At 68.7% G+C, this 115,343-nt stretch carries 103 protein-coding genes; 48 read left to right on the top strand and 55 right to left on the bottom strand.

All coding sequences use genetic code 11. From position 1 onward, the window contains the following. The first annotated feature begins 95 nt into the window (after positions 1-95). From NE2_RS07815 to NE2_RS07800, 4 genes are all read left to right on the top strand, one after another. The gene (locus tag NE2_RS07815; RefSeq protein ID WP_063025195.1) at positions 96-1,631 is read left to right on the top strand and encodes an aldehyde dehydrogenase family protein; all 1,536 of its coding nucleotides are present in this window, start codon (positions 96-98) and stop codon (positions 1,629-1,631) included. Between the two features lie 183 nt (positions 1,632-1,814). Continuing rightward, positions 1,815-3,134, top strand: a complete 1,320-nt coding sequence (gene aroA, locus NE2_RS07810; RefSeq protein ID WP_063025193.1) for a 3-phosphoshikimate 1-carboxyvinyltransferase — start codon at positions 1,815-1,817, stop codon at positions 3,132-3,134. After that, the gene (gene rsgA / locus NE2_RS07805; RefSeq protein WP_063025191.1) at positions 3,131-4,132 is read left to right on the top strand and encodes a ribosome small subunit-dependent GTPase A; all 1,002 of its coding nucleotides are present in this window, start codon (positions 3,131-3,133) and stop codon (positions 4,130-4,132) included. The genes aroA and rsgA overlap by 4 nt, the downstream gene beginning before the upstream one ends. Positions 4,133-4,159: 27 nt before the next feature. Beyond that, complete coding sequence (locus tag NE2_RS07800) at positions 4,160-4,798, top strand: Uma2 family endonuclease (protein WP_218018568.1); 639 nt, start codon at positions 4,160-4,162, stop codon at positions 4,796-4,798. Here the strand turns inward: NE2_RS07800 and NE2_RS07795 are convergent, their stop codons facing one another. After that, complete coding sequence (locus NE2_RS07795; protein WP_063025187.1) at positions 4,799-5,485, bottom strand: winged helix-turn-helix transcriptional regulator; 687 nt, start codon at positions 5,483-5,485, stop codon at positions 4,799-4,801. It lies immediately after the preceding gene. 81 nt (positions 5,486-5,566) lie between these two features. Between NE2_RS07795 and NE2_RS07790 the strand changes: the two genes are divergently transcribed. Beyond that, positions 5,567-6,397 (top strand): class I SAM-dependent methyltransferase, encoded by an 831-nt coding sequence (locus NE2_RS07790; RefSeq protein ID WP_063025185.1) that lies wholly within the window; start codon positions 5,567-5,569, stop codon positions 6,395-6,397. 72 nt (positions 6,398-6,469) lie between these two features. On the opposite strand, the gene NE2_RS07785 is transcribed toward NE2_RS07790, so the two are convergent. Continuing rightward, positions 6,470-6,985, bottom strand: coding sequence for a DUF4254 domain-containing protein (locus NE2_RS07785; RefSeq protein WP_146165236.1), 516 nt, complete (start codon positions 6,983-6,985; stop codon positions 6,470-6,472). Positions 6,986-7,235: 250 nt separating this feature from the next. Beyond that, positions 7,236-8,180 (bottom strand): NADP-dependent oxidoreductase, encoded by a 945-nt coding sequence (locus tag NE2_RS07780; protein WP_228817303.1) that lies wholly within the window; start codon positions 8,178-8,180, stop codon positions 7,236-7,238. Positions 8,181-8,257: 77 nt separating this feature from the next. Between NE2_RS07780 and NE2_RS07775 the strand changes: the two genes are divergently transcribed. Next, positions 8,258-8,665: a winged helix-turn-helix transcriptional regulator gene (locus tag NE2_RS07775; RefSeq protein WP_063025179.1), complete on the top strand. Its 408-nt coding sequence runs from the start codon at positions 8,258-8,260 to the stop codon at positions 8,663-8,665. Between the two features lie 30 nt (positions 8,666-8,695). Here NE2_RS07775 and secA read toward each other — a convergent pair whose 3' ends face one another. Together secA and NE2_RS37610 are read right to left on the bottom strand one after the other, a co-directional pair. Then, entirely contained in the window at positions 8,696-11,533 is a 2,838-nt protein-coding gene (gene secA, locus NE2_RS07770) for a preprotein translocase subunit SecA (RefSeq protein ID WP_063025177.1), read from the bottom strand. Between the two features lie 252 nt (positions 11,534-11,785). Next, complete coding sequence (locus NE2_RS37610; protein WP_146165237.1) at positions 11,786-12,136, bottom strand: Rv3235 family protein; 351 nt, start codon at positions 12,134-12,136, stop codon at positions 11,786-11,788. A 381-nt stretch (positions 12,137-12,517) separates the two neighbouring features. On the opposite strand from NE2_RS37610, the gene NE2_RS07760 reads away from it, so the two are divergent. The 6 genes from NE2_RS07760 (at position 12,518) to bluB (ending at position 19,501) form a co-directional block, all read left to right on the top strand. Next, positions 12,518-13,936, top strand: coding sequence for a WS/DGAT/MGAT family O-acyltransferase (locus NE2_RS07760; RefSeq protein ID WP_063025173.1), 1,419 nt, complete (start codon positions 12,518-12,520; stop codon positions 13,934-13,936). Positions 13,937-13,976: 40 nt separating this feature from the next. Next, complete coding sequence (locus NE2_RS07755; RefSeq protein WP_063025171.1) at positions 13,977-14,531, top strand: DUF6912 family protein; 555 nt, start codon at positions 13,977-13,979, stop codon at positions 14,529-14,531. 84 nt (positions 14,532-14,615) lie between these two features. Beyond that, positions 14,616-15,785 carry a ferredoxin reductase gene (locus NE2_RS07750; protein WP_063025381.1) on the top strand — a complete coding sequence of 390 codons (1,170 nt, stop codon included), beginning with the start codon at positions 14,616-14,618 and terminating at the stop codon, positions 15,783-15,785. 245 nt (positions 15,786-16,030) lie between these two features. After that, positions 16,031-17,431 (top strand): fatty acid desaturase family protein, encoded by a 1,401-nt coding sequence (locus NE2_RS07745; protein WP_063025169.1) that lies wholly within the window; start codon positions 16,031-16,033, stop codon positions 17,429-17,431. 96 nt (positions 17,432-17,527) lie between these two features. Then, positions 17,528-18,784 (top strand): fatty acid desaturase family protein, encoded by a 1,257-nt coding sequence (locus tag NE2_RS07740; RefSeq protein WP_063025167.1) that lies wholly within the window; start codon positions 17,528-17,530, stop codon positions 18,782-18,784. 87 nt (positions 18,785-18,871) lie between these two features. After that, entirely contained in the window at positions 18,872-19,501 is a 630-nt protein-coding gene (gene bluB / locus NE2_RS07735) for a 5,6-dimethylbenzimidazole synthase (RefSeq protein ID WP_063025161.1), read from the top strand. 8 nt (positions 19,502-19,509) lie between these two features. On the opposite strand, the gene NE2_RS07730 is transcribed toward bluB, so the two are convergent. The 8 genes from NE2_RS07730 to NE2_RS07700 all read right to left on the bottom strand — a co-directional run bounded on the left by NE2_RS07730 (position 19,510) and on the right by NE2_RS07700 (position 28,315). Next, positions 19,510-20,802 (bottom strand): acetyl-CoA C-acyltransferase, encoded by a 1,293-nt coding sequence (locus NE2_RS07730; protein WP_063025159.1) that lies wholly within the window; start codon positions 20,800-20,802, stop codon positions 19,510-19,512. A 118-nt stretch (positions 20,803-20,920) separates the two neighbouring features. Then, positions 20,921-21,580, bottom strand: coding sequence for a ribosome hibernation-promoting factor, HPF/YfiA family (hpf, locus tag NE2_RS07725; RefSeq protein WP_373862232.1), 660 nt, complete (start codon positions 21,578-21,580; stop codon positions 20,921-20,923). Positions 21,581-21,914: 334 nt separating this feature from the next. Next, positions 21,915-22,559, bottom strand: a complete 645-nt coding sequence (locus tag NE2_RS07720) for a ComF family protein (protein ID WP_063025157.1) — start codon at positions 22,557-22,559, stop codon at positions 21,915-21,917. 244 nt (positions 22,560-22,803) lie between these two features. Next, positions 22,804-23,043, bottom strand: coding sequence for a hypothetical protein (locus NE2_RS35510; protein ID WP_146165238.1), 240 nt, complete (start codon positions 23,041-23,043; stop codon positions 22,804-22,806). 110 nt (positions 23,044-23,153) lie between these two features. Beyond that, entirely contained in the window at positions 23,154-24,965 is a 1,812-nt protein-coding gene (gene lpqB / locus NE2_RS07715) for an MtrAB system accessory lipoprotein LpqB (RefSeq protein ID WP_063025155.1), read from the bottom strand. Next, the gene (gene mtrB / locus NE2_RS07710; protein WP_084493874.1) at positions 24,962-26,914 is read right to left on the bottom strand and encodes an MtrAB system histidine kinase MtrB; all 1,953 of its coding nucleotides are present in this window, start codon (positions 26,912-26,914) and stop codon (positions 24,962-24,964) included. The genes lpqB and mtrB overlap by 4 nt, the downstream gene beginning before the upstream one ends. Further along, positions 26,911-27,588, bottom strand: a complete 678-nt coding sequence (gene mtrA, locus NE2_RS07705) for an MtrAB system response regulator MtrA (RefSeq protein WP_030515021.1) — start codon at positions 27,586-27,588, stop codon at positions 26,911-26,913. The genes mtrB and mtrA overlap by 4 nt, the downstream gene beginning before the upstream one ends. Before the next feature lie 79 nt (positions 27,589-27,667). Further along, positions 27,668-28,315 carry a dTMP kinase gene (locus NE2_RS07700; protein ID WP_063025153.1) on the bottom strand — a complete coding sequence of 216 codons (648 nt, stop codon included), beginning with the start codon at positions 28,313-28,315 and terminating at the stop codon, positions 27,668-27,670. A gap of 165 nt (positions 28,316-28,480) precedes the next feature. On the opposite strand from NE2_RS07700, the gene NE2_RS07695 reads away from it, so the two are divergent. After that, a complete protein-coding gene (locus tag NE2_RS07695) occupies positions 28,481-28,855 on the top strand; it encodes a hypothetical protein (protein ID WP_063025151.1) in 375 nt (124 codons plus the stop codon). A gap of 68 nt (positions 28,856-28,923) precedes the next feature. On the opposite strand, the gene ahcY is transcribed toward NE2_RS07695, so the two are convergent. The 3 genes from ahcY to NE2_RS07680 form a co-directional block, all read right to left on the bottom strand. Beyond that, on the bottom strand, positions 28,924-30,405 hold the full coding sequence (gene ahcY / locus NE2_RS07690; RefSeq protein WP_063018889.1) for an adenosylhomocysteinase: 1,482 nt from the start codon (positions 30,403-30,405) through the stop codon (positions 28,924-28,926). 163 nt (positions 30,406-30,568) lie between these two features. Beyond that, complete coding sequence (locus NE2_RS07685; RefSeq protein WP_063025149.1) at positions 30,569-31,273, bottom strand: response regulator; 705 nt, start codon at positions 31,271-31,273, stop codon at positions 30,569-30,571. Further along, positions 31,270-32,802 (bottom strand): sensor histidine kinase, encoded by a 1,533-nt coding sequence (locus tag NE2_RS07680; protein WP_063025147.1) that lies wholly within the window; start codon positions 32,800-32,802, stop codon positions 31,270-31,272. Before NE2_RS07680 ends, NE2_RS07685 begins: the two co-directional genes overlap by 4 nt. A gap of 148 nt (positions 32,803-32,950) precedes the next feature. Here NE2_RS07680 and NE2_RS07675 point away from each other — a divergent pair, with 148 nt between their 5' ends. Further along, entirely contained in the window at positions 32,951-34,309 is a 1,359-nt protein-coding gene (locus NE2_RS07675; protein ID WP_063025145.1) for a cation:dicarboxylate symporter family transporter, read from the top strand. A gap of 22 nt (positions 34,310-34,331) precedes the next feature. Here the strand turns inward: NE2_RS07675 and NE2_RS07670 are convergent, their stop codons facing one another. The 8 genes from NE2_RS07670 to cofD form a co-directional block, all read right to left on the bottom strand. Then, a complete protein-coding gene (locus NE2_RS07670; RefSeq protein WP_063025143.1) occupies positions 34,332-35,435 on the bottom strand; it encodes an alkane 1-monooxygenase in 1,104 nt (367 codons plus the stop codon). A 356-nt stretch (positions 35,436-35,791) separates the two neighbouring features. Continuing rightward, positions 35,792-36,421, bottom strand: coding sequence for a TetR/AcrR family transcriptional regulator (locus tag NE2_RS07665; RefSeq protein WP_051755834.1), 630 nt, complete (start codon positions 36,419-36,421; stop codon positions 35,792-35,794). 42 nt (positions 36,422-36,463) lie between these two features. Continuing rightward, a complete protein-coding gene (locus NE2_RS07660) occupies positions 36,464-36,649 on the bottom strand; it encodes a rubredoxin (RefSeq protein ID WP_030515012.1) in 186 nt (61 codons plus the stop codon). A gap of 67 nt (positions 36,650-36,716) precedes the next feature. Then, positions 36,717-36,881 carry a rubredoxin gene (locus NE2_RS34775; RefSeq protein ID WP_084493890.1) on the bottom strand — a complete coding sequence of 55 codons (165 nt, stop codon included), beginning with the start codon at positions 36,879-36,881 and terminating at the stop codon, positions 36,717-36,719. Positions 36,882-36,948: 67 nt separating this feature from the next. Beyond that, the gene (locus tag NE2_RS07655) at positions 36,949-38,175 is read right to left on the bottom strand and encodes an alkane 1-monooxygenase (RefSeq protein ID WP_063025141.1); all 1,227 of its coding nucleotides are present in this window, start codon (positions 38,173-38,175) and stop codon (positions 36,949-36,951) included. Positions 38,176-38,358: 183 nt separating this feature from the next. Then, positions 38,359-38,877 (bottom strand): NUDIX hydrolase, encoded by a 519-nt coding sequence (locus NE2_RS07650; protein ID WP_063025138.1) that lies wholly within the window; start codon positions 38,875-38,877, stop codon positions 38,359-38,361. Beyond that, positions 38,874-40,232, bottom strand: coding sequence for a coenzyme F420-0:L-glutamate ligase (locus NE2_RS07645; RefSeq protein ID WP_063025136.1), 1,359 nt, complete (start codon positions 40,230-40,232; stop codon positions 38,874-38,876). The genes NE2_RS07650 and NE2_RS07645 overlap by 4 nt, the downstream gene beginning before the upstream one ends. A gap of 71 nt (positions 40,233-40,303) precedes the next feature. Next, positions 40,304-41,317 carry a 2-phospho-L-lactate transferase gene (gene cofD, locus NE2_RS07640; RefSeq protein WP_233429704.1) on the bottom strand — a complete coding sequence of 338 codons (1,014 nt, stop codon included), beginning with the start codon at positions 41,315-41,317 and terminating at the stop codon, positions 40,304-40,306. 582 nt (positions 41,318-41,899) lie between these two features. Between cofD and NE2_RS07635 the strand changes: the two genes are divergently transcribed. Next, positions 41,900-42,133: a WhiB family transcriptional regulator gene (locus NE2_RS07635; protein ID WP_030515006.1), complete on the top strand. Its 234-nt coding sequence runs from the start codon at positions 41,900-41,902 to the stop codon at positions 42,131-42,133. A 267-nt stretch (positions 42,134-42,400) separates the two neighbouring features. On the opposite strand, the gene NE2_RS07630 is transcribed toward NE2_RS07635, so the two are convergent. Further along, on the bottom strand, positions 42,401-42,877 hold the full coding sequence (locus tag NE2_RS07630) for a metallopeptidase family protein (protein ID WP_195022669.1): 477 nt from the start codon (positions 42,875-42,877) through the stop codon (positions 42,401-42,403). 149 nt (positions 42,878-43,026) lie between these two features. Here NE2_RS07630 and NE2_RS07625 point away from each other — a divergent pair, with 149 nt between their 5' ends. From NE2_RS07625 to NE2_RS07605, 5 genes are all read left to right on the top strand, one after another. Further along, on the top strand, positions 43,027-43,416 hold the full coding sequence (locus NE2_RS07625; protein WP_030515004.1) for a DUF3499 domain-containing protein: 390 nt from the start codon (positions 43,027-43,029) through the stop codon (positions 43,414-43,416). Positions 43,417-43,491: 75 nt separating this feature from the next. Further along, complete coding sequence (locus NE2_RS07620; protein ID WP_063025375.1) at positions 43,492-44,874, top strand: phosphomannomutase/phosphoglucomutase; 1,383 nt, start codon at positions 43,492-43,494, stop codon at positions 44,872-44,874. 92 nt (positions 44,875-44,966) lie between these two features. Further along, positions 44,967-46,166, top strand: coding sequence for a hypothetical protein (locus NE2_RS07615; protein WP_063025134.1), 1,200 nt, complete (start codon positions 44,967-44,969; stop codon positions 46,164-46,166). Next, positions 46,166-47,401 carry a mannose-6-phosphate isomerase, class I gene (gene manA, locus NE2_RS07610; RefSeq protein ID WP_063025132.1) on the top strand — a complete coding sequence of 412 codons (1,236 nt, stop codon included), beginning with the start codon at positions 46,166-46,168 and terminating at the stop codon, positions 47,399-47,401. The genes NE2_RS07615 and manA overlap by 1 nt, the downstream gene beginning before the upstream one ends. Positions 47,402-47,484: 83 nt before the next feature. Then, on the top strand, positions 47,485-48,405 hold the full coding sequence (locus NE2_RS07605; protein WP_063025130.1) for a cation diffusion facilitator family transporter: 921 nt from the start codon (positions 47,485-47,487) through the stop codon (positions 48,403-48,405). 11 nt (positions 48,406-48,416) lie between these two features. On the opposite strand, the gene NE2_RS07600 is transcribed toward NE2_RS07605, so the two are convergent. Together NE2_RS07600 and NE2_RS07595 are read right to left on the bottom strand one after the other, a co-directional pair. After that, positions 48,417-49,868 carry a phytoene desaturase family protein gene (locus NE2_RS07600; protein ID WP_063025373.1) on the bottom strand — a complete coding sequence of 484 codons (1,452 nt, stop codon included), beginning with the start codon at positions 49,866-49,868 and terminating at the stop codon, positions 48,417-48,419. 110 nt (positions 49,869-49,978) lie between these two features. Continuing rightward, a complete protein-coding gene (locus tag NE2_RS07595) occupies positions 49,979-50,551 on the bottom strand; it encodes a TetR/AcrR family transcriptional regulator (RefSeq protein ID WP_063019578.1) in 573 nt (190 codons plus the stop codon). Positions 50,552-50,639: 88 nt separating this feature from the next. On the opposite strand from NE2_RS07595, the gene NE2_RS07590 reads away from it, so the two are divergent. After that, positions 50,640-51,077, top strand: coding sequence for a DUF4267 domain-containing protein (locus NE2_RS07590; RefSeq protein ID WP_030514997.1), 438 nt, complete (start codon positions 50,640-50,642; stop codon positions 51,075-51,077). Between the two features lie 126 nt (positions 51,078-51,203). Here the strand turns inward: NE2_RS07590 and manB are convergent, their stop codons facing one another. From manB to rfbD, 3 genes are all read right to left on the bottom strand, one after another. Next, positions 51,204-52,277 (bottom strand): mannose-1-phosphate guanylyltransferase, encoded by a 1,074-nt coding sequence (gene manB, locus NE2_RS07585; RefSeq protein ID WP_062995279.1) that lies wholly within the window; start codon positions 52,275-52,277, stop codon positions 51,204-51,206. Between the two features lie 60 nt (positions 52,278-52,337). Then, positions 52,338-53,249 carry a glycosyltransferase family 2 protein gene (locus NE2_RS07580; RefSeq protein ID WP_063025128.1) on the bottom strand — a complete coding sequence of 304 codons (912 nt, stop codon included), beginning with the start codon at positions 53,247-53,249 and terminating at the stop codon, positions 52,338-52,340. A 129-nt stretch (positions 53,250-53,378) separates the two neighbouring features. After that, the gene (rfbD, locus tag NE2_RS07575; RefSeq protein ID WP_063025126.1) at positions 53,379-54,242 is read right to left on the bottom strand and encodes a dTDP-4-dehydrorhamnose reductase; all 864 of its coding nucleotides are present in this window, start codon (positions 54,240-54,242) and stop codon (positions 53,379-53,381) included. A 275-nt stretch (positions 54,243-54,517) separates the two neighbouring features. On the opposite strand from rfbD, the gene NE2_RS07570 reads away from it, so the two are divergent. The 3 genes from NE2_RS07570 to NE2_RS07560 all read left to right on the top strand — a co-directional run bounded on the left by NE2_RS07570 (position 54,518) and on the right by NE2_RS07560 (position 58,072). Beyond that, complete coding sequence (locus tag NE2_RS07570) at positions 54,518-55,963, top strand: LCP family protein (protein WP_063025124.1); 1,446 nt, start codon at positions 54,518-54,520, stop codon at positions 55,961-55,963. Then, the gene (locus NE2_RS07565) at positions 55,951-56,667 is read left to right on the top strand and encodes a TIGR03089 family protein (RefSeq protein ID WP_063025122.1); all 717 of its coding nucleotides are present in this window, start codon (positions 55,951-55,953) and stop codon (positions 56,665-56,667) included. Before NE2_RS07570 ends, NE2_RS07565 begins: the two co-directional genes overlap by 13 nt. A 100-nt stretch (positions 56,668-56,767) precedes the next feature. Next, positions 56,768-58,072, top strand: coding sequence for a cytochrome P450 (locus NE2_RS07560; RefSeq protein ID WP_307617323.1), 1,305 nt, complete (start codon positions 56,768-56,770; stop codon positions 58,070-58,072). A gap of 6 nt (positions 58,073-58,078) precedes the next feature. Here NE2_RS07560 and NE2_RS07555 read toward each other — a convergent pair whose 3' ends face one another. The 5 genes from NE2_RS07555 to NE2_RS07535 form a co-directional block, all read right to left on the bottom strand. Then, positions 58,079-59,647, bottom strand: a complete 1,569-nt coding sequence (locus tag NE2_RS07555) for a carboxylesterase/lipase family protein (RefSeq protein ID WP_063025120.1) — start codon at positions 59,645-59,647, stop codon at positions 58,079-58,081. Between the two features lie 58 nt (positions 59,648-59,705). Then, positions 59,706-59,978, bottom strand: coding sequence for an Rdx family protein (locus NE2_RS07550; RefSeq protein WP_030514989.1), 273 nt, complete (start codon positions 59,976-59,978; stop codon positions 59,706-59,708). A gap of 144 nt (positions 59,979-60,122) precedes the next feature. After that, on the bottom strand, positions 60,123-60,536 hold the full coding sequence (locus tag NE2_RS07545) for a YchJ family protein (protein WP_063025118.1): 414 nt from the start codon (positions 60,534-60,536) through the stop codon (positions 60,123-60,125). A gap of 23 nt (positions 60,537-60,559) precedes the next feature. Next, positions 60,560-60,979 (bottom strand): hypothetical protein, encoded by a 420-nt coding sequence (locus NE2_RS07540; RefSeq protein WP_063025116.1) that lies wholly within the window; start codon positions 60,977-60,979, stop codon positions 60,560-60,562. Further along, the gene (locus tag NE2_RS07535) at positions 60,964-63,369 is read right to left on the bottom strand and encodes an AAA family ATPase (RefSeq protein ID WP_233429703.1); all 2,406 of its coding nucleotides are present in this window, start codon (positions 63,367-63,369) and stop codon (positions 60,964-60,966) included. Before NE2_RS07535 ends, NE2_RS07540 begins: the two co-directional genes overlap by 16 nt. 372 nt (positions 63,370-63,741) lie before the next feature. On the opposite strand from NE2_RS07535, the gene NE2_RS07530 reads away from it, so the two are divergent. The 5 genes from NE2_RS07530 to NE2_RS07510 all read left to right on the top strand — a co-directional run bounded on the left by NE2_RS07530 (position 63,742) and on the right by NE2_RS07510 (position 72,056). After that, positions 63,742-66,606, top strand: coding sequence for an SWIM zinc finger family protein (locus tag NE2_RS07530; protein ID WP_063909307.1), 2,865 nt, complete (start codon positions 63,742-63,744; stop codon positions 66,604-66,606). Next, positions 66,603-67,706: an ATP-binding protein gene (locus NE2_RS07525; protein WP_063025114.1), complete on the top strand. Its 1,104-nt coding sequence runs from the start codon at positions 66,603-66,605 to the stop codon at positions 67,704-67,706. The genes NE2_RS07530 and NE2_RS07525 overlap by 4 nt, the downstream gene beginning before the upstream one ends. Next, the gene (locus NE2_RS07520) at positions 67,703-70,075 is read left to right on the top strand and encodes a DUF5682 family protein (RefSeq protein WP_063025112.1); all 2,373 of its coding nucleotides are present in this window, start codon (positions 67,703-67,705) and stop codon (positions 70,073-70,075) included. The genes NE2_RS07525 and NE2_RS07520 overlap by 4 nt, the downstream gene beginning before the upstream one ends. A gap of 22 nt (positions 70,076-70,097) precedes the next feature. Continuing rightward, a complete protein-coding gene (locus tag NE2_RS07515; protein ID WP_063025110.1) occupies positions 70,098-71,267 on the top strand; it encodes a VWA domain-containing protein in 1,170 nt (389 codons plus the stop codon). Positions 71,268-71,513: 246 nt separating this feature from the next. Then, a complete protein-coding gene (locus NE2_RS07510) occupies positions 71,514-72,056 on the top strand; it encodes a hypothetical protein (protein ID WP_036524139.1) in 543 nt (180 codons plus the stop codon). 54 nt (positions 72,057-72,110) lie between these two features. On the opposite strand, the gene NE2_RS07505 is transcribed toward NE2_RS07510, so the two are convergent. Both NE2_RS07505 and NE2_RS07500 read right to left on the bottom strand, forming a co-directional pair. After that, the gene (locus NE2_RS07505; protein WP_174553916.1) at positions 72,111-74,630 is read right to left on the bottom strand and encodes an ABC transporter permease; all 2,520 of its coding nucleotides are present in this window, start codon (positions 74,628-74,630) and stop codon (positions 72,111-72,113) included. Between the two features lie 4 nt (positions 74,631-74,634). Next, complete coding sequence (locus NE2_RS07500) at positions 74,635-75,399, bottom strand: ABC transporter ATP-binding protein (RefSeq protein WP_063025106.1); 765 nt, start codon at positions 75,397-75,399, stop codon at positions 74,635-74,637. 127 nt (positions 75,400-75,526) lie between these two features. Between NE2_RS07500 and NE2_RS07495 the strand changes: the two genes are divergently transcribed. Continuing rightward, complete coding sequence (locus NE2_RS07495) at positions 75,527-76,285, top strand: phosphatase PAP2 family protein (RefSeq protein ID WP_063025105.1); 759 nt, start codon at positions 75,527-75,529, stop codon at positions 76,283-76,285. On the opposite strand, the gene NE2_RS07490 is transcribed toward NE2_RS07495, so the two are convergent. Next, positions 76,221-77,462 (bottom strand): serine/threonine-protein kinase, encoded by a 1,242-nt coding sequence (locus NE2_RS07490; RefSeq protein WP_084493870.1) that lies wholly within the window; start codon positions 77,460-77,462, stop codon positions 76,221-76,223. The two genes, NE2_RS07495 and NE2_RS07490, sit on opposite strands and share 65 nt — an antisense overlap. 151 nt (positions 77,463-77,613) lie before the next feature. Here NE2_RS07490 and NE2_RS07485 point away from each other — a divergent pair, with 151 nt between their 5' ends. The 4 genes from NE2_RS07485 to NE2_RS07470 all read left to right on the top strand — a co-directional run bounded on the left by NE2_RS07485 (position 77,614) and on the right by NE2_RS07470 (position 81,675). Then, positions 77,614-78,384, top strand: a complete 771-nt coding sequence (locus tag NE2_RS07485; RefSeq protein ID WP_063025103.1) for a deoxyribonuclease IV — start codon at positions 77,614-77,616, stop codon at positions 78,382-78,384. Between the two features lie 107 nt (positions 78,385-78,491). Beyond that, positions 78,492-79,421, top strand: a complete 930-nt coding sequence (locus tag NE2_RS07480) for a TauD/TfdA dioxygenase family protein (RefSeq protein ID WP_063025102.1) — start codon at positions 78,492-78,494, stop codon at positions 79,419-79,421. Positions 79,422-79,454: 33 nt separating this feature from the next. Next, on the top strand, positions 79,455-80,666 hold the full coding sequence (locus tag NE2_RS07475; protein ID WP_063025101.1) for a CaiB/BaiF CoA transferase family protein: 1,212 nt from the start codon (positions 79,455-79,457) through the stop codon (positions 80,664-80,666). A gap of 67 nt (positions 80,667-80,733) precedes the next feature. Beyond that, on the top strand, positions 80,734-81,675 hold the full coding sequence (locus NE2_RS07470; protein WP_063025099.1) for a hydroxymethylglutaryl-CoA lyase-like TIM-barrel protein: 942 nt from the start codon (positions 80,734-80,736) through the stop codon (positions 81,673-81,675). Positions 81,676-81,687: 12 nt separating this feature from the next. Here NE2_RS07470 and NE2_RS07465 read toward each other — a convergent pair whose 3' ends face one another. Then, entirely contained in the window at positions 81,688-82,437 is a 750-nt protein-coding gene (locus NE2_RS07465; RefSeq protein WP_233429702.1) for a TetR/AcrR family transcriptional regulator, read from the bottom strand. 48 nt (positions 82,438-82,485) lie between these two features. Here NE2_RS07465 and NE2_RS07460 point away from each other — a divergent pair, with 48 nt between their 5' ends. Then, on the top strand, positions 82,486-84,054 hold the full coding sequence (locus tag NE2_RS07460) for an FAD-dependent monooxygenase (protein ID WP_228817297.1): 1,569 nt from the start codon (positions 82,486-82,488) through the stop codon (positions 84,052-84,054). A gap of 64 nt (positions 84,055-84,118) precedes the next feature. Continuing rightward, positions 84,119-84,553, top strand: coding sequence for an SgcJ/EcaC family oxidoreductase (locus NE2_RS07455; protein WP_063016912.1), 435 nt, complete (start codon positions 84,119-84,121; stop codon positions 84,551-84,553). A gap of 6 nt (positions 84,554-84,559) precedes the next feature. Here NE2_RS07455 and NE2_RS07450 read toward each other — a convergent pair whose 3' ends face one another. Together NE2_RS07450 and NE2_RS07445 are read right to left on the bottom strand one after the other, a co-directional pair. Then, entirely contained in the window at positions 84,560-85,384 is an 825-nt protein-coding gene (locus NE2_RS07450) for a GNAT family N-acetyltransferase (protein ID WP_063025097.1), read from the bottom strand. 61 nt (positions 85,385-85,445) lie between these two features. Then, positions 85,446-85,697 carry a hypothetical protein gene (locus NE2_RS07445; RefSeq protein ID WP_146098635.1) on the bottom strand — a complete coding sequence of 84 codons (252 nt, stop codon included), beginning with the start codon at positions 85,695-85,697 and terminating at the stop codon, positions 85,446-85,448. A gap of 284 nt (positions 85,698-85,981) precedes the next feature. Between NE2_RS07445 and NE2_RS07440 the strand changes: the two genes are divergently transcribed. Next, entirely contained in the window at positions 85,982-86,527 is a 546-nt protein-coding gene (locus NE2_RS07440; protein WP_063025095.1) for a hypothetical protein, read from the top strand. A 75-nt stretch (positions 86,528-86,602) separates the two neighbouring features. On the opposite strand, the gene NE2_RS07435 is transcribed toward NE2_RS07440, so the two are convergent. Together NE2_RS07435 and NE2_RS07430 are read right to left on the bottom strand one after the other, a co-directional pair. Further along, positions 86,603-87,736, bottom strand: coding sequence for an acyl-CoA dehydrogenase family protein (locus tag NE2_RS07435; RefSeq protein WP_063025093.1), 1,134 nt, complete (start codon positions 87,734-87,736; stop codon positions 86,603-86,605). 9 nt (positions 87,737-87,745) lie between these two features. Beyond that, positions 87,746-88,918 (bottom strand): acyl-CoA dehydrogenase family protein, encoded by a 1,173-nt coding sequence (locus tag NE2_RS07430; protein WP_030514965.1) that lies wholly within the window; start codon positions 88,916-88,918, stop codon positions 87,746-87,748. A 381-nt stretch (positions 88,919-89,299) separates the two neighbouring features. Between NE2_RS07430 and NE2_RS07425 the strand changes: the two genes are divergently transcribed. Then, positions 89,300-89,950: a class I SAM-dependent methyltransferase gene (locus NE2_RS07425; protein WP_063025091.1), complete on the top strand. Its 651-nt coding sequence runs from the start codon at positions 89,300-89,302 to the stop codon at positions 89,948-89,950. On the opposite strand, the gene NE2_RS07420 is transcribed toward NE2_RS07425, so the two are convergent. Further along, positions 89,947-91,797, bottom strand: coding sequence for a DEAD/DEAH box helicase (locus tag NE2_RS07420; RefSeq protein WP_084493869.1), 1,851 nt, complete (start codon positions 91,795-91,797; stop codon positions 89,947-89,949). The two genes, NE2_RS07425 and NE2_RS07420, sit on opposite strands and share 4 nt — an antisense overlap. 379 nt (positions 91,798-92,176) lie before the next feature. On the opposite strand from NE2_RS07420, the gene NE2_RS07415 reads away from it, so the two are divergent. Beyond that, positions 92,177-92,968, top strand: a complete 792-nt coding sequence (locus NE2_RS07415) for a carbon-nitrogen hydrolase family protein (protein ID WP_063025359.1) — start codon at positions 92,177-92,179, stop codon at positions 92,966-92,968. A 13-nt stretch (positions 92,969-92,981) separates the two neighbouring features. Further along, positions 92,982-93,626 (top strand): phosphoribosyltransferase, encoded by a 645-nt coding sequence (locus NE2_RS07410; protein ID WP_063025089.1) that lies wholly within the window; start codon positions 92,982-92,984, stop codon positions 93,624-93,626. A gap of 19 nt (positions 93,627-93,645) precedes the next feature. Here the strand turns inward: NE2_RS07410 and NE2_RS07405 are convergent, their stop codons facing one another. Genes NE2_RS07405 through NE2_RS07385 form a run of 5 tightly spaced genes read right to left on the bottom strand, consistent with a single transcriptional unit; the run spans position 93,646 to position 97,444 of the window. Beyond that, positions 93,646-94,185 (bottom strand): gamma carbonic anhydrase family protein, encoded by a 540-nt coding sequence (locus NE2_RS07405; RefSeq protein ID WP_063025086.1) that lies wholly within the window; start codon positions 94,183-94,185, stop codon positions 93,646-93,648. Between the two features lie 6 nt (positions 94,186-94,191). Then, positions 94,192-94,947: an ESX secretion-associated protein EspG gene (locus NE2_RS07400; protein ID WP_063025084.1), complete on the bottom strand. Its 756-nt coding sequence runs from the start codon at positions 94,945-94,947 to the stop codon at positions 94,192-94,194. Positions 94,948-94,986: 39 nt separating this feature from the next. Beyond that, entirely contained in the window at positions 94,987-96,357 is a 1,371-nt protein-coding gene (locus NE2_RS35505) for a WXG100 family type VII secretion target (RefSeq protein WP_063025082.1), read from the bottom strand. Next, positions 96,350-96,784: a hypothetical protein gene (locus tag NE2_RS07390; RefSeq protein ID WP_063025080.1), complete on the bottom strand. Its 435-nt coding sequence runs from the start codon at positions 96,782-96,784 to the stop codon at positions 96,350-96,352. The genes NE2_RS35505 and NE2_RS07390 overlap by 8 nt, the downstream gene beginning before the upstream one ends. A 15-nt stretch (positions 96,785-96,799) precedes the next feature. After that, positions 96,800-97,444: an alpha/beta hydrolase gene (locus NE2_RS07385; RefSeq protein WP_063025078.1), complete on the bottom strand. Its 645-nt coding sequence runs from the start codon at positions 97,442-97,444 to the stop codon at positions 96,800-96,802. A 204-nt stretch (positions 97,445-97,648) separates the two neighbouring features. Here NE2_RS07385 and NE2_RS07380 point away from each other — a divergent pair, with 204 nt between their 5' ends. After that, entirely contained in the window at positions 97,649-100,987 is a 3,339-nt protein-coding gene (locus NE2_RS07380) for a bifunctional RecB family nuclease/DEAD/DEAH box helicase (protein ID WP_233429701.1), read from the top strand. On the opposite strand, the gene NE2_RS07375 is transcribed toward NE2_RS07380, so the two are convergent. Both NE2_RS07375 and NE2_RS07370 read right to left on the bottom strand, forming a co-directional pair. Beyond that, entirely contained in the window at positions 100,984-102,162 is a 1,179-nt protein-coding gene (locus NE2_RS07375; RefSeq protein ID WP_063025357.1) for an alanine racemase, read from the bottom strand. The genes NE2_RS07380 and NE2_RS07375 overlap by 4 nt on opposite strands. A 53-nt stretch (positions 102,163-102,215) precedes the next feature. After that, the gene (locus NE2_RS07370) at positions 102,216-102,692 is read right to left on the bottom strand and encodes a TetR family transcriptional regulator (RefSeq protein ID WP_228796546.1); all 477 of its coding nucleotides are present in this window, start codon (positions 102,690-102,692) and stop codon (positions 102,216-102,218) included. Between the two features lie 372 nt (positions 102,693-103,064). Here NE2_RS07370 and NE2_RS07365 point away from each other — a divergent pair, with 372 nt between their 5' ends. Beyond that, positions 103,065-103,856 carry a tyrosine-protein phosphatase gene (locus tag NE2_RS07365; protein ID WP_063025074.1) on the top strand — a complete coding sequence of 264 codons (792 nt, stop codon included), beginning with the start codon at positions 103,065-103,067 and terminating at the stop codon, positions 103,854-103,856. A 24-nt stretch (positions 103,857-103,880) separates the two neighbouring features. On the opposite strand, the gene NE2_RS07360 is transcribed toward NE2_RS07365, so the two are convergent. Both NE2_RS07360 and NE2_RS07355 read right to left on the bottom strand, forming a co-directional pair. Beyond that, complete coding sequence (locus NE2_RS07360; protein ID WP_063025072.1) at positions 103,881-105,137, bottom strand: class I adenylate-forming enzyme family protein; 1,257 nt, start codon at positions 105,135-105,137, stop codon at positions 103,881-103,883. 94 nt (positions 105,138-105,231) lie between these two features. Beyond that, positions 105,232-106,026 carry an enoyl-CoA hydratase/isomerase family protein gene (locus NE2_RS07355; protein ID WP_063025070.1) on the bottom strand — a complete coding sequence of 265 codons (795 nt, stop codon included), beginning with the start codon at positions 106,024-106,026 and terminating at the stop codon, positions 105,232-105,234. Positions 106,027-106,091: 65 nt separating this feature from the next. Between NE2_RS07355 and NE2_RS07350 the strand changes: the two genes are divergently transcribed. Continuing rightward, positions 106,092-107,129, top strand: coding sequence for a glutathione S-transferase family protein (locus NE2_RS07350; RefSeq protein WP_063025068.1), 1,038 nt, complete (start codon positions 106,092-106,094; stop codon positions 107,127-107,129). 59 nt (positions 107,130-107,188) lie between these two features. On the opposite strand, the gene NE2_RS07345 is transcribed toward NE2_RS07350, so the two are convergent. Together NE2_RS07345 and NE2_RS07340 are read right to left on the bottom strand one after the other, a co-directional pair. Further along, positions 107,189-107,617 (bottom strand): VOC family protein, encoded by a 429-nt coding sequence (locus tag NE2_RS07345; RefSeq protein ID WP_063025066.1) that lies wholly within the window; start codon positions 107,615-107,617, stop codon positions 107,189-107,191. After that, entirely contained in the window at positions 107,538-108,473 is a 936-nt protein-coding gene (locus NE2_RS07340; RefSeq protein WP_084493886.1) for a helix-turn-helix domain-containing protein, read from the bottom strand. Before NE2_RS07340 ends, NE2_RS07345 begins: the two co-directional genes overlap by 80 nt. A 162-nt stretch (positions 108,474-108,635) precedes the next feature. Here NE2_RS07340 and NE2_RS07335 point away from each other — a divergent pair, with 162 nt between their 5' ends. From NE2_RS07335 to NE2_RS07315, 5 genes are all read left to right on the top strand, one after another. Next, on the top strand, positions 108,636-109,382 hold the full coding sequence (locus tag NE2_RS07335; RefSeq protein ID WP_063025064.1) for a hypothetical protein: 747 nt from the start codon (positions 108,636-108,638) through the stop codon (positions 109,380-109,382). After that, positions 109,379-110,308 carry an ATP-binding cassette domain-containing protein gene (locus tag NE2_RS07330; RefSeq protein ID WP_063025062.1) on the top strand — a complete coding sequence of 310 codons (930 nt, stop codon included), beginning with the start codon at positions 109,379-109,381 and terminating at the stop codon, positions 110,306-110,308. Before NE2_RS07335 ends, NE2_RS07330 begins: the two co-directional genes overlap by 4 nt. Beyond that, on the top strand, positions 110,305-111,099 hold the full coding sequence (locus NE2_RS07325; protein ID WP_233429700.1) for an ABC transporter permease: 795 nt from the start codon (positions 110,305-110,307) through the stop codon (positions 111,097-111,099). Before NE2_RS07330 ends, NE2_RS07325 begins: the two co-directional genes overlap by 4 nt. Positions 111,100-111,183: 84 nt before the next feature. Beyond that, entirely contained in the window at positions 111,184-114,939 is a 3,756-nt protein-coding gene (locus NE2_RS07320) for an ABC transporter ATP-binding protein (RefSeq protein WP_084493865.1), read from the top strand. A 168-nt stretch (positions 114,940-115,107) separates the two neighbouring features. Next, the coding region (locus NE2_RS07315; protein WP_157110925.1) for a 2-oxoglutarate dehydrogenase E1 subunit family protein at positions 115,108-115,343 on the top strand (236 nt) is incomplete at its 3' end.

The raw sequence follows: 115,343 nt of genomic DNA, 5'->3' as shown, positions 1-115,343 counted from the left end.
CGCACAACGAGACGAATCCAACTGAAGGCGATTGACATCACATCGCGAATGTGAGAATTTTTTGCCACCACTCTCTCATTAGGGGTCGCCGAACCATGTCCACCACCGAGTCCACCGCCGCCACCGCGTCGGCACAGGCAGCCGAATCCGCTCGGCCCACCGAGCTCTCCTCACTCAATCCGGCCACGGGCGAGGTCATCGCCACCCACCCCATCGCCGACGACGATGCGGTGCGGGCGGCCGTCGCCAAGGCCCGCGCGGCCGCCGCGACCTGGAGCGGCCTCAGCTTCGCCGATCGCAAGCGGGCGCTGCTGCGCTGGTCCAGCCGCCTCGTCGCCCGTGCCGACGAATTCTGCGATCTGATCCACGCGGAGAACGGCAAGCCGCGCGACGACGCGTACCTGGAATTGATGCTGGCCCTCGAACACATCGCCTGGGCCGCCAAGAACGCCGAGAAGGTTCTCAAACCGAAGAAGGTGTCGCCCGGCGCCCTGATGTCGAATTTCGCGGCGTCGATCGAACAGCGCCCGCTGGGTGTGGTCGGCGTGATCGGCCCGTGGAATTACCCCGTCTACACCCCCAACGGCTCGCTGGCCTACGCGTTGGCCGCCGGCAACACCGTGGTGTTCAAGCCGAGTGAATACTCCACCGCCATCGGCAATTTCGTCGGCCAGGCCTTCGTGGACGCCAACCCGGACCTGCCCGAGGGCGTGTTCGTCACGATCAACGGATTCGGCGCGACCGGCGCCGCGCTGGTGCGCGCGGGAGTCGACAAGATCGCCTTCACCGGCTCCACCGCGACCGGTAAGAAGATCATGGCCGCCGCGGCCGAAACGCTGACTCCGGTGCTGCTGGAATGCGGCGGTAAGGATGCGGTGATCGTCGCCGCGGACGCCGACATCGCCGCCGCGGCCGACGCCGTCGCCTACGGCGCGACCATGAACAGCGGCCAGACCTGCGCCGGCGTGGAACGCGTCTACGTCGACAAGTCGATTCGCGAGCCGTTCGTGGCCGAGGTGAAGAAGATCCTGTCGGACGTGCACGCCGGCTCCGACGCCACGGCCTCCTACGGCCCGATGACCATGCCGTCGCAGGTCGACATCGTGCGCCGGCACATCGAATCGGCGCTGGCCAACGGCGGCACCGCGGTGCTGGGCGGCCCGGATTCGGTGCACGCGCCGTATATCGAGCCCGTGGTCCTGGTCGACGTGGACGAGAACTCGGATGCCGTGTGCGAAGAGACCTTCGGCCCGACCGTCACCATCCGCACCGTCGACACCATCGACGAGGCGGTCGACCTCGCGAACAACTCGAAGTACGGCCTGGGGTCGGCGGTGTACTCGCGCAAGCACGGCCTCGAGATCGCTCGCCGGCTGCGCGCCGGCGCCACCTCGGTCAACTCGGTGCTCGGCTTCGCCGCCATCGCGTCGCTGCCCTTCGGCGGCGTCGGCGATTCCGGTATCGGCCGCATCCACGGTGCGCCCGGTCTGCTGGAGTTCACCAGCCCGCATTCGATCGCGGTGCAGCGCTTCGCGATTCCGGGTATGGCGCTGATGAGCTACAAGCGCACCGAGAGCACCATGAAGCTGCTGCGCAAGGTGGTTCCGCTGCTGCACGGCCGCCACAAGTAGTCCGCGTAGTCACTGCCTCTCCATCGGGCCCGCACCCAACGGTGCGGGCCCGATCGCGTGGTGAGATCGGGCGCGGCAACCGGCGCCTTCCCGGATGAGGCGGCAATTGTCCGAATCCAGCAAATAAACGAGCATACGTCGGAGATCACAAAACCGCGCTCCCTGCACACGGGTTCAGCTCTCATGCGCGAAGATGGTCCGGTGAGTTTCTGGCCCGCGCCCCACATCGACCATGCCGTGCACGCGACCGTCACCCTGCCCGGGTCCAAATCGATCACCAACCGGGCATTGATTCTCGCCGCGCTCGCGGACCGCCCCTCGACGATCACCGGCGCCCTGCGCAGCCGGGACACCGAGCTGATGATCGCGGGCCTACGCGCGATGGGCACCGAAATCATCGGTGACGGCGACACCCTCGCCGTCACCCCGCCGACGCAGCTGCACAACGCCACCGTCGATTGCGGACTGGCGGGCACCGTGATGCGGTTCCTGCCGCCGGTGGCCGCGCTGGCGCACGGCGATGTCGCGTTCTTCGGCGACGAGCAGGCCCGGCTACGTCCGCTGCACACGATCCTCGACGCGCTGCGCAGTCTCGGCGTCGACATCGACGGCAACACCCTGCCGTTCGTCGTGCACGGCGCCGGGACGCTGCGCGGCGGGCGGGTCACCATCGACGCCTCCGGATCCTCGCAGTTCGTGTCCGGGCTGCTGTTGTCGGCGGCGCATTTCGACACCGGGATCACCGTGCATCACGAGGGCGCGCCGCTGCCGTCCATGCCGCATATCGAGATGACGGTGCAGATGCTGCGGCAGGCCGGGGTCCGGGTGGAGGCACCCGCCGATCCGCGCAAGGAACAGGTCTGGACCGTGGAACCGGGGCCGATCCACGCCGTCGACTGGGATGTCGAGCCGGATCTGTCCAACGCCACGCCGTTCCTGGCCGCGGCGGCGGTGACCGGCGGCGAGGTGACCATTCCGCATTGGCCGCAGCTGACCACCCAGGCCGGTGACGTGATCCGTGAAATCCTGGTCCGGATGGGCGCCGAGGCGCGGCGCTACGACGGCAAACTCACCGTGCGCGGTCCGCAGTCCCTCGCCGGCATCGATATCGACCTGCACGACGTGGGCGAGCTGACGCCGACCGTGGCCGCGCTCGCCGCGCTGGCCGACTCCCCGTCGCGGCTGCGCGGCATCGCCCATCTGCGCGGACACGAAACCGATCGGCTGGCCGCGCTGACCACCGAGATCAACCGCCTCGGCGGCAACGTCACCGAAACCGAGGACGGGCTGAGCATCGAGCCGACCCCGCTGCAGGGCGGCCAGTGGCATTCCTACGCCGATCACCGAATGGCCACGGCGGGCGCGATTCTGGGCCTGCGCGTGCCCGGTGTGAGCATCGAGGACATCGGCACCACCGCCAAGACGCTGCCCGAATTCGTCACCCTGTGGGAATCGATGCTGGCGGGCGCCGGCGCCTTATCGGGTGAGGGAGCGGCCCACTGAGGCGGCGGGAGTACGACGAATCCGATGTCCGGGTCCGCCCGGGCAGGGGTTCGCGTCCCCGCACCAAGACCCGGCCGGAACATCGAGATGCGGTGTCGGCCATGGTGGTTTCGGTCGATCGGGGACGCTGGGGGTGCGTGCTCGGCGACGATCCGGATCGCCGCGTGGTCGCGATGCGGGCGCGGGAACTGGGCCGCACCCCGATCGTGGTCGGCGATCAGGTGGACGTGGTCGGCGACCTGTCCGGCCGGCCCGACACGCTGGCGCGGATCGTGCGCGTCGCCGATCGCCGAACGGTGTTGCGCCGCACCGCCGATGACACCGACCCCTTCGAACGCATCGTGGTGTCGAACGCCGAGCAGCTGTTCATCGTCGTGGCGCTGGCCGATCCGCCGCCCCGCACCGGCTTCGTCGAACGCGCCATGGTGGCCGCGTATGCCGGTGGGCTGCAACCGATTCTGTGCCTGACCAAACACGATCTGGCCGCCGATTCCGAATTCGCCGCCGAATTCGCCGATCTGGATCTGACCATCGTCTACGGCGGGCGTGACGATCCCCTGGAACCCGTTCGCGACCTCCTGCGGGATTCGCTGACCTGCCTGCTCGGCCACTCCGGCGTCGGCAAGTCGACGCTGGTGAATCGCCTTGTCCCTGAAGCGGAACGAGCCGTTGGCACGGTCTCCGGCGTCGGCAAGGGCCGCCACACCTCCACTCAGTCGGTGGCCCTGCCGCTGAAAGGCGGCGGCTGGGTCATCGACACCCCCGGCATCCGCTCCTTCGGCCTCGCCCACATCTCCCCCGACGATGTGATCGCCGCCTTCCCCGACCTGTCCGAGGCCATCGAGGACTGCCCCCGCGGCTGCACCCACCTCGGCCCGCCCGCCGACCCGGAATGCGCGCTGGACGAACTGCCGGGCAAGGAGCGGCGGGTGGCGGCGATCCGGCTGTTGCTGACAGCGCTGAATTCCAACGATCCCTGGGTGGTCGGCGGCAGCTGAGCCCTCTGGGTCTGCAGGCGCGGGCATGTGGCGCACGAATGCGATACTTGGCATTGCACGAGACGTCCCGACGAGGAGGGAGGGCTGATGAGCGCGGAGCCGCTGCCTGCCTGGGTCGTCCCGCCGCCCGGCGGTTATACCGCCGATGACCTGGACAAGCTGCCGGACCTACCCCCGCACACCGAGCTGATCGATGGGAGTCTCGTCTTCGTGAGCCCGCAGATGAGATTCCATGCGCTGGTGATCGATCTGCTCGTGTCCGCGCTGCGATCGTCAGCGCCATCGGCCCTTCGGGTTCGAAGGGAAATGACGGTGACACTGGGCCCTCGGCAACGCCCGGAGCCAGACCTTATCGTCGTCCACGAATCGGCGGATCGTGGGGCTGACCAGACCACCTATCAGCCCGAGGATGTCGTCCTGGCGGTCGAAGTCGTTTCGCCGGATTCGATTGTGCGCGACCGCGAACGCAAACCGCAGTTGTATGCGCGCGCCGGGATTCCCCATTTTTGGCGTGTGGAAAACGACAACGGTCGCGCGGTGGTCTACATCTACGAACTGGACCCGGCCACCGGCCAATACACTCCCACCGGCATCCACCACGACCGGCTCGCACTGTCGGTGCCGTTCGAGCTGGACATCGACCTTACCGAGTATCAGCGGATGTGATCAGTCGGCGTGTTCCGGGCGCGGAGTCGCTGCCAGGCCCGCCTGCCCGATCCACTGCGGTACCTGCCGCCGAATCGACGCCGGGCCCACGATCTCGGTGGTTTCCTCCCGCAGCGCCGCTGCCCAGCTCCGGTCGCCGCGCCAGATCTCGGTGAGCTGTCGCAGCGTGCTGCGCACGGTCGCCGCGACCTCGAAACCGGGGTCGTAGTCGCAGATCGCCGCCGTCCCGCGCTCGACCACGAGCCACCAGTGCGCCTCCTTGCCGGGCACATCGGTGAACTCGACCTCCAGGACCGTGCGCTCCTCCGGCCACGCCCGGACCGGAATCGTGCGACGGATGTCCCACAGCAACAGGTGCGGATCCAGATCTCTGTCGCCGAGATCGCCGATCCAGCGCACCCCCCACGTCCCGAGCGCCTGGACGACGGTCGACAGCTCACGTCCGGCCTCGGTCAGGAGGTAGGCGGCGCGTCCGTCCGCACCGATCTCGCGACGCAGCACCCCCGACCGCTCCAGCGAGCGCAGACGCCGCGACAGCAGGGCGGGCGACATTTTCGGGTTGCCCCGCCGCAACTCGTTGAAATGCGTACTACCCAGCAGTAATTCGCGGACGACCAGCAATGTCCATCGTTCGTCGAGGACATCCATTGCCTTGGCGATCGGGCAGAACTCCCCATAGCCGGACACACAACCAGTAGACCACTCGGCGCGCGCCGGGTACAGATGTTGAACTGGCCGGGGCCGCCCCCGCCGCCGGATGCTTGCGGTATGACAGCTATCCATCACACCCAGCAACCATCCCCCGACATCACCGAACGCACCCACGCCCTCTGGGCTCTCGGCGACTACCCTCGCGTCGCGGACACTGTGATACCCGGCCTGGGCCGGCGCCTGGTCCGAGCCTGCGATATTCGTCCCGGCCTGCGCGTGCTCGATATCGCCGCCGGAGCGGGAAATGCGGCCATTCCGGCGGCCGAAGCCGGCGCGGACGTCATCGCCAGTGACCTGACGCCGGAAATGTTCGAGGCGGGCCGGGCCGCGGCCGCCGCCCGCGGTGTCCATCTCACCTGGGAGGCCGCCGACGCCCAGGCGCTGCCGTACGCCGACGGCCGATTCGATGTCGCCATGTCCTGTGTGGGCATCATGTTCGCCCCGTCGCATCGGGCGGCCGCCGGCGAACTGCTCCGAGTGACCGCGCCGAATGCGACGATCGGGCTGATCAACTGGACGCCGGAAGGATTCATCGGCGAAATGTTCTCCATCGCCAAGCAGTTCGCACCGCCACCGCCGCCCGGAGCGCAATCGCCGCTGCTCTGGGGCACCGCCGACCATCTCCGGGACCTGTTCGGCGACCACGTCACCGATCTGCGGATACAGCGCGAATTCGCGACGGTGGAGTGTTTCGCCGACGGTGGCCGGTTCCGCGACTTCTTCAAGGCCAACTACGGTCCCACGGTCGCTGTCTACCGGTCCTTGGCGGGCGACCCGGACCGCATCGCCGAGCTGGACCGCGCCCTCGCCGACCTGGCCGCTCGCCACGATCTCGGCGGCGGGCGGATGCGCTGGGAATACCTCCTGGTCACCGGCCGGCGGGCGTGATCACCGGTCCGTGTCGCCGCAGTCTGCCGGATATTCGACGGAACCGCCCGGCTGTGCGCGACCCGGCCGCGTCTACGCCGACGTCGGCAGCCGGCGCTCGCCGTGCGTGATCGCCGCGATCAGATCGTCGTAGCCGTTGACCAGTTCGGCCACCCGAAACCACGCAGCGTGCACTGCCAGATCGTCGGTGGTGGTCTCCAGCAGGTGCGCGGCCCGTGCGTACGCCGCCATGAGCCGATCGATCACCGAACCGACGGTTTCGGTATGGATCGCGGTGCCGTGCCGATGCTGCGGGACATGGGCTTCGATCCATCGATCGATCGCGCGCACGGTCTCGCGGCGCGACGCCTCGGCCGCGCGGCGATAGTCGGCATCGTGCGATTGGGCGGTACCGGTGTGCAGTTCCGCGAGGTGCCGCGCGAGCGGGTCCAGGTGATGCGCGGCGGGGCGCGAATCACGCACCGTTCGCAGCAGCATCTCGGCGGTGGGAAGACCCCCGACAACGTCGGCACCGCCGCGCTCGAGCACCAGCAACGGCGACACGGTGGCCACCCGGGTGCCCTCGGGCCCCGGGACCTCACCGGTCATCGCGAGCACCGCCTCCGCGCGCGGAGGGGGATAACGCACCGGAGGCAGCCATCGCGGCCGTCTCGGTGACGCGGTGCGGCGAGAATTGCGACTTCGAGCACATCGGCAGCTCCTGGTCGGTCGTGTCGGCCTTCGACGAAGCCGACCGTATGCCCCGGGTTAGCCGTTCGCCCCCTGCTCGTTCCCGCTGTTGAGAAGTCACAGCCCTGATCGCCGCGGCATGCTGACGGAACACATAACCAGCGGTTGACTACGGCGTCAGCACCAGCCGCCCACGCAATCCACCGGCGGACAACCGCTCATGCGCTTCGGCCGCGCGTTCGAGCGGAAGGACGTCGGCGACCCGCAAGCCCAGACCGAGCGCCGCGAGTTCGGCGAGCGCGGTTCCGTCTGCCCGGATCCACTCCTGGTGAATCCTCATGCCGCGCAACGGAAGAGGGGGCTGTCCACCGGCCACCCCAGCGTAGGCGCCACCGTTGCGGACGGCGGCCGCCGCGCGAACCCCCAGGCCAGCGCCGTCCAGTGCGCCGTCGACACCGCCCGGAACCAGCGCCCGTATCTCCCCGGCGAGGTCGGCGCTCGCGCGAGACACGGTCGCTTCGGCGCCGAGTCCGCGAACGAACGCCACATCCTCATCGGCGACCTGCGCGACCACCCGCAATCCGGCACGCACGCCCAGTTCGACCGCGAAGCCGCCCACCGCTCCGGCCGCACCCGTCACCAGCAGGCTGTCACCGGCGCGAAGGTCGAGCAGCGCGAGCGCCTGATGTGCGGTCAGCGCATTCAGCGGCAGGGTGGCCGCTTCCGTCGCATCGACACCCGGCGGTGCCGGCGCGACCGCATCGGTATCGAGCACCAGATACTCGGCATACGCACCCAGCGACCGGTCGAGCAGATCACGTAAGCCCACAACGCGTTGTCCCGCCGCGAATGTCGTCACCTCCGGCCCGACGCGGTCGACGATTCCCGCGGCGTCCCAGCCGATTCCGATGATTTCGCGCGGCGCCATCAGTCCCGCCTCGATGAGGGCGCCGCTGCGGGTCGCGATATCCACCGGATTGACGGCCGCCGCCTCCACCCGGATCCGCACCTGGCGCGGCCCGGGTTCGGGAATCGCCACCCGCACCACCTCGAGTGCCTCCGGGCCGCCCACGCGGCGAACGACCACTGCCCGCATGCTGTGTCGAGAAGTCATGCTGCTCAACTTATGGAGAGCTACTCTCCATAAGGAAGTACGCACTCGAAGGTGCGTATCCCACTCCGAGGAGAGCCGTGGCCACCCGAACCGCCGCCCAACGCCGCGCCCAGGCCGGCGTCGAATACGACGCGTACCTGGCGCAATGCCCCGCGCGCCAATTACTCGACCGCATCGCCGACAAATGGGTGAGCCTTGCCGTCAATGCCCTCGCTGACGGCCCCCAGCGCTACAGTGACCTGCAACGCCGCCTCGCCAGCATCAGCCAGAAGATGCTCACCCAAACCCTGCGCAACCTCGAACGCGACGGCCTGGTCTCCCGCACCGTCACCCCCGCGGTCCCGGTTCGCGTCGACTACGAGCTCACCCCACTCGGCCGCTCACTGCTACCGGTGATGCGCGCCGTCAAAGACTGGGCCGAGCAGAACATGGACCACGTCCACGCCGCCCGCGAACGCTACGACCAGCACACCGAAACCGCGTAGCGGCTTCGCGCCGGGTATCGTTCGCCGGAATTACCGGCGGCGCTTGGACTTCGGGGGCTTGGACTGCTTGGCCCGGTCACGTTCCGCTTCGCGACGCTCGCGGCGGGTCATGCCGGTCGAGGGGGTGTCGCCGTATTCCTGAGCGGCACTGCGGACTTCGGCGTGGCCGCCCTCGTCCGGACCGGAGAAGCTGAGGCCGCGCGGGCCGGATTCGTCGATTCCCTTGGCGCGCAGGGCCGCCGGGGCGTTCTCGGCGGCGCCGTTGCCCTGGGGTACTGCCGGGGCGGGATGGGTGGCGCCCACCGGGGAACGCAGGCCGGCGCCGACCGCCGGCTGCGGTTCGGGAGCCTGCTGAACCTCCACCTGGAGGTTGAACAGGAAGCCGACCGACTCCTCCTTCAGGCCCTCGAGCATGGCGGAGAACATGTCGAAACCCTCGCGCTGGTATTCGACGAGCGGATCGCGCTGCGCCATCGCGCGCAGGCCGATGCCCTCCTTCAGGTAGTCCATCTCGTAGAGGTGTTCACGCCACTTGCGGTCCAGGACCGACAGCAGCACCTGGCGCTCCAGGTTGCGCATACTGCCCGCGCCGGCCAGATCGTCGATTTCCTTCTCACGCCGCGCGTAGGCGTCGTGGGCGTCGTCGAGAATGGCGTCGAGCAGTTCCTCGCGGCTCAGTTCGCCGATCTCACCGTCTTCGGTCTCACTGGTCAGATCCTGGTATTCGATGCCGACGGGGTACAGCGTCTTGAGCGCCGTCCACAGCTTGGCCAGATCCCAGTCCTCGACGTAGCCCTCGGCGGTGGCGCCGTTGACGTAGGCGGTGATCACGTCGGTGATCATCGACTGAACCTGGCCCTCCATATCCTCGCCGGCCAGGATGCGCTGGCGCTCGGCGTAGATGACGGTGCGCTGCTGGTTCATCACCTCGTCGTACTTCAGAACGTTCTTGCGGATTTCGAAGTTCTGCTGTTCGACCTGGGTCTGGGCGCTCTTGATCGCCCGCGAGACCATCTTGGCCTCGATCGGCACGTCGTCGGGCAGGTTGAGCCGGGTCATGATCGACTCCAGGGCCGCACCGTTGAAGCGCCGCATCAACTCGTCGCCGAGCGAGAGGTAGAAGCGCGATTCGCCCGGGTCGCCCTGGCGGCCGGCACGACCGCGCAACTGGTTGTCGATACGCCGCGACTCGTGCCGCTCGGTGCCCAGCACGTAGAGGCCGCCGGCGTCGCGCACCAGATCGGCGTCGTCTTCGACCTGCCGCTTGACCTGCTCCAGCGCGGGCAGCCAGTTGGCCTCGTAGTCGTCCGGCGTCTCGACCGGATCCAGGCCCTGCCGGCGCAGCAGCGTATCGGTGATGATGTCGGGGTTACCGCCGAGCACGATGTCGGTACCACGACCGGCCATATTCGTCGCCACGGTGACCGCGCCCGGGCGGCCGGCCTCGGCGATGATCTGCGCTTCCTGTTCGTGGAACTTCGCGTTCAACACGTTGTGCGGAATGCCACGCTTGGTGAGCAGCTTCGACAGGTACTCCGACCGCTCCACCGAGGTGGTACCGATCAGCACCGGCTGGTTCTTCTCGTGCCGCTCGGCGATGTCGTCGGCGACCGCGGCGAATTTCGATTCCTCGGTCTTGTAGATCAGGTCGGCCTGATCCATGCGGATCATCGGCTTGTTGGTGGGGATCGGCACGACACCGAGGCCGTAGGTCTGGTGGAGCTCGGCCGCCTCGGTTTCGGCGGTACCGGTCATACCGGACAATTTGTCGTACAGACGGAAATAGTTCTGCAGCGTGATGGTGGCCAGCGTCTGATTTTCCGGCTGGATCTCCACGCCCTCTTTGGCCTCGATGGCCTGGTGCATGCCCTCGTTGTAGCGACGGCCGACCAGAATGCGGCCGGTGAATTCGTCGACGATGATGACCTCGCCGTTGCGGACGATGTAATCCTTGTCGCGAACGTAGAGTTCCTTGGCCTTGATCGCGTTGTTCAGATAGCTGACCAGCGGCGAGTTGGCGGCCTCGTACAGATTGTCGATACCGAGCTGATCCTCGACGAATTCGACACCGGCCTCGTGCACGCCGATGGTGCGCTTCTTGATGTCGACCTCGTAGTGCACATCCTTCTTCAAAAGCGGTGCAATACGGGCGAATTCGGCATACCACTTACTCGACGCGTCGGCCGGGCCGGAAATGATCAGCGGGGTCCGGGCCTCGTCGATCAGAATCGAGTCGACCTCGTCGACCACGGCGAAGTTGTGCCCGCGCTGGACCAGGTCGTCCAGCGAATGGGTCATGTTGTCACGCAGATAATCGAAGCCGAATTCGTTGTTCGTGCCGTAGGTGATGTCGGCGCTGTAGGCCGCACGCCGCTCGGCGGGGCTCATCCCGGACAGGATCGCGCCGACCTGCAGGCCGAGGAAACGGTGCACGCGGCCCATCCACTCGGAGTCACGACGGGCCAGGTAGTCGTTGGTGGTGACGATGTGGACGCCGTCGCCGCTGATCGCGTTGAGATAGGCCGGCAGCACCGAGGTGAGCGTCTTACCTTCACCGGTTTTCATCTCGGCGACATTGCCGATGTGCAGGGCCGCGCCACCCATCACCTGCACCTTGTAATGCTTCTGATTCAGCACGCGCCAGGAGGCCTCGCGCGCGGTGGCGAAAGCCTCGAGCAGCAACTCGTCCAGGGATTCGCCGTCGATGTAGCGCTGTCTGAATTCGTCGGTTTTGGCTCGCAGTTCCGCGTCGGTGAGATCGGCGTACTCGTCGTCCAGACTGAGAACTTCGTCGGCCAGATGCGCGAGCCGCTTGACGGTGCGACCCTCACCAAAACGTAGCAACCTCGTCAGTGTCAGCGCAGGCACGGGTCTCGTCAGTCCTCTGGTCGATGTTGTCGTCTTGCAGTGCTACATCTTCGGCACACCGCACTACTCGCGACATACCGAAGCCCCCGCCACATCGTATGGGCGAAATTCCCGGCGCGCGGATAAGCGGCATCGTCCATGGTAATGCGGCCTCCATCGTAGGCGCCGCCGCGTCAGAACATCCACGGACAGCGGGGGCCCATCGGGGCCCGGCAGTGATCGATCACACTTCGGCACGACACGCGCCCGCGATCACCGCATGCGCAGGGCACTCATCCGCCACCGCCCGCGGCGCAGCACCAGCCGCGCGGCGACGGCGAAACGGCGCTGCCCCCGCTCGTATCCGCCGCACACCTCCGCAGCACTCGCGGTGACCTCGGCGAGCTTCACCGTGACGAGCACCGCGGTACCGAGGCGACGCTCCGCGGCGGCGGTGCGGGCGAGCGTTTCGACTGCGGCCAGCACGGTCGGCTCCACCACCGGGCGCAACTGCCCGAGCGGACGCCGCCCGTCGATGACCTCGAGCACCAGCCGCAGCGACCGCTCCGCGAACTGCGCTGCGGCCGTACCGAATTCGTTGCCGCCGCGCATTTCGGACGACACCGGTACACCCGCGCCGGAGCCCGGCGAGCGGCCGTCGTGCGCGGACCGGCGCGGGGTCCGCAGGCGCGGCCCAACGTGCGCGGCCGTCCCCCGATCGAGCGACTTTCCCGCAGTCGGATCACCGGAACTCCTCGGATCCAACGGCGGTTCGAATACCGGCGCGCGGCGGGCGCGACGGGTGTATACCGGGCTTGCAGAAGACTCGAGCATTCGACACTCCCCCTGGTCGGCATGCTTGGGCACGGATCGAACCAGCATGCCATGCGCGGCGTCGACGACGGCGGAATTCCGACGCCGACGCGACAAGTCCCACACAGTCACGCGCGGAAGGTTTGTGTCACTCCACAATGGAGAGCGGCAACGGAGAGGAGCTCGGACAGCGTGATCACGAGACTGACGCCGCAGGACGCGTCGTTCTTCCGGCTCGAGTCGAGCAGCAATCCCATGCACATCGGCTCTCTCGCGATCGTGCGCGTCGCCCCCGAGGACCCCGGCGACGGATCGCCGTGCGTGGACTACCAGACGCTGCTGGACCTGGTCGACAGCCGGTTGTCGATGGTGCCGCGCTACCGCCGCAAGGTCCGCGAGGTCCCGTTCAAGGTGGGGCGCCCGGTCTGGGTCGAGGACAGCCGCTTCGACCTCACCTATCACGTGCGGCGATCGGCGCTGCCGGCTCCGGGCTCCGACGAGCAGCTCTATGAACTGGTCGGGCGGCTGTCGTCGCGACCGCTCGACCCGAGCCGGCCGCTGTGGGAGATGTATCTGATCGAAGGCCTGTCCGACGACCGCTGCGCGATCTTCACCAAAACCCATTCGGCGCTCGTGGACGGTGAGACCGCGCTCGAGATCGGCCACGTCATCCTGGACTCGGGGCCCTCGCCGCGGGTGGTCGCACCCGATACCTGGGTCGCCCACCGCGAACCCGGCGACATGGAACTGCTGGGCATGTCACTGGCCGAAATAGCGACCCAGCCCGCGACGGCATGGGAAGTCGTCCGCGATGCCGGCGCCAACGCGTCGGCGGTGCTGGCGGCCGCGGGCAAGGCGGTCGACGCCGCGGTCGACCGCGTGCGCGCGGCCGGGCGGACGGCGCCCGACAGCCCCTTCAACACCTCGATCTCGCGGTGCCGCCGGTTCGACATCGCACGGACCGACCTCGAGGACTATCGCCGCATTCGAAGACATTTCGGCTGCTCCATCAACGACGCCATCCTGGCCGTGGTGACCGGCGCGCTGCGGATATTCCTGCAATCGCGCGGTGAGGTACTGGTCGGATCGGCGGTGCTGCGCGCGGTGGTACCGATGTCGGTCTACGTCGACGGGCCATCCGACGACGCGCGCCCGGCCAGCGAGGTCTCCTCGTTCCTGATCGATCTGCCGGTGGGAGAGCAGAATCCGGTGATGCGGCTGTCGCACATCTCGCATGCCACGGCCGAGAATTCCCGGCATCGGCGTGGCGTGCGGGCGCGCACCCTGGTTCACATGGCCGGCTTCGCCCCGGCCAGCCTGCACGCGATGAGTGTGCGGGCGGCGAGTACGTTCGCAGAACACACATTCAACTTGGTGATCACCAACGCCCCGGGTCCGCAGCGGCCGATGTATATCGGCGGCGCACGGATGCTGGAGATGTATCCGGTATCGCCGTTGCTGCGCAATCAGGCGTCGAGCATCGGAATCACGTCCTACGACGGACGTGTGTTCTACGGTCTCAATGCCGACCGCGAGGCGATGGCCGATATCGCCGTACTGGCGGCGGCGGTGCGCGAATCCATGGAGGAGATGCTCGGTGCCTGCGTCTGATCAGGGCAAGCTACGCGTCTATGTCCCGGCCACCATCGCCATGCTCCGAGAGTTGGTGGCGCAGCGTGAAATTCGCGCGGTGAACGACACCGCCTTCGCGGTCACCCCCGCGTTGCGCGAGGCCTACGCCTCCGGCGACGACGAGGAACTGGCCGAGGTGGCGATGGGCGAGGCGGCGCGCGCATCGCTGCGACTGCTCGCCGAGGAACGCGAATCCGCCCTGCTGCACGCCGACGACGGCGATGCCGAACCGGAGGACGTAACCGATCCGGACGCCGCCGAAGACGCCGGATCGTCGTATTCGGCCCCCGTCTACCGCCGTGCCGTGATCGCCGCCGATGTGACGGGCACGACCCTGCGCCCGGATCTCGACGATGCGGTGGTCCGGCTGTCCGGGCCGATCACCTACAAGCGCATCGCCTCGGTGCACGTCGATCTGGCCGAGGCCGAGCCGCAGGTCGCGAAGGCCGTCGACGTCATCGACGCGGCCGATCTGGGCGATCCGGACGCGGAATTCGTGCTGGGCGACGCGGAGGATCACCAGCTGGCTTGGTACGCGGCACAGGAGTTGCCGTTCCTGCTCGACCTCCTCTGATCCGCCCGCTAACCTACGATGCCGTAACCTTGGCTCGAAGGGTGCGCCGCAGGCGCGTGATCACAGGAAATGAGCATTCGCACGATGGTGTCGAAATCGGTACAAGGCCTGCGGGCATGGCTCGAGGCCCCGGTCGCCGACGCGAAGATGGCCGGGCGGACGCGCCTGGACGCACTGCGCGGCGCGGCTGCCCGCATCACCACCCCGCTGCTGCCCGATGACTATCTGCATCTGGTGAATCCGCTGTGGTCGGCGCGGGAACTGCGCGGACGGATCATCGAGGTCCGCAAGGAGACCGCCGATTCGGTGACCCTGGTGATCAAGCCGGGCTGGGGTTTCGATTTCACCTTCACCCCCGGTCAGTACATCGGCATCGGTGTCCTGGTCGACGGGCGCTGGCACTGGCGGTCGTATTCGCTGACCTGCCCGCCGGACTGGACCCATCGCGACAACCGCGCCGAACGAGTGATCTCGATCGCGGTGAAGGCGATGCCGGAGGGCTTCCTGTCCAGTCACCTGGTCAACGGCGTGCCGCAGGGCACGGTGGTGCGCCTGGCCGCGCCGCAGGGCGGGTTCGTCCTGCCGGAGCCACCGCCGGCGAAGGTGTTGTTCATCACCGCGGGCAGCGGCATCACCCCGGTGATGGCCATGCTGCGGACCATGGACCGCCGCGCCGCCGACCGCACCGACGGCGACGCGATGGACGACATCGTGCACATCCATTCCGCCCGGACCGCCGAGGACGTCATGTTCGGCGCGGAACTGCGGGCGCTGCACGACAAGCATCCCGGCTTCACCGCGCACATCCACCTCACCGGTGAGCAGGGCAAATTCGATCTGGCCGATCTCGACAGCCGGTTCCCGGACTGGCGCGAGCGCGAGACCTGGGCCTGCGGTCCGGCGGGTCTGCTCAATGATGTCGAGAAGCATTGGGCCGCAGCGGGTATCAGCGACAAGCTGCATGTCGAGCGGTTCGAGGCGGAACGTTCGGCGGTCGGCGAGGGCGGCACGGTGACCTTCGCCCGCACCGATCGCACCGCCGAGGTCGACGGCGCTACCAGCCTGCTCGAAGCCGGTGAGGCCGCCGGCGTGCAGATGCCGTTCGGCTGCCGGATGGGTATCTGCCAGACCTGCGTGGTCACCCTGACCGACGGGCATGTGCGCGATCTGCGCAACGGCGCCGAACACCAGGCCGGGGAGAAGGTCCAGACCTGCATCTCGGCCGCGGCCGGCGACTGCACCCTGGACGTGTGAGTCGCGTTCCGGTGGTGTTCCCCCGTTCGCCCCGCGGCGGCGCGAGCGATCACCACCGGTTACCGATACTCTGAAAAGGACAAGACCGAGACCTCCCACCGAAGCGCAGCGGAGCCCATGCCGCCGAAGCGCGGCGGAGGCAGTCCATCGAAAGCGCAGCGGAGGCAATCCGATACCGGCCCGCCGACGCGATGCAGAGGCATTCATTCGAAACCGCCGGAGCGAAGCGGAGGCAGTGCAGGACCGTGGCCATCACAGACATCAAGGCGTATTCGCATCTGACGGCTGCCGATATCGACACACTGGGGCAGGAACTCGACACCATCCGCCGCACGGTCGAGCAATCGCTGGGTGAGCGTGACGCCGCCTACATCCGGCGCACCATCCGCGCCCAGCGCACGCTCGAGGCCGCGGGCCGGGCGGTCCTGTTCGCCGGCCGCAACAAATGGGCCTGGGTCGCCGGCACCGCGATGTTGTCGGTGGCCAAGATCATCGAGAATATGGAGCTCGGGCACAACATCAGCCACGGGCAATGGGACTGGATGAACGACCCGGAGATCCACTCCACCAGCTGGGAGTGGGATATGACCGGCACCTCCGGGCAGTGGAAACGGGCGCACAACTTCTCGCACCACACCTACACCAACATCGTCGGCATGGACGACGACGTGGGCTTCGGCATCCTGCGCATGACCCGCGACGAAGAGTGGAAGCCGATCAATCTCGCCCAGCCGGTGGCGAATCTGATCCTGGCCGCGCTCTTCGAGTGGGGCATCGCCCTGCACGATCTGAAGATCGACAAACTGCAGACCGGAGTTCCGCGCAGCGAACTGCTGTCCGAACCCAACCGGCAGTTCCTGCGCAAGGCCGGCCGCCAGGTCGCCAAGGACTTCGTGGTCTTTCCGCTGCTGAGCGGTCCGGGCTGGAAGGCGACGCTGAAGGCCAACGCGACGGCCAACCTGATCCGCAATCTGTGGGCGTACGCGGTGATCTTCTGCGGGCATTTCCCGGACGGCGCCGAGAAATTCACCCAGGAGCAGTTCGCGGAGGAAACCCGGGCGGAATGGTATCTGCGGCAGATGCTGGGCAGTGCCAACTTCCAAGCCGGGCCGGCGATGGCGTTCATGAGCGGCAATCTGTGCTATCAGATCGAGCATCACCTCTTTCCGGACATTCCGAGCAATCGGTATCCGGAGATCGCCGAGCAGGTCCGCCAACTCTGCGACAAATACGACCTGCCGTACACCACGGGCTCGCTGGGCAAACAATATGCGCTGGCGTTCCGCACGATTCACAAACTGGCGCTGCCCGACCGATTCCTGCGCCGCACCGCCGACGACGCCCCGGAGACGTCGTCGGAACGCAAATTCTCGCTGCTGACCCGCCCGTTGACGGCCGATACCGAAGAGCCGCTGTCCGGCATCGACCCGCTCACCGGAAGGCGGCAGGGATTGCGGTCGGCACTGGTCGAAGCCAAGGCCGCACTGCGCGAGAAGGCACGGCAGGAAAAGGAGGCGCTGCGCGAAGCCAAGCTGGCTCTGCAGGAAAAGGCTCGGGCCGAGAAGCAGATTCTCCGGCGCCGCGGACTGCGGGGACGAGCGACCGTGCGCGTCCGGTTGCGGCAACAGCGAAGGCGACTAACCTAAGCCATAGCGGCCACGATCACAATGCGGTATACGCCACAGTTGTAATCCGATCCGGAGACAACCTACGGGACCGTAACCTACGGTAGTGTAACCAGCATGGCGATCTCGGATGTCAAGGAATACGCCCACCTCACTCCAGAGGATGTGGAAGCGATCGGCGCGGAGCTGGATGCGATCCGTCGCGAAATCGAGGCCTCCCGAGGCGAGAACGACGCCCGCTACATCCGTAACGTGATCCGTTTGCAGCGCGCCCTGGAAATCGGGGGCCGCGCCACACTGTTCGCCAGTTTCCTACCGCCGGCCTGGCTGGCCGGCACGGCGATGTTGTCGGCCGCCAAGATCATCGAGAACATGGAGATCGGCCACAACGTCATGCACGGCCAGTGGGACTGGATGAACGATCCGGAAATCCACTCTTCCAACTGGGAGTGGGACAACGCCGGACCGTCGGAACACTGGAAGATCACGCACAACTACCTGCACCACAAGTACACCAACGTGCTGGGTATGGATGACGACATCGGCTACGGCCTGCTGCGCGTGACGCGCGATCAGCGGTGGACGCCGTTCTATCTCGGACAGCCGATCTACAACCTGCTGCTGCAGATGTTCTTCGAATACGGCGTGGCCATCCAGCATTTGGAGCTGGGCAAGGTCGCGAAGAAGAAGTGGTCGGCCGATTCGCCGGAACGCCGGCAATTCGAGCAGGACCGCAAGGTCGTGCTGAAGAAGGTCGGCAAGCAGGCGGCGAAGGATTATGTGATCTTCCCGCTGCTGACCGGACCGGCCTTCCTGTCCACGCTGACGGCCAATATCACCGCCAATATCGTCCGCAATGTGTGGACCAACGCGGTGATCTTCTGCGGCCACTTCCCCGACGGCGCGGAGAAGTTCACCAAGGGTGATGTGGACAACGAAACGCAGGGCGAGTGGTACCTGCGCCAGATGCTGGGCAGTGCCAATATCACCGGCGGCGCGGTCATGCACTTCATGACCGGCAACCTCTCCCATCAGATCGAACACCACCTGTTCCCGGACCTGCCGAGCAACCGGCTGCGGGCCATCTCGGTGCGGGTGCGGGAATTGTGCGACAAATACGATCTGCCCTACACCAGCGGTTCGCTGCCGGTGCAGTACGCGAAATCGTGGCGCACCATCATCAAGCTGTCGGTGCCCAACAAATACCTGCGCCGCGGCACCGACGACGCTCCCGAGACCAAGTCCGAGCGCGCATTCGGCGGCATCGGCACGGTCGACCCGGTAACCGGGCGCCGGCGCGGATTGCGCACCGCGCTGAAGGAAGGCAAGCGCCGGGTGGCGGAACGCCGGCAGACGGTCGGCTCGGCCGCCTAGCGATCACCGAACAGAAGGGGCTCTCCGGATTCGATATCCGGGGAGCCCCTTTCGTCTGCCCGCGTCCGGGCCTGATTGACTGAACCGGTGTCAACGCAAGAATCCAGCATCTACGACGTAATCCGGCGGCGCCGCGATGTGCGTGCCGAATTCACCGGCGATCTCGTCGACGATGCGACCCTGCTCCGAATCCTCGACGCGGCCCATCGCGCACCCAGCGTCGGCAATTCGCAGCCGTGGGATTTCGTCGTCGTGCGTGACCCGGCGACATTGGCGCGCTTCGCCGCACACGTCGCCGAGAAGCGCATCGAATTCCGTGATTCTCTGCCACCGGAGCGGGCCCGCACCTTCGAGCCGATCAAGATCGAGGGCATCACCGAGAGCGGCACCGGGATAGTCGTCACCCACGACGACAGTCGTGGCGGCCCGCAGATCCTCGGTCGCGCGACGGTGCCCGAAACCGGTTTGTACTCTACGGTTCTCGCGATCCAGAACCTGTGGCTGGCCGCGACCGCCGAAGGGGTGGGCGTCGGCTGGGTGAGTTTCTATGACGCACCGTTCCTCACCGACTTGATCGAGCTGCCCGCCGGCATTCGTCCCGTCGCGTGGCTGTGCGTCGGCCCGGTGCACGAATTCCAGCACACGCCGGATCTGGAACGGTTCGGCTGGCGCGACCGGCGGCCACTCGACGACGCGATCCACTGGGAGCGGTACTAGCGCCCTGCCTACACCCGTTCGAGGACCGCGGACGCGCCATGCCCTCCCGCTGCGCAAATGCCCAGTAGCGCAGCGCTCTTCCCGGTGAGTGCCAGCTCGTTGGCCATGGTCGTCACCATGCGCGCACCGGTGGCGCCGAAGGGGTGGCCGATCGAGATCGAACCGCCGTGCACATTGAGGCTGTCCGGGTCGATCTCGCCGACGGCACTGTCACGGTCCAGCCGGGATTTGGCCCACGCGTCGCTGCCCAGGGCCGACACCACCGAGAGGGTCTGGGCGGCGAAGGCCTCGTGGATATCGACGACATCGATGTCCGACAAGGCCAGCCCCGCCTTGTCGAGTGCCCGCGGCATGGAGATGGCCGGACCGATCAGCACCTGATCGGACGGGTCGACGCTGACGAAACTCCAGGACCGGAAGGCCGCCAGCGGTTCGAAGCCCAGGGCGCGCGCCTTCTCCTCGCTCATCAGCAGCACCGCGGCCGCGCCGTCGGTGAGCGGGCTGGCGTTGCCCGCCGTCACCGTGCCGTCGCGCTCGAAGACCGGGGCGAGGGTCGCCAGCTTCTCGACACCGGTGTTCGCGCGCACGAGTCCGTCGCGGGTGACCGTCTTCCCGTCCGGCGTGGCGACCGCGAGCACCTCCCGATCGAACCGGCCGGATTCGATCGCCGCCGCCGCGCGATGGTGCGAACGGGCGGCGAAGGCATCCTGCTGTTCCCGGGTGATGCCGTTGATGCGGGCCATCTTCTCCGCCGACTCCCCCATCACCTCGCCGGTGGTGCGCTCGGCGATCTTCGGCCGGCGCGGCAGCAGATCCGTGAACGGCGCCAGCTGCGCCACCGCGGACAGATAGTCCTTCGGCTTCGGCTTGCCCAGGGCCAGCGGCGCGGCCGCGTGCACCATCTTCTGCGGCAGCTTCACCTCGGCATTGCTGGTGGAATCGCTGCCGCCCGCGACCATGATGTCGTATTCCCCGCGTTCGATGGCGGCCGCCGCCGCGGTCACGGCCTGCAGTCCGGAGGCGCACGCACGGGTGACCGTGTAGCCCTCGCAACCGTGGTCGAGACCCAGATCCAAGGCGATCTCCCGGGCGACGTTGGGCGCCACACTCGGCAGGATCACCCCGCCCCACACCATCGCCTGCACCTGATTCTCGGGCAGTCCGGTCCGCTCGAGCAGCCCGCCCACCGCCAGGACACCCAGATCGATGGTGTCCATCCGCGTGTAGTCGGTGAAAGCGCGCAGGAATGGGGTACGAGCACCGGCGACGATGACGGCGCGACGAGAACGCTTGGTGGCCATGCCTTTACAGTAGGGCGAGCAAGATGCCGATACAAGATGTCACGGTAATCTCGCCGGCCCGGTGAACGACGAACGGCCGGGGCGTCTCGGCCCCGGCCGTCCAGCTCCCGAAAACTCGTTATGTCAGCCTGATCAACCCGTAGTCGAAGGCGTGGCGGCGATAGACCACCGACGGTCGGTCGGTCTCGCGGTCGTGGAAGAGGAAGAAATCGTGGCCGACGAGTTCCATCTGATACAGCGCGTCGTCCACCGACATCGGAGTCGCGGAATGGACCTTGGTGCGCACGATATGCCCCGGCCCGGCGTACTCGCTCGATTCGGTATCGGCACGGTCGGCCGACTCGGATCCGTCGGCGCCGACGGGGAGGGTGTCCTCGACCAGCGCGGCTGTCGCCTCCGCGACGGATACGGGTGTCTTCTCGCCGTAGTGCACCCGGCGGCGATCCTTGCTGCGCCGCAATCGGGCCTCGAGTTTGACCACCGCGGATTCCAGTGCGCCGTAGAAACTGTCGGCACAGGCTTCGGCCCGGACCACCGGGCCCTTGCCGCGCACGGTGATCTCGACACGCTGACAGTTCTTGCGCTGGCGGCGGTTTCGTTCATGGAACAACTCGACATCGAAGAGGTATATCGACGGGTCGAAACGTTCCAGACGGGAGAGTCGGTCCGCGACGTGAATGCGGAAATGATCGGGTACCTCGACGTTACGTCCCTTGACCACGACGTCCGCTTCGGGCGTCCGGGGCACATCCGAAATAGTCTGTTCGGCTCCGTTCAGTTCACCGGAACCCAGCTGGGTGCCCGTACCGGTCGAGGGATCTGCTTCTTTCACTGAAGGTCGTGAAGTCGTCACGCGTACCTCCCGGATCTGGCCGCACAACTCCATGTGCGGCGGGTTAGCAACCGCACCGAGCCGACCGGAGAGAGGTTGCGCGGGATTCGGAAAGGGCTTGCAGACTGCCACCCGTGGCCCGCCACTCATGCCGGAATGCTCGGTACGAAGTCGTCCGAGTCGCCACCTCCAAACTCTGGGTTCGGGTGTCAGATCGCTCTGTCAGCAACGCTATTACGCCAACGATCCGTCCGCCACTGTTCACGCAAATTTCTCCCACTCAGGCGGCGCATGTCACCATCACGGCCCGTACGTTCAGCCCGGCCAGAGCCAGAACCCGCACCGATTCGGCCGCGGTCGCGCCCGTGGTGAGAACATCGTCTACCAGTACGATGTCGGCAGCGGCCAGGGTCCGCAGGACCGACGTCGCACCGATGCGGCAGACGATCCGGCCCGCCAGATTGTCCCGGCGCGCTCGCGCGCTCAGTCCGACGGAGTCGCGCACCTCACCGCGCGCCCACAGCACGGGTGCGAGATGGCAATCGGACAGCCAACCGGTCGCGACGCGCGCCGTCCGCAGAACCGGATCGCCCCCACGACGCCGGGCCGCGACCCGGCGGCTCGGCGCCGGAACCAGAATCAGCGGGCGGCCGGGAGCACGCAGCAGGCCGATACCGCGGGCCACGGCCCGGCCCAGCGGTGCGATCAGATCCCGGCGGCCCGATTCCTTGGCCGCCACCACGGCGCGCCGGGCCGGACCCGCGTATCCACTCAACGCCCAGCACGGCACCCCCGGATCGGTGCGCGGCCATACCCGCATGGGCTCCGCGCTCAGTGTCGCGGCACATTCCCCGCACCATCCGATTCCGGCCGATCCACATCCCCCGCAGTACTGCGGCAGGACCAAATCCAGCAGCGTCCGCATCGGCCCAGTCTGGCCGAGGCCACCGACAGGTAGCGCTCGCGCGGACCAACCCGTTCACGACAGCCCGGCTTCAATGCGATCGACAATGATCGTCGATCGGAAAAAAATCCTCGCAAGGCGGCGGGAACGGGAAAGGTTGAGTTGGCCCCGAACCGACGAACGGCCTGGGCATCCGGTTCCGGATTGTCCGGAACCGGATGCCCAGGCCGCGCTCTAGTTGCTGGACGGACCAGAGTTCCCGCCGTCAGTGGGTGCCGATGTGCAGCACCCACCCACCTGATCCGTTGGGGTCACAAGTACCCTGCGCCGCCCCATTGAGCGCGTTGAGGTCCTGCTCCAACGCCCTGGCGCAATCGTATTGCGCATATTCGCCCGTGAACACTGTCCCCTCCGGAGTGGGCAGGTCAGCGGCGTGCGCGACCCCGATACCGACAACAGCACCGGCAAGTGCAGATGTTGCGGCGACAGACAATTTGCGGAACATTCGAATCCCTCCCTGAACAAACCCCCGAGCTCGACGAACTCGTCGGGCCGCAGCCGACATTACATCGAGATCCTTTGGAGCACAACGGGTTTACGGCGCGGATCGATTGTTCAGTCCGGCAGAACCGGCACCGTGTTCGCACCGAGCCCCGGCGTCTCACGCCAAAACCGGTCCGCCGACGGACCTGTCGACTGCAGTTGCATTACCGCACGTGAATCGGCGGCGTAAAGAATACCGGGGGCAGCACTTACCACGCGGACAGGTGGAGTCAGGTTCTGGCTGGACAGTGGCGTCAGCTCCGAACCATCGATAAAGACCGACTCCACCGGGTTCACGTCTCCTTCTCGCGCCAGAACGAGAGAATCAGGAGTGGACCAGTCGATGGATACGGCCGTTGTGCTCAGATCGACCGCCACCGGCCTGGGCGACACCAGTGCGAACTTGCCGTCCGGATGCTGAATCACGACAGCAAGGTAAACCTTGCCTCCGGCGATGATCGCCGCACGCGTTCCGTCGCGGGAGATACTGAGATCGGTGATCGGGAGACGGGGCACCGGGTCGGTGCTGTTCGCCTCACCCGAAGTCAGCATCGACGTATCGATGTCCTGCATCGATACGTTGCCGGTGCCGCGATCGTGCGCAACTCGGATCACCCGAGTTCCATCGACCACCGCCCACGCGGCCTCACCATCGGAGGTCCATGACGGCCGCGTGATGGTCTCGCCCTGGACGACCGAGAATGTGGAAGCGCCGTCATAGCTGCCGATGATGAGGGTGTGCTTCGGCGCGGGCGCGGGCTCGCCGCTCTCGGCGACCGCGGCGATCAACTTTCCGTCTTCCGACAATCCGACCGACTGTAGATTTCGGGCGGCACCGAAGTATCCGGGCATACGGACGATCTGCCCCTTGGAGACATCCACGGCAACCAGCGAGCCATCCCGCAACGCATGGAGGTGGGACCGATCTCCTGTGAGAGTTGTCGGGTTCATCGCACTGACGTCGTCCAACGACCAGCCCACGCCTGCGTACCGGTCGTCCAGCGGCTTGCCGTCGGCGAGTAACACGTAGGGGCCGGGGATATCCGCCCCTGCCAATGTCAGTACCACCTGGGCCGCCAGCATTTCCTTACTGTGCGCATCAAGAGCCGAGGCACCGGCGAAATCTATGCGTACCCCGCCCAGCCCGACGCCGACGTTATCCGGTTCACCGTTGGCTTTGGTGATACCTTCGCGCACGCTGACGGGCGGGGCGAGCATATTGCGCACGGCCGGCGACAGGGCCGGCTGTGGGCCCGCGGCCAGCAGTCCTACCAGCCGCTGCGTCAGTTGATCCTTCGGGCTCGAGATCCAACGCAACTCGGGAACCATGGTGGTCCCGGGGCTGTTGGCGAAATACAGCGGATACCGACGATACGACTTGTAGAACGCGGAGCTGTCTACTACCACGCCCGGTTCCACCTGGCTGATGCGCCACTCGTCGCCGACCTTGCTCATTTCGATTCTGGTCTCGTACGTATTGTCCTGGGCGCGGAAAGACCCGTCCGCGGCAAGCTCACCCAGTTTTCGCGCTCGAATGCGGTAGGTCGCGGAGTCCTCCGACCTCGACTCCCGAAGGGTGTCGGGTTTGTCGACGATGACGGTACGCGCACTGTCGTCCCACCCCTCCGCGGCCCCCGGCGTCAAGTACTGCCGCGCCGTTCGATGGTGGTCCGCCGGATCGGCAGTGGCGTCGAGGAAGTCGTGCAGCAACAGATCCGGGTCCCGCCCGGAGGTGGGCGGATGCGGGCCGGTCGACGTCGGCTGACGGTTGAGCGTTCCCAATGCCTGCGGCGCCGAGGAATCCGGCAGATTGGCGCAGCCGGCGAGGACCAGCACGCAGCTGAACAGCGCGGCGAGCAGCGTTGCCAGACGGGTGCGGTTCATGGGTTGATGTCCTCTTTGTCGGCGAGTGCGGTGTCGTCCGAGCCGCCCGCGCTCTCACCCGCCGGCTTCGGCGATGTCCGCTCGGCCGCCGGTTCACCGTCCGGCGATTCCGGAGCTTCGGGCGAGCCCGGAGCTTCCGGCGATTCCGAGGCGTCCGCGCCCGGCGGCGTCGTCCGCGCCGACGGCTCGGCATCGGCATCCGCTTCGACGGTACCGGCAACGCCCGCGTGACCGTCGAGCCCGTCCGCCGGTGACCGGCTCGCGGCCGGGTCCGGGTCGGCGAGCGCATCGCCCGCGGGTTCCGCGAGCTCGTCCGCCGCCTCCACCGACCCGGCCGGCAGATCGGCCAGTCGCCGCCTGGGCGGTTCCAGCGACAGCGGGCTCGGTCCGAGTTTTCGTCCGCGCACCAGTGGCAGGGTGAGACGGAAGCTCGCGCCCACCCCGGGCTCGCCCCAGGCCTCGAGCCGGCCGTCGTGCAGATTCGCGTCCTCGACGCTGATCGACAGACCGAGGCCGGTACCGCCGGAACGCCGCATCCGCGAGGGATCCGACCGCCAGAAGCGATTGAAGACCAGCTTCTCCTCACCGGGCCGAAGTCCGACACCCTGATCGCGCACCACCATCGCGACGGCGTTGGCGTCGACGTCACCACGCATGCGGATGAGGACCGGTTTGCCCTCGCTGTGGTCGATGGCGTTGGCCAGCAGATTGCGCAGCACGCGTTCGACGCGGCGCGGGTCGACCTCCGCGACCAGCGGTTCCTCGGGCAGGTCCACCACCAGTTCGCAGCCCGCTTCCTTGGCCAGATGCCGGACCGTGGAGACCGCGGCCCGCGCGCACATCCGCACATCCAGCGATTCGATCTGCAATTCGGCCACACCCGCGTCGTGGCGGCTGATCTCGAGCAGGTCGTTGAGCAGACCCTCGAACCGGTCCAGCTCGGTCACCAGCAGTTCGGCACTGCGGGCCAGCGCCGGATCGAGTTCGTCGCTGGATCCGTGGATGAGGTCGGCGGCCATGCGCACCGTGGTGAGCGGAGTTCGCAGTTCGTGACTGACATCGGAGGTGAAGCGGCGTTGCAGATTGCCGAATTCCTCGAGCTGAGTGATCTGATTGGACAGACTTTCGGCCATTTCGTTGAACGACATGGCGAGTCTGGCCATATCGTCCTCACCCCGAACCAGCATCCGCTCCTTGAGGCGGCCGTCGGCGAAACGTCCGGCGATCCGGGCGGCCGAGCGGATCGGCAACACCACCTGCCGGGCCACCAGCGCGGTGATCGCGGCCAGCAACAGCAGCAGCACGATGCCGCCGATCAGCATGGTGCCGCGCATCAGGCTCAGGCTGCGCTGCTCGTTGTTGAGCGGGAAGATCAGATAGACCTCGAGTGTCGGCACCTCCGAGCTCGGGCTGCCGATGATCAGCGCCGGCCCGCGGTAACCGTCCGGATCCGAGATGGTCGCGAACTGATAGCTCACCTGGTTCTGCTGGACGAACCGGCGCAACTCGGCCGGCACCTCCGTGATGGGCCCGGCGGTCACCTCCTGCTGGCCGTCGCCCACCATCGCCAGCGCGACGTTGTAGGTTCCGGCGCCGCCGGCGGACGAACTGCTGCCGGTCGACAGTGCGCGCACGGCGTCCTGCAGCCGGACCGCCTGAGTGCTCGAATCGGAAACGCCCGTCAGCTGCGCCTCGACGGTATTGCGAGCGCGGCTCATCTCCTCAACGGCCGCATTGACTTTCGCGTCCAGGAGGCGGTCGGTGATCTGACTGGTCAGCACCACACCGAGGATCGTGATGACGATCAGCGACAGAGTGAGCGTGGAGACCACCACGCGCAACTGCAACGATCGCCGCCACGTGTGGCCCAGCGATTCTCCGACGGATTTGAACCAGGCCACCACAGCTGCCAGCAGCCGCTCGACGCGGCTTCTGGAGCCTGCGATCACGGCGGTCCGGCCTTGTAGCCCACGCCACGAACGGTCAGCACGATCTCAGGGTTCTCGGGATCCTTCTCGACCTTGGCCCGCAGTCGCTGCACGTGCACGTTCACCAGGCGGGTGTCGGCCGCGTGCCGGTAACCCCACACCTGCTCGAGCAGCACCTCACGGGTGAACACCTGCCGCGGTTTGCGCGCCAGTGCCACCAGCAGATCGAATTCGAGCGGAGTCAGCGATATCTGCTGACCGCTGCGGGTCACCTTGTGGGCCGGTACGTCGATGACGATGTCGGCGATCGACAGGAGTTCGGCCGGCTCGTCGTCGGTACGGCGCAACCGCGCCCGCACCCGCGCGACCAGCTCCTTCGGCTTGAAGGGTTTGACGATGTAGTCGTCGGCACCCGATTCCAAGCCCAGGACGACGTCGACCGTGTCGGTCTTGGCCGTCAACATCACGATCGGCACACCGGAATCGGCGCGCAGCACCCGGCACACGTCGATACCGTTCATACCCGGAAGCATGAGGTCGAGCAGCACCAGATCCGGGCGTAGTTCCCGGACCGCGGTGAGCGCCTGCGTGCCGTCGCCGACCACATGGGGGTCGAAACCCTCGCCGCGCAAGACGATCGTGAGCATCTCGGCGAGCGCCATATCGTCGTCGACGACCAGAATCTTCGGCTTCATAATTACTATGTTGTCATCTCTCCGGCTCGGAACGGGCAACCACGCCAACACTGGTTACATTACCGACGCACATGCCACCCTATCGGCCAATCATTTCCGCCAGTCGTTCGGTGAGTCGGACCGGATCGTCCTGCGGCGCATGGACCCACCACGGCCCGTGCCACCGCGATTCGGCCAACACACGATAGACCGCCGCCGTACGTTCCTGCAGCGATATATCCCGTTCGTAGGCGTCGAGCGCGCGTGCCGTGTCGAGTTCACCTCGGCGCCGGGCGCGTTCGACCGCCAGCTCGGTCGGCACGTCGAGCAGTATCTGGATATCGGGGACCGGCAGTTCGAACCGGCCGAACTCCAATTCCGCTACCCACGAACTCGTTTCGCCGTCCGCCTGCTCGCCGGCCCGCGCGGCGCTGTAGGCGGCATTGGAGGCGACATACCGATCGAGCAGCACAATATCGTTGTCCACCAACAGTTTCGACAACTCGTCGCGGGCCTCGGCGCGATCCAGGGCGAACAGCAGCGCCATCGCGCTCACGGATGCGGCCACATCGCCGTGCCGGCCGCGCAGGGCCTCGGCCGCGAGATCCGCGTGGATCGACCGGCCGTAGCGCGGGAAGGCCAGCGTCTCCACGCGCAGACCGCGGCCGCGCAGACCTGCGACGACGGCGTCGATCAATGTCCGCTTACCCGCGCCGTCGAGGCCCTCTACCGCGATGAGTGCACCCATAACGTGCAGGTTACAACTTTTGCGTCCGCCCTGTTCCACGCACCCGCGGCGCGTTATCGGAAACGTCAACGTTTCAGAAGACGCTACTTTTGGGGGCATCGCGCCGGATAACGGCCGCGACGCCGCGCGGGATCAAGGAAGCGTCCCGAAAACAGGAAGGCGCCCATGCTCATCTCTCGTGTATTACCCACCGCCGCAGCGACTCTCGCGCTCACCGCGGGCCTCGCCGCCGGTGCCGCGGCGGCCGCACCGCTCCCGCTCGAGCCGGCCGTCCCGGTCGCGGGCACCTCCGGAAGCGCGGATTCGGCCACCGACGGCGGCGCCGGCAGCAGCATCATCGACCTGTTGAAACTGCTCGGCGACATCAGCCACGGATGCACCCCCGGCACCGTCTGTGCCGCCACGACGACAGCCCGGACGCCGGAGGCGAACACCGCGATCGCCGACACGCCGCTCGGATCCGGGTCGGCGAGCGGTTCGAACGAGCCGGGCTCGGTGCTGTGCTGGTTGCTGCACCCCAGCCCCACCTGCCAGATCTGAGCGTCGCGGCGCACGAGACGGTTGTCCCGCCCAAGCCGGAAGCTCCTGCGGGACAACCGTTTCCGAACTCAGTACCGGTAGTGCTCCGGCTTGAACGGGCCCTCGACGTCCACGCCGATGTACTCGGCCTGGTCCTTGGTCAGCTTGGTGAGGGTGCCGCCCAGCGCCTCGACGTGGATGCGGGCGACCTTCTCGTCGAGCACCTTGGGCAGGCGGTAGACCTCGTTGTCGTACTGCTCCGGCTTGGTCCACAGCTCGATCTGCGCGATGACCTGGTTGGAGAAGCTGTTGCTCATCACGAACGAGGGATGGCCGGTGGCGTTGCCCAGGTTCAGCAGCCGGCCTTCGGACAGCACGATGATCGACTTGCCGGAATCGAAGGTCCACAGGTCGACCTGCGGCTTGATGTTCAGCTTGGTGGCCCCGGAGTTCTCCAGCGCGGCCATATCGATCTCGTTGTCGAAGTGGCCGATATTGCCCAGGATCGCCTGATCCTTCATCGCCTTCATGTGGTCCAGGCCGATGATGTCCTTGTTACCGGTCGAGGTGATCACGATGTCGGCATCTGCGATCGCCTGCTCGACGGTGACGACGTCGAAGCCGTCCATCAGCGCCTGCAGCGCGTTGATCGGGTCGATCTCGGTGACCTGCACGCGCGCGCCCTGACCGGCCATCGACTCCGCGCAGCCCTTGCCCACATCGCCGTAACCGCAGATCAGCACCTTCTTACCGCCGATCAGCACATCGGTGCCGCGGTTGATGCCGTCGATCAGCGAATGGCGGGTGCCGTACTTGTTGTCGAACTTGGACTTGGTGACCGAGTCGTTGACGTTGATCGCCGGGAAGGTCAGCTCACCGGCGGCGGCGAACTGGTACAGCCGCAGCACGCCGGTGGTGGTCTCCTCGGTGACACCCTGCACCGATTCGGCGATCGCGCTCCACTTGCCGGCGTCGGCGGCCAGGCTCGCGCGCAGCAGGTTGAGGAAGACCTTGTATTCGGTCGAATGCGACTCGTCCTCGGGCGGGACGACCCCCGCCTTCTCGAACTGGGCGCCGCGCAGCACCAGCATGGTGGCGTCACCACCGTCGTCGAGGATCATGTTGGCCGGCTCGCCCGGCCAGGTCAGCATCTGCTCGGCCGCCCACCAGTACTCCTCCAGGGTCTCGCCCTTCCAGGCGAAGACCGGGGTGCCCTTGGGCTCGTCGACGGTGCCGTGCGGGCCCACCACGACCGCGGCGGCCGCGTGATCCTGGGTGGAGAAGATGTTGCACGAGGCCCAGCGCACCTGCGCACCCAGTTCGACCAGGGTCTCGATCAGCACCGCGGTCTGGACCGTCATGTGCAGCGAACCGGAGATGCGCGCACCCTTCAGCGGCTGCACCTCCGCGTACTCGCGGCGCAGCGCCATCAGACCGGGCATCTCGTGTTCGGCCAGTCGAATCTCCTTGCGGCCGAACTCGGCCAGCGACAGATCCGCCACCTTGTAGTCGATGCCGTTGCGGACATCGGGAGTCAGGTTCGTCTGAGCGGAAAGTTCTGAGGTCGTCATGCGCCTGGATCAGCCTCTCGGTGGATGTCGGTTCGACAACTCAGGCTAGTCGCTCACACGCGTTCGGTGTACGCCGACGGGGTGCGGCAGCCGAGCCGGATCGTATTTGGTCCCGACCGCGCCGGTGCTCGCCCGGCCGACCGTCCGCACAGCCGACCGCACATCACCGGCGCCAGACGTATCGGACCTGGGGACGCCCGGCTCGGCCGTAGTCCGATCGGCGCTCCACCACGCCGTCGGCGGCCAGCTGCTCCAGATACCGCCATGCCGTGACCCGCGAAACCCCCACGGCGCGGCCGGTTTCGGTCGCCGACAGCCCGTCCGGGGCTTCGCGCACCGCCCGGGAGATCTCCTGGAGTGTCTGCGGCGCAATACCTTTCGGCGCGGATGCCTTCGGATCGGTGGTACGCAGCGCGCTCAATGCCCTATCGATGTCGTGCTGGGTCAATGTCGAATCATCGGCCGGCAGCGCGGCCCGGAATTCCAGGTAGCGCTCGAGTTTGTCCCGGAAAGCCGCGAAAGTGAACGGTTTCAGCAGATACAGCGCTATTCCGTGCGCGACCGCGGCACGCACCATCTCGAGGTCGCGCGCCGAGGTGATGGCGATGACATCGGGTCGCGGACGCAGCCGGGCCAGGGCGGCGGTCACCTCGAGCCCGCCGATATCGGGCAGCCCCAGATCCATCAGCACCAGATCGATCGGAGTTCCCGCGGCGGCGGCGTGCGTCGCCGTCCGGATGGCGTCGCGGCCGGTGGCGGCCACGCCCACCGGCTCGAATCCCGCCACCCGCGTGACATACGAGTGATGCGCCTCGGCGATGCGCGGTTCGTCCTCCACGATCAGCACCCGGATCGGCTGGCCCGTCATCGCACCGGAATCCTCACCACGACAGCGGATTCGGGACTTCGCTCGGCTCGCAGCGAGCCACCGTATCGGGTCACCAGCCGCCACACCAGCGCCAGGCCGAGGCCGTGATGTTCGGCCTTGGTCGTATATCCCCGCTCCATCGCCCGGGCGAAGGTCTCCTCCGACATTCCCGGGCCGCTGTCGGCGACCCTGACCACCAGCGCCGAGGCCTCCGAGCGGACCGTCACCTCGACCCACGCGTCGGGATTCTGCGCCACCGCGTCCACCGCGTTGTCGACGAGGTTCCCGACCAGGGTGACCATTTCCTGCGTGGTCAGCGGAGCGGCGGATTCCAGCGCCGTGTCGTCGGCGACGGTCAGCTCCACTCCGCGCTCGATGGCCCGGTCGACCTTGCCGAGCAGCAGTGCCACCAGTACCGGCTCGTGGACCGCATCGGTCAGGCGGTCGATCAGCGCCTGGGACAGCTGTAGCTCTGCCGTCGCGAAATCGACGGCTCCGGCGACATTGCCCAGCTCGACCATGGTGATCACCGCATGCAACCGGTTGGCCGCCTCGTGCGCCTGTGCGCGCAGCGATTCCGCCAGACCGCGCGCGGAGTCCAATTCACCCATGATGTCGCGCAATTCGGTGTGGTCACGGATGGTGAGGACGGTGCCGAGGCGCCGCCCCGCCCAGGAGACGACGTCCTGATTGACCACCAGCACCCGCGCCGCTGTCACGTGCATCTCGTCGCGGATCACGGTCGCGTCGAGGCGCCGCAGCGAGACCGGCAGATCGGCGCGTCGCACCGGGCCGTCCGGGAGTTCGAGCAAGCGTCTGGCCTCGTCGTTGACCACCGCCGCCACCTCGTCGTCGCGGTCGAACACGATCAAGCCCTCGTGCACGGAGTGCAGCACCGCGTCGTGATGTTCGTAGAGCGTCCGCAGTTCGGCCGGACCCAGTCCCTGGGTCTGGCGCAGCAGCCGGCGGCGCAGCAGCAGTGCGCCCAGGACGGCCAGCAGCAGACCGGCGCCGGCCGCCCCGAGGATCAGCGGCAGCTGCGCACTCACCTGATCGCCGATGCGGGCCCGGGTCACGCCCGCCGAGACCAGCGCGACGACCCGGCCGGTGTCGTCGACGACGGGTGTGACCGCCCGGATCGACGGGCCCAGCGTCCCGGTGTAGGTCTCGGTGAACGTCTCACCGGCCAGTGCCCGATCGATGTTGCCACTGAACGGTTGTCCGATCCGGCTGACATCGGTATGGGTGTACCGGGTGCGGTCGGGGGCCATCACCACGATGAAGTCCACCCCGGTCCGCTGCCGGATCCGTTCGGTCACCGGCTGCAGCACGGCCGTGGGATCCGGCGTCCGCACGGCGGCCGCCGTGGAAGGCGCCTGCGCGAGAGCCACCGCGATGCCGGTGACCCGCCGAGCCGTCGCATCGTCCTGTTCCCGGCGCACCTCCCACACCGCCAGCGCCGATCCGACCGCGATCACCACCACCAGGACCGCCAGCTGCACCACGAAGACCTGGCCGGCCAGGGTCATGCCCCGCCCACGTCCGGCGGTCCGGCCTCTCGCCCGCAACGGTCCTCCCGTGAACGAAACGTACGTAATGGTGACCGAGGTCACGGTCACCCCCATCATCACAGTACGAACCCGAGGGACAGATCGGGCAGCACCGGAGGCACATCTCATGAGCGACTCGACACGGACGCACCGTCGCGACCGTACCCATTGGCTCTATCTCGCCGTCATCGTGGCAGTCGTGGCCGGCGTACTCGTCGGCTGGCTGGCGCCCGCATTCGGAAAGTCCGTGGGCGAGCTGGGCACCATGTTCGTCAACCTGATCAAGATGATGATCTCCCCGGTCATCTTCTGCACGATCGTGCTGGGTATCGGTTCGGTGCGGGCGGCAGCACGGGTCGGCAAGATCGGCGGCCTGTCGATCGGCTACTTCCTGATCATGTCGACGGTGGCTCTGACGATCGGTCTCGTCGTCGGCAACCTGCTGCAGCCGGGCAGCGGCCTGAACGTCCACGAACACATCGGCGCTGCCGCCGGCTACGTGAAACAGGCCGAAGGCAGCGGTGGCACCTGGCACTTCCTGGAAAGCATCATTCCGACCTCGCTGCTCTCGTCGCTGACCGCCGGCAGCGTGCTGCAGACCCTGTTCGTGGCGCTGCTGGTCGGCTTCGCCGTGCAGGCGATGGGCAAGCAGGGCGAACCGATCCTGCGCGCGGTGGGACTGGCACAGAAGCTGGTGTTCAAGATCCTGACCATGATCCTGTGGCTGGCACCGCTCGGTGCCTTCGGCGCGATCGCGAACGTGGTGGCGGCGACCGGACTGGATGCGGTGAAACAACTCGCGGCACTGATGCTCGCGTTCTATCTGACCTGCCTGGTCTTCGTCTTCGGCGTACTGGGCGTGCTGCTGCGGGTGAGTTCGGGCGTATCGATCTTCAAGCTGGTTCGCTACCTGGCCCGCGAATATCTCCTGATCTTCTCCACCTCGTCCTCGGAGTCCGCGTTGCCGCGGTTGATCGCGAAGATGGAACATCTGGGGGTCGAACGCTCGACGGTGGGCATCGTGGTGCCGACCGGATATTCGTTCAACCTGGACGGCACCGCGATCTACCTGACGATGTCCTCGCTGTTCATCGCCGACGCGATGGGTAAGCCACTGACGCTGGGGCAGCAGATCGGCCTGCTGGTGTTCATGATCGTCGCCTCCAAGGGCGCGGCCGGGGTTACCGGCGCGGGTCTGGCCACCCTGGCCGGCGGTTTGCAGAGCCATCGCCCGGATCTGATCGACGGTGTGGGCCTGATCGTCGGGATCGACCGATTCATGTCCGAGGCCCGCGCCATCACCAACTTCTCCGGCAACGCCGTCGCCACCGTCCTGGTGGGAACCTGGACCAAAACCATCGACGATGTGCGCTTGCGTGCCGTGCTCGACCGCGAACTCCCCTTCGACGAGACGACCATGGTCGACGACGAACCCGCCGAAGCACCCGCAACTCCCCCAGAACGGACCGAGCTCGTCCCCGCCTGAAACCTGGTCCTGCCCGAACCCGCTATCCGGCGAGCCGGTAGACGGCCAGGGTGCGCTCCCGCCTACGCGGCGCGATGTTGGCTCGGCCGAGATCGCCCGCGTAGTGGGCGGCGACCCTCGGATCCATCACCCGCCGCCACAGCGGCGGAACGGTGGCCAGCAGGATCATCGTCGCGTAACCCGCCGGCAGTTGCGGAGCCTCCTGGGTGCTGCGCAGGGTCTGATAGCGGCGGCCCGGATTGGCGTGGTGGTCGCTGTGACGCTGCAGATGGAACAGGAAGATGTTGGTGACCAGCCGATCGGAGTTCCAGCTGTCGGCCGGCGAGCAGCGCGCCCAGCGCCCACCGGGCAGGCGACGGCGCAACAACCCGTAGTGCTCGACGTAGTTCACGGTTTCCAGCAGCCCGAATCCGATGACGGCCTGCAGCAGCAGATACGGGAGCATGGCGAAACCGAACACCGCCAGCAGCGCACCGTAGAGCACCACCGTCATCGACCACGCCTGCAGGATGTTGTTGCGCACGTTCCACCAGCCGAGGCCCTTGCGGTGCAGCCTTTCGCGTTCCAGCCGGATCGCCGAGCGCAGTCCGCCGAAGATGCTGCGCGGCAGGAACATCCACAGCGATTCGCCCATCCGGGCACTGGCCGGATCGTCCGGGGTGGCCACCCGCGCGTGGTGACCCTTGTTGTGTTCGACGAAGAAATGCCCGTATCCGGACTGCGCCAGTGCGAGCTTGGCCAGCCACCGCTCCAGCCGTTCCACCCGATGCCCCAGCTCGTGCGCGGCGTTGATGCCGATACCGCTGACGAAACCGAGCGTCGCCGCCAGCCCGAGCTTGTCCACCACGTCGAGTTCGTCACCCGACCACATGTAGGCCGCGATCACCAGCCCGGCCAGCTGGATGGGCAGGAACAGATAGGTGCACCACCGGTAGTAGCGGTCGTGGGAGAGCCGCTCGTAATCCTCGTCGCGCGGGTTCGTGCCGTCCTCGCCGACGAACCAGTCCAGGAGCGGTATCACGATCAGCACGATGATCGGCCCGATCCACCAGAACGCTTCGATGCCGGTCCGGGCGACCAGCTGGGAAGGGAGCAATGCGCAGCCCGGAGCGATCAATCCCAACATCCACAGATGCTTCTTGGGATCAGCCGAACCCGAGCGTTTGCCGACCGTTTGCACTTATTGCCCCACTTGAATGAACCTGGACTCCTGCCAGGTAAATATGTAGCTGCTCCGGGGCCGTTACGCCCGGTTCAAACCCGCAAAGTGGTAACCGTTACACAGGCGGACCCGAAGTCACAGACAGCGGGGGCCGGAACCAGCCGCGCCGCATCACATGAGCAACCATCGTTTCCGCAGCGAGCGCCCAGGTCAGCGCCCATCAGTCCACTCGATCCGGCCGGAGAGCGCACGCTCGGTTGTCGGCCGGCACCCCAACCGGCCCGCGGACGAATCGTTATCAGTCACAGGGCGATTTCGGGCTACCGGCCACCGGTCCGGTCCCGCGCGGCGAGAATCGCCTCCACATACGGCGACAGCAACCTGCTCAGCTCCTCCGGGGCGTCGCGGTGCAGTGCGGCGGGGGTCGGGATGTAGCTGATGGCGATGCGCACCAGGGCGTGCGCGAGCACATCCGCCTCCGCCGGCGACGCCCCCACCCAGCTGTTTTCGAATGCCGCGCCCAAGCGCCGGGCGGCATGTTCGATGAGCGGTCCGGCGTCGAGGGTGATCAACCGCAGCAGATCCAACTTGGCCTCGCCGACCACCAGTGACTGCACCAGCGGATCGGCCGCACTGTCGAGGATGAAATTTGCCAGGCCTTCGCGGAACGCCGCCCGCGCATCCCCCACATTGTCCTCGATGGCCGTTCCGACATGGTCGACCAGCTGGTCGGCCAGCCGCAGCGCATACGCCTGCGCCAGCCCCGTCCGGGAGCCGAATTCGTTGTACAAGGTCTGGCGGCTCACCCCCGCCCGCGTCGCGACGTCGCCCAGTGTGATCTTGGCCCAGTCCCGCTCGATCAGCAGTTCCCGCATCGCGTCGAGGACCGACGTGCGCAGCAGGGTCCGCGCCGCCTCCTGATACGGGACCCGGGATCCGTTACGCGGCATACCCGCGACGGTGTCACGGGTCGATTCCGCAGTCAAAACGACTCACGAACGTTCGATCTCGACCATGAAGAAGTCGGCCTTGGCCGCGCCGCAGTCCGGACATGTCCAGTCGTCCGGAATGTCCTCCCAGCGCGTTCCCGGGGCGATACCCTCGTCCGGCCAGCCCTGCTCCTCGTCGTATTCGAAGCCGCACTGGATGCACTGAAAAATCCGATAGGGCCGACTCACCGTGCCTCCTGTAATTTGCGGGACACCCGCACCCGATCGGCACGGCGAGCCGCTCCGCGATTGTCACTCACCCTGCCTCCTCGAAATCGATCTTCTCCCGCACCCCGCAGTCCGGGCAGCACCAGTCGTCCGGCACCGAGTCCCACGGCGTGCCCGCTGGAAACCCTTCCCGCGGAGCGCCTTTCGCCTCGTCGTACACGTAATCACAGACAGGGCAACGAAAAGCCCCCATCATCCCTCCTGTGTCATGCGGGACACCCGCACCCGGTCGGCACGTCGAGCCGCTGCGCGATTGTCGCTCACCGTGCCTCCTGGTAACGCGCGAGGACCTTGTCCCGCTTGCTCGGCTGAACATTCGCCAGCGTGAGATCGCCGTCGTAGTGGGCCAGAACGCGCTTGTCCATCACGCGCCGCCAGAGCGGCGGGAAGTAGGCGAGCAGGATCATGCTGGCGTAACCGCTCGGCAGATTCGGCGCGCCGTCCCAACTGCGCAGAGTCTGGTAGCGGCGGGTGGGGTAGGCGTGGTGATCGCTGTGCCGCTGCAGGTGGTACAGGAAGATGTTGGTGACGAGGTGGTCGCTGTTCCAGCTGTGCCGCGGTGTCGGCCGCTCGTACCGGCCGCGGGCCGTGCGCTGCCGCAGCAGACCGTAGTGCTCCAGATAATTGACCGCCTCCAGCAGACTGAAGCCGACCACCGCCTGCAGCACCAGATACGGCAGGACCTCGATGCCGAAGCCGGCCACCAGCGCCGCGTACAGCACCAGCGACATCGCCCACGCGCTGAGCACATCGTTGTGCAGACTCCACGGCCGCTTCCCGAGCCGTTCCAGCCGGGTGCGCTCGAGGCCCCACGCGGAGCGCAGACTGCCCCAGACCGTGCGTGGCCAGAACGCCCAGAACGTCTCGCCCACACGAGAACTCGCGGGATCCTCCGGCGTGGCAACCCGCACATGATGCCCGCGATTGTGCTCGATGTAGAAGTGGCCGTAGAACGTCTGGGCCAGCGCGATGCGCGACAGCCAGCGTTCCAGATGGACCTTCTTGTGCCCGAGTTCGTGAGCGGTGTTGATTCCGATGCCGCCGATCATTCCGACCGTCAGGGCCAGGCCGATCTTGTCCACGACGGTGAGCCCGCCGTCGATGCCGAGCCAGCTCAGGTTGTCCGCGGTGATCAGGTAGCACGCCATGACCAGCGACGCGTACTGGAACGGCAGGTAGATGTAGGTGAGGTAGCGGTAGTACCGGTCGTTCTCCAGATACTCCATGACCTCGTCCGGCGGATTCTCACCGTCGGCCCCGAAGAACAGGTCGGCGGCGGGAATGACCAGATAGATCAGGATCGGGCCGAGCCAGAACGGCACTTTCGCGAGGGTATGCCAGCCCAGTTCGTTGAATCCCCAGATCAGCGGTAGGCCGATGATGAACAGCCCGGTCGGGGCGAACAACCCCCACAACCACATATAGCGCTTGCGGTCACGCCATCCCGAGTCGAGCAGGCCGTCGGCGGTTCCGGCTTCGGTCGACATCGTCGTCTCCATTCGATACAGCTGCCACATCTACTGTGATGTGGGTAACCATTACCGTGGACAATATGCCGATGCCTGTCGGGTGTCTATACATTTTTGCCGATTTGTAAACGCGTTGTGACCGCGCGGCGGCCGGGCGGGACGGATGCCGTTCGGCGACCCGCCCCGTCGGCGAAAGCTGGATCAGCGCAACAGCACGTCCGAATCGGCGGGCAGCGCGTCGACCGGCCACCACCGCAGATCAGTCGACTCCGCACTGCGCACCGGCACCGCGCCGCGCGGAGCCCGGATCTTGAACAGCAGATCCAGATGGCGGGTCGGCACCCCCAGCGAGCAGGTGATCGGATGGGCCTGCGCGCCGTACAGGCCGGGTTCGACCTCCAGCCCGGCGATCCCGGACTCCTCGGTCGCCTCCCGCAACGCGGCGTCGACGACGGTCTCGTCCCCCGGCTCGCAGTGACCGCCCAGCTGGATCCACCGGCCGACCCGCGGGTGCAGCGTCAACAGCACCTCACGCTCGTCGTAGGAGAACACCACCGCCGACGCGGTGATGTGGCCGGGTGCGTGTTCGCGCAGACACCCGCGCGGAGCCGACCCCAGGAACGCCAGCATCGCCTCGCGCACGGACTGTTCCGGATGCGTCGCGGGCTTCCAGTTTTCGAGCAGCTCGGTGGCCGAGGCGTGCAGCGACTCGGTACTCACAACTCGACCAGACCCGTTCCCGCCTCGCGCGGCGGGCGCGGCGAAAGCTCCTCCTCGGGATAGCCGACGGCTATGGCGCCCAACGGATTCCAGTCCGGCGCCAGCCCCAGCACCTCGCGGGTCACCTCGGGCGCGAAGATGGTCGAGCCGATCCAGCAGCTGCCGACGCCCCGCGTGGCCAGGCCGACCAGCAGTCCCTGCACAGCCGCGCCCACCGCGACGGTGAACATGGTCGATTCGGCGGCACGGCGGCGCTCGTCCGGATAGTCGTGCGCGCCGTCGGGGACACAGAACGGGATGATCACCTCCGGGGCCTCGAACAGAATCCGGCCGCGCGCGACCCGGCGCTCCACCCGCTCGGGATCGAGGCCGTCGCCACCGAGATCGTCCCGCCATTGCGCCGCCATCGAAGTCAGCAGTCGCGCGCGCAGCTCCGGCTGCCGCACCCAGACGAAGCGAACCGGCCGGGTGTGATGCGGCGCCGGCGCGGTGAGCGCGTCGCCGACCGCGGCCCGGATCACCTCGGGATCGACCGGGATCTCGGCGAAGGTCCGCACCGAGCGGCGCAACAGCAGCGCTTCCCGATGGCCACGCTCGATCGCCTCGGCGGTGCCGAGCCAGAACAGATCCTCCTCGCCGCCGCGCAGCAGATCCCTGGCGGTGGATCCGTCGTCGTGCGGAGTCAGCCCGCGCACGACCGCGACCGGCACCCCGCCCAGCTTGCCCTTCGCGAGATCCGCTGCGGCAGCGAGTTCGTCGGCCACCGCCACCTGGGTGACCTGCAACTCGTTACCCTGCCCGTCGACCGCGCCGGCGTAGTCGTGCACGACGCGCAGGCCGGCGGCGCCGATCGCGGCATCGGTCTGCCCGATGCGCCAGGCGCGACCCATGGTGTCGGTGATCACCACCGCGACGTCGACGCCGAGGCGCTGGGCCAATGCCGCCCGCAACGCCTTCGCGCTGGCGTCGGGATCGGTTGGCAGCAGGACCAATTCGCCCTGTTCCACATTCGAGCCGTCCACGCCGGAAGCGGCCTGCACGATGCCGAGGTGATTCTCGGTGATGAGGGTGCGGCCCTTGCGCGCCAACACCCGCACCGCCTCGGCATCGACCAGTTTCCGTCGCACCGCGTCGCGCTCGTCCGGATCCCGCGGCGCCTCGACGATGCGGCCCTCGGCCTTGGCGACGATCTTGCTGGTCACGACCAGCACGTCCCCGTCGGCGAGCCAAGGAGCCTGGGCCGCAATATGTTCCGCGACATCGTCGCCCGGCCGGAATTCCGGCAGCCCCGGCACCGGGATGATCCGGATCTCCCCGCCGGGCGCGTGATCGGTGTTTCGCTCCTGATCGCTCATGCTGTGCTCATTTTCGGTATGAGCTGGGTGCCGCGTGGTTACGCTCCGCTCCCGCCTCCGCGCCTGATCGCTCATGCCGGCACTCCCGCGAGATCGAGCGCTTCCCGCACCATCGCGGCGGTGGCGGCGGGATCGGTCATCAGCAGCGGCACGCTGCGCACCTCCACACCCGGTACGTCGGCCTCGTCGGTCGAGTGGATCAGCCAGCCGTCGAGGATGCCGGTGTCGGACCGGGCGCCGAAGTGCCGTCCGATGGCCTCGGCCGAGGTTTCCACGCCGATCACCTCGAGGCATTCATCGGCCATGCCGCGCAAGGGTTTTCCCCCGATCACGGGCGATAAACCGACGACTTTGGCGGAGGTGGTCCGCAGCGCGCCCCGGATACCCGGCACGGCGAGGATCGCACCGATGCTCACCACGGGGTTCGAGGGTGCCAGCAGCACCACATCAGCAGCCTCTATGATTTCCGTCACACCAGGGGCGGGTTTGGCTTGATCCGCCCCGATTGTGACGAATCCATGGGTCTCGACGTTTGCTCGGTACCGCACCCACCACTCCTGGAAATGAATCGCGCGGCGTTCGCCAGGGTTGTCGGGGTCACTGATCACAACATGGGTTTCGCAGCGATCGTCGGTCGCCGGGAGAAGTTTCACACCGGGCTGCCAGCGATTGCACAGAGCTTCGGTAACCGCCGAGAGCGGGTATCCCGCGCGCAGCATTTCACTGCGCACCAGATGCGTCGCGATATCGCGATCTCCGAGTCCGAACCAATCCGGTTGCGCGTGGTATTTCGCCAGTTCCTCCTTGGCGTGCCAGGTTTCCCCGACGCGCCCCCAGCCGCGCTCGGTATCGATACCCCCACCCAGCGTGTACATGCAGGTGTCCAGGTCGGGACAGATGCGTAAACCGTGCATCCAGACGTCGTCGCCGACGTTCACCAGCGCCGTTACATCTGCTTCCGGCAGCAGTTCCCGCACACCTTGTAAGAAGCGCGCGCCGCCGACTCCACCGACCAACACCGCAATGCGCGGTTTACGATCAATCCGCTCGATCTCGGCCGCGATGTCCGCTTGTTCTCCAGTCACATCCGCACAGCCTATGCGGTGCCCGGAAGCGGGTGTTCGAGTGCGTATTTGCTGGTCATTTGCTACTTCGGGGTTACCGAACCGCGCCGAAGGCGGCCTCGGATAGTAACGGAATTGTGTCGGCAGCTTGACCATCGGCGCGTCCGGCGTGTCTAATCACAGACATGTCATTCCGGGTCCGCGCGAGAGCCTTTGGCGCAGACCGCGTTTCGAACGCATGTTCGCATCGGAACGACAAGCTCGGGGATGTCCGCGGGACTACGTCGCGGTGTGGGACCGTCGGTGGGCACGTCCGGTCCGACGGAAAAATCATTCTGCGCTAACACACAGTGAGGAGGCGGAGCGATGGCCGAGGAGCTGGCCCCGTCGGGCATTCCGGGCGGTGTATCGCAAACCGATTCCACAGCATGCGCAGCACCAAGCGACTGCGCTGACAGCCGGAACGACGAACGAGAGGGGGGCAGCACGGTGAACAACGAATCGGGATCGCTCAACAGAACTCCGCAGGGAGGGCAGTGGGCGCGCACCCAGCGCAAACCCGAACCACCGCAGCTGAGTCTCATCGTCACCGACTTCGATGCGATGTTCGACACCATCGAAGAACAGTGGCAGGAACGGGCGCTGTGCGCCCAAACCGATCCGGAAGCCTTCTTCCCCGAAAAAGGCGGCTCCACAAGGGAAGCCAAACGGATCTGCATGGGCTGCGAGGTCCGCGACGAGTGCCTGGAGTACGCACTCGCGCACGATGAGCGGTTCGGGATCTGGGGCGGCCTGTCCGAACGCGAACGCCGCCGCCTCAAGCGCGGCATCAGCTGAGCTCACCCGCCTCTCCGGATATTTTGCGTGCCGTGAGAGCCGGGGGAGGTTCGCTTCGGGCCGGCGGTCGTGGGCCTGGTCGGGTTCTGGATGTACCCGGTGAGTTACCCATGTGCTCACGAAATCTGTTGTCCGGTCACCCCGTTCGCCTCGCTTCGTTTCGGCGGAGCGGGGCGGGCGACGGGAAGTGAGTCGCCCGGCACTCGTTCATGGTCGCCCGGCGTTCGTTCTCATCGGCGAACGCGGTGACCGGCAGTTCTTCCGCGCCTACTCCCCTGTCGGGTCGATGATCTCCGGGTCGACGCCCAGATAGGTGGCTATCTGCTGGACCAGGACTTCGCGGAGGAGGTCCAGGAGGTCTTCCGGGTCGTGGGCGCGGAGTTCGAGGGGTTTGCGGAACAGGACCACTCGGGCTCGGGTGGCTACGTTGTGGCGGTCCACTCCGGCCGGAACCAAGCGGGAGAGCGGGACCGGGCCGTCGGCGACCACCTCGTCGGGCCAGGTGACCGAATCCGGGTGCAGCGGGCGGATCTTGGGGACGTCGTCGACCGCGATGTCGAGTTTGGTCAGGCGATCGTGCCAGCGGGCGTCCAGAGGGGCGAACGCCTCCAATACCAGCCGGTCGAACTGCTGGCCGCGGGTGCGGCGCGCGGGCGCCGACGGCGGCAGCATCGGTCCGCGCACACCGCGCCCGCGGCGAACCACCGAACGGGTCGTCACCGGCCGCCTCTTCGATCGGGTCATACCTTGCGACAGTAGTCACCGCGCCGAGGGCGCGGCCACGTGCTCTCCCGGAGCCGGAGCCCCCGCGCACCCCGAACCGGCCGGGCACCGGCCCGCGTGTCTGTCTGCGACACACGGCGCGGGGGGTTAGTCTGCTGGATGTGATTCCCATGCGTCGTTGCTGCCGCCCAGGCTGCAAGAATCCGGCCGTCGCGACGCTCACGTATGTCTACTCGGACTCCACCGCAGTCGTCGGCCCCCTCGCCACCGTCGCCGAACCGCACTCCTGGGATCTGTGCGAAACCCACGGCTCCCGCATCACCGCCCCCAAGGGCTGGGAACTGGTCCGGCACGAAGGTGGATTCTCCTCCAGCACACCGGACGACGACGACCTGACGGCATTGGCCGAGGCCGTCCGCGAAGCCGGTATGCGGCGGCGCGCGCCGGAACCCGAGCAGCGCGGCTACAGCGACTACTCCCCACCGCCGGCGCGACCCCAGCGGCCCGGCCGCACCGGCCGCCGCGGCCATCTCCGGGTGCTGCCCGACCCCCCGAACTGAGCCAGCACCGCACGCGCCACACGCGCGACCGGCCTGAAGCCCGGCCGAGCCTGGGGCCCTATTAGGGTGTTGGTCATGACAGTCGCCCGGTCTGCCGAGTCCGTTCACGCAGTTGTCAAGGCATACGACGTTCGCGGGGTTGTCGGAGAGCAGATCGACGCGGAATTCGTCCGCGACGTCGGCGCGGCCTTCGCCCGGCTGATGCACACCGACACCACCCCCGCCACGCGCATCGTCATCGGTCACGATATGCGCGACTCCTCTCCGGAACTGGCCGCCGCCTTCGCCGACGGCGTCCTCGATCAGGGGCTCGACGTGGTCCACATCGGGCTCGCCTCCACCGACGAGCTCTACTTCGCCTCCGGCCATCTGCAGTGCCCCGGGGCGATGTTCACCGCCAGCCACAACCCCGCCCGCTACAACGGCATCAAGTTGTGCCGGGCCAACGCGCTGCCGGTCGGCCAGGAGACCGGGCTCGCGACCATCGCCGAGGAACTCGTCGACGGCGTACCCGCCGGGCCGGGCACCCGCGGCACCGCCACCGAGCAGAACTTGCTCGAGGCCTACGCCGAATTCCTGCGCGGCCTGGTCGATCTCGGCGCGATCCGGCCGCTGAAGATCGCCGTGGACGCGGGCAACGGCATGGGCGGCTATACGGTCCCGGCCGTGCTGGGCGCCGTGCCGCAACTGACCATCGCCCCGCTCTACTTCGAACTCGACGGATCGTTCCCCAATCACGAAGCGAACCCGCTGGATCCGAAGAACCTGGTCGACCTGCAGAAGTACGTCCGCGAGACCGGCGCCGATATCGGCCTGGCGTTCGACGGTGACGCCGACCGCTGCTTCGTCGTCGACGAGCGCGGCGAACCGGTCTCCCCCTCCGCCATCACCGCGCTGGTCGCGGAGCGCGAACTGGCGAAAGAGCCGGGCGCCACGATCATTCACAATCTGATCACCTCACAGGCCGTGCCCGAACTGGTCACCGAACTCGGCGGCACGCCGGTCCGCACCCGCGTCGGCCATTCCTTCATCAAGCAGCAGATGGCCTCGACCGGCGCGATCTTCGGCGGCGAGCACTCCGCGCACTACTACTTCCGCGACTTCTGGGGTGCCGACTCCGGTATGCTGGCCGCTCTGCACGTGCTGGCTGCCCTGGGTGAGAAAGACCGGCCGATGTCGGAGCTCGCGTCCTCGTATGCGACATACGCGGCGTCCGGGGAGATCAACTCCACAGTGGCGGATGCGCAGGACCGAACCCTGGCGGTGGTCACCGCATTCGAAGGGCGCGCGCAATCGGTCGACCGGCTCGACGGCGTGACCGTGCGGCTGCCCGGACAGGCGTGGTTCAATCTGCGCGCATCCAACACCGAGCCGCTGTTGCGACTCAACGTCGAGGCCCGTTCGCAGGAGGAAGTAGACGCACTCGTAACCGAGATTCTGAGCATCGTGCGCGGCTGACTGGAATAGTGGAATCACAGGGCTTGGATTCGCCCGGGGACAACGACATCCCCCGGCGTGGTGACCCGATTGAGGGGAGGTGGCAACGCCCGATGATCGCAGGGACACCCGTACTCGACCTCGATGACGTCGCCTCGTTGGAGGCCGCGGATTCCGGGGGAATTTTGCGTTCGGCCGCCTCGGGGGGCGCCCAGGTGCGTGCCACAGCGGCCGCCGTCGCCGAAAACGCGCTCATCCGGCTCGATGGGCTGCGGCCGCGAAGTCTGGTGCTGGTCTCCGGCACCGGGCGCGCGGCCCGGGCGGCCACTCTGCTGCAAGCCGCGCTCGGCGACCGCGCGGGGCTGCCCATCATCAGCGCCACCACGATTCCGCAGTGGGTCGGTTCGCTGGATGTGGTGGTCGTGGCCGGCGACGACTCGGCCGATCCGCGACTGACCGGCGCCGTCGACCGGGCACTGCGCCGCGGCGCCGAAGTCGTGGTCGCCGCGCCCGACGAGGGCCCGATGCGGGCCGCGGCCGCCGGACGCGCGGCCATGCTGCCGCCGCGGGTGCGGGTGCTGGACCACAACCGGATTCTGCGCTTCGTCGCCGTCGGGATCGCGGTGCTGCAGGCGATCGATCCGACGCATATCGGACCGCTGGTGCCGAACCTCGACGAACTCGCCGACGCGCTCGACGCCGAGGCCCTGCGCGACGGACCGCACCACGAGGTTTTCCACAACCCCGCCAAAACCCTCGCCGCGCGGATGCGGGAACGGCGGCTGGTGCTGACCGGCGATTCCCCCGCCGCCGCGGTGGTGGCCGAGCACGGCGCCGAGGTGCTGTTGCAGACCGCGGGACAGATCGCGGCCGCCGTCGACCTCACCGAGGCCGTGGCCGCGAACGCCCGGCTGATCGAATCCGCCGAGGCGACCGCACCCGGTTACGATCCGCTGTTCCACGACGAGCAGCTGGACGGGCCGGCGCCGGTCGATCGGGCCCGGGTCTTCGTGGTGAGCGCCGACGGCGACCAGGTCGCGGCCCGGCGCCGGCTGGCCGTCTTCGGCGCGGGCGCGGGCATCGTCGACGCCGATCTGGTCAACGTCGACATCGAACTGATGCGCACCGAGGCGAGTGTGCCGCGCGAGACGGGGGCGAGCGAACCCCAGGCGCCGGTGGCCGGGCGCGGCAGCGAGCTGGAACAACTGGCGGTGCTGGTGCTGCGGCTGGAAATGGCCGCCGCGTATCTGCGTCTGCTCGGCGGCCCCCCAGCCACGAGCCGTCCCGCCCACTACGACGGGGGCCACTACTAGTGCACGAACTCGTTGGTGCGTTGCGTTCCTATGCCTGGGGATCTCGCACCGCCCTCGCTCAGCTGTGCGGTCGGGAGGTTCCCTCCCCTCATCCCGAAGCCGAACTGTGGTTCGGCGCCCACCCCGCCGACCCGGCGAAGGTCCTCGCCGACGGCGCCGGCCGCTCGCTGCTGGAACTGCTCGAGGCCGAGCCGAACCGGGAGTTGGGTGCGGTCGCACCGGCGTTCGGCGGGCGTCTGCCGTTCCTGCTGAAGATCCTGGCCGCCGAGGAACCGCTCTCACTGCAGGCACATCCCAGCGCCGATCAGGCCCGCTACGGATTCGAGCGGGAGAATCACACGCGGGTGCCGCTGGATTCCCCTATGCGCAACTACCGCGACGACTCCCACAAACCCGAACTGGTGGTGGCACTCGACCGGTTCGAGGCGCTGGCCGGCTTCCGCGACCCGCTGCGCACCGTCGACCTGCTGAACTCGCTGGCCGTGCCGGAACTGGTGCAGTACACCGAACTGCTTGCCGCCCAGCCGGACTCGGGCGGCCTGCGCACGCTGTTCACCACCTGGATCACCCTGCCGCAGGCCATGCTGGCCACACTGCTGCCCAAGGTCCTCGACGGATGTGTGCGCTATCTCAAACAGGTCGACCCGCTCGAACCCCCCGGACTGGCCAAGGAATTCGCGGCCGAGGCGCGCACCACGCTGGAACTGGCCGAGGCGTATCCGGGTGATGCCGGGGTCCTGGCCGCCCTGCTGCTGAACCGATTGACCCTCGAACCCGGACAGGGCCTGTTCCTGGCCGCCGGCAGTCTGCACGCCTACCTGCGCGGTATCGGCGTCGAAATCATGGCCAATTCGGACAATGTGCTGCGCGGGGGGCTCACTCCCAAGCATGTCGACGTGCCCGAACTGCTGCGCGTGCTGGATTTCGAACCGCTGCGGGCGCCGATCATCGAACCCGAACCGGTCGATGCGCACTCGTTCCGGTATCCGACGCCCGCACCGGAATTCGCGCTGCGCCGCTTCGAACTGGCCGAGGACGCCGCGGCGGTCGACATCCCGCGCGTCGGACCGGGCATCATGCTGGTGACCGCCGGGACCGTCCTGCTGTCGCAGGCCGGGAGCGAATTGCCGATCGCGGCCGGAAGCGCCGCGTGGATCTCGGCCACCGATACCGATATCCAGGCACGGGCCCTCGGCGGCCCGGCGCAATTGTTCTGCGCGTGTGTGGGCGAGTGAGCGCGCGGCCGCTTTAGTAGATTGATCGAACAAATCGGACATCTACCGGCGAGCGCCGGGGACGGAAGGACCGGGGCTGCACCATGTCTGCTGGTGGCGGAAAGAAGGCGATCTTCGCGGCGTTGAGCGCGAATGCCGGCATCGCGGTGGCGAAATTCGTCGGCGCCGCGATCACCGGTTCCGGCTCTATGCTGGCCGAGGCCGTGCACTCGGTTGCCGACACCGGCAACCAGGGACTGCTGCTACTCGGGCAGAAACGTGCCGAACAGGAAGCCGACGACCTGCATCCGTTCGGCTACGGGCGCAACCGCTACTTCTACTCGTTCGTCGTGGCACTGGTGCTGTTCTCGCTCGGCTCGATGTACGCCATCTACGAAGGTGTGCACAAGATCCAGCATCCGGAGGAACTGACCTCTCCCGCGGTGGCGATCGTGATCCTGGGTATCGCGGCCGCGCTGGAGAGCTACAGCTTCATGACCGCGATGCGGGAGTCCTCGCCCCTGCGCGAGGGGGCGAGCTGGTGGCGGTTCATCCGCAATTCGCGCAGCCCGGAACTCCCGGTGGTGCTGCTCGAGGACACCGGTGCGCTGATCGGCCTGCTGATCGCGCTGGTCGCCGTGGTGCTGACCGTGGTGACCGACAACGCGATCTGGGACGGTATCGGCACCCTCGGCATCGGCGTGCTGCTCGGTGTCATCGCGGTCGTGCTGATCGTGGAGATGAAGAGCCTGCTGATCGGTGAGGGCGCGACGCCCGCGCAGGACGCGGCGATCCGCGCGAATCTGGTCGACGGCGAGCGCATCGACCGGGTCATCCACCTGCGCACCGAATACCTCGGCCCGGAGGAGATGCTCGTCGCGGCGAAGGTGTCGATCGTGCCCGGACTCGAGATCGCCGATATCGCCACCGCGATCGACGACGCCGAAGCCCGGGTGCGGGCCGCCGTCCCCGCCGCCCGGGTCATGTACATCGAACCCGATCTGTACCGCACCCAGCCGGTGTAGGTCCTTCCGGTTCAGCTCGTCACGCCGAGCAGGACGGCCGGGTCGAGGCGGATGCCGAACCGTTCGCGCAGCGCACGAGTCGCGGCGTGCATGCCGCACATGCCGTGCACGCCGGGCCCCGGCGGGGTCGCCGCGGAGCACAGGTACACACCGGGAAGCGGTGTGGCATATGGGTTCCAGCGCGGCGTCGGTCGGAAGATCGTCTGCGCCGGCGTCATCGCGCCGGCCGCGATATCGCCGCCGACGTAGTTGGCGTTGTGCGCGGACATGTGTGCGGCGGGGCGCACATGGGTGGCCTGGATCAGGTCACGGAAGCCGGGGGCGAAGCGCTCGAGTTGCGTGACGACTTCGGGACTCACGTCGCGGCCGGATCCGTGGGGTACATGGGCATAGGCGTAGAGCGTGTGGTTGTCGCCGGGAGCCCGGGACGAATCGACCACGCCCGGCTGGATCACCAGGACGTAGGGCCGCTCGGCGTGGCGTCCCGACGCGACGAGACGTTCGACGGCCATCGCCTCGGCTCGCGTGCCGACGACGTGCACGGTGCCCGCGGCCGCCAGCTCCGACGCCTGCCACGGCACCGGACCCGAGAGCGCGAAATCCACCTTGCAGGCCGCGCCGCCGAATCGATAGCGCTGCAGCCGGTTTCGATATGCCGTGGGAACTCGCGCGATCCGCAGCAGCTCCGTCGGCGCGGTGTCGAGCAGAACCGTTCGCACACCGGCGAATTCGTCCAGGGAATCGACGCGGTGCCCGGTGTGGACGCGTCCACCGTGCCGCTCCAGATCCGCGATCAGCGCATCGACGATGGCCTGCGAGCCGCCGCGCGGAATCGGCCAGCCACCCACATGACCGAGGGTGCCCAGCAGCAGCGCCACCCCGGCCGCCGCGAACTGCCGCGGCGGCATGATGGCGTGCGCACTCACCCCGGTGAACAGTGCCGCTGCGCGCTCCTCGCGAAAACGCAGGTCCCACATCGGCGATGCCTGCTCGAGCAGCCGGCGCCCGAAGCGCACGGCGGACAGCGGATCACGAGGGATATGGCGCAGGTCCGACATCCCCAGCTCCACCACCGCCTCCCACTGTCGCACCAGCGGGGCGAACAGGCGCCGCCATGTCGCACCGTCGCGGCCCAGGCCCTCGACCGTCCGATCCAGATCCCGCCAGGCCGACGCGGCCACCCCGCCGTCGAGCGGATGTCCGTAGGAGATCTCGGGAGTCGCCAGTTCGACGCCGTGCGCGCCGAGATCGAAGGCGCGGAAGAACGGGGATGCCAGCGCCATCGGATGCGCGCCCGCGCACACGTCGTGGTGATAGCCGGGCAGGGTGAGCTCGGCGGTACGGCAGCCACCGCCGGCATGATCCGCGGCTTCGAATACCTCCACCTCTAGCCCCGCGCGGGCCAGCAGCACCGCCGCGGCCAGACCGTTAGGCCCGGAGCCGACCACCACCGCATCCGCCATGATCACCACCTTAGGGCGAAAACCAAGGGCTCCACGGCATCCCGGCGCACCGACCGGCTACGGCAGATGGCACGCCGAGCGGCTGCGGTGCCACGCCACTTCGGAGCTCGTCAACTGCGAGTGCCCCAGCGCATGAGGACGTGCATGCGTTGTTCCCACAGGTCGGGGCGCAGGCGACCGCTTCGGTCCAATGCCGCCATCCCGTGCAGTGCGCTCCAGAACACTTCGGTGTACGCCCCGGACTCGTCGTCGGGGACGCGCGGGCGGAAGAGTCGCTCGAGTTCCTCGAAGCAGTCGCGCAATGTCTGCGGGGCGTCGGGACCGAAGGGCAGTTCGGTGTCCTGAACGAACATGGCGTCGTAGAGGGCGGGATTGTCGGCGGCGAAGTGCAGATACGCCCGGGCGACCGCCTCCATCGCGGCGTCGGGGCCGTCGGCCTGTTCGCGCGCGGCCCGCAGGACATCTCTGAGCAGGGCGATCCCCTCCTCGGCGACAGCCGAGACGATCGCTCGCTTTCCCGAGAAATGGCTGTAGAGCACGGGCTGGCTGTATTCGATGCGTTCGGCGAGCCGGCGCACGGTCACCGCATCCCAGCCGTCGGATTCGGCCAGTTCACGTGCACTGTCGATGATCGCCTGCCGACGCTGGGCACGTTCGCGTTCCTTGCGTTCCTGAACCGTCATATCGAAATTCTAGCAACGCTAGACAAGTTAGCGATCACCACTTACGATCGACTCATCGGTTAGCAACGCTAGATTTTGGAGCAAGACAATGACGCGTACTCGCATCGCCACCGCCCTCGTCCTGATCGGCGTCGCCTTCATCCTGTACATCGGCCTCGGCTACGTCCTCGCACCGAATTCCATGGCACCCGGTTTCGGGCTTCCGGCCTGGCCGCAGGGAGAGTCGTCGGCCTTCATGACACTGAAGGGAGTCCGCGATATCAGCTCCGGCGTGGTGCTGCTGGCGCTGCTGCTGACGCGGCAGCGTTTCGCCCTCGGTATCGCGATGCTCGCCGTCGCGGTGACCCCGGTCGGCGACATGCTGACGGTGCTGAACAACCACGGTTCGGTGACCACCGCGCTGAGCGTGCACGGCCTGACCGCAGCTTTGGTCGCGGCCACCGGCGTGCTGCTCGTGCGCGAGCGTTCGGCGGAGTCGTCCCGCGACACCGTCGCAGCGGTGCCGGTCACCGCTGTCTCGCAATAGTCGTAGGGAGCCCTGGCCGCTACACCGACAAAGGCCGCCCGTGCGAGTGCACGGGCGGCCTCGTCGATTCACAGCACGGCCGATTCACAGCACGGCCGATTCACAGCCCTGGAGCGGCGACCGGAACTAGACGTCGGTGGAGAAGCGGATCCCGCCGTCGGGCAGATCCACGCCCGGCCAGATGCGGGCGCCGCGCAGCAGCTCACAGCGTGCGCCGACGCTGGCGCCGTCACCGATCACGGCGTCGCGGACCAGCGCTCGCGGACCGATGCGCGCGCCGAATCCGATGATCGAGCGCTCCACGGTGGCGCCGGCCTCGACCCGGGCACCGTCGAACAGCACCGCACCGTCCAGCCGCGCACCGGCGCCGACCTCGGCGCCGCGGCCCACGACCGTGCCGCCGATCAGCAGCGCACCCGGCGCGACGCCGGCACCGGGATGAACCAGTGATTCGCCGCGCTGCCCCGGCAGCGCCGGAGAGGGCGCGATGCCGCGCACCAGATCGGCGGACCCGCGCACGAAATCCTCGGGCGTGCCCATATCGCGCCAATACGAGGCATCGACATGGCCCTGAATGTGGGCGCCCTCGGCCAGCAGCGACGGGAACACCTCGCGCTCGACCGATACCGGACGGCCACTCGGGATCTTCTCGATGTACTCGCGGCGGAAGACGTAGCAGCCGGCGTTGATCTGGTCGGTCGGCGGATCCTGGGTCTTCTCCAGGAACGCGGTGACCCGGCCGGTCTCGTCGGTGGGCACGCAACCGAACGCGCGCGGATCGCCGACCCGGACCAGATGCAGGGTCACATCGGCACGGGTCGAGGCGTGCGTATCGAGCACGGCCCCCAGATCGGCGCCGCCGAGGACGTCACCGTTGAAGACCATCACGTTGTCGGCGCGCAGCTTCGGCAGCACGTTGCGGATGCCGCCGCCGGTTCCGAGCGGTTCGGTCTCGGTGACATATTCGAGGTCGAGGCCGAGCTCGGCTCCGTCGCCGAAATGCTCCTCGAAGACCTCGGCCTTGAACGATGTGCCCAGCACCACATGAGTGATGCCGGCATCGGCGATCCGGGCCAGCAGGTGATGCAGGAACGGTAGACCGGCGACCGGCAGCATCGGTTTCGGCGCCGACAGCGTCAGCGGGCGCAGCCGGGTGCCCTGGCCACCGACCAGGATCACGGCGTCAGTTGCGGTATCCACGCCCGCTCCCTCCCGAATTGTCCGGCATCAGTCTTCCCCTGTTCAGGTTCGGTCCACGCGTTATCGCTGCGCTTCGCGGTCGCGCTCGCGCAGCGCAGATCGAACCGCAAGTTTGCAGCGAATCGCAAGTCCGGCCCGCAACGCCCAGCGCAGCGGGGCCTGCCACCAGTGCGGATGGCGGTCGGCCTGGAAACGATAGGCGGAGGCGTGGTGGGCGGGCAACATGGTCTCCGGATGCCGCCCGGCCGCGTGGCCCTTGGCGTGGGTAACCTCGGCGGTCGGCACGAAGACGTTGTGCCAGCCGGCCTTGCCCATCCGGTCGCCGAAGTCGACATCTTCCATGTACATGAAGTAGCGGGAGTCGAAGCCCTCGATGCTGTCGAACGCGTCACGCCGGACCAGCAGGCACGAACCCGACAGCCAGCCGACCGTGCGCTCGGCGATCTCCTCGTTCTCCTGCCGGTACCGGCGCGTCCACGGGTTACCCGGCCAGACCGTGCCGAGGATCGCGTGACCGGCGCCGTCGAGCAGGCCGGGCACCCGCCGCGCGGAGGGATAGATGCTGCCGTCCGGCTCGTGGATCAGCGGCCCGAGCGCCCCGGCTCGCGGCCAGCGCCGCGCGGCGGCCAGCAGCTGATCGATGGAATCGGTACCCCAGCGCACATCGGGGTTCGCGATGATCACGTATTCGATACCCGGATCGAGCTCGGCGACCGCTCGGTTCACCGCGCCGCCGTAACCGATGTTGCCGCCGGTGCGCAGCAGCGTGACGTGTTCGTTGGACTCCGCGGCCAGCTCGGGAGCGCCGTCGGTCGAGCCGTTGTCGGCGAGGATCACCTGCGGCTTCTCCGCGGTGGCGGTCGCGAGTGTGCTGATGAAGTGGTCGAGATGCTCGCCCGGCGAATAGGTTACGGTGACCACCGCCAGCTGAGGGGTACGGTCCGCGGAAGGGGCTGAATCCGAAGCGCTCACGGAAGGCCAGCCTAATGGGTGAGAGGCCGGAGTAGGCACCCGAGCGCAGCCACCCACAGGGCCTTATCAGACTGACGGCCTGCACCGGTGCTCACGCTCGCCGCCTCGCGCGGCGGCGAGCAGGAAGAATCACGGTTTCGCCCGATCCGATAGGCGTGCCAGCGCGTCGGCGAGCGCCGCGCGCCACTCACGCAGCGGGGTGAGCCCGGCCTCGGCCCACGCCCGATTCGACAGCACCGAGTACGCCGGGCGCCGTGCGGGACTCGGGAAATCGGCGGTGCCGCAGGGCCGCACCCGCTCGGGATCGGCCCCGAGTTCGGCGAACACCGCACGCGCCAGCCCGAAGCGGCTGACCGCACCCGCATTGCTCGCGTGTAGTACCCCCGGAACCGGCTGTCGTGCAACTAGTTCCAGCAGACCCTGCGCCAGATCGGGGGCGTAGGTGGGCGATCCGATCTGATCGTCGACCACCGATATCGTCTCGCGTTCGGCCTCGAGCCGGCGCATCGTCGCCACGAAGTCGCCGCGGTCACCGGTGTAGACCCAGGCCGTGCGCACGATCGTGGCCTGCGGATACTCTCCGAGCACGGCCTGCTCACCGGCCAGTTTGGTACGCCCGTACACACTTGCCGGTCCGGTCGGGTCGTCCGGCTCGTACGGGTCCGAGGCGGTGCCGTCGAAGACGTAATCGGTCGAGATGTGGATCAGGCGCGCATCGGCCACGCGGCAGGCGGCGGCGAGTACCGCCGGCCCGATGACATTGCCCGCATACGCCGCCTCGTGGTCGGACTCGGCGGCGTCGACGGCGGTGTAGGCGGCACAGTTGAGCACCACGTCGCCCGGACGCACGACAGCGCGCACCGCCTCGGCGTCGGTGATGTCGAGATCGGCACGCCCCAGGGCGAGTGCCGCGGGCGCCGCCGCGCGCAACGCCCGGCCGAGCTGTCCGCCGGCACCGGTGATCACGAGCCGGGAGTGGGAATCGGGACTCACCCGGCAAGTCTGGCACGCCACGCCAACAGCGGTTCAGCGGTGCGGGCGCACTGGTTGGATAGCCTCGAATCCGGGAACTCCCCGGTACGCCACCGGTATCGGCGGCGGTGGGCTACGCGGGCAGATTCTCGAACGGGGGTCGATCGAGCGTGGAAAAGGAATACGGAGTGCCGCAGAACAGAAGTGCGTCGTCGCCGCCCCGCGGCGCCGGAGCACCACTGCCCGGCGGCCGCATCCCGCGAGCTCGCGGCGTTCGCCCGAGTCCGGATCCCGGGGTGAATCGTCTCGGACGGCTGCTCGCCGTAGCCGCCGCGGCCGTGGTGTTCATCGTCACCGGCTTCGGCTGGCACAGTGTGGATTCCTTGATCTCCGGTATCGAGCGGATCGGCAATCTCGGCCTGGGCGGCGGCCACGACGGTGCGGTCGACATCCTGATGGTCGGCATCGACAGCCGCACCGACGCACACGGCAATCCGCTCAGCGACCAGGAACGGGCGATGCTGCACGCCGGCGACGAAGTCGGCACCAACACCGACACCATCGTGCTGGTCCGGGTGCCCAACGACGGCCGTTCGGCGACCGCGATCTCGATTCCGCGCGATTCCTACGTCGACATCCCTGGCATCGGCAAGGGCAAGATCAACTCCGCCTACGGCGCGACCAAGGAGAACGCCCGGCAGAAATACGCGTCGCAGGGCCTGTCCGACTCCCAGATCGAGCAGAAGTCCACCCAGGCCGGCCGGCAGGCGCTGATCAAGTCGGTCTCCAACCTCACCGGGATCACCGTCGACCACTACGCCGAGGTCGGACTGCTCGGATTCGTGCTGCTCACCAATTCCGTCGGCGGGGTGGACGTATGCCTGAACAATGCGGTGGACGAACCGCTCTCGGGCGCGGACTTCCCAGCCGGACAGCAACGCCTGGACGGGGCGCAGGCACTGAGCTTCGTGCGCCAGCGCCACGATCTGCCTCGCGGTGACCTGGATCGGATCGTGCGTCAGCAGGTGTTCATGGCTTCGCTGGTGAACAAGGCGCTCAACGCGCGCATCCTCGCCAATCCCGCGAAGTTGCGCGAACTCGGCGACGCCGTCGGCCGCACGATCGTGCTCGACGAGGACTGGGACGTGGTGGCCTTCATGCATCAGCTACAGGATCTGTCCGGCGGGAAGGTGAATTTCGAGACCATTCCGGTGCAGGACCTCGACGGGACGACCGCCGACGGCGAATCCGTGGTGAAGGTCGATCCGAAATCGGTGAAATCCTTCGTCGCGGCGGCGGTCGGCGCCACCACCGACGATCCCGACGACGACCGGGCGGTGGCGCCGAGTTCGGTCACCACCGACGTCTACAACGCCGGCAGTACCGGTGGTTTGGCCGGCCAGGTCGCGCAGGCCTTGACCGGCAAGGGTTTCCACACCGGAACCGTCGAGAACTGGCCGGGTTCGCCGGTGCGCAGCAGCCGGGTGCTCGCCGCCTCCAGCTCCGATCCGAAGGCGAAGGCGGTCGCCGAGGCACTCGGCGGCCTGACCGTGGTCGCCGCACCGGATGTGCCGGAGGGCGCGGTGCGCGTAGTGCTCGCCGATGACTACTCTGGTCCGGGCTCGGCGGCCGGCAGTCTGTTCGATATGTCCGGAACCTCGCCGGCCTCGGGCACCGCGACACCGGTGCCGCCCGCGCCTCCCATCGACGCCGGCCAGAACGGACCGAAATGCGTGAACTGAACGACACTCTCACCGATGCCCTGCTCGGCCCGATCCTCGCCCGCGAGCCCGCGGCGCCCCGGATCACCCACTACGACGACAGCACCGGTGCCCGCATCGAACTGTCCGGGCTGACGCTGGCGAACTGGGCGGCCAAGACCGCCAATATGATTCGCGACGAATTCGGCCTCGCTCCGGGCGCACGGGTGTCGGTGCTGCTGCCCGCGCACTGGCAGACCGCCGCGGTCCTGCTCGGCTGCTGGTGGGCGGGCACGGAGGTGGTGCTGCGGCCGGACGCCGACGCCGAACTCGCGCTGGTCTCGGCCGCGCGCATCGACGAGGCCGGTGATATCGCCGAGGTGGCCGCGCTGTCGCTGGATCCCATGGGCATGCCCGTCGCCGATCTGCCGGTCGGCGTCACCGATTACGCCACGTCGGTGCGGGCGCACGGTGATCAATTCCACCCGTCGGGCGCGGGCGCCGCCCTCGACGGCGCCACCGTCGCCGAGACCGTGGCCGCGGCCCGGGCCTCGGCCGAACAGCAGGGGTTCACCGCGAGCGACCGGGTGCTGTCCACCACCGACTGGGACACCACCGCCCACCTGATCGACGGACTGCTGGCGGTGTACGCGGCCGGGGCCTCGCTGGTGCAGGTGACCGCCCCGGATCCGGCTCGGCTCGAGCACCGGATCGACACCGAGCGCGTCACCACTCGCCGGCCCTGATCTCCTACCCGGGTAGGGCACGGCGATCCACCCGCAGTCCGTTTTCGGCTCGCCCGCTACTCCGTAGTGTGGGGGTCAGGGAACCGGACGACGAACGGGGATGGCGATGAAGCCGCAGTACTGGTTTCGATGGTTGGTGGTGCAGGGCACGCCGCGGCTGGTCTTGAAGACCTACGCCCGGCGCGGCGAAACCGTGGCACAACTGATGTCCAGCCCCGAGGCGGTCGATGATCCGATACCACTGCTGGAATCCTTGCGCGCACAGGGACGGCTGGTGCACTCCCCCCTCGGCTGGGCGACCACCGACTACGAGGTGGTGCGGACCGTGCTGCGCGACACCACCTTCAAGGTCGCGGCGGCCGAGGGTTTCGTGCCCGGACCGCTGCGGCCGCTGATGGATCTGGCGCCGCTGCCGCCCAATCCGGTGCAGCCGCCGTCGATGCTGGTGATCGATCCGCCCGACCACACCCGGATGCGTAAACCGGTGGCCTCTGCATTCACTCCGCGCGCGATCGCCCGGCTGCGCGACCGCGTCGAATCGGTGACCACGGAACTGCTCGATGCCCTGCCCTCCGGCGGTTCGGCTGATCTGGTGGCCGATTTCGCCTCCCAGGTGCCGATCGCGATCATCTCCGAAATGCTGGGCTTCCCCGACGCCGACCGCGACCGCTTCCTGGCGTGGGGCGACGCCGTGTCGCCGATGCTCGACATCGGCATCAGCTGGCCCACCACCCGCGATGCCTCGGCGGCCATTCTGGAGATGGACCACTATCTCGACGAGCACATCGCGCGGCTGCGGCGCGAACCGGGCGAGGACATCCTGTCCGGCCTGGTGAGTTCCGGCACGCTGGACAACACGGAGTTGAAGGCCTCCGCCACGCTACTGATGGGCGCCGGATTCGAGACCACGGTCAATTTGATCAGCAACGGCGTCGTGCAACTGGTGAACCATCGCGATCAGCTGGACCTCCTGCGCGAGGATCCGCAGCTGTGGCCCAACGCGATCGAGGAGATTCTGCGTTTCGACGCCCCGGTGCAGAACACCGGCCGCATCGCCGGGCGCGATGCGGAGCTGGGCGGGGTCACCGTGCACCGGGGCAGCACGGTGGTGCTGTCGCTGTCGGGCGCCAACCGTGACCCGAAGGTATTCGACGAACCGCACCGCTTCGACGTCACCCGCGCCAACGCCAAGGATCACCTGACGTTCTCCAGCGGCATCCACGCTTGCCTGGGCGCGAGCCTGGCCCGGATGGAGGGCACGTACGCGCTGCGGTCGCTGTTCGAGCGTTTCCCGAATCTCGTGCTGGCCGGTCGCCCGCGGCGCCGGCCGCTGTTCACCCTGCACGGCTACAGCCGGGTGCCGGTGCTGCTCGGTAAGCGCGCCGAACAGCCCAGCAGCGTCTGAGCCGGCTCAGCTGAAGCCGACCGCCTGGTCGCCCCAGGCGGTGTGCAGATCGTGATCGGGATCGTCGAGGACTCGATCCGCGGCGTCGACGACCAGTGTCGTGCGGGTGGATTCGCGGTAGGGCGGCCAATGCTTCGAGCCGTCCAGCGCGGCCGGCACCCCGTGCTCGGCGAAGGCCAGCCAGCGCCGCATCATCCGGCCCGAAACCTCGCTCGCGACCTTGCGACCACCCAGCCAGAAGGTCGGATCGTGATCGAAGGAGCCGAAATTGCCGAAGATGTACGGCAATTCGGTGGCGTGGCCGGCGCCTACCCGCGCCGCCTTCAGCATCGGCGTGGCCTGATCGAACCGATACATCCAGGTGCGGCTGTGCCGGGAATGCGCATCGGCGACCCAGTGTGCCGGCATCCGGAACGCCGCATCGGTCGACATCGCCAGCGCGCCGCGAGTCTTGGCCAGATCCGGGTAGGCGGAGGTGATTTCGGCGATGCGCTCGTGCGACAGCCCGGGGTGTTCCCCCGCGACGGCATTGAGCATCGCGTTCACCGCATCCGGTGTCACCGGCATGATCGGCGAGCGGAACAGCCGGAACAGCGATGCCTCGTCCTTGTTGGTGCCGATGATCAGCGGTACGCGATGCGAGCGGCCCTGCTGGAAGCGGTCGGTCGGATAGGTGGGCAGCAGATCACCGTCCACCACCGGCGCCGCGGCCAAGCGCCCCGGCGACTGCAGCGGCACCTCGTCCAGCAGGATTCCGGCCGCGTCCACGATCCGTTCGATGGGGCATTCCAGCAGTTCCCCGGCACGTTCGGGCGGCAGATCCATCAGTTCCAGGAAGCGGCTCGCCACCCCTGCGGCTCGATCGGGGCCGAAGACCGTCGTGGCCGGGGGGCTCTGCGCGATGGCGCGGTGGAACAGGCCCGCGGCCCGCGGCGAGGTCAGCAGCGCGGTGACGCATCCGGCGCCGGAGGATTCGCCGAAAACGGTGACGTTGCCCGGATCGCCGCCGAAGGCGGCGGCATTGTCGCGCACCCATTCCAGCGCCGCTATCTGGTCGTGCAGGCCGAGGTTGGCGACGAACCCGTCGCCCAGCGAGGACAGATCGAGGAAGCCGAGTGCGCCGAGCCGATAGTTCACCGCGACGATCACCACGTCGCCCATCTCGACCATCCGGCGGCCGTCGTAGATCGCCTGGGCCGCCGTGCCCAGACAGTAGGCGCCGCCGTGCAGCCACACCATCACCGGACGCGGCTGCACCGGCTCGGCGGCCGGCGCCCACACAGTGACCCACAGGCAGTCCTCGCCCATGCGCAGCCCCGAGTCGACGGGCACCATATCGCCCATGGTCTGCGGCGCGATCTCGCCGAATTCGGTGCAGTCACGCACTCCCGACCAGGGTTCGGGCGGTTCCGGCCGGGTGAACCGCTTCGGGCCCGCCGGTGCCGCGGCATAGGGGATGCTGCGCCATACGTGAACCGATCCCGTACGGAATCCGCGTACCGCACCGCTGGTCGTGTGGGCGACGGGTCCGGCAGTGTCCTCGACCGGGGTCGCCTCGAAGAATTGAGTGCTCATCTCGCACCTCCTCGTACTCCCTGTAACCGAGAGTACGTCCGAGATCATTCGTACCGCGTCAACCTCGATCGATGTGGCCGAGGTCGCGGGCGGGATCGATGCGGTCGCGCACGCGCTGTTTCAGCCCGGCGACATCCGGGAAGCCGCCGTCGGCCTTGCGCTCCCAGATCTGCTCACCGTCCACGGTGATCCGGAACACTCCACCGGTTCCGGGAATCAGTGCCACCTCGTCGAGGTCGGTGCCGAAGGTGTTCAGCAACTCTTGGGCCATCCATCCGGCCCGCAGTAACCACCGGCATTGCGTGCAGTATTCGATCGCGATTCGTGCCATGCGGTGACCCTAATGAGGGTCCCGATTCCCGGTAGTCACCGCGCGGCTGTCCACGTTTACGGCAACTCCTTCGCTATCTGTATTAATCGGAAATGTATTGCCGCAATGATAATGGGAGAGCACTGGAAACTCTTTACGAGCCGGTTAAGATTCGATATCTCCATCGACGTAGACCCAGCGGCCGTCGACGCGAGCAAACCTGCTGCACTCGGAGAGCACACCCCGCCGGCCGTCGTATCGGTAAGTGGCGCGAAATTCGACCACTCCGGTGTCGTCGAACAGGCCGCCCGCCTCCGTACCGAAGACCTGCAGCGATACCCAGCGCTGCGCCGGATCCAGTGCCAGCCGTCGCGGCCTGGTCCGCGGATGCCAGGTCCGCAGCAGGTAGTCGCGATCGCCGACGGCGAAGGCGGTGTAGCGCGAACGCATCAGCGCCTCGGCGGTCGGCGCCGGGCGGGTGTCGTCCAGGCGCGGGCCGCAGCACTGCCCGAACTGTTCGCCGCTACCGCACGGACAGCGGTCGGTGTCGTCCGGGCGCTCGGGAAAGGTATCGGCCATCGGACGATTATCGCCGCCCGGTCTCACCGGTTCCGGCGGCGGCCGAAGACGGCGGGTACATCCGCGCGGCCGATGTGGTCGAGTTCCTCGGCCAGCCGCGCGGTCTCGTCGTACCAGTCACGCAGTTCGTGCAGGGTCGGCGCGGGTTCGGAGTCGAGGTGATGCCCGGCCCGCGACAGCGTCGCCCACAATCCGGCGACCCGGCCCGACAGTTCGGGGCCGGCGCAGCTGTCCAGCGCCAGCAGCTGGGCGCGCATACTGCACCGGGCCAGCGGTGGCGACACCCGCGCCCACAGCCTGTCCACCGACTGTTCCAGCGCGATCCGCAGGATCCACACCGTCGCCCGGGACCACAGGCCGCCCGCATCGGTGACCGTGCCGTCGAGTAGTTCCGCGGCCGCCGCCAGACGCTGGGCCACGGTCGGGCTCACGGATTCAGCCATGTCACGAATCTCTTCGTCCCCGAGATCAAATCGCCCGAGCGGCGCTGGATACGGATATGGGCTCCGGCCGTGGCATCGCGCACCACCGCGCGCGCCCACGGTGCCTCCCGATCGAGATAGTCGTTGAGATCGTCGACCCGGTCGGGCACACCGAAGACCGCCAGGGCGACCGTCTCCCACGTGGTCCGGGCCCGATCGACGCGGCGCTGGACCTCGCGGTGGTCGACGCCGGCGGCCAGCAGTTCTCGCCGCGCGCGGGCCAGCGCGGCCGCCTCGATCGCGGATCGGCAGCAGGTGATGACCAGTTCGGTCGCGATGGGCTTGGGCAACTGCCTGGTGCGCAGCAGGGCCCGCGCGTCGGCGAGATAGCGCTGCACCGGATCCTCGACCGCGCGCACCTCCACCCGCGAGTGTTCGCGCCGCTGCACGTCGAGAACCGTTGCGTCCAAACGTAACCGGCGCACCGCCTCGGCCAGCCGCTCGTCGTGGGTGAACACGATGACCTGGCGTCCGCTGCGCGCCACCGCGGCCAGCACGCGGGCGAGCCCGTCGACCTTCGCCGGATCCATCGCCTGCACCGGGTCGTCGATCATGACGAATCCGAACGGACTTTCGGCCACCGTGGCCCGCGGCAGGAACAGGGCCAGGCCCAGCGCATGCAATTCGCCCTGGCTCATCACCCCGAGAGCGGCGGCTCCGGAGTCGTCCACGGTGACGTCGAGCAGCACCTTGCGACTGGCTCCCGCGTTGCCCTGCAGGCGAATCGCGCCGAGGTCCACATTGCTGCGCTGGCGCAGCCCACCCCAGATCCGCCGGGCGTGCTCGGCCAGCGGGGCGAGCCGTTCGTCGCGCAGGCCGGCGGCGGCCGACTTCAGCCAGTCCTCGGCGCGGCGGACGGTACGCAATTCGGCATCGGCCGCGGCCACCAGCCGCGCCTCGTGCAGCCAGGTGGCGATGCGCGGGACCAGCGGCGTCCAGACCGCATCGATGCGATCGAGCTCCTTGTGCACGGCCCGCTGCAACACCTCCAGCCGCACCGCGAGTTCGGCGTGCGCGCCGCGCATCCGGGCCGCCAGCGTGGCGCCCGCTTCGACCTCCAGCAGGGCGGACCAGGATGTCCAGGCGCGATGGGCGTCCACGGGATCGATATTCGGCGCGGGGATGGCCGATTCCAGTTCCGGCGGAACGGGTTCGATCAGCGCACGGGCCGCGGCGATCGCCTCGCCCAGCGCGCCCCGGGCGGCGGTCAGGACGGCGGCGCGCCGCTCGACGGCCTCGATCCGGGCTGTCGCCTCGCGCCGCCACCGCGAGTCGAGCCGACCGTGGCCGCAGACCGGGCAGGGGCATTCGCCGTCCTCGGCGTGTTCGCGGGCGCCACGCAGCAGGTCGACCACACGGAGTTCGGCCTCCAGATCGCCGGTCGCCAGGTCCAGCAGCTCCGCGGTGGCCCCCTCGACCGCCTCGGCGGCCGCCTCGACCTGGGCGGGAGCCGGAATGCGCAGCCGTGCCACGGCCTGCAGTGCCGCGACACCGCCGGGGTCGTGGCGGGCGCCGGCGAGTTCGTGGGCGATCGCGGACAGGTCCGGCGCGGGCGCGCGCAGCATCTCGGCGACGCGCTCGGCGCGCTCGTCGGCGACGGTGATCAGTTCGTCCAGTAAAGCCTGCCGGCCGTCCCGGGACTGTTTCGCGGCGCGTTCCAATTCGATTCGGCGCGTGCGGGTCCGGTCCAAGGCGGCACTGATGTCGTCGAGCCCGAGCAGCCGATGCAGCGCGTCGAACAGGTCGCTGGGACGGCCGTCGACCACCGCGCCGAGTTCGCTGTAGGACAGGAACGGCCGATACAGCTCCAGGGCGCGCGCCCAGTCCTGCGGGCGGAATCGGTCACTGTCGCTGCCGTTTTCGCGCTGCGTCCAGCTGCCTTCGGACAGTTCGTCGCCGCCGGCCCACGTGCGCTCGATTGTCAACGGACCGCGTTCCTGCGCGACCAGATCGATCGCGATCCGGGGATCCTGCTCGCAGTGCATATTCCGCCAGCCGTCGCGCCAGACCGCGGATCTGCCCTCCCAGCGCCGGTTGACGCCGGTGAGTGCGAGTTCCGCGGCCTCGGCGAAACTCGACTTACCCGACCCGTTGCGGCCGACCACCAGCGTCAGGCCGGGGCCGGGCGCGATGCGCAGTACCGCCTCGCGACCGATTCCGCGGAAGCCGCGGACGCGGATGGCACGCAGGAATACTCCGGATTGCGGCCCGGCGCCGCCCGCCTCGGCGGACTCCCCCAGCGCCTCCAGCACCGTCTGCGCTACCTCGGGGCTCACCGACGAATCCGTCTGCAGCCGAGCCGAAACCAGGTCGCGCAGCCGCGGCGCGACCTCCCCCTGCTCTTGCCCCACTGCCCCTCCCGGCCCTCGCACACGACTCGTCGTGGCGAACGCTACCGGAGAACCGGCCCGGGCGGGACGCATGGCCATCGAACGGTCGAACCGCCCGATGTCCACCCCTCGGCCGTCCCGGCCGGGCAGTTCCACGGGTTACACCCCTGACGGGTGGCTCGGTTCAACCGAACAGATCAGAATGCCAGAGATCACGATCATTCACAACAGCGCTTGATCCTGCAATCACATTCCGCGCCACGGCAATTCGTCTCGCAATCGATGAGCGAACCCGGTGACGGCCGGCCGGACGGCGGCGTCGACGGCCGGCCGCGTGATGTTGTCGGTGGGCTCGGGTACAAATCCGGGGGTACCGAACGAACGGGGGAACACGTGACGACCTCTCCGGCCGCGACCTACGCCGTCACCGCCGACAATGTGCTGGCCCTGGCGCCCGACGCCGCATCGGTGAGCGCCGCCCGCAAGCTCACCGCCGCATGGCTGGGCACCGGCGTCCACGGCAGCGCGCTGTGGGGGCAGTGCAAGGGCAGTGGCGCCAAGCCGTATCAGACGATCGTCGACCTGTCGGGGCCCGCCTATCGCTGCTCGTGCCCCAGCCGGAAATTTCCCTGCAAACATGCGCTGTCGCTGTTACTGCTCTGGTCGCAGGGCACGGTCGCGGCGTCCGACGCACCCGCCGACTTCGCGGCCGAGTGGTTGGCGGGCCGGGCCGCACGGGCCGCGAAACCGGCCGAGCCGGCCACGCCCGGCACCAAACAGTCGACAGTCGACCAGCGGCGGGCGCGAGTGACCACCGGACTCGACGATCTCGACGTCTGGCTCGGCGACCAGATCCGCACCGGCCTGGCCCAGGCCGACCATTCCGCGGCGGCCCTGGATGCGGTGGCCGCCCGGATGGTGGATTCGCAGGCGCCGGGGGTGGCGGCAGCATTGCGGCAACTGCCGCGCCGCACCCTGGGCGTCGAACAGTGGCCCGCGATTCTGCTCAGCGAATACGCCCGGCTGCATCTGCTGATCGGCGCACACCGGCGGCTCGACGACCTGCCGCCGGCGCTGGCTGCCGGGGTACGCGCCCATATCGGCTATCCGGCCAAGGCCGACGAGGTCCGCGGCGGCGAGCCCGCGATCCGCGACCGGTGGATGGTGCTCGGGGTGCGGATCACCGAGGAGGAACGGGTCTTCACCCGCCGCACTCTGCTGCTCGGCCGGGACACACAACGCTGGGCACATATCCTCGACCACAGCTTCGGCAGTGCGAGTTTCGCGGGTGAGCTGCCGATTCCCGGCACCATGGTCGAGGCGGACCTGCACTACTACCCGGGGGCGATGCCGCTGCGCGCGGTGTGGGGCGTGCGCCACGGCGAGCCGGAACCGTTCACCACCATCATCTCGGAGTCCGCGTCCATCGCCGGACAGCTCGACGCTCACGCGCGGGCACTGGGCGCCGATCCGTGGTTGCGTGGGTGGCCGATGCTGCTGGCGGAGGTGGTGCCGAGCCCGGGAACCGCCGGCTGGTATCTCGCCGAGCCGGACGGCACGGCGGTGCCCATCGCCGCGACCGCCGAGGTGCCGTGGCAGTTGATCGGACTGTCGGGCGGTCATCCACTGACGGTGATCGGTGAATGGACCGCGGCCGGATTGGTCCCGGTCTCCGCTCTGGTGGCCGGCGAACTCGTCGGCGTCGAGACCGAATCGCTTCTGGGGGTACCGACCCCCGGCACCGCCGTCCCGGCCTCGTCGGAGCCGATCGTGCCGGTTGCGCTGCTGGGTACCGCCCGCCGCACCCTCGATCCCGGCGGACTGGCCGAGGCGGTGACTTCGGCCGCGCGCGCCGACACTCCGGAACATGCCGTGCTGGGGGCGGTGGCGCTCCAGGAGCTGTATCACCGCGGCGGGGTGCCACCGGTCCGGGCCGAGTTGCCGGTCCCGGCCGCCGACGACGATCGCGCCCCATTGCCGCGGGCAGCGGCACAGCGGCTGCACCACCTGCTGGCGGACGGCTCACCGATGCTCGCCGAATGGTTCGAGGCCGCGCTGCCCGGCGACCGGCGGGCACCCGACGCACTCTGCGCCACACTCCTCGAGACAGCGAGAAGCCAAGCCGCCCTGCGGGTTCCGCTGATGCGCCTGGCGGGCGCTCGGGGGCGGTGGCTGGCGGCGCTGCATCCACGCTGGCGACCGCTGCTGCGGACCGGTGACGACGATCCCCAGGTGTGGACGCACGGCCGGCCTGCCGAACGCCGAAGTTGGCTGGAAGCCCTGCGCGCCCGCGACGCCGAGGCCGCCCGGCAGGCCCTCGCCGAAACCTGGAGCCGGGAACCGGCGCGCGGCCGGGCCGAACTGCTGGCGGTGCTGGCCGCAGGAGTCGGGCCCGAGGACGAGCCGCTGCTCGAATCGGCGCTCGACGACGCGCGGCCCGACGTTCGCCGCACGGCCGCCGATCTCCTTGCCCACCTGCCTGATTCGGCCTTCGCGGAACGGATGCGCGAGCGCGCCGGCCGGTGGCTGACCGTCCGGTCCGGCCGGCTCGAGGCGCATCTGCCGCACGACCTCGACGACGCGGCTCGCCGCGACGGACTCGCCGACCGGCTCGACCCGGTGGCCTACCGCCGCGACGGCGGTGCGGACGTGGATGCCGAACGGCTGCGCCGCCTGATCGCCGCCACCCCGCTGCGACATTGGGAGCAGCTGTGCGGATCCGCGGAGGCCGCCACGGCGCTGGGGCTGCCCGACGACATCCTCGGACCGGTCGCCGCGGGATGGGCGGAAGCGGCTCTGGCACAGGATGATTCCCGCTGGGCGATTCCACTGTTCGAGGTGCTGACCACCACGCCCACGCTGGGTGCGGATCCGCGGCTGCGACAGCGGTTGTTCGCGCTGCTGCCGATCGACCGGCGGGTGCGGTACCTGTGCGGCCTGGACAGCAGTTGGCTGGCCGAACTCGAACTGCTCGTCTCGGCGCTCCCGCGGCCGTGGCCGCAGCCGCTGGCCGAACACCTGGTCCGGCTGCTGCTCGATCGCGCCCATCTGGCCGCCGCCCGTCCCGGCGCGGCCGGGCTGTCCCCCGCCTCCTATCGCACGCTGCTGCGCAGTGCCGCGATCAACTTCCCGGTCCACGCGGTCGCGGCGGTGACCGTCGCCGCCCGCCGCAGTGCGGACCCCTACTGGCAGAGCGCCTTCGACCGCCTCGCCGACGATCTGACCCAACGCACCCTGATGCTCGAGGAGCTGGCATGACCACCACCCAGAACCCGCCCGCCGACCTGCTACGTCCCCATGCCGAACAGGCCTACGCCGACGAACTCCGAGCCCTCGCCGCCGTCGACGACCGTCCGCGGCCGCCGTCGTGGCGGCTGTCGCCCTGGGCGGTGGTCACCTACCTGTTGGGCGACACCCTTCCCGACGGCACGGTGATCACCCCGAAATACGTCGGACCGCGCCGCCTGATGGAGGTGGCGGTCGCGACGCTGGCGACCGATCGGGCACTGCTGCTGCTCGGCGTACCGGGCACCGCGAAAACCTGGGTGTCCGAACATCTTTCGGCCGCCGTCAGCGGCGCCTCCACCCTGCTGGTGCAGGGAACGTCCGGAACCGCCGAGGAGGCGATCCGGTACGGCTGGAACTATGCGCGCCTGCTCGCGGAAGGGCCGAGCGCCGGCGCGCTGGTGCCGTCACCGGTCATGACCGCGATGCGCACCGGTGCGATCGCGCGCGTCGAGGAGCTCACCCGCATTCCCTCCGACGTGCAGGACGCCTTGATCACGGTGCTGTCGGAGAAGACGCTGCCGGTGCCCGAACTCGGTATCGAGGTGCAGGCGGCCAAGGGCTTCAACGTCATCGCCACCGCCAACGACCGCGACCGCGGCGTCAACGAACTCTCCTCCGCGCTACGCCGCCGGTTCAACACCGTGGTGCTGCCGCTTCCCGCGGGCGAGGACGACGAGGTCGCGATCGTGACCCGCCGAGTCGAACAGCTCGGCGCCGCACTGCAATTGCCGCCGATTCCGGCTGCCGCCGAGGAAGTGCGGCGGGTGGTGCGGGTGTTCCGCGAACTGCGTTCCGGCATCACCGAGGACGGCCGGACCAAGTTGAAGTCGCCCTCGGGCACGTTGTCGACGGCAGAGGCGATTTCGGTGCTCACCAACGGCATCGCGCTCGCGGCGCACTTCGGTGACGGGGTGTTGCGCGCGAGCGATGTCGCCGGTGCGGTCCTCGGTGCGGTGATCAAGGATCCGGTCGCCGATGCCGTGGTGTGGACCGAGTACCTCGAGGCCGTCGTCCGCGAACGCCCCGACTGGTCCGATTTCTACCGCGCCTGCCGTGAGGTGCACGGGTGAGCGGCGACGCCGTCGCGCTCGACGAGCCGCAGACCCGGATCTTCGGCATCCGTCACCACGGTCCCGGGTCGGCGCGCTCGCTGTCCTGGGCGCTGGAGCGTTTCAGTCCGGATGCGATTCTCATCGAAGGCCCGGCCGATGCCGACCCGCTGGTCGCCTACGTCGCCGCCGACGGCATGGAACCGCCGGTGGCATTGCTGGCTTATGCTCCGAACGAACCCTCGCGGGCCGCCTTCTGGCCGTTCGCTGTGTTCTCCCCGGAATGGCAGGCGCTGCGGTACGCGTCCGAACACGCCGTGCCCGTGAGCTTCTGCGATCTTCCGGCCACCCATACCCTCGCTCTCGACACCGAGCCGGGTGACAGCGGCGATCCGCTGGCCGCGCTGGCCGCCGCGGGCGGATACGACGACCCGGAGCGGTGGTGGGACGCCGTCATCGAATCGTCGTCGAATCCCACCGGGGACGGCACCGACATCTTCGAGGCCATCACCGAGGCCATGGGCGCACTGCGCGCCGCGACCGGCGACGGTCCTGCCCGCGCGGCGTCGGAGACGGACCCTGGAGCCGGCCCGCCGCCACAGTCCGATCTGGATCGGCACGCCACACATGCGTTCGACACGGAAGATACTGCGCCACAGCAGGATTCATCCACTCCCACGGAGCTCCTGCCCGGTGGCATCGACCTGCGCACGTTGCAGCGCGAGGCATATATGCGGCAGGTCATACGCCGGACGCTCAAAAGCGGTGCGCGCCGGATCGCGGTGGTCTGCGGGGCGTGGCACGCCCCGGCGCTGGCGGGCACACTCGGTCCAGCGGCGGCCGATTCCCGCCTGCTCAAGGGTCTGCCGAAGGTGAAGGCCGCGCTGACCTGGGTGCCGTGGACCCACTCGCGGCTGGCCGGCTCGTCCGGATACGGCGCGGGCATCACCTCGCCCGGCTGGTACCACCACCTGTTCACTCGGACCGACGACCCGATCGCCCGCTGGTTCACCCGGGTGGCCGGCGCGCTGCGCGCCCGTGACCTGCCGGTTTCCAGTGCGCACATCATCGAGTCGGTGCGACTGGCCGACACTCTGGCCGCGCTGCGCGGTCGTCCCGCGCCGGGATTGTCCGAGGTCACCGATGCCACGCGGTCGGTGCTCTGCGACGGCGACGAGTCGATGCTGCGGTTCGTCAGCGACGAACTGGTGGTCGGCGAGGCGCTCGGTTCGGTGCCCGAGAGCACGCCGACGGTCCCGCTGGATGCCGACCTGCGCGCGCAGGCGCGCACCCTGCGGCTCAAACAGCAGGCTCTGGCCCAGCAGTTGGATCTGGATCTGCGCAAGGACCGCGATGTGGCCAGGTCGCATCTGCTACATCGGCTGCGACTGCTCGGAATCGACTGGGGCACACCCGTCACCGGCGAGGTGCGCAATACCGGCACCTTCCGCGAATCGTGGGCGCTGCGGTGGGAGCCGGGCCTGTCCGTCGCGGTCATCGAGGCATCGTGCTGGGGCACGACAATCCTCAGCGCGGCCGAGGCAAAGATCCTCGACCGCGCCGGCGCCTCCGACGCCACGGTCGCCGATATCAGCGCGGCTCTGGAGACCGCGCTCCTGGCCGACCTCGGCGGCGCGGTGGACGGTCTGGTCGCTCGCCTGGAGGCGGTGGCCGCGCTGGATCACGACGTCACCCACCTGCTGGCCGCACTGCCCGGACTGATCCGCACCCTGCGCTACGGCGACGTCCGCAGCACCGACCTCGGCGCGCTGGCGCGGGTCGCCGACGGCCTGCTCCTGCGCATCTGCGCCGGATTGCCCGGCGCCGTCACCGGTCTCGACACCGATGCCGCCACCGAACTGCGCGGCCTGATCGACGCCACCCACGTCGCCATCGCGACCCGTGACGATGCGGACGCCACCCGGTCCTGGCTGGCGGCACTGGGCCTGGTGGCCGACCGCGACGATGTGCACGGGGCGCTGGTGGGCCGCGCGGTTCGATTGCTCTGCGATGCGGAAATCATCGCCGACGCCGAGGCCGCGCGCAGGCTGTCGGCGGCCCTGTCGATCGGCCACAGCCCGGCGGAGAAGGCGGCGTGGATCGACGGCTTCCTGGGCGGGCGTGGCCTGCTGCTCGTCCACGACCGAGACCTGTTGCGGCGCATCGACTCCTGGCTGCGCGAACTGGACGAGGAGCAATTCGTCGCGACCCTGCCGCTGCTGCGGCGCACCTTCGGCGCTTTCGAGGCGGGAGAACGACAGGCCATCGCCCGAGCCGTCCGGGACGGCACGCCCGCGGCCGCGCCGCAGCGCGACCACTCCGGGCCGGACGCCGCCCGCGGCGTGCTGGCCCTGCACGCGGCGACCGAAATTCTGGCGGGCGCACGATGATTCGAGCCGAGAGGAGCCGACGATGACCCATACCGAATCGGATGAGGTGCAGGCCCGGCGCTGGCGCCTGGTCCTGGGCGCTCCCGCCGAGGCGGGTCTGGGCGGGCTCGGTACCGCCGAGGACGCGGCGATGGACCGGGCGCTGTCGGCGCTCTACAACGGCGACGAGCACACCCCGTCGGACAAGCGCGCCGCCGGCCTGGGTGGTTCGGCGCCGAAGGTCGCCCGCTGGCTGGGCGATATCCGCACCTACTTTCCGTCGACGGTGGTCGAGGTCATGCAACGCGACGCCATCGACCGGCTGCACCTCACGCAACTGCTGCTCGAGCCCGAACTGCTCGAGGCGGTCGAACCCGACGTCCAGCTCGTCGGCACCCTGCTCAGCCTGAACCGCATGATGCCCGAAACCACCCGCGCCACAGCACGAGTCGTGGTCGAGAAGGTGGTGCGCGACATCGAACGCCGGCTCGCCGCGCGCACCGTGGCCGCGGTGTCCGGTGCGCTGAACCGCGCGGCGCGGGTGTCGCGGCCACGGCTGCGCGATATCGACTGGGATCGGACGATTCGCCGCAACCTCGCCCACTATCTGCCCGAACACCGCACGGTGGTGCCGCAGCAACTGGTCGGATACGGGCGCAAGGCGCAGGCGGTGCGGCGGGAGGTGGTGCTCGCGATCGACCAATCGGGTTCCATGGCGGCCAGCGTCGTCTATGCCTCCGTCTTCGGTGCGGTACTCGCGTCCATGCGCTCGCTGAAGACCTCACTGGTGGTCTTCGACACGGCCGTGGTGGATCTCACCGAGCAACTGTCGGATCCGGTGGATGTGCTGTTCGGCACACAGCTCGGTGGGGGGACCGATATCAACCGGGCCATCGCCTACTGCGGGCAACTCGTCACCCGGCCGGCCGACACGCTGTTCGTCCTGATCTCCGACCTGTACGAGGGCGGAATCCGCGACGAGATGTTGCGGCGGATCTCGGCGATGAAGGAGGCGGGCGTCCAGGTCCTGGTCCTGCTCGCGCTCTCCGACGAGGGCGCCCCGGCCTACGACCACGACAACGCCGCCGCGCTCGCCGCGCTCGGAGTGCCCGCCTTCGCGTGCACTCCCGACCGCTTTCCCGACCTGCTGTCGGTGGCCCTCGACCGCGGCGATGTCGCGACCTGGGCCCGATCCAACGCGAGCCGCCGATGATCACCCGAGCGGCACCAGTGTCCGGCGCCACCGAAAGGTCTTGCCGGACCGCAACTCTCACCGGCAGCACAGTCACACGGCGACTACCTGCTGTTCTCGGCGGGGTACGGCCGATTTCCTCCGTACGGGCCGCGCAGTTCGGCGGGCCGCGCGGCGGCGCGGAAATCGACGCGATAACTTGGACCGGTGTTGAAGAATTCCGTGGCCACGACGGCAGGAGCATGGCGGGTAGGTGACGGCACTGCGGTGTCATTTCGCGAGGCGGCGGTGGCCTGGGCATTGGCCGCACATGCCGAACTGGCCGAAACCGCGACCGGATACGGGCATTTCATCACTGTGAACGAGTTGGCCGAACGGATTCAGGACGTGTCCGGGGTGCATACCGAGGCGCCGACGCGCACCTGGATGGCCGCGATCCTGCGGAAGGTCGCGCGGCGCTGCCACGGCGCCGGCGAGCCGCCGCTGACCGCGCTGTGCGTACGCCAGAACCACACCGTCGGCGACGACTACAAGTACGTGCTCGAACTCGCGGGCCTGCCGATTCCCGACGATCTCGAACTGCACGCGGCGTACGCCCGCTGGCAGTGCTATCAGCACTACGGCGCGGAGATGCCCGCCGAGGTCGGCGTTCCGCCGCTGACGCCGAAGGTGGACGCGCGCCGCCGCGGTCGCAGCGCGACCAAAACCGTGATGGCACAGGAGGAGAAGACCTCCGAGCCGCGGCCGGCGGTCTGCTCGCAGTGCTTTATCCAGCTGCCTGCCGGCGGCGTCTGCCAGTACTGCGTCTGAGCGTGATCAGGGTCGGCCGCTGAACGCCTGCGCTCAGCGGCCGCACCCTCACCGTCACAGATCGGCGATCGCCGCCAGCGGTGGTGTGCGCGCGGCGCGCACGGCCGGCCACAGCGCCGCCAGCACACCGACCACGGCCGAGCCGATCAACATGCCCACGATCTGGCCCCACGGCACGGTGATCGTGCTCAACCCCAGATCCGACAGCGTGCGCAGGAATCCGACGCCGAGTCCCAGCCCGAGGACCACCCCGACCACGGCGCCGAAGACCGCGATCAGCATGGATTCGAGATAGATCGTGCGCCGGACCTGTGGGCGCTGCATGCCGACCGCACGGAGCATGCCGATCTCGCGCCGCCGCTCGACGACCGAGAGGGCGAGCGTATTCACGATGCCGAGGATCGCGATCACCACCGCCAATGCCAGCAGCCCGTAGAGGATGGCGAGCATGGTGTTGATCTGTTTGCCCTGCGCGCCTTTGAATTCCTCGCGGTCCTGCACCTGCACAACCACGTAGGACGCGGTCGCCTTCTCCAGGTTGCCCCGCATCGCGGCGACGTCGGCGCCCGGTGCGGCCTTGACCAGCACGATCAGGTCGGTGCGGAACGCCACCGGCATCACCTGGTTGTAGAGGTCCGGCGCCACCACCAGGGGGCCGAGCAGCTGACTGTCGGCATAGATGCCGGCGACCGACACCGAGAACTTCTTGTTGTCCACACTGGTGACCTCGACGCGGTCGCCCGCATGCCAATTGCGGTCGCCCGCTTCGGTTTCCGACACCAGCAGGGAGTCGCCGGTGAGGTTGTCGGTGCCGTGGCGGATGTCGTAGCGCAGGACCTGCCCCATCGGCGCGTCCGGCGAGGTGCCGGTGACCTGGTCGTCGCCCACCCGCAGCGCGACCCCGCGGAAGGCCACCACGTCCGAAACCCCGGGGACCGAGCGCGCCGCCTCCGCGGCGCCCAGCGGCACACCGATCATCTGCGGCCCGGCCAGAACGTAGTCGGCGTTCACACCCTTGTCGACGAGTTCGCCGACACTGGCCTTCGCCGAGGCGCCGAGCATGCCGATCGCCGAGACCAGCATCAGCCCCAAGGTGAGCGCGAACGCCGTGGCAGCGGTGCGGCGTGGGTTTCGCATCGCGTTGTTGCGCGCCATCGCGCCGATCGAGCCGAACGGACGTACCAGCAGGCCCAGCGCTCCGACCACCGGTCGCGACAGTGCCGGTGAGGCGAACAGGACCGCGAAAATCAAAGCGGCCGCGCCGACTCCGACCGTGGCCGCGGCATTGCCGCCGGTGTTGCGGGCCCCGAGCACCACCAGCACCACACCGATCACCGCCAAGACCGCACCGATCAGCGTGCGCACGCGCAGCGATTCACCGACCGAGGCGAACTCCTCGCGCATCGCCTCCACCGGCGGAATCTTGGCCGCCCGCCGAGCGGGCGCGTAGGCGCTGGCCACCGTCACCACCAGGCCGATGCCGATCGCCGTCAGCACGGTCCGCGGCAAGACCTGCATGGTTCCGGTGGGCAGTCCGAGGTCGAACGCGTTGAGCAGCGCGGACAGCCCGAACGCCAGCCCGATGCCACCGGCCAGTCCGAGCAGACTGCCGATCAGGCCGATGACGAAGGCCTCCGCCACCACCGACAAGCCGACCTGACGCCGCCCGGCCCCGACCGCTCGCAACAGCGCCAGCTCCCGCAATCGCTGCGCCACGATCATCGAGAAGGTGTTGTAGATGATGAAGGTGCCGACCAGCAACGCGATCGCGCCGAAGGCGAGCAGGAAGTAGTTGACGAATTTCAGCGCGTTGCCGACCTGGGCCTTCAGATCGGCTCGCACCTGATCGCCGTTCATGACCTTGTAGTCGGGCGCCACCTTCGCGATCCGGTCGCGCAATGTATCCGGGGACACCCCGGGCACGGCGGCCACATCCACGTAGGCGACATGCGCTCCGTCGGTGAACAGTTCCCGGGCCTGCGCGTCGTCCAACAGCAGCCCGATGAATCCGCCGGTGTCCGAGGACACGGTGTAGATGCCGCTGACGGTCATATCGATGGTGCCGCGGGAGGGAATCAGCACCTTGGCCTTGTCACCCACGTGCAATCCGGCCCGGTCCGCGCCACCGGAATTGATCGCGATCTGCCCCGGTGTCACCGGCGCCGCTCCGTCGACGAAATGCTCCGGGTCGGCGATCGCCTTGTCGGGCGGCAGATACGATCGACCCCAGCTCGGCGCGCCGCCCGTCTGCACCGCATGCCCGTCCTTCAGCAGAACGATCGGTCCCTGCACCGCCGGCGCCACCGCGCGCACGCCGTCGGTCGCGGCGACCTTGGCGACGAGGTCGTTCGGAACACCCAGCGACTGGCTGTGTTTCGGCTCCACCCGTACGTCGACGCCCTTCGCCTGGTCGGCGAAGATGCCGTCGAAGGTGCGCTGCAGGGTGTCGGTGAAGACGAAAGAGCCTGCGACGAAGGCGGTTCCGAGCACGACCGAGAGTAACGTCAGCGCCAGCCGCACCTTGTGCGCGGCCAGATTACGCAAGGCCACCTTGCGCATCGGCGATCCAGCCATGGCCCTATCCCTCCAGGGATTTCATGCGGTCCAGCACCGATTCCGCTGTGGGATCCCGCAATTCGTCGACGATGCGCCCGTCGGCGAGGAAGATCACGCGGTCGGCGTAGGAGGCGGCATGGGGTTCGTGCGTGACGATCACGACCGTCTGGCCGAATTCGTCGACCGCCGCCCGCAGAATCGACAGCACCTCACCGGAGGACCGCGAATCGAGGTTGCCGGTCGGCTCGTCGCCGAAGATGATGTCGGGCCGGCCGACCAGCGCCCGCGCGCACGCGACGCGCTGCTGCTGCCCGCCCGACAGCTCACTCGGCCGGTGGTCGAGGCGGTCGCCCAGACCGAGACGTTCGATCACGGTGTCCAGCCACTCCTGATCGGGCTTGCGGCCCGCGATATCCAGCGGCAGGGTGATGTTCTCGAGCGCGGTCAGCGTCGGCACCAGGTTGAACGCCTGGAAGACGAAGCCGATGCGGTCGCGCCGCAGGCGCGTCATCTGCTTGTCCGACAGACCGGTCAGCGCGGTGTCGCCGATGTACACCGTGCCGGAGGTGGCGCTGTCCAGTCCGGCCAGGCAATGCATCAACGTCGATTTTCCGGAGCCGGATGGGCCCATGATCGCGGTGAACTCCCGCTGGGCGAAATCGGCCGAAACCCCGTCGAGGGCGCGGACCTGGGTGTCTCCGGATCCGTACAGTTTCGTCAGGTCGGTGGCGCGGGCCGCGAGCGTGGTCGCCGCGGCGGGTTCGGTGCCCAGGGCATCGGCAGTCATGGTCTCCAGTCTGTCCAAACCGGCGTGCGGGCGCCATCAGGATTTCCCCCCAATACCTGAGGCGCATTCCCCGGGGCCCGCCGGGGATCCCGCAGCGCCGAACTTCCGCGCACCTATCCTCGTGCGCATGGCTGCGCTCACCCCGGTCCTGCTGATGCTCGTCGGTGGGATCGCGCTGGCGCAGTACGGCCTTCTGCGCTGGATTTCGGCCGCCCGATTGGTTCTGCCGGCGGTGGTCCTCGGCCTCGCCGCGCAACTCACCCACGACGCGATCGACGGTGGCGGCATCACCCGCATCGACGAACCCGTCACCGACTGGGTGATCGACCATCGCATCGGTTGGCTGAACCCGGCGATTCGGACACTGACCGATGCCGGCGGCGTCGCCGCGATGACGGCCCTGACCATCGTGGCCTGCGTCTGGTTCGGTGTGCGGCGGCACTGGGCGCGGCTGCTGACCACGGCCGCGGTGGGTGTCGGGATAGCGGTGATCGGTTCCGGGCTGAAGTCGGCCATCGGGCGGCACCGGCCGCCCGCGATCGATCAACTGGTCACCGAGACCAGTCCGTCGTTCCCGTCCGGTCACACCATGGGGAGTACCGCGGTGGTCGGGGTGCTGGCCGCCATGGTCGTGCTCTCGCCGTGCGGCCGGATGGCCCGCGTGGCCGCAGTCGCGGTCGCGGCACTGTTCGCGGTGGTGATCGGCCTGACCAGGATCTATCTCGGCGTGCACTGGACCACCGATGTGCTGGCCGGTTGGTCGATCGGGCTGATCTGGCTCGCGCTGTGCCTCGGCCCCTACCTGTGGTGGCGGGCGCGGGTCAACTCGAGAGCGCGGCCAGCAGAACCAGAACCACCAGCAGCAGCACCACCGCGCCGACGATGATGCCGATGATGAGCCCGGTATTCGATGTGTTCTGCGCCGGGACCGGTCGCATCGGCTGCATCGGCGCCGGCGGCCGCTGTCCGTAAGGCTGGTTGTACTGGTTGTACTGCCCGGAAGCTCCGTACGGCTGCGGCTGATTCGCCGGACGCGCGGCGGTGGCGGGATACGGCTGCGGCACGGGCCCGTGGTGCGGCATCGGCTGGGGCCGGGCCGCGTGCGGCATCGACGGACCGGTCGCCGGCCGGTGCACGACCGGCTGTCCCGGCCCGGTGCCCGGCCGGCCCGTCGTCGGCATCGGCGGACCGGTGTAGGGGCGCCCGACCGTCGGCATCCGCGGCGCACTGGCCGGGGACAACGCCTGGCGGGCGGCCGCGGCGAACTCCGCACAGCTGCCGAATCGGTCGCCCGCACGCTTCTGCATCGCCTTCAGCAGGACCGCGTCCAGGCTCGCGGGCAGGCCGGGTCGCACACCGCTCAGCGCGGGCGGCGGCCCCTGCAGATGGCCGCGGATCACCGCCGCCGGATTCGGCGCGTTGAACGGTCCCCGGCCGGTGAACAGCCAGAACAGGCTGCACGCCAGCGAGTACTGGTCCGAACTGCCATCCAGCGGCGCGCCGGTGAGCTGTTCGGGTGAGGCATAGGCCAGGGTCGCGGTGAAGGTTCCGGTCTGGGTGAGGTGACCGCCGTCGTCGCGCAGGCGGGCGATCCCGAAGTCGGTGAGGTAGACCCGCTCGCCCTTGCCGCCGGTGGAGCGTGCGAGCAACATGTTGCCCGGCTTCACATCGCGGTGCATGACCCCGTTGCCGTGCGCATAGTCCAGCGCCTCGGCCACCTCGGCGATGATCTGCACGGCTCGCTCCGGCGGCAGCTTCTTCGGATCCACACTGGCGGCGTCGATACCGTCGATGTACTGCATCGAGATCCAGAGCTGACCGTCCTCGAGGCCGCGATCGTAGACCGTGACGACCTTGGGATGATCGAGTTGGGCGACCAGATCGGCCTCGCGCTCGAAGCGGGCCCGGATCTCCGGATCGGCGACCATCTCGCGGTTGAGCAACTTCAGCGCGGTCATCCGCGGCAACCGCGGATGTTTGGCGAGATAGACCTGCCCCATACCGCCGCGGCCCAACAGTCGTTCGATGACGTAGCCCGCGAACACATCACCGTTGGCCAGCATGCCCCGCTCCCACTTCCCGTGCCGGAATCACCGAAACCATAGCAGTCCACCGGAACCGGCATTCTCGATCGACGGGGCCGCCGGCCCGGGTGAACACCGGGTCACCGCCTGTCGCTGCGGGCTGTCGGTGCCTACCGATACGCTCTCTGCCATGCGTATTGGAGCACACGTCCGTCAAGACAGTGATCCGATCGGCTTCGGCGAGCGATTGGGTGCCGACGTCATCCAGATGTTCGTCGTGGATCCGCAGGGCTGGGACAAACCGCAGCCGCATCCGCGCACGGAGGAGATCAAATCCAGCCCCATCGACGTGGTGGTGCATTCCTCCTATCAGATCAACGTGGCAAGTACGAACAACAGGTTGCGCATGCCCTCGCGCAACGCGGTCGCGCAGCAGGCGCAGGCCGCCGCCGATCTGGGCGCGTTCGGCCTGGTCGTACACGGCGGGCACGTGCGTTCGGATGCCGAGATCGAGGCCGGAATCGTCAACTGGCGCAAGCTGTTCGAGCGCCAGCAGGACAAAGGTGGGTTCGCGGTGCCGATCCTGATCGAGAACACCGCCGGCGGTAATCACGCCATGGCACGTCATTTCGATTCGATCGCCCGGCTGTGGGATGCGGTCGGCGACTTCGGCGCGGGCTTCTGCCTCGACACCTGCCACGCCTGGGCGGGTGGTGAGGAGTTGGTCGGCGTGGTCGATCGGATTCGCGCGATCACCGGCCGCATCGATCTGGTGCATCTGAACTCCTCGCGCGACGACTTCGATTCCGGCGCGGACCGGCACGCCAACTTCGCCGACGGCACCATCGATCCGCAGTTGCTCGCCGAGGTGTGCCGGACCGCCGACGCGCCCGTGGTGCTGGAAACACCGGCCGAGGGTGTCGCCGAGGACCTCGCCTACCTGCGCGAACACGTCGGCTGAGCGCAGCGCCGGCACCGCCTTTGTGATCGCGCTGACCGTAAACCTGGTCGCGCGCGGGCCCCGATGGTGTGCTCGGAACACAGCACGTTCCGAGCGAAAGGCCCTCCATGTCAAGCGATCACGCAGCAGAGTCCGTGTCCGTGGTGAAACTCGGAACCCACATCGGCGCCCGGATCGACGGCGTCCGGCTCGGCGGAGATCTGGCTCCGGAGACGGTCGCGGCCGTCCGCGCGGCCCTCAACGAGCACAAGGTGATCTTCTTCCGGGATCAGCACCATCTCACCGAAGACGGTCAGCACGAATTCGCTCAGCTGCTCGGCAGTCCGACCACGCCGCACCCGACGGTCACCTCCAAAGGCGTGAAGAGCCTGGCGATCGATTCCCACCACGGCCGAGCCAACAGCTGGCACAGCGACGTCACCTTCGTCGACCGGATCCCGAAGGCCTCGATCCTGCGCGCGGTGACCCTGCCCAGCTACGGCGGCTCGACCACGTGGGCCTCGACCGTGGCCGCCTACGCCTCGCTGCCGGAGCCGCTGAAGCGCCTGGCCGAGGAGCTGCGCGCCGTGCACACCAACAAGTACGACTACGCGGCGAGCCACGAGGAACAGCCGGACCCCAACGCGCAGGCCTACCGGGAGGAATTCCAGTCGACCTACTACGAGACCGAGCATCCGGTAGTCCGGGTACACCCCGAGACCGGTGAGCGTGCGCTGCTGCTCGGACATTTCGTCAAGCAGTTCGTCGGTCTGTCCAGCAACGAGTCGCACGCCCTGTTCCGCCTGCTGCAGGATCGCGTGACCCGGCTCGAGCACACCACCCGGTGGAACTGGTCGCTCGGCGACGTGGCGATCTGGGACAACCGTGCCACTCAGCACTATGCGATCGACGACTACGACGGCGCCGAGCACCGCAAGCTGACCCGCATCACGCTGGCCGGAGACATTCCGGTCGGCGTGGACGGCCGGACCAGCCTCAGCATCGCCGGTAACGCCGACCACTACTCGATCATCGAGGATCTGGCCGAGGCGGCCTGATCCACCGGCGCCGGCCGGTGGTTGAATCGGTACATGGAGATTCGACCGCTGGCCGGCGTTCGGGTACTGGAACTGGGCAACTACATCGCGGCGCCGACCGCGGGTCGCATTCTCGGCGACTTCGGCGCCGAGGTGATCAAGGTCGAACGCCCGAAAACCGGTGACGAGCTGCGCAATTGGCGCCTCTACGGCGGCGACACCTCGATGTTGTATCGCACGGTGAACCGCAACAAGAAGTCGATCACCCTCGATCTGCGCACCGAGGCGGGGCGGGCGATCGTGCTGGATCTCATCCGGCACTGCGATGTGCTGTTGGAGAACTTCCGGCCCGGCATGCTGGAGAAATGGGGGCTGGGGCCGGAGGTGCTCGACGAGGCCAATCCCGATCTGGTCATCACCCGCATCTCCGCCTACGGGCAGACCGGACCGCTCTCACAGCGGCCGGGCTTCGCCGCGGTCGCCGAGGCGATCGGCGGGCTGCGCGAACTGGTCGGCGATCCGGACCGGCCGCCAGTGCGGGTGGGCGTCTCGATCGGGGATTCCATCGCGGGGATCTACGCCGCCTTCGGCACGGTGCTGGCACTGTTCCAGCGCAAGGGCACCGAGGAGCGAATCCCGTTGCCGCAGCGCATCATCGACGTCGCGCTGAACGAGTCGATTCTCTCCGTGATGGAGTCGCTGGTTCCCGACTACGAGGCCTACGGCATCAACCGCCAGCGCGTCGGCGGGCGGATGGAAGGGATCGCGCCGAGTAACGCCTACCCGTGCGCCGACGGCACCAGCATCATCATCGGCGGTAACGGCGACGCGATCTTCCGGCGCTATATGCAGGTGATCGAGCGTCCCGATCTCGCCGAGGATCCGGAATTGCAGGACAACGCCGGCCGCTGGCGCCACCGCGACCGCCTCGACGCCGCGATCGGCGAATGGAGTGTGCGCCACACCCGCGACGAGGCGCTGGCGATCCTCGAGCAGGCGGCCATCCCGTGCGGCCCGATCTACACCGCGGCCGATATCGTCGCCGACGAACAGTACCGGGCGCGCAACATGATTCAGCATTTCCCGGTCGACGTCGGCGCCGCCGAACCGAAACAGGTCGCCTTCACCGGCATCGTCCCGGTGATCGGCGAGCGTTCGCTGCCCATCCGCGCGGTGGGCCCCGATCTGGGCGAACACACCCGAGAGGTCCTCTCGGAACTGCTGGGAATGTCGGACGCCGATATCGACAACTTGGAGGCGGGATGAGCGACAATCGCGCAGCGGCTCGTCCCGCCGACCGGGCGCGGGTGTCCCGCAAGACACAGGAGGCGGGATGAGCGGCGTTCCTTCCACCACTACGGGCGCGTTGCGGGATGTGACCCTGCGGGACGGACTTCAGCTGACCGGCAAGGTGCTGCCGACCGAGCACAAGGTGGAGATCGCCCGCACCCTGCTCGCCCTGGGCGTGCCGGAACTCGAGATCGGTTCGATGGCACGCCCGGATCTGGTGCCGCCGATGGCCAACAGCATGGAGGTCGTGGCCGCGCTGACTCCCGAAGAGCTGCGACGCTGCTGGGTGTGGGTGGCCACGCCTCGGCAGGTCGCGCGTGCCGCCGAGGCGGGGGTGCGGAACTTCCAGTACTGCCTGTCGGTGTCGGATGCGCACAACAAGGCCAATATCGGCCGCACGGCCGAGGACAGCGTGGCCGCGATGCCCGAGGCGATCCGGCTGACCGAGGAGGTCGGCGGGTCCATTCAGCTCTGTCTGGCAACGTCTTTCACCTGTCCGTTCGACGGGCCGGTGGATCCCGAGCGGGTGCTGGCGATCGCCGCCGATCCCCGCACCGACGGCGCCGCCGATATCGTGATCGCCGATACGCTCGGCCAGGCCTATCCGGCGCAGGTGCACGCCCTGATCGCCGCCGTGCGATCGGGAACTCCGCGGCGCCGCATCCTCTTTCACGGCCACGACACCTGGGGTATGGGCGTCGCCAACTCGCTGGCGGCCCTGGCCGCCGGCGCCGATGCGGTGGACGGTTCCCTGGGCGGTCTGGGCGGCTGCCCCTTCGCGCCGGGCGCGAGCGGCAACACCGCCAGCGAGGACATTCTGTTCGCCACCCGCCCGGACTGGTTCACCCCCGCCGCGCTGGCAACCATGGTCGGCCTCACCGAACGTCTGCTGACCGACCTGGGCGAGCCCAACCGCTCCCGCACCGCCGAAGGCGCTCGTTCGGAGGCTCGCGCCTTCGAATGGGTTGTGCCGCGCCAGGATTAGGCGCGCCTGGCCCTATCGGCCGTCCGGCTCGTTCAGCCCCATGCGCGCGGTGATGCCGTCGAGCAGGCACCCGAGTGTCCACGCCACGGGGTCGGCGGGGGCGGCGCCGCTGCGGCCGTGGAACCAGCGCGTGAAGGCGGGATAGCGACTGTCCGCGAGCAGGGGTTCCACCAGGGGCTTCGCCGCCTCGGCGAGCTCCTGGTCGGTGGCGAGTCCGACGCGGGTCCGCATGCGCCGCTCCTCGGCCACCTGCAGGGCGGCGCCGAACAGATGGCCGTCCACCGCACCGGTCAGCAGTGAGAGGTCGTCGGCGGACAGACCGAGCGGTTCGAGCATCGCGAAACGGAAATCGAAGTAGCGCAGCGCATTCGGGCCCAGCGGGGGGCGGGTGTGGACGAGTTCGCCGAACCAGAGATGGCGCTGGATGACAGTCCAGGTATCCAGCGCGAGACGTTCCAACGCGCCTCGCCAGTCCGAATGCGCCGCCGGAGCCGGGGCGTCGGCGAGCGGCACCTCGCCGTAGACGGCGTCGATCATCAGATCGACCAGCCCGTCCTTACTGCCCACGTACCGATACAGCGACATCGGCGTGGACGCGCCCACCGCCTGGGCCACCCGGCGCATCGTCAGGGCCCGCGCGCCCTCGGCATCGGCGATCGCCATTCCCGCGCGCAGAATCTCGGCCCGGCTCAGATTCGTCGTCGGCCGGCCGGGCGGTTCCGGCAGGGACCAGATGAGCGGTCCCGGCACTTCCTCGGTCACCGTGCACACCTCCTTGCCGGAATTCAACCACCGGTGTACAACGTACACATGATGTACGACGTACACTCAGATCCCGTCCTCATCGTCGGCGGCGGATTGACCGGCCTGACCGCGGCCTTGTTCCTGCGCCATCAGGGCATACCGTCGGTGCTGGTCGAGCGCCGGACCACCACCTCGGCCCAGCCGAAGGCACGCCGGATCAATCTCCGGACGATGGAGCTGTTCCGCCGGATCGGCATCGCCGCGGCCGTCGAGCACGCCGCCCGTGGACTCTCGGCACATCAGGCGATGGCGGCGGGGCCGACACTGGCCCGCGCCGAGCGGTTGCCGTTCACCTTCCCCGGCGGGCTGCCGGACTGGGAGGCGATCACACCCGCCGCGGCGTGTCTGTGCGCACAGGATCTGCTGGAGCCCACTCTGCGCGAACTGGCCGAGGCACGCGGTTGCGATATCCGCTTCGGTGTCGAATGCGTCGACGTCACCGAGGACGCCGCGGGTCTCACCGCGACCCTGTGCACCGGTCCGGCTCGCGTCGACACCCTGCGAGCGTCGTACCTCGTCGCGGCGGACGGTGCGCACAGTCCGATCCGCGAGCGACTGAAGATCGGCCGCCACGGCCGCGGCACCCTCGGCCGCGCCGTGAACGTGTACTTCCGCGCGGATCTGACGGAGTGGGTGCGGGGCCGCGAATTCAACCTCTGCCAGATCGAGAACGACCGCGTCCCCGGCGCTTTCGCCTCGGTGGACGGCTCACACCGATGGATCTTCACCAGTTCGACGGAGGTCGACCGCCCCGCCGGCCGGTGGCCCGAACTGCTGCGAGAGGCCATCGGGGTCCCCGATATCGATGTGGAGGTGTTGAGCGTATTGCCCTGGGAGCCGGGAATGTTCATCGCCGATACGTTCCGATCGGGCCGGGTGTTCCTCGCCGGCGACGCGGCGCATGTGATGCCGCCGTACGCGGCCGCGGGCGCCAACACCGGCATCCAGGACGGCCACAACCTGGCCTGGAAACTGGCGCTGGTCCTGCGCGGCGCGGCGCCGGCACACCTGCTCGACAGTTACGACCTCGAGCGCCGCCCCGTCGGCCGGTACATCGCCGATCAATCGAGCATCCGAACCGCCAACCTGCGCACCATGACCCGCGCATCCACCGACGGCACGCCGCTCGCCGACCCGATCGCCCTGATCCTCGGCACTCGATATCCCGCCGGCGCGTTCGTCGACGACGGCAGCACGCACACCATGGACCGTCTGGATCTGACCGGGCAGCCCGGTACTCGGCTGCCCCACCGCTACCTCGCCGACGGCCGCTCCACGCTCGATCTGATCGGCACGGCGTTCACGCTGCTGGTCGGTCCGGAGGCGCCGGACTGGGAGCTCGACGCGCAGCCTGTCGAGATCGTCCGCATGGACCGGTCGTGGTGCGCCACCACCGGATTGACGCCGACGGGCGCGCTGCTGGTCCGCCCGGACCAGGTGATCGCGTGGCGGGTTCCGGTCGCACCGGCCGATCCCGCCGCGGCCTTCCGGTCGGCCTGGGCCCGAATCATGGACGGCACCGATCACGAACCCGAGCGCGGCTGCCGCTCGACCACCATCCACACGGACGCTTGACCTGAAGTTAACTTCAGCTTCTAGGTTGGCTGTAGCCGAAGCGAACACGACACAGGAGACAGCCATGACACAGCGCCCGACCCTCGACGACCCCGCAGCCCGCACCACGGCACAGCGGGTGGCCGCGCATTTCGCCGCGGAGCTCCAACGCGCGGGCGAGACCGGCGACGCTGATCTCTACGACCACTCCTTCGCCGCGGATGTGCTGTGGGGCAGCCCGTTCGGCGCCACCGTCGTCGGTTACGACCAGCTCAATCCGATTCACCACCGCCTGATGGCCGGACAGGTGGCGCCACCTTCGACCTTCGAGGTGGTCGCCGCGACCACACCGGCGCCGGGCGTGGTGGTGGCCCAGATCCGCAGGCAGGCAGTCGATCCCGACGGCTTCTCCGAGACGGCCATGTACGTGCTGGTGGAACGGGACGGGCGGTGGTGGCTCGCGGCCGCCCAGAACACCCCGTTCCAGCCGGAGAAATCGGCACTGGGGCGCACGGCGTAGCCGCCGTCACTCGGAAGCGCCGAAGACGAACCTCAGGAAGTCGCCGACCGGGAGGTAGCCGATCTCCTGATAGATCTTGTTGGAGGTCGGATTGGCGAGATCGGCGAAGAGGCATACCTGGGAGCCGCTGTCGCGCAGCACTTTCGACACCTGCGCGGTGGCGGCGGCAGCGTACCCGCGGCGGCGGAATTCGGGAGGGGTGTAGACCGGCCCGATCCGGGTCCAGCCGTATGCGCGCCGCTGATGCGCGACCACGGAGACCGCCGCACCCTCGTCCTCCCACAGCCACCACTGCCCCGCGGCGATCCGATCGGGCACGGCACGGGGATCCGGGCCGATATCCTCCTCGCGGCGCATGCGTTCGGCCAGGCGCACGCACACATCGGTATCGGATTCGCCGGCGCGGCGGACACGTCCCGGAACAGCAGGGATGCGCAGCTCCCCGAGGCGATACAGTCGCGTCGTCCACTGCGGCCGAAACGCGGTGCCGGACAAGCGTTGCCAGTGCACGGCGAATTCCGACGCGGAGTGCGGATCTCCCTCGACGGCCACGACGGCCGGGTCGCGATCGAACAGGGCCACGGCCAGCCCCGTCGCTGCCGTGGCGGGAATGTCACCCAGGTACGCGCCGTACCCGGGCGTATTCATGGCGACCCCCAGCACCGTGTCGCCGTCGCAGACCATGGCGAAGACCGGATCGACCGTCATCGCCCCGGCCGCGCAGTTGCGGAGCATCGTGGCAATAACCGTGTGCCGCAGCGGGTCTCGCGCAAGGCAGTCGCCTGCGCGGACACGGAGTTCGAACGGGTCCGTGGTCAGCTCGATCCTCATGCCGCCAACGGTAGGCCCGTCGGATCACCTGGCCTACCGATTTTCCGCGACGGCGGGACCCTCAGGCCGATTGTTGCCCGTCGGCGCGAAGTTTCAGCAGGACCAGACCGGCCGTGCAGGCCAGAATCAGTCCGGCAACGGTGATTTCGACACGAAGGCCCGCGATGCCGAGCACCGCGCCGACCAATCCGCCGAGGAAGATCAACCAGGCCGCGATGCGGGATGTGATCGACCAGGCGCTGCGCCCGGATTCGGCGGCAGCCGAATCACCCTGCGACACCGCGCGCGTGGGGGATGTCGAATAAGCTCCCATCACTACTCCTCGATGACGCCCACCGAGACTGTCGAAACGTCCGTTTCACCCGGTAAATAACACGCGTCGCACATGTAACTTCGCTCACACGGTACGTGTACGACACCAAATCTCCACGCGACACGTGCCCGCGACACGCTGAACGTAACTACTTCGTTATGTGAAGTATTGGCATTTCACGTTACCGTCCGGTATTTTGCGGACCGACCGGCATGCCTGGCCCCGGGTGCGGCTCTCGGTTACTGTGAGTCCACTCGGAAACAGTTTGAGGGAGCACCACATCCATGGACGACAGGGCGAGCACGGGGGATCGCGCCGATGAGGAGACCCCGGGCCGCCTGAACATGAAGGTCGCGGGTCCCGCAATGGCCGCCGGTGCGGTATCGCTGGGTTTGGTGTTGATCGGAGCCTGCGGAATCGGTCACAAGGACGTCTATGTCGCCCCGCCGCCGCTCGCCGCGGATCTGCAGGTGGCCACCACCCCGATCACGCGCAGTGGCACCACCACCGCCCCCGCGGTGATCATCCCGCCCTCTCCCTCCTGGCGTGTCGCGGCGAATACCCCGGCCCGGCGCACCACCTCCGCCACGGCGACCAGCACCACGACCGAGGCCGAGCCGAGCTACACCGCGTTCGCACCGCCCGTGCCGACCACCACCACGACGACGCAGACTCCCCCTCCGACCCCGGAACCGTCCGCCGGCGAACCGTCCGCCGATTCCGACACCACGACGACCACGCGGCCCCATCACACACCGCGCACGGTCGAGGAATCCGAACCGACGGCCGATCCCTATGTCGCGCCGACCACCGAGACCGCCGGCAACTGATCCGCACAGCGAAAAGGGTGGCGGCCGCGCGGATTCGCGACGACCGCCACCCTCACCGGTGATCCGGCGTACGGATCAGAGTTCGGCCAGGCCGTAGTCGCCGACCCGGCTGCTCAGCACACCCAGATGTTCGCGGCGGCCACCTAAGGTCTGGTCCACGGCGGTGAGCCGGGCGACGTAGTGGCTGACCGGATATTCGGTGGTGATACCGATTCCGCCGTGCATCTGCACCGCTTCCTGTCCGATGTGGCGGGCGCCGCGGCCCACCTGGAGGCGGGCCCGCGACAGCGCGATCGGATCGACCGTGCCCTCGGCCAGCGAGGCGGTGGCGTAGAAGCTCATGCTGCGAGCCAGTTCCATCGCGACGTACATATCGGCGGCGCGCTGGGTCAGGGTCTGGAACTTCGAGAGCGTGACCCCGAACTGCTTGCGCGTCTTCAGATATTCGGTGGTCAGACGCAATGCCTCGCCCATCGCGCCGATCGACTCCGCGCACAGGCTCGCCTGGGCGGTCGCGATGGCGGTGGCGACGGCCTCCGTGGCGTCGCCGGCCTCGGCCGCGCCGAGCAGTTCGGCCGGGGCCGAGGCGAATTCGATCTGCGCACCCCGGCGTTCGTCGAACGTGCGGTAGGAGGTGCGGGTCACCCCCTCGGCATCGGCGGCCACCAGGAACAACCGCAGCACGCCGTCGGATCCGAGCGCGGTGACGACCAGCTCGTCGGCGCAATCACCGTGCGACACCCGGCTTTTCACACCGGAGAGGCGGTAGCCGTCCCCGTCTGCGGTGGCGGTGGTCGCCACCGTGAGATCCGGCCAGCGCGAACCGGCCTCCTCGTGCGCGAAGGCCAGCAGCCGGGAACCGCCGGCCACCTCGGGCAGAATCCGCTGCCGCTGCTCGGTGGTGCCGAGGGAAGCGATCAGGCCACCGGGCAGCAGGACCGCGTCCAGCAGCGGTTCCGGGGCGAGGCGTCGGCCGACCTCCTCCATGACGACCATCGTCTCCACGGGGCCCGCGCCGACTCCGCCGTCCTCCTCGCTGAAAGACAATCCGAGGACACCCAATTCGGCCAGCTGCGACCACACGTCGCGACTCCAGCCGAGTTCGGTGTCGAGCACCTTCAGCCGGCTCTCCGGGTCGTAGGCACGGGCCAGCAGATCACGCACCGTCTCACCCAGCATGACCTGTTCATCGGTCAATTCGAAATCCATGGCAGCGCCTCACAATCCGAGGATGGTGGAGGCGATGATGGTGCGCTGCACCTCGTTCGAGCCTCCGTAGATGCTGGTCTTGCGGTAGTTCAGATAGGTGGGGCCGGTGCGCTGCGCCCAGTCCGGCGCGGCGATGTCGTCGGCGCCGACCGGCACCGCGTCCGGGCCCGCCACATCGAGCATCAGCTCGGTGGCCGCCTGCTGCAATTCGGTACCGCGCAACTTCAGCACCGACGACACCGGATTCGGTTTGCCCTCGGCGGAATTGGCCACCACCCGCAACAGCGTCAGTTCGAGCGCCAGCAGTTCGTTCTCCAGCTCGGCGACGCGCGTGGCGAAAACCGGATCCTCCAGCAGGGTGCCGGAACCCGTCGCGATCTGTGCCGCATGCTTTTTCGCGGTGGCGATCACCACCTTGGTGCGGCCCACGCCGGCAATACCCGTGCGCTCGTTGCCGAGCAGGAATTTCGCGTACGTCCAGCCCGCATTCTCCTCACCGACCAGTTGATCGGCGGGCACCCGCACGTTTTCGAAGAAGACCTCGTTGACCTCGTGCCGGCCGTCGATCAATTTGATCGGCCGCACGGTGACACCGGGCGATTTCATATCGAAGAGCAGCATCGAAATACCGGCCTGCTTCTTCGGCGCATTCGGATCGGTGCGCACCAGGCAGAAGATCCAGTCGGCGTACTGAGCCAGCGTGGTCCAGATCTTCTGGCCGTTGACGATGTAGGAGTCACCGTCACGCACCGCGGTGGTGCGCAGCGACGCGAGATCGGATCCGGCGTCGGGCTCGGAGAAGCCCTGGCACCACCAGATATCGAGGGCGGCGGTCGGCGGCAGGAAGCGCTGCTTGAGTTCTTCGGAGCCGAATTGCGCGATGACCGGGCCGATCATGTTCGCGTTGAAGGTCAGCGGCTCGGGCACGCAGGCCAGCTGCATCTCGTCTTCCCAGATGTGGCGCTGCATCGAGGTCCAGTCCTGGCCGCCCCACTCCACCGGCCACTTCGGCACCGCGATGCCCTTGGCGTGCAGGAGTTTGTGGGCGGTGACGATGTCCTCGCGGGAGAGTTCCCGGCCGTTTTCGACCTTGTCCCGGATCTCTGCCGGTATCTCGGTCCGAAAGAACGTGCGTAGTTCGTCCCGGAAGGCCACCTCGTCGGGTGACAGGGCAAGTTTCATGGGCATCTCCCACCGTATTTCGTAGGTCCGAATCGAATCTACGCCTCGAATCGAACCGGTCGTCGACGGGATCATAAACGACGAATCGCGCACGACGCCGCGATCCCGAGCGGTCCGGTTCCACCGCCGGTACGAAGGAACCTTTAGGTTGCGGCGAAATGCCCGTACGCTGCGCAATTCCCCGCGAATGGAATAAGTTAATAAGAATTCGCATGCATTCCGCCGAATTCCCCACGACGGGAACGCGCCCGCCGGTCGACGCCGCGACACCGGGCGGCGGGCCGGTTTGCCGTTTCGGCAAGTTTCCTTGCCGCCCCTCCGGACCATTGGTGATCCTGGGAGCAGGCGCCGACAGGGGCGCCCCGAGCGACGAGGAGTCTCATGTCCGCCACATCACCCACCGAGGCCGCGGTGTTCTGGGAGCAGCGGTATCGCGACAACGACCGGGTCTGGAGCGGTAATCCGAATCCCTTGCTGGTGCGCGAGACCGCGGACCTGCGGCCCGGCCGCGCATTGGATCTGGGCTGCGGCGAAGGCGCCGACGCGGTCTGGCTGGCCGCTCAGGGCTGGCAGGTGACCGGCGTGGACATCTCGCAGACCGCGCTGGAGCGCGCCGCGGCCCATGCCGAGCAGGCCGGCCTGGGCGATCGCATCTCATGGCAGCGACACGAACTCGGGCGCACCTTCCCGGACGGCAGCTACGACCTGATCAACGCCCAGTTCCTGCAGTCACCGGTGGCCCTGGACCAGGACGGCGTGCTCCGCCGCGCGGCCGACGCGGTGGTGCCCGGCGGCACCCTGCTGATCGTCATGCACGCCGGATGGCCCACCTGGATGACGCCCGACGAGTATCCGTTCGAGGCCGTCTTCCCCACCCTCGACGGTGTCCTGCACGCCCTGCACCTCGGCGACGAATGGACCGTTCGCACCTGCGAGCCGGTCGAACGCGCACTGACCTCCCCGGACGGCCGATCCGGCACCCGAGTCGACAATGTGTGGCGCCTCTCGCGCGCGGCGGCGGCCCGAAACTAACTGCGCGGCTTGCGACGGTCGTATTTGCGCGGACCTTCGCGGCGCGGTCCGCGGCTCAGGGAGCGATGGGACGGCGCGCCCTGGTCCAGCTGCAACTGGATCAGGACACCGCTGATCCTGGTGCGACGCAACGCATCCAGAGTTTCCGACGACAGATCCGCAGGAAGTTCCACGAGGCTGTGGTCGGGGCGGATGCTGATGTGGCCGAAGTCGCTACGACGCAGACCGCCCTCGTTGGCGATGGCGCCGACGATCGCACCGGGGACCACCCGGTGCCGTTTGCCGACCGCGATGCGGTAGGTGGCCATCTCCGCGCCGGTGGCCCGGTGATGCTGCGGCCCGCCCTCCGGGCGGCGCTCGCGATCCTCTCGGGGGGCACGTTCGCGCCGCGGCGGGCGGATCGGCTCAGCCTCGGCCTCCATGAAGAAGTTGTCGCCGTCGTGGCCGCCCACCGCCAGGGCGGCGGCGATGTCGGCGAGCGGGATGTTGTGCTCGGCCTCGTAGTCCTCGATCAGCTTGCGGAACAGCGCGAGATTCGACGACGCCAGATTCTCGGTGATCGCGTCGTGGAATTTGACCACGCGCTGAGCGTTCACGTCGTCGACGCTGGGCAGCTGCATCTCGGTCAGCGGCTGGCGGGTGGCGCGCTCGATCGCATCCAGCAGGCGGCGTTCGCGCGGCGCGACGAACAGCAGCGCCTCACCGGTGCGTCCGGCCCGGCCGGTGCGTCCGATGCGATGCACATAGGACTCGGTGTCGTGCGGGATGTCGTAGTTGACCACATGCGAGATGCGGTCGACATCGAGTCCGCGCGCGGCCACATCGGTGGCGACCAGGATGTCGAGAGCGCCGGACTTCAGCTGGCCGATGGTGCGTTCGCGCTGGTTCTGCGCGATGTCGCCGTTGATCGCGGCGGCCGAGTAGCCGCGCGCGCGCAGTTTCTCGGCCAGTTCCTCCGTAGCCTGCTTGGTGCGCACGAAGAGGATCATCGCCTCGAACGGCTCGACCTCGAGAATCCTGGTCAGCGCGTCGAGTTTGCGCTGATGCGAGACGTGCACCCAGCGCTGGGTGATGTTGGTGTTGGTCGAGGTCTTGGACTTGACCGTGATCTCGACCGGATCCTTGAGGTACTGCTTGGAGATCTTGCGGATCACCGACGGCATGGTGGCCGAGAACAGCGCCACCTGCTTCTCCGCGGGAGTGTCGCGCAGAATGCGTTCGACGTCCTCCTGGAAACCCATCTTCAGCATCTCGTCGGCCTCGTCGAGCACGAGATACCGCAGCTGAGTGAGGTCGAGGGTGCCACGCTCGAGGTGATCGATGACCCGGCCCGGCGTGCCGACGACGACCTGCGCGCCGCGGCGCAGACCCTGCAACTGGACCGCGTAGTTCTGACCGCCGTAGATCGGCAGCACGTGGATTCCCGGCAGATGCGACGAGTAACGGCCGAACGCCTCGGCCACCTGGATCGCCAGTTCGCGGGTCGGTGCGAGCACCAGCGCCTGCGGCGGCTTCGGCCGCTTCTCCAGGCCCATCAGAATCGGGATGGCGAAGGCCGCCGTCTTACCGGTGCCGGTCTGGGCCAGGCCGACGACGTCGGCGCCCGCGAGCAGCGGCGGGATGGTGGCCGCCTGGATCGGCGACGGGGACTCGTAGCCGACATCGGCGATCGCCGCGAGCAGCCGATCGTCGATGCCGAGATCGGCGAACGACGGCTCGATCGCGTCGCCGCTGTCGTCGCGGTACCCGGTGGCGGCGTCCGCGGGCCCTTCGTGGTTGCGCTCGTCTGCGCCTTCGGGCCTGTCGCCCCCGCCGCCGGGCACGCTGTCGACCGATGAGTTGTTCATATTGACCAGCAGTTTAATGCCTTGCGTTGGCCGCCCGGACCATCGGGCCAATACGGTGAGACCTATGCAACCGCAGCAGCCGCCCTCGCGCGCCGTTCCGGAATCCGCCGAACCCCTGCGGCCCACCGCATCTGCGCCCGCCGAGCCGAATTCTCCGGGCGGCGCCGGAGCGCGCGTGAGTGACGAATCCGACACCGCCGACGCACCCGGAACGACCCGTGCGCACACCGCCGAACCGATCGGCAGCCCCGTCCCGATCGTGATCACCTACTCGACGACCGCGGAGGCGGGGCGGCCCGCGCCCGCGGTGGGCGGTGGACTCGAACCCCGGCCCGCCGCCCGACCGGCGCCCGCCCCGGCTCCGGCGCAAGCGGTCGACATCGCGGTCGTCCAGTTCGGGCCTTATACCGACAAGGCCGCCAATCTCGCCGCGCTGCGCGACCATGTTCGCGCCGCTGCCGAGCACGGCGCGAAAGTGGTTGTCGCGCCGGAGTATTCGATGTTCGCCGTGAAGCGGCTGGACGAACGGGTAGTGGCGGCGGCCGAACCGATCACGGGCCCGTGGGCGAGCGAATTGCGCGGGCTCGCCGCAGAATTCGGAGTGCACGTGGTCGCCGGCGTCGTCGAGGCGCCGGGTGGGCAGATCACCGACCGGGTCTACAACACGCTGATCGCGGCGGGTCCCGATGCCGAGTTCGCGGCGATCTACCGCAAGGTGCATCTCTACGACGCGTTCGGATTCCGCGAATCGGAGGTGGTCGCCCCCGGCCCGATCGAGGATCCCGCCACCTTCACCGTCGAGGGCGTCACCTTCGGTCTGCAGACCTGCTTCGACCTGCGCTTTCCGGAGGGCTGCCGCCGGGTGGCGGCCGCGGGCGCGCAGGTGTTGCTCCTTCCCGCGCAATGGATTCCGGGGCCGGGCAAGCTCGATCAGTGGACCACGCTGCTCCGCGCTCGCGCGATCGAGAACACGGTCTACGTGGCCGCCGCCGACCACTGCGCCCCGCGCGGTGCGGGCGCGTCGATGATCGTCGACCCTTCCGGCAATCTGCTGGCCGAACTCGGTGATGCCCCCGGCATCGCCACCAGCCGCGTCGACCTCGATCACCTGCGCCGGATCCGAACCACCAACCCCAGCCTGAGCCTGCGCCGATTCACCGTCGAGCCATAGACTGGATGGCACCATGATCTATCCGGATCGTCGGTCGGCCGGTCGCACGCTGGGTGAATCGCTGTCGCACCTGCGGGCGTGGCATCCCCTCGTGCTGGGACTGCCGCGCGGCGGGGTGCCGGTCGCGGCCGCCGTGCGCGAGGTCATCGGCGGAGATCTGGATGTGCTGCTCGTCCGGAAACTCGGCGTGCCGTGGCAACCCGAACTGGCGATGGGCGCGATCGGCGAGGACGGGGTCCGGGTTCTCAACGACGACGTCGTGCGGCAGACCGGCGTGCGATCCGAACAGATCGCCGCCGTGGAGGAGGCCGAGCGCGCGGAGTTGTCCCGCCGGCAGCGGATGGTGCGCGCGCAGGTGCCGCGGGTGCCGATTCACGATCGCGCGGTGGTGATCGTCGACGACGGGATGGCCACGGGCGCGACGGTCGCCGCGGCGTGCCTCGTGGCGCAATCGCACCGGCCCCGCTGGATCACGGTGGCGGTGCCGGTGTCCTCGATCGAGGCGATGGAGCGGCTGCGCGGCCTGGCCCGGGAGACGGTGTGCCCGCTGATTCCGCGTTCCCTCGGCGGGGTCGGCGGGGCCTATCGCGATTTTCATCAACTCGACGACGAGGAAATGCTGGACCTGTTGCGCACGGCGCACCAGCCCGGCCGCTGAGGAACCGCGCGGGTGCGAATCACTCGGTCTCCGAGTCGATCTCGCGCACCCCTTTCCGATGCCGCTGCGCGAGGTCGGCGTAGTACCCGGGGTTGATCCTGACCCAGTTCTCGGCCTGGGTGCCGGCGATGGGACGTTTGACCTCGGCCGGCGCTCCCGCCGCCAGGACTCCCTCGGGGATTTCGGTTCCGGGCTGGACCAGCGAGTGCGCGGCGATCATCGAACCGGCGCCGATCGTGGCCATATCGAGCACCGTGCTGCCGTTGCCGACGATCGCTTCGGCTCCGACGCTGGCGCCGTGCAGGACCACGCTGTGCGCGATCGTGGCGCCGGGCCCCACCTCGACGGGGACGTCGGGCGGGGTGTGAATCACGGTGTTGTCCTGCACATTCGCCCGCTCGCGGACGACGATCGGCGCGAGATCGGCGCGCAGCACGGCGCCGTACCAGACCGAAGCGTTCGCCTCCACGCGCACATCGCCGATCAGGGTGGCGGTCGGCGCGATGAACGCGGTCGGATCCACCTGGGGGCGTTTACCTTCGAATTCGTAGCAGGGCATGCGTTCTCACCATTCGTTGTCGTCGGCGACCACTCGTTCCGCGGCCGCGACCATCGGGCGCAATTGCGCGGCAAAGGTTTCCGCGGTGACGCCGACGATATCGACCTCCGCGCGGGTGCGTACCGCGTAACGGCCGTCGCCGGTGACATCGATCCAGCACAGCACGCCGAGCGGGCGCATGCCGTCGTCGGCGCGACGCGCGGAGACCACGATCTGACCGATGCCGTCGCGGGGCTGCTTGAGCAACCGCCGCATCCGCGCCGTGGTGGAGGGACCGGCGACCGGCACGGTCACCAGATCGCGACTGTCCTCGCGCACCCGGTCCAGCGGTGCGGTGCGGCGCGGTTCGCCCCCGGGCGGGCATTCCGGCAGCAGCGAGACCACCCGGGCCGCGAGGGTGCCGGAATTCCCGACGAACAGCCGCACGTCGCCGCCGCGATCGGGCGCGCTGCCGTGGCGCTGGGCCGCGACCACGGTGATGTGACCGGCGGCCGCGCCCAGCACCCGGACGGGCCGAGCCTCTCCCGCGCCGTGTTCGCCGAAGACCTCGACGCATACGGTGGGCCGGGCGAGCAGTCGCAGCGCCGCCTCCAGATCGGGGTCCACGGTGCGGTCGCACCACTCGGTCAGCTCCGGCAGCTGCGCGGCCCGTTCGGCGCTGTCGCGGGCGGACAAGCGCACCGCGAGCGGATACGGGATCCGGTCACCGTCGATCCGTTGCCACGCCATCGCGAACTGATCGGGCGTCAGCGTCCATTTCACCGCCGCCGGACCGCCTCGGCACCGGCCGTGACCCCGCGGTCAGTCATCCTCGGACCATTCGCCCAGCACGGGTGGGGTGGTCGGGTCGAGGTGCCCGACCAGTTCGCCGCCCGGCTCGGCCGGTTCGAGGAAGGTCGGCTCGTCGTCGAATTCGGGGTAGTAGTCCTCGTCTTCGTCCTCGTCGACGCGGCGGATCGGCTTCGCCGCCACCGGGGTCGACGGGCTTTGTCGCACGGCATCGCCCGCGGCGAACGCACCCCCGGCCAGGCCGCCCACGATGCCCGCGCCCATGCCGGACATCGAGTCGGCGCCGGGGTTGCGGTCCGGGTCGTGGTCGTCGCGCTTGGTCGAATCGGAATTCTGCGCCGTCGACGCCGGGCCGGTGGCCGCCCCGGCGGGGGCCACGGCGGCCGCGGGGACCACACCGGGAGCGGGTGGTACCCCGGCCGCGGGTGGCGCGGCAACGGACGGTTTCGATTGCGCGACATCCTGATTCGTGGTCGCTACCACCGGCACCTCGGAGACCGCGGCGGCGGGAAGCGCGGTGTTCGCCGGAGTCGTGATCGGTGTCGCGGGCTCTACGAGCGTCGGTGCGACCGCGGCGGGCGCCACGGCCGCGGGCCGATCGGCGGCCGGCTGGTCACCGACGGGCCGGTCGCCGTCCGGCCGGTCGCCGCCCGGTTCGCTCGGCCGATCCGCCGGAGCCGCTTCCGGACCCTGCGGTCCGTCCACGGTCGGCGTCACCCGAGAGCCCGTCGCCCGGCCGACCAGATCCGCGCTGCCGCCACCCGGTGCGGTCGCCTCGTCACCCGGTGGCACGACAGCGGGATTCGGGTACATGCCGCCGTCGGGAAACGCCGGCACGCTGTCGCCGGTGCGCAGGAAGACACCGGCATAGACCGAGTCCATCACCCGCACGGCGTCCTGCCGCACGTTCTCGGCGCTCTTCTGCACGGCGGCGTTGGCGGCCGCCTGTTTCGGATCCAGCAGTGCCCCTTCCAGATCCGGATGGGCGGTCACCTGTTGCGATACCGAGGCGCGCAATGTCTCGGCTGCGTCGTTGGCCTGCGCGAGTCGTTGTCCGACAACCGCCATCACATCGGACAGCTGCTGGCCCAGCCGTTCGAAGGCCGTCACCGCGTCGGCGGCCAGTTGCGCGGCGCCTCCGCGCCAGCCGTCGGCGATGGCGCCGCGGATTTCGGTATGCGCGGACTGGACGGCATCTGCCATCCCGGCCGCCGAACTCTGCCAGGCCTGGCGGCCGGCGGTGAGGATCTCGGGATTCAATTCCTGGACCCCACGCTGGATTTCGCGATGGGTGAGGTTGTCGAACACCTCGACCGTCGGGGCGTAAGCCGGATCGGTATGCCCCTGCGCCGGCGGTGTTCCGTTGCCGCTGAGCCTATGCATGTCCGACCCCCACCGGCTGCGACGGCTGTACCACGACCGCGGGTGGTGCGGTTTTCCCGATCGCCGCGGCGGCATCGGCGTCGTGCTGGGCATAGGCGGCCGCGGCGGCACGCAGCGTCTGCGCCAATTGCCGTGCGGCATCGGCATATTCGCGTAACCGATCGACCGCGTCGGCGGCCTTGCCCTCGAAACCGCGGCGCAGCGACTGCCCCGACTCGAAGCCGCCGAATCCGGGCAGCGACGCGGCCGCGCCGAGGGTGCGGATCTGCTGCTCGACCTCGTCGGCCAGTGACTCGTACCGGCGCGCGCAGCGTTCGTGGGTGCCGTCGCCGACCAGTACGCCGTCGATCCACAGCTCTCCGTCGTCGACCGCCTGGGCCAGCGCACCGACATCGTTGCGCAGATCCCCGGCCTCTTGTGACTGCATCGCGGTCCCCCTTTCTCAACCCACTTCCGCGGCGCGGTAACGACGGTCCGCGACCTCGCGAATCCACTCCGCGATATCGGCGGTGACTGCCGCGTGCACCGGCTCGTGCAGCAAATCGTGCCCGGCATCGGTGTACTCGTGCAACCCCACCGACCGGTGCCGGGCCGACCACTCGCGCGCGGAGTCGATCGGTGCGCGGCGGTCGTCCACACCGTGCAGCGCCAGGATCGGTAGTCCGGGCGGCAGGGCGGCGGGCGATTCGGCGGCCCGTTTCGGGGTGCCGGTCAGCACCATGCCCGCGCACCCGGCCATCTCCGGCAGCGACATCGACGCGAGACAGGTCGCCGCTCCCAGCGAGTGGCCCGCCAGGAACAGCGGCGGATCGGGCTGCTCAGCGCCCATCGCCCGCACCAGCGCGGCGGCGTCGGCCGCCAGTTCGGTCAGCGTTCCCGGCGCCTCCGGGTCGCCTTCGCTCAGCCCCTGGCCCGCGGTGTCCAGACACCAGACCTCGATCTCGCGCGCACCCAGGGCACGGCCGAAACGATGGTAATGGCCGCTGTGCTGGCCGGTTCCGGGCAGGAACGCCACCACCGCCACCGGCCGCTCCACCGGCCACCGCCGGTAGTGCAGTCGACCGCGGGCACCCTGGAAGTACGGCATCACCCCATTGTCACGGGCGGGTCGCCGGTGAGCGGGCCCGGCCCGGCGAAGTGAGACCGATATCCGACACGCCCCCCTCACGCCACGCCGTACGACCTCGAATGATTACGCTGTTGCGCGACTCGGCACGCGAGCGGCGCGTCGGCCGCGTGCGGGTGTCCGGACTCAGGAGGGCCGCGATTGATTCTGTTCGGTGATCGTGTCGTGTGCAGCACCGATGACCTGGTGAGGGCAGCGCGCTGCGAATTCGCGCTGCTGCGCGCGCTCGATACCGAACTGGGCCTTGTCGTTTCGCCGAATCCGACCGATCCGGTGAGCTTTCCGCTGGGTTCGGACGCACTGTCGGACGACGTGTTCGACGATGTGCACGCGGCTCTCGGCGCGGCCGTGATCGGCATCGATTCGCCGGGCGCCACGGCCACGGAATTGCGCCGCGCACACGAGCAGACCGTCGCCGCACTCGGCACCGACGCGCCTGCGATATTCGGGGCCACCTTCTTCGACGGATCCTTCGCGGCCGGATGCGCCGTCCTCGTCCGCCGCGACGACCTCACGCCGGTACGGCCCCGGCGATCCGCGGCCGCGGCGCTGCCCGACATCGGCGCGACCGGAGAATCCGCGACAGCGGCCGCCGGCGTCCCGGATCGCGACGCCGCGCCGACTCCGCATTCCTCCTTCATCCTGTACGCCCGTTCGATGTCGTCCGATGTCGCGGCGCTCATGGACGCCGCGGCGTGTGCGCGCATGGTGCGCGCCAACGGATTCGACGTCGATCCGTGGGTCCGGATCCGGGATGCCGCGGGTGCGGAACGGATCTACGAGCTCGGTCCGGCCGAAACGGTGTACGCGGCGCGACGGATTCGGCTCGCCACGATCCTCGCCGCCAAACAGGACGAACTGCTGCCCGTGCAGTGGGGGGACCGCCGCTACCTCGCCTGCGGGCAATGCGCGAGCTGCACCGCCGAACTGGTGGCCGGGCGTGATCTGCTGCTGGTGGCCGGGATGCGACCGTCGGTGCGGGCGCAGCTGCGCGATGCCGGCATCACCACGGTCGATCGCCTCGCCGCCGCGGATTCGTCGGTGACGGGCGTTGCGGTACAGACGTTTTCGACGCTGCGGCGGCAGGCCGAGCTGCAGTTGCGCCGCGAGCGTACCGGGCGCCCGGCCTATGCGGTCACCGATGCGGCCGCGTTCGGTGAGCTGGCCCGGCCCGACACCGGGGACGTCTTCGTCTCGGTCGCCGGATCGTCCGTCGGCGTCGGGGTCGCCGCGCGCGGTGCGGACGGTGGCGAGGGCGTGTTCCTGTTCCACGCCTTCACCACGCACGATCCGGTGGCGCTGCTGGAATTTCTGGCCGACCGCCAGCAGCACCATCCCGACCTGCGGATCTACCACTTCTGTTCGCCGATCCGGACGCTGCTTGCCGACCTGTGCGCACGCTGCGGCGCCGACGAGGAGACCGCCGACGAGCTGCTCGGCGCGCTGCTGGACCTGTATCCGATCGTGCGTTCCGCGCTGCTGATCGGCGCCCGGTCCTATGATCTGCCGGAAGTACTCGGCCTGCTCGACCCCGAGGCGGAACCGGTTCGCGCCGATCTCGAATCCTCCTGTGCGGCAACGCTGCGGCTGCGCGAGCGACTGTACGAACTCGCCGCCGAGCACGACATCCAGCCCTGCCCGGTCCCCCGCCGCACTCTCGCCGAACAACCGGCCGCGGTGGAGGCGGCGCTGCGCGAATTCGCCTTCGACTACGACGACACTCGCAGTGCCGGACAGCAAGCTGCCGCGATGATGGCCGCGGTGCTGGGTTATCACCGGCGCGAGCGGCAGCCGCTGCACTGGGCGCACGAGGACCGCCTGCATCGGCCGATCGGCGAATGGGCCGATACTCCGGGGGTTCTCGTCGCGGACTGGGCCAGCGTCGACACGAAATGGCAGCACACCGACGACCGGCCGATGCGGCGCTACCTGAAGCTGACCGGCAGGCTCGGCACCGGACGCCCGCCGCCTCCGGGCACCGCGATCCGCACGCTCTACGATTCGCCCGTCCCCGACCTCCCGGCCACCCCCGGCCGGCGCGCCACCGCGGCGGCGACGGTCCTCGGCTTCGCCCTCGACGACAACTTCGACGATGTGGTGCGGGTGGAGGAGCTGCTACCGCCGGGGTGCGCACCCTACGACGAACTGCCGGTCGCCATCGTGCCCGATCCGCCGGGCCGCGACGACAATGTGGAACAGGCGCTGAACGCCGTGGCGCACGATCTGCTGGTCAGCCTGCCGGACGTCCCGCTGACGGCGGCCTTCGATCTGCTGTGCCGGCGGCGGCCCCGGCTGCACGGCGCGACCGCGCTGCCGCAGGTCTTCGGCGACTACGCGGCCGCGATCACCGCGGCGGTGCTCGACCTCGACCACTCGTATCTCGCGGTGCAGGGGCCCTCGGGCACCGGCAAACTCGACACCGCGGCGCGGGTGATCGAGCGGCTGGTAACCCGCTACAAGTGGCGCGTCGGGGTGGTGGCGCAAACGCATTCGGCCGCCGAGGTGCTGCTCGACGCTGTGGTCCGCGTGGGCGTACTGCCCGAACTGGTCGCCAAATCGGATGTGCACACCGTGGCTCCGGAATGGCTGGGAATCGCCGCCGACCGCTATCCTCGCTTCCTCGACAACGCGGTGAACGGTTGTGTGATCGGCGGACTGACCGGCGATTTCACCGATCCCGACCAGGTGGCGCCGCAGAGTCTGGACCTCCTGGTGATCGCCGACGCCGGGTATTTCCCGCTGGCGCAGGCGATCGCGGTCGGCGCGTCGGCGCGCAATCTGCTGCTGATCGGCGATCCCGCTCCGTTGCCGGGTACCGGCCTGCATCCCGAGCGCGTCCACGAATCGGCCCTGGGTCGCATCGTCGGCGACAACCCCACGGTGCCCACGGCTTTCGGCTATTTCCTGGAGCGCACCTGGCGGATGCATCCCCAGGTGTGCGGGCCGGTGTCGTCGCTGCGCTACGGCCGCCGGCTGCGCTCCAACGAGACGGTCACCCTCGCCCGCGAACTCGAGGGCGTCGCGCCGGGTGTGCGCGCGGTGCCGGTCGAACATCACGGCAACAGCACCGAATCCGCGGAGGAGGCCCGCGAGATCGTCCGTCAGGTCCGGTCCCTGCTGGGCCGCACCTGGCGCCAGGGCGTACTCACGCGGCGGCTGCATCCGCACGACATTCTGGTGGTCACGCCCTATCACGCGCAGGTGGCACGCATTCGAATGCTGTTGTCGCGGGCCCGGATCGAGGACGTGGTGGTCGGCACCGCCGATCGCTTCCGCGGCCGGGAGGCGGCGGTCGTGCTGATCTCGATGACGACCTCGGCCCCCGCCGACGCACCGCACGGAATGGACGATCTGCTCTCGCGGCATTGGCTGACCACCGCCGTCTCCCGGGCGATGTGGTCGGCGATCGTCGTGGCGTCGCCGCTGCTCACCGACTATCTGCCCGAAACCCCTGAACAGCTGCCCGATCTGGCCGCCTACCTCGAACTGACCGGGCGCGGCTAGCCGAAGTTGCGGCCCTCGCCCCGATAGGTCGGCACCGTGGTGCGCCGGTCGTCGGCATCCACGATGTGGATGGCGTCGAAGCGTTCGCAGACCTCGCCGGCCTTGGCGTGGCGCATCCACACCCGATCCCCGACGGCCAGGTCCGCGGCGCCCGTGAACGGCGTCTGTACCTCCCCCGCACCCTCGGTGCCGATCAACCGTAACCCCTTGGGCCACACCGGCTTCGGCACTCGTGAGGCACCGACCGGACCGGAGGCGATATAGCCGCCGGCGAAGACGGTGGCGATCTCGGCGGCCGGGCGGCGCAGCACCGGCAGTGCGAAATACAGCGCGGGATGAGGCGTGAACGCGCGATATCCGTCGAACAGCGTCGGCACGTAGAGACCGGATCCGGCGGTCACCTCGGTAACCTCGGGCGCTGCCACACTCACCTCGATGGACCCGCTGCCGCCACTGTTGACGATCTCGAGCTCACCGGCCACCGAACGCACGGCCTCCAGCACATGCGTACGGCGAGTGCCGATTTCGGCCGCGGAGAGCCGTTTGACCAGCCGCACCGCGGGATTGGTGTCGGGCAGGCCGGCGATCTGGGCCTCGTAGGTCATCACACCCACCACCCGGAAGCCGCGCTCGCGGGCGACCCGGGCCAGCCACTCGGCCTGCTCCGGAGTCCGGATCGGCGATCGGCGCACCCCCAGGTGCAGCGGGCCGATCCGCAACGAGGCGTCGACGTCCAGGCATATCCGCGGGCTGATTCCGGCGCCACCGACCGCGGCGCGGATCAGATCCAACTGGGCGACGTCGTCGACCATCAGCGTGATCGAGTCGAGCAGGGTGGCGTCGGCGGCCAATTCGGCCAGCGCGGCGCGATCGACGCTCGGATAGCCGAGCAGAACGTCGCGTGCCCCGTGTCCGGCCAGCCACAGTGCCTCGCGCAACGAATAGGACATGATGCCGGCGAATCCGCCGTGGCCGGTGAGCTGCGATCCGAGCACTTCCTCGAGGACCGCGCGGCAGCGCACCGATTTACTGGCCACCCGGATCGGCACGCCGCGGGCCCGGCGCACCAGGTCTGCGGCGTTGGCGCGCAGCGCGCTCAGGTCCAGCGCGGCCAGGGGCGGATCGAGGTCCGCGGTGGCGGCGTGCAGGTCGGCGATGGGCGACGCGTCTGTCACCACATCAGCCAATCACGAAACTGGTCACACGTCCAGGAGAACCCGGCGCGTCGTTACCGATCGACCGCCTTGGTGATCAGCGTGGCGACCAGATCGTCCAGCACCACGAGCGTGGTCTCGTCGTCACCGTCGGCGAGCCAGCGCAGCACGGCGCCCTGGATCACGGCCAGCACATACGCCGATATCGCCGCTACCGGCTCGATCCACTGGGTATTCGAACGCTCGGCACACGCGTCCAACGCCGCACCCACCTCGGCGTCCAGGTCGCGCAGCCACTCCGTCGCCGAGAGACCGGGGCAGTCGGCCTCGCCCTCCCAGCGGCGGCGTAAGGAACTGATCGTGAGATCCAGCGTGTGCACCTGCCGTTGCGGGGTGGCCCGGATGGCCGACCACATCGCACTCACGCCGGCATGCAGAACCACCCGTAACGCGCGCGTGCCCGTGCAGTCGCAGGCGGCCGACGCGGCGTCGATGGCCTCCTGCACGATCGGCCGCGGCCGGACCCGAATCATCTCTCCACTAGCGCTCAACGACGACTCCCTCGGCGAAAGAACTCGCGCACCTCGCCTGCGCGGCTCGCTCAACGGGCATCGGATCCGCGGTGATCTCTTCCGAGGTCTACCTCGGGCGGCCCGTTCAACATCCGTCAATGTTAGAGGGTTTTCGGGGATCGCGACCAGGTTCGATCGGTCATTCCGTACTGAAAGATTGTTTTGTTACCACCCCGACACATCCCGCGGTGGGGTTCGGCGGCGGATCCGCCACGGTCAGGGCGGCTGCCGCGCGGGCGCAAACGCCCAGAACTCTACGGCCTCCGGCCGGGAATCGTTATATCGATGTGGGCGAGCACACAGCTGAGCCATCGCCGCCCACCGTGTCGAACCCGCCGATAACCTGGAGTCGTGACAACGGTGCGCCCCGATCATCTCCACATTCCCGGCACCTTCAACTACCGCGACGTCGGCGGCCTGCGCACGGCGAGCGGGACCAAGATTCGCAGCGGAGTTCTGCTCCGGTCGGCTCAGCTGTGCCGGCTGGACGAACGCGGGCACGACATCCTGCGCCGGCTCGGCGTCGCCACCGTGCACGATCTGCGCGGGCCCGGCGAGGCCGACCGGATGGGCGTCGACATCCTTCCCGACGGCGTGCGGCTGGAGGTGACACCGTTCCACTCCGGGGTCGGCGCCGCCCGGGCCCCGCACGAGGCTCCGCAGGCGACGGCGCTGCCGCCGCACGAGGCCGCCGCGCGCGACGACGCCCCGACGACCGGCCGCCACCTCAACCTGCTCGAGGTCTACGCGGAATTCCCCTCGATGCCGGAGGCGGGACTCGCGATCACCGCCATGGCCCGGTCGCTGGCCCGCGGCGACGGCGCGGTGCTGGTGCACTGCGCGGCCGGTAAGGACCGCACCGGCTGGGCGGTCGCCACCCTGCTGCGGGCCGTCGGCGTCACCGAGGACGACGTCCTGGCCGACTATCTGCTCAGCAACGAGGCCGTCGAATCGCTGGCCGCCGACGTGGCGCGCAATTCCGGCGAGTCGCTGCCGCCCGCCCTGCTGGGCGTGAGCATCGAATACCTCGCCGCCGGCACCGAGGCCATGCACCGCCACCACGGCACCCTCGACGGCTATCTCGAGGCCATCGGCATCACACCGCAGCTGCGGGCCGCCCTGCACACCCGCATGCTGGAGTGATCCGGTCCTGCCGGCCGGCACCGGCTATCCGGTGCGGTGGACCAGACCATCGGTGTCGATGCTGACCTGATTGCCGGTGTGGAACCAACTGCCCGTGAACCGCGATTCCGTGGTCTGCGGGTCGTTCCAGTAGCGCGGGGTGATATTCGGCCCGCGACAGAGCAATTCGCCGCTGCCCACCCCGGCCCGCGGCCCCCACAGCGCCAATTCCGTACCGCCGAACGGGAATCCGAGAACGTCACTGCCCGGCGTCACGCCGCTGTCCACCAGAGCCAATCCGATGCCGCTGGTTTCGGTCGCACCCCATACCGACCACTGCCGGGCCAGCGGAAACACCTCGCGCAGCGCCTCGGCGACGATTTCCGCGGTGCCGGTGTCGGTCGCGGCCAGTTCGGCGCGATGTCCCGCACTGCACACCTGGCGCACGCCCTCCGCACGCAATCCGGCCAGTTCCGGGAGCAGGCCCGCGAAGATGCGGGGCGTCGCGGCCACCATATCGACACGTTCGGCGACGATCGTCTCGGCGATCATCGCCGGATCCGGGGCGAGGACGACCGTGCCGCCCACGGCGAAGGTCGGCAGCAGTTGATCGACACAGCCGCTCGCGTGCGCCAGCGGCATCAGGACCAGATTGCGCAATCCGTCGGTCGGCAGGTCGAAGGCGCCCACCACCGAGCGCACCGCCGACAGCAGATTCTCGTTGGTCAACTCGACACCGCGCGGACCGCCCGGCGCCTCCGAAAGGCCCTGGCTCGCAGCGCCGCTGGTGTAGCACAGCAGGGCGAGCTCGCTCAGCGAGGCACCGTCGTCGATGAAGGCCGCGCCGTCGGGGAAGTCGGCGTACCCGGCGTCGGCGCCGCCGCCGTCGAGCACGAAATCCGCGCAGCTGTCCGCGATCACCTGGGCGGCCGCGGCATCGGGCAGCCCGTCGTGCACCAGCACCGGCACCGCACCGGACAACAGGGCGCCGAGGAAGGCCTGGACCCAGCGCACGCCCACCGGCATCCGCACGGCAACCCGGTCGCCGTAACCGATTCCGTGTTCCTGCAATCCGCCGGCGATCCGGGAGGCGGCATGCCACAACTGCCGGTAGGTCAGCCGCGGACCGCCGATCTCGACGACCGCCTCCCGGGCCGAAAACGCGTGTACCTGCACATCGAGCAGTTCGGTGAGGGCCGGATTGAGATTTCCGTACCGCAGCACGCCGTCGGCACCGCGAGCAAGAGGGTTGCCGCACCACGGATTTCGCGTCTGTGGATATTCGATCAGAAGCTGCGTCATCAAGTCCCTCCGGATGCCTCGATCAACAGGCATTTGTGACTATATGACGCAGATCACAATCGCGGGGCGTTAGGCGACAAAGATGTCCCGGCGATCACCGCCCGGTGTAGCTCGCCTTCCCCGGGCCCACGTCCAGGAAGCTGCGCACCGCACCCCGCAAATCCTCGGTTTCGAACAGTTCACCGGAGACCTTGGGCGTCACCGAATCGGCATGTTCGACGCCGCCGGAACGCCATGCCGCGATGATCTGCTTGGTGGCCGCGTGCGCGCGGGTCGGGCCGTCGGCGAGGCGGGCGGCCAGCGCCCGGGCCGCGGCGTCGACATCCTCGTGCACCGCGTTGACCACACCCCACTCGGCGAGGGTGGCCGCGTCGTACAGGTCGCCGGTCATGACCAGTTCCCGCGCCCGGCCGGAACCGGCGCGTTCGGCCAGCCGCTGCGGGCCGCCCATCGACGGCGTCAGGCCCACGACCGTCTCCACCAGCCCGAACTTGGCCTTCGGCGAGGCCAGCAGGATGTCGCAGGCCAGCGAGATCTCGAAGGCGGCGGTCAGGGTGAGGCCGTGGGCGGCGAAGACGACCGGGCACGGCAGGGCCTCGACCGGGTGGATGATGCCCTGGAACAGGCGCTGCCACAGTTCGGCGCCCTGATCCACGCTCAGCCCGTCGAATTCGTGGACGTCGACCCCACCGGAGACGACCTTGCCCGCGGCGCGGATCAGCAGCGCGCGCGGCGGGTTCGCGGTCAACTCGGCGAGATCGGCGGCGAGCGATCCCAGCAGCGCCGAATCGAACAGGTTCAACGGCGGATGGTCGATGGTGATGATCGCGAGCTGGGCGCCGGCCTCGGTCTCGGTCCGCTCCAACCGGGTGGGTTTCGAATCGCTCATCGGCCGAATCTATCCAGAACCAGTCGTAACCGGTACCCCGGCCGCCGGTCTGCCAGACTGGTGCGGTGGATACCTCGCCGACCGAGCACGCCGGTTCGAACACCGCGACCTATGTCGAGCCCGGCGAATTCAAGCGCGATACGAACTACATCACGACCCGGATCACCGCCGACGGCCGCGACGGCTATCCCGTCGAACCGCAGCGTTATCGGCTGATCGCGGCGCGGGCCTGCCCGTGGGCCAACCGCACGCTGATCGTGCGGCGGCTGCTCGGCCTGGAGCAGGTGATCTCGCTGGGGTTGTGCGGGCCGACCCACGACAAACGCAGCTGGACCTTCGACCTCGATCCGGACGAGGTGGACCCGGTGCTGGGCATCCACTTCCTGCGCGACGCCTACCTCGCGCGCGACCCGGAGTATCCGCGCGGCATCACGGTCCCGGCGGTGGTGGACGTGCCGACCGGACAGGTGGTCACCAACGACTACCCGCAGATCACGCTCGACTTCTCCACCGAGTGGACGCAGTTCCACCGGCCGGGCGCGCCGCAGCTGTATCCCGAACCGCTGCGCGCCGAGATCGATCAGGTGAACCGGCGCGTCTACACCGAGGTCAACAACGGTGTCTACCGCTGCGGCTTCGCCGGCAGCCAGGACGCCTACGACGCCGCCTACGATCGGCTGTTCACCGCGCTGGACTGGTTGTCGGAACGGTTGAGCGAACAGCGCTACCTGGTCGGCGACACCATCACCGAGGCCGATGTGCGGCTGTTCACCACGCTGGTGCGGTTCGACCCGGTGTATCACGGCCATTTCAAATGCAATCGGAACAAGCTCACCGAACAGCCCGTGCTGTGGGCCTACGCGCGCGACCTGTTCCAGACCCCGGGATTCGGCGACACCATCGATTTCACGCAGATCAAGCGGCACTACTACATCGTGCACAGCGATATCAATCCGACCGGGATCGTGCCGAAGGGGCCGGAACTGTCGGGCTGGCTGACGCCGCACGGCCGAGAAGCACTGGGCGGCAAGCCCTTCGGGGACGGCACCCCGCCTCCGCCGCCCCTGCCGGCGGAGCGGGTTCCGGCCGCCGACTGGGTCTGAGCGTCACCGGGCGGAGGCTGTCCCCGCCTCCGCGCCGGATCCGCTCGTGCGTCGTTTCGTCAGGCGGAGGTTCCCGCGTAGGTGCCGAAGCTCCAGAACACGCCTTCGGGATCGCGGCAGGTGAATCCGCGCGAGCCGTAGTCCTCGTCGCGGAGCTCACGCACGATGGTCGCACCGGCGGCGCGGGCGCGTTCGTAGAGTCCGTCCGGGTCGTCGACGACGATGTACACCGAGCCGGTCCCCGGCGGCTGCTCGCAGAGCGCGGAATCGTCGCGCTGCGAACCGAGCATGATCCCGCCGCCGCCGGGCCAGCCGAGTTCGGCGTGCTGGACCAGGTCGGCGGTGCCGTAGCGGGCGACTTCTACGAAGCCGAAGGCGCGCTGCAGGAAGTCGATCGCCGCCGGGGCGTCACGGTAGATGAACGTCGGCCACAGCGGGGCGGTCGTCGTCGCGGTACGGGTCGTTGCGGTATCGGTTGTTTCGGTCATGCACCCAGCCTTTCTCGCCCGGGCCCCCGTCGTCTTGGACGAATGGGAACACCTCTCGCGCGCGCCACGCCGACGGCGGGCAGCCGGCCAGTTCGCGCCACTCGCGGGCCATATGGGCCTGGTCGTAATAGCCGGTCACGGCGGCCACCTCGGCGATGCTCACCTCGGGGCGGCGCACCATGCGATGCGAGACCTCGAAACGGGTCAGCCGCGCGGCCTCCTTCGGCGTGATGCCGAACTCGCCGGCGAATCGCGCGGCCAGATGCCTTCTGCTCCAGCCGATCTCGTGCGCCACCCGATCGACCGCGGGTGCGCCGGCGGGATCGGTCAGCAGCCGCCAGGCCCGGCGGAGATTGGCGTCCATCTCGAGCCGGCGCGCATCGATCGCGGCGACCCGCGCGCAGAAGACCTCGTCCAGCACGGCGAACCGCGCCCGCCAGTCGGAGGTCGCGGCGATCCGCTCCCGCACCCGCTCGGCCTCGGGCCCCAGCAGATCCGACAGATCGACGATCCACTCCCCCAGCTCGCCCGCGGGTATGCCGAACAGCGCCCGCGCACCCAGCGGTGTCACCGCCAGCTGGATTCCGTGCTGGTAGCCGTTGTGCGCGATCAGTGTCGGCCGCAGCGTCAGCCCGCCGGCCAGCGCGTCCCAGCGGCCTCCGGCCTGGTCGGGATGGGAGGACACCGGCACGTCGATCGGTTCGTCGATGGTGAGGATCACCGTGATCGAGGTACTCGGCATGCCGACGTGCACGCCCGGGTCGAATCCGCGCAGCAGATAGCCGTCGTAGCGGCCGAGATAGGGCCGCAACGACGGGGCGGGCAACCGGCGCGCTCCCGCGGAGACACCACTCACCCTCTCCACGGTAGGCGGCGCGGGGGCGCGGCGGAACCGGACCCGGGCGCGGTTCGTTGCACGGACGACGGCCGTATCGGCCACCGTCGCCGACTTCGTCCGCGGCCGTCGGATCGGCACCACTAGAGTTTGTGCCGACCGGACGAGAGGGGTGCGTTACCGATGTTCAACAGCGGCGTGGAAAAGGCCGTGCGGTCACTGCTGGACAACGGGGCACAATTGCAGGCTCCCGCGGTCGCGAAGTACGTCGACCGGTTCCGCCGGGCACATCCGGACGAGAGTCCGGCACAGATCCTCGATCGGCTGGAGAAGATCTATCTCACGACCGTGACCGGCAGCGGCACCGCGGTCGGCGCCACCGCCGCCGTGCCGGGGGTGGGCACCCTGACCTCGCTCGCGGCGATGAGCGCGGAGACCACCTTCTTCCTCGAGGCCTCGGCCGTCTTCACCCTGGCCGTCGCCGCCGTCCACGGCGTCGCCCCCGAGGACAAGGAACGCCGGCGCGCGCTGGTGCTGGCGGTGGTTCTCGGCGAGAGCGGTATGGAGATCGTGCAGCAGAGCGTGGGTCATTCGGCCAAGAACTGGGGCACGCTGCTGGCGGAGCGGATCCCGGGCATCAAGGGCATGAACGAATCGCTGATGAAGCGATTCGTCGTCCAGTTCGTCACCAAGCGCAGCATGCTCATGTTCGGCAAGATCCTGCCGGCCGGAATCGGCGCGGCCATCGGCGGATTCGGCAACCGCGCCCTGGGGAAGAATGTGATCGGCAACGCGCACAAGGCATTCGGCCCCGCGCCGATGCGATGGTCCGGCGGTACCGCACGCGGCACCGTGATCGACGCGGATCCGCTTCCGGCACTGGGTAATCCGGACGGCACGGCCTCCGGTTCGACGGCCGAGCAGCGATGAGCGCGGCCCGCTCGCTCGCCGTCTCGATCAGCGGACTGCACAAGCAGTTCGAGGGTGTCCTCGCCCTGCGCGATGTCGGGTTCTCGGTTCCGGCCGGCACCACCGCGGCCCTTGTCGGCCCGCCCGGATCCGGAAAATCCACGCTGCTCCACATTCTGCTCGGACTGTTGCGAGCCGATTCCGGCGTCGCCGAGACCTTCGACGGCGGCGGGATCGGCGCGGTGCTGCAGCCGCGCGGACTGCACCCGGCTCGGACCGTGCGCGCCCAGTTGCGGGTGTACGCGGCCGCCGCGGGTGTCGACGACGAGCGGGTCGACGCCCTGCTCGCGATGCTGCGCCTCGGCGAGGCCGCCGCCACGCGGGTGCGGGATGTTCCCGACGGCGTGCGCACGCGGCTCGCGGTGGCGCAGGCACTGCTCGCACAGCCGCGCCTGCTGGTGCTCGACGACCCGTTCGAAGGTCTCGATTCGCCCGAGCGGGCATGGCTTTTCGACTATCTGCGGGCTCATGCCCGGCGCGGTGGCACCACCCTGTTCACCTCGCAGAGCCTGGCCGCGGCCGTGCCGGTCTGCGATCAGGTGATCGTGCTCTCGGCCGGTTCGGTGGCCTATCAGGGCAGTCCGCGGCGGTTGCGGCGCAACCATCCCGATCGGCTGGTGGTCGCGGCGTCGAGCCCGATCGCGCTGGCCACCACTCTGGCGGCGCAGGGCTTCACCGACGCGGTGATGCGCAGCGACGGCCGACTTGCCGTCGCCGAGGCTTCTCGCGCCGAGATCGAGGCCGCCGCGGCGCTGGCCCGGGTCCATCTCGGCGAGGTGGTGGCCGAACCCGTCCACCCCGATCGGGTGCTGGCCATCCTCACCAAATCGTCCGCGCCGCCGGCCTATCCCGTCCCCGCCCCTGCGACCATGTACGGAACGCGATGATGCTGCCGACCCTGCCCACTGTTCCCGCCGAGGTGAACCGGGCGGCGACCGCCGAACTGCGCAAGATCAGCGCGGTGCGCTCCGGATGGATGCTGCCCCCGGTGCTCGCGGCCGTGGGTTTCGTCGTCGCCTCGGCCTCCGCACTGCGCGGGTCGGGTCCGCAACCGCGCGAGGCGCTGGTTACCGGGACCGCGACCGTCGGGTTGTATCTGGCGATCGCGGTGGCGGTGGGTGCGGCGGCGATCGGCGGCGCGGTCGCGGCAGGCGACGAATACCGCTACCGCAGCATGGGACTCACCGCGCTGTTCACGCCCGACCGCAACGTGCTCTTCGGCGCGAAAGCCGGGGTAGCCGCGGCCTATTCGCTGGTTCTCGCGGCGGGCGCGGAGATCGGCGCGGCCTTGGGCCTGCTGGCCTTCGGGCGGCACACCGTCGAATTCGGCTGGCGACTGGTCGGGGTGTTCGGCGGCGGCCTGCTCGCGGCGGTGTGCTGGAGCGTGATCGGCGTGGGCCTGGGATTGCTGGTGCGTTCACCCAATCCGGCCGTGATCGCGATGGCGGGATGGCTGTTCATCCTGGAACCGCTGATCTGGCTGGTCGCCAAGGGCGCGGGCATCGCGGGCGTCGTGGTGCTGCTGCCGGGTTCGGCCACCATCGGCTCGGTCGCGGTCGGTTCGTTCCCCGAGAGTCCGTTCCTGCCGCCGAATGCGGCCTCGGCCGTGGTGCTGGTGGTCTGGGCGATCGCCGCCGGGGCGGCCGGTTGGTGGTATCTGCGCACGCGCGACATCTGATTCGACAGCCCATCCGGGTGGAATTTCCCGCACGGGGTGCGGGAGACGCCGGGTGTCGGGGCGCGTCGGTACCGTCGAATCGACATGAACGACACCGAAACCCTCGACCCCGGATCTCGCCGCGACGCCGGCTCGGCCGCAGCGGCACCGTCCCGTGAGCGGTCCCACCGCGCGCCCGAAGCGGGCCGTAGCGGCTGGTTGCGACGGCTCTGGACGGCCTGCGCCGGTCATCCGCGGGTGCTGGCCGGCGTCATCCTGGCCGTGGTCGCGGGCGCCGGCGCGGAGGCCGCGGCGCCCCTGGCCGCGAAGGCCGCATTGGACCGGGCCCGGGTCGGCGAGGTCGGGGCACTCGCTCCGATCGCCGGGATACTGGTCGCCCTGGCCCTAGCCCGATTCGCGGCGACCTACGGGCGGCGCTGGCTCGCGGGACGGCTGGCGCTGGACGTCCAGCACGAGGTGCGGGTGGACCTGCTCACCGCGCTGCACCGCTACGACGGACCGCGACAGGACCGGTTGCGCACGGGCCAGGTGGTGTCGCGCTCGATCAGCGATCTGCAGTTGGTGCAGGGGCTGCTCGCGATGGCGCCGCTCTCGGCCGCCTCGCTGCTGATCTTCGTCTTCGCCGCGGTAGCCATGCTGGTGCTCTCGCCGCCGCTGGCCCTGGTGTCGCTGCTGACGGTGCCGGTGCTGGCGCTGGTGGTGTACCGGGTGCGGCCGCGGCTGCACGCGGCCACCTGGTCGGCGCAGCAGCGGGCGGCCGATCTGGCCCAGCACGTCGAGGAAACCGTCACCGGCGTGCGAGTGGTGAAGGGTTTCGGCCAGGAATCGCGGATGGTGCGGATTCTGGAGGAGCACGGGCGGCGGCTCTACGCCCACCGGATGCGCGCGGCGCGCATCGATTCCCGGTTCGCGCCGACGGTGTCGGCGATTCCACAGGCCGGACTGGTGATCGTGATCGCCCTCGGCGGCATGCTGGCGCTGCGTTCGGTGATCGGTGTCGGCACCTTCCTGGCCTTCGCGACCTACGTGACCATGATGGCGTCGAGCACCCGGATCTTGTCCAACGTCCTGGTCATGGCGCAGCTGACCCGGGCGGCGGCCGAACGCGTCTATCAGGTCATCGACGAGGCTCCGGAGAGCATCGACCCGCCCGATCCGCAACCGCTGCCGGAGGGGCCACTCGGCCTGCACATCCGAGGTCTCACCTTCGGATTCGAACCGGGACGCCCGGTGCTGCACGATTTCGATCTCACCGTGCGCCCCGGCGAGACGGTGGCGGTGATCGGCCCGGCCGGCTCCGGAAAATCGACGCTGACGCTGCTGTTGCCGCGATTCCATGCGCCCGAGTCGGGACGGATCAGCCTCTTCGGGGCGGACCAGGATCCGGAGACCGCCGGGATCGATATCGCGCGGGCGCGGGCCACCGATCTGCGCGAGGCGATCGGTGTCGTCTTCGACGAGCCGTTCCTGTTCTCCGACACCATCTCCGCCAATATCGCACTCGGCGCACCGGATGCCGATCCCGAGCAGATCCGCGCGGCCGCCCGGATGGCCGCGGCCGACGAATTCATCCGCGCACTGCCGGACGGTTACGACACCGTCGTCGGCGAGCGCGGCCTCACGCTCTCCGGCGGGCAGCGACAACGCCTGGCCCTGGCGCGCGCCCTGCTCGCCGACCCGCGCGTCCTCGTCCTCGACGACGCCACCTCCGCGGTGGACGCCGTCACCGAGGCCGCGATCTTCGATGCCCTGCCCGCCCACGGCCGCACCACGCTGATCCTCGCGCACCGCGAATCGACCCTGGCACACGCGGATCGGGTGATCCGGCTGCCGGGACCGGGCGGAAGTATCGCGGAGCCGGGCCCGAATGGATTCCCGGATGCCGAACTCGTTGCGCCTCCCGAGGATTCGAGTTCGGAACCGGATGCGCCGCCGGAGATGCGGGCCGCGCTGGCGAATCTGGCTCCGGCCACCGAACAACCGGAGCTCGACGATCGCGAGCTGGAACGGCCGGACCCGAAATTCCGGCTGGTGCGGTTGCTGCGGCCGGTGCGCCTGCTGCTGGCGGCCGTGGTCGCGCTGCTGGCGGTGGACGCGGCCATCTCGGTGGCGTTCCCGGCGCTCACCCGATTCGCACTCGACGACGGCGTCGGACAGCATCGCGGCGCCGTACTGGTGGTCGCGGCCGTCGCCGGGGTGGTGCTGGTGGTCCTGAGCTGGGTGGCCGAGGCCCTCAACACCCGGCTCTCGGCGCGCGGCGGCGAGCGAGTGCTGTACGGGCTGCGGGTGCGCAGCTACGCCCACCTGCAACGACTCGGCCTGGACTACTACGAGCGTGAGCTGTCCGGCCGGATCATGACGCGGATGACGACCGATATCGACGCACTGTCGACCTTCCTGCAAACCGGGCTGGGTACTGCCCTGATCAGCCTGGTCACGGTCGTGGGCATCGTGATCGCACTGCTGGTGATCGACGCCGCGCTGGCCGTCGTGGTGTTCGTGGCGCTGCCGCCGCTGATCGTGGCGACAGTGTTCTTCCGCCGCGTCTCGGCCTCGGCGTATTCGGCCTCGCGGGAACGGGTGGCCACGGTCAACGCCGACTTCCAGGAGAACGTCGCGGGCCTGCGCGCGACCCAGGCCTACCGCCACGAGGCCGAGGCCGCCCGCCGGTTCACCGACTACTCCGATCGATACCGCCGAGCCCGGTTGCGGGCCCAGCGCGCCATCGCGCTGTATTTCGCGTTCGTGCTGGCGTGGGCGGATCTGGCGCAGGCGGCGGTGGTGTATCTGGGCGCCCGCGAGGTCGCGCACGGCACCACGACCGCCGGCACCCTGGTGGCCTTCGTGCTCTACCTGAGCCTGTTGTTCGGGCCGATCACCCAGCTCTCCCAGGTCTTCGACGGCTACCAGCAGGCCCGGGTGGGGTTGCGGCGCATCGAAACGCTGCTGCACACGCCGTCCTCGATCGCTCCCGATCCGGCCGATGCGGTCGACATCGAGGGCGGACTGCGCGGCGACGTGCGCTTCGACCGCGTCACCTTCCGCTACCCCGACGCCAGAACGCCTGCACTGGAAGATGTTTCGCTGCACATCCCGGCCGGCTCGACCCTCGCGCTGGTCGGTGAGACCGGGGCCGGGAAATCGACGGTGGTCAAACTGCTGGCGCGCCTCTACGACCTTCCCCGTTCGCATCCCGGCGGAGACGGAGCCGACACACACTCCGGATCCATTCGCGTCGACGAGATCGATATCCGTGACTACCGGCTCGACCGGTTCCGTGCCCGGCTCGGCGTGGTCCCTCAGGAAGCTCACTTGTTCACCGGCGATGTCGCCAGCAACATTGCATTCGGGAAACCCTGTGCCACATCGGCCGACATCGCCCGGGCCGCCGCGGCGGTCGGCGCACTCGAGATGATCGAGACGCTGCCGCGGGGTATGGCCCAGCCGATCGGTGAGGGCGGACGCGGGCTGTCGGCGGGTCAACGCCAGCTGATCGCGCTGGCTCGCGCGGAGCTGGTCGACCCGGATCTGCTGCTGCTCGACGAGGCAACCGCGGTCCTGGATCCGGCCAACGAGGAAAAGGTGCTGGTAGCGAGCAGATCGCTGGCTCGCGGGCGCACCACGGTGATCGTGGCGCACCGTCTGGCGACCGCCGCGCGCGCCGATCGTATCGCGGTTGTCGCGCACGGCCGGATCGTGGAATTCGGCGCGCACGCGCAGTTACTGGCGGAGCGCGGAATCTATAACCGACTCTGGGAGGCAGCCGATTCCGACGAAGGAATATTCTCGACCGGGGACGAGTCGTCACCTATGAGGCTGGGTCTGTCCGGGGGTGGTTAACCGGACAGTGGCGCGGCGGTGCGCCTACGCATGGCCGCGCTGGGGCACGCTGTCACGGCTGGGCCTATCCTCAGAAAGGGCGCATCGGCGCACATCGTGCCGATCGACCCGTGCCGGGCACGTCACAAACGTCGCAGCGCGAAGAACGAAATGAGGCGAACACCTGCTGTGAGCAGCTCAACATCCCAGTTCGGACAGAACCAGTGGCTCGTCGACGAGATGTACCAGAAGTACAAGCAAGATCCGTCGTCGGTCGATGAGAGCTGGCACGAGTTTCTCGCCGACTACACACCGGAATCGCCGGGTGAGATAGCCAACAGCACTCCCGCCGCCTCCGCGCCGACCGCCGCCCCCAGCGCGCCGGCCACTCCGGCTCCGGCCCCCGCGAAGGTCAACAACGCCGC

Source organism: Nocardia elegans NBRC 108235, assembly GCF_001612845.1.
Classification (GTDB): domain Bacteria; phylum Actinomycetota; class Actinomycetes; order Mycobacteriales; family Mycobacteriaceae; genus Nocardia; species Nocardia nova.
The sequence above is the reverse complement of the archived record's forward strand: the minus strand, read 5'-3'. Positions and strand labels throughout refer to the sequence as shown.

Bases quoted from the DNA above. Each gene is read 5' to 3' on its own strand.
- NE2_RS07815 (WP_063025195.1), top strand. From the start codon at position 96: ATGTCCACCACCGAGTCCACCGCCGCCACCGCGTCGGCACAGGCAGCC.
- aroA (WP_063025193.1), top strand. From the start codon at position 1,815: ATGCGCGAAGATGGTCCGGTGAGTTTCTGGCCCGCGCCCCACATCGAC.
- NE2_RS07790 (WP_063025185.1), top strand. From the start codon at position 5,567: ATGACAGCTATCCATCACACCCAGCAACCATCCCCCGACATCACCGAA.
- NE2_RS07785 (WP_146165236.1), bottom strand. From the start codon at position 6,985: ATGACCGGTGAGGTCCCGGGGCCCGAGGGCACCCGGGTGGCCACCGTG.
- NE2_RS07780 (WP_228817303.1), bottom strand. From the start codon at position 8,180: ATGACTTCTCGACACAGCATGCGGGCAGTGGTCGTTCGCCGCGTGGGC.
- NE2_RS07755 (WP_063025171.1), top strand. From the start codon at position 13,977: ATGCTCCGAGAGTTGGTGGCGCAGCGTGAAATTCGCGCGGTGAACGAC.
- NE2_RS07750 (WP_063025381.1), top strand. From the start codon at position 14,616: ATGGTGTCGAAATCGGTACAAGGCCTGCGGGCATGGCTCGAGGCCCCG.
- NE2_RS07740 (WP_063025167.1), top strand. From the start codon at position 17,528: ATGGCGATCTCGGATGTCAAGGAATACGCCCACCTCACTCCAGAGGAT.
- NE2_RS07730 (WP_063025159.1), bottom strand. From the start codon at position 20,802: ATGGCCACCAAGCGTTCTCGTCGCGCCGTCATCGTCGCCGGTGCTCGT.
- NE2_RS07720 (WP_063025157.1), bottom strand. From the start codon at position 22,559: ATGCGGACGCTGCTGGATTTGGTCCTGCCGCAGTACTGCGGGGGATGT.
- NE2_RS35510 (WP_146165238.1), bottom strand. From the start codon at position 23,043: ATGTTCCGCAAATTGTCTGTCGCCGCAACATCTGCACTTGCCGGTGCT.
- lpqB (WP_063025155.1), bottom strand. From the start codon at position 24,965: ATGAACCGCACCCGTCTGGCAACGCTGCTCGCCGCGCTGTTCAGCTGC.
- mtrA (WP_030515021.1), bottom strand. From the start codon at position 27,588: ATGAAGCCGAAGATTCTGGTCGTCGACGACGATATGGCGCTCGCCGAG.
- NE2_RS07700 (WP_063025153.1), bottom strand. From the start codon at position 28,315: ATGGGTGCACTCATCGCGGTAGAGGGCCTCGACGGCGCGGGTAAGCGG.
- NE2_RS07695 (WP_063025151.1), top strand. From the start codon at position 28,481: ATGCTCATCTCTCGTGTATTACCCACCGCCGCAGCGACTCTCGCGCTC.
- ahcY (WP_063018889.1), bottom strand. From the start codon at position 30,405: ATGACGACCTCAGAACTTTCCGCTCAGACGAACCTGACTCCCGATGTC.
- NE2_RS07685 (WP_063025149.1), bottom strand. From the start codon at position 31,273: ATGACGGGCCAGCCGATCCGGGTGCTGATCGTGGAGGACGAACCGCGC.
- NE2_RS07680 (WP_063025147.1), bottom strand. From the start codon at position 32,802: ATGACCCTGGCCGGCCAGGTCTTCGTGGTGCAGCTGGCGGTCCTGGTG.
- NE2_RS07675 (WP_063025145.1), top strand. From the start codon at position 32,951: ATGAGCGACTCGACACGGACGCACCGTCGCGACCGTACCCATTGGCTC.
- NE2_RS07670 (WP_063025143.1), bottom strand. From the start codon at position 35,435: ATGTTGGGATTGATCGCTCCGGGCTGCGCATTGCTCCCTTCCCAGCTG.
- NE2_RS07665 (WP_051755834.1), bottom strand. From the start codon at position 36,421: ATGCCGCGTAACGGATCCCGGGTCCCGTATCAGGAGGCGGCGCGGACC.
- NE2_RS34775 (WP_084493890.1), bottom strand. From the start codon at position 36,881: ATGGGGGCTTTTCGTTGCCCTGTCTGTGATTACGTGTACGACGAGGCG.
- NE2_RS07655 (WP_063025141.1), bottom strand. From the start codon at position 38,175: ATGTCGACCGAAGCCGGAACCGCCGACGGCCTGCTCGACTCGGGATGG.
- NE2_RS07645 (WP_063025136.1), bottom strand. From the start codon at position 40,232: ATGAGCGATCAGGAGCGAAACACCGATCACGCGCCCGGCGGGGAGATC.
- NE2_RS07635 (WP_030515006.1), top strand. From the start codon at position 41,900: ATGTTCGACACCATCGAAGAACAGTGGCAGGAACGGGCGCTGTGCGCC.
- NE2_RS07630 (WP_195022669.1), bottom strand. From the start codon at position 42,877: ATGACCCGATCGAAGAGGCGGCCGGTGACGACCCGTTCGGTGGTTCGC.
- NE2_RS07625 (WP_030515004.1), top strand. From the start codon at position 43,027: ATGCGTCGTTGCTGCCGCCCAGGCTGCAAGAATCCGGCCGTCGCGACG.
- NE2_RS07620 (WP_063025375.1), top strand. From the start codon at position 43,492: ATGACAGTCGCCCGGTCTGCCGAGTCCGTTCACGCAGTTGTCAAGGCA.
- NE2_RS07615 (WP_063025134.1), top strand. From the start codon at position 44,967: ATGATCGCAGGGACACCCGTACTCGACCTCGATGACGTCGCCTCGTTG.
- NE2_RS07605 (WP_063025130.1), top strand. From the start codon at position 47,485: ATGTCTGCTGGTGGCGGAAAGAAGGCGATCTTCGCGGCGTTGAGCGCG.
- NE2_RS07600 (WP_063025373.1), bottom strand. From the start codon at position 49,868: ATGGCGGATGCGGTGGTGGTCGGCTCCGGGCCTAACGGTCTGGCCGCG.
- NE2_RS07595 (WP_063019578.1), bottom strand. From the start codon at position 50,551: ATGACGGTTCAGGAACGCAAGGAACGCGAACGTGCCCAGCGTCGGCAG.
- NE2_RS07590 (WP_030514997.1), top strand. From the start codon at position 50,640: ATGACGCGTACTCGCATCGCCACCGCCCTCGTCCTGATCGGCGTCGCC.
- NE2_RS07565 (WP_063025122.1), top strand. From the start codon at position 55,951: ATGCGTGAACTGAACGACACTCTCACCGATGCCCTGCTCGGCCCGATC.
- NE2_RS07560 (WP_307617323.1), top strand. From the start codon at position 56,768: ATGGCGATGAAGCCGCAGTACTGGTTTCGATGGTTGGTGGTGCAGGGC.
- NE2_RS07555 (WP_063025120.1), bottom strand. From the start codon at position 59,647: ATGAGCACTCAATTCTTCGAGGCGACCCCGGTCGAGGACACTGCCGGA.
- NE2_RS07550 (WP_030514989.1), bottom strand. From the start codon at position 59,978: ATGGCACGAATCGCGATCGAATACTGCACGCAATGCCGGTGGTTACTG.
- NE2_RS07545 (WP_063025118.1), bottom strand. From the start codon at position 60,536: ATGGCCGATACCTTTCCCGAGCGCCCGGACGACACCGACCGCTGTCCG.
- NE2_RS07540 (WP_063025116.1), bottom strand. From the start codon at position 60,979: ATGGCTGAATCCGTGAGCCCGACCGTGGCCCAGCGTCTGGCGGCGGCC.
- NE2_RS07525 (WP_063025114.1), top strand. From the start codon at position 66,603: ATGACCACCACCCAGAACCCGCCCGCCGACCTGCTACGTCCCCATGCC.
- NE2_RS07515 (WP_063025110.1), top strand. From the start codon at position 70,098: ATGACCCATACCGAATCGGATGAGGTGCAGGCCCGGCGCTGGCGCCTG.
- NE2_RS07505 (WP_174553916.1), bottom strand. From the start codon at position 74,630: ATGGCTGGATCGCCGATGCGCAAGGTGGCCTTGCGTAATCTGGCCGCG.
- NE2_RS07500 (WP_063025106.1), bottom strand. From the start codon at position 75,399: ATGACTGCCGATGCCCTGGGCACCGAACCCGCCGCGGCGACCACGCTC.
- NE2_RS07495 (WP_063025105.1), top strand. From the start codon at position 75,527: ATGGCTGCGCTCACCCCGGTCCTGCTGATGCTCGTCGGTGGGATCGCG.
- NE2_RS07490 (WP_084493870.1), bottom strand. From the start codon at position 77,462: ATGCTGGCCAACGGTGATGTGTTCGCGGGCTACGTCATCGAACGACTG.
- NE2_RS07485 (WP_063025103.1), top strand. From the start codon at position 77,614: ATGCGTATTGGAGCACACGTCCGTCAAGACAGTGATCCGATCGGCTTC.
- NE2_RS07480 (WP_063025102.1), top strand. From the start codon at position 78,492: ATGTCAAGCGATCACGCAGCAGAGTCCGTGTCCGTGGTGAAACTCGGA.
- NE2_RS07475 (WP_063025101.1), top strand. From the start codon at position 79,455: ATGGAGATTCGACCGCTGGCCGGCGTTCGGGTACTGGAACTGGGCAAC.
- NE2_RS07470 (WP_063025099.1), top strand. From the start codon at position 80,734: ATGAGCGGCGTTCCTTCCACCACTACGGGCGCGTTGCGGGATGTGACC.
- NE2_RS07460 (WP_228817297.1), top strand. From the start codon at position 82,486: ATGATGTACGACGTACACTCAGATCCCGTCCTCATCGTCGGCGGCGGA.
- NE2_RS07455 (WP_063016912.1), top strand. From the start codon at position 84,119: ATGACACAGCGCCCGACCCTCGACGACCCCGCAGCCCGCACCACGGCA.
- NE2_RS07450 (WP_063025097.1), bottom strand. From the start codon at position 85,384: ATGAGGATCGAGCTGACCACGGACCCGTTCGAACTCCGTGTCCGCGCA.
- NE2_RS07445 (WP_146098635.1), bottom strand. From the start codon at position 85,697: ATGGGAGCTTATTCGACATCCCCCACGCGCGCGGTGTCGCAGGGTGAT.
- NE2_RS07440 (WP_063025095.1), top strand. From the start codon at position 85,982: ATGGACGACAGGGCGAGCACGGGGGATCGCGCCGATGAGGAGACCCCG.
- NE2_RS07435 (WP_063025093.1), bottom strand. From the start codon at position 87,736: ATGGATTTCGAATTGACCGATGAACAGGTCATGCTGGGTGAGACGGTG.
- NE2_RS07430 (WP_030514965.1), bottom strand. From the start codon at position 88,918: ATGAAACTTGCCCTGTCACCCGACGAGGTGGCCTTCCGGGACGAACTA.
- NE2_RS07425 (WP_063025091.1), top strand. From the start codon at position 89,300: ATGTCCGCCACATCACCCACCGAGGCCGCGGTGTTCTGGGAGCAGCGG.
- NE2_RS07420 (WP_084493869.1), bottom strand. From the start codon at position 91,797: ATGAACAACTCATCGGTCGACAGCGTGCCCGGCGGCGGGGGCGACAGG.
- NE2_RS07410 (WP_063025089.1), top strand. From the start codon at position 92,982: ATGATCTATCCGGATCGTCGGTCGGCCGGTCGCACGCTGGGTGAATCG.
- NE2_RS07405 (WP_063025086.1), bottom strand. From the start codon at position 94,185: ATGCCCTGCTACGAATTCGAAGGTAAACGCCCCCAGGTGGATCCGACC.
- NE2_RS35505 (WP_063025082.1), bottom strand. From the start codon at position 96,357: ATGCATAGGCTCAGCGGCAACGGAACACCGCCGGCGCAGGGGCATACC.
- NE2_RS07390 (WP_063025080.1), bottom strand. From the start codon at position 96,784: ATGCAGTCACAAGAGGCCGGGGATCTGCGCAACGATGTCGGTGCGCTG.
- NE2_RS07385 (WP_063025078.1), bottom strand. From the start codon at position 97,444: ATGCCGTACTTCCAGGGTGCCCGCGGTCGACTGCACTACCGGCGGTGG.
- NE2_RS07360 (WP_063025072.1), bottom strand. From the start codon at position 105,137: ATGACGCAGCTTCTGATCGAATATCCACAGACGCGAAATCCGTGGTGC.
- NE2_RS07355 (WP_063025070.1), bottom strand. From the start codon at position 106,026: ATGAGCGATTCGAAACCCACCCGGTTGGAGCGGACCGAGACCGAGGCC.
- NE2_RS07345 (WP_063025066.1), bottom strand. From the start codon at position 107,617: ATGACCGAAACAACCGATACCGCAACGACCCGTACCGCGACGACGACC.
- NE2_RS07335 (WP_063025064.1), top strand. From the start codon at position 108,636: ATGTTCAACAGCGGCGTGGAAAAGGCCGTGCGGTCACTGCTGGACAAC.
- NE2_RS07330 (WP_063025062.1), top strand. From the start codon at position 109,379: ATGAGCGCGGCCCGCTCGCTCGCCGTCTCGATCAGCGGACTGCACAAG.
- NE2_RS07325 (WP_233429700.1), top strand. From the start codon at position 110,305: ATGATGCTGCCGACCCTGCCCACTGTTCCCGCCGAGGTGAACCGGGCG.
- NE2_RS07320 (WP_084493865.1), top strand. From the start codon at position 111,184: ATGAACGACACCGAAACCCTCGACCCCGGATCTCGCCGCGACGCCGGC.